We start from the raw sequence: 97,741 nt of genomic DNA on the forward strand, positions 1-97,741 counted from the left end.
TGAAACGATGCATCGCCGATGGTAGTGTGGGGTTTCCCCATGTGAGAGTAGGTCATCGTCAAGATTAAATTCCGAAACCCCTGTTTGCTAACGCGAACAGGGGTTTTGTTTTGTCCGCAGGAAAGTGCCAATACCACAATCATTTGCGCCGACGACCTACATTGGAAAGTCAGTAACCTCTGTGCCTTACTCCATAGACCATTCATGGAGCGAAAATGATGTGGCAGCTGACGCAAAGCGCTCATCAATTCGTGACCGTTCATAACCGGCATATCCAAGTCTGAAATGATGAAGTCGAAGCGGGTACTCTTGGCCGCGTCCAGCGCCGTCACCGGACGATCGAACGCAGTCACCTGTGCATCTTCCATCTCCAGGAGCATCTTCAAGGTTTCCAGCACATCCGCAGAGTCATCGACCAACAGAATCGTTAATCCGCTCAGTCTTCCAGAGACCTCTTCAACCTGCTCCGGCGCCTCAGCGTCATACCCAGTTCGCGTCAGTGGCAAACAAACAGTAAAGGTACAACCAGTGCCCAACCCTGCTGAACTGACCTCAACCGTGCCTCGTTGCGCTCCAACGCCTCAAACGCTTCGCGATCACGGAAGAGGTTGGTCACGCCAATAAGCATATCCTCCAGCAGCGACTTGGTTTCCTCTGGATTGTCTTGAAGGTAGCGGTAGTAGCCACTCAGGTCCGGCTGGCCGGTGACCTGCATCCGTCGTTCGATCCGGCGTAACACCGCGGCACGCTTGTAATGTTTGAAGTCATGACCGGTGCCGGTGCGCAGTTGGATCAGGATGTCGTGAAGCAGCTGCTCGGCCAGCGCCGCATCACGCTTGAACACAGTGGCAATAGCTTGAAGTTCCGGGTCGTTCGCCGTCGGCAGGCGAATTTCGCGAGAGTTGCGTCACAGATCCAGTAGCTTTTGCGGCAGTTGTACCACCGGCAGCACCATATCGACCATCCGGGTTTCAACGGCGGCGCGAGTCATTCCATCGAATTCAGGGTCTTCCGGTGCTTGAGCGAACGTAACCCCCGTGTTCCTTGATACGCGACAAACCGACGGCGCCATCAGTGCCCGTGCCCGACAAAACGATGCAGAACGCGCGCTCTCGGTGTACTTCGGCCAAATCGCGGAAGAACAGGTCGATGGACGCGTGGCAGAAACGCAGGATTAACCTGTTTGATCGTTGCACCTTCATATATTTAACCCGTAATTCAATGGCTACCGTCTCAAGGGAATGCCACCTCAGGCCGATAACACTGACGGTCCCAGAAATATCCTTCAACTGCCTGGAAATCTTCGATGCTGTCGTATCACCAAAAGCGTTTCCTGATCGTTGATGATTTCTCGGATTTCCGCAGCTCCGTCAGGTCAATGCTGCGCGAGCTTGGCGTCAAGGATGTCGATACTGCGGACACTGGTGAGCAAGCGCTGCGCATGTGTTCGCAGAAGGCCTACGATTTTATCCTGCAGGATTTCCATCTGGGCGACGGCAAGAAGAATGGTCAACAGGTTCTCGAAGACCTCATGGTCGATAAGCTGATCAGCCATGAAAGCGTGTTCGTGATGGTCACTGCGGAAACCAGCCAGGCCATGGTCTTGAGCGCCCTGGAACACGAGCCTGACGCCTACCTGACCAAACCATTCAATCGTGCAGGACTGGCCCAGCGGCTGGAACGGCTGGTGCAGCGCAAGACTTTGCTCAAACCGATCCTGCAAGCGCTCGATCGTGGGAAACCGATAGAAGTGTTAAACGCTTGCATCGCCTTGTGCAAGCAGGACATCCGTTACTCGCCGTTGTGCTTGCGTTATCGCGCCGACGCCCTGCGTGACCTCAATCAAAACGAAGCGCTGGAGCGTTTGTACGACGGCATCATCGCTGATCGGCCGCTGCCCTGGGCGTTTGCCGGGTTGGGCAAATTATTGTTCAAGCGCGGGCAAGTCTTACAAGCCAAGGGCGTTTATGAAAAAGCCCTGAAAGTGTTTCCGATGATGCCGGCGCTCTACGACGGCATGGCCGATGTTCTGGTTTCTGAAGGGGACACCAAGGCGGCCCAGCGGGTGCTGGAAGAGGCCGTTCGCATTTCGCCCCTGGCGGTGCGTAGGCAGGCGCAGCTGGGCAAGCTGGCGATGACCAACGAGGATTTCGATACCGCGTCCAAGGCTTACCGCCAAGCCGTGGCACAAGGTGCCCAATCGCGCTTCAAGGACGCAGAAAGCAATCTCGGCCTGGCCCACGCCTTGATCAGCAAAGGCAGTGAGAAGGGGCTTGATACGCGGACCCGTCTGGAGATCAACACAACATTGAGCGCCGTCGCCAAGGAAAACCCCTCTGATCCCGGTCTGCAGATCCGTGCGCGATTGATGAAAGCCACCAGCATGTTGATCAACGACGCGGAAACCGCCGAGAAGCTCACCGAACAAGCCATACAGCGGCTCGACGGCATGGAAAACTTCATGAGCGCCGAAGCCGCGCTGTTAGTGGCAAAGCAACTGCAAATGCTCGGGCAGCCCGAGGCCGGCGCATCCATGTTGAAAAATTGCGCGGAAATATACGGGGACGACCCGACGGTAATGAAGGGCATCGCCAAGTTGACCGATGACCCGACCATTCTCAATGCCGGCAACGTCGCTGCTGATCTTAATCGCATAGGCGTGCGAATCTACAAAACCGGCAACCTGGTCGAAGCGCGCGCGGTATTTCGCAAGGCCCTGGCACTGCAGCCGAAGAACATCAGCATCGCGCTGAACTTGGCGCAGTCATTGCTGCATGGCACCGATACCAGCGTGCCGTCTGCCGAACTGGACGAGTGCCAGACCTGCTTGAAGATGGTTGGCTTGATGCCTGAAACGGACGTGCGTTCTGCGCGTTATCAGAAACTGAAATCAAAGGCGTTCGGCGGATGAACCAAGACGACCCGGCACTGGACTTTTCCACGGTGATTGCTTCAACCGTACACGACATGAAGAACTCACTGGCCTTGGTGATGCAGGCCCACAACCAATGGTTGGCCCGTTTTCCCGCCCCTGTTCGGCAGTCGCCGGAGCAGGGTGTGATCGAGTTCGAGTTTGCGCACCTCAACGCTATGCTGGTGCAGTTGCTGGGACTGTACAAACTCGGTGTCAACCAGATGCCGTTGCAGCCGGCTTACCATGAACTGGACGATTTCATCGAGGCGCAACTGGCGTGTCACCAGGACGTATTCGTCAGTCGCTCGATCATGGCGACCTATGAAGTCGACCCGTTGAGCCCGCTGGGTTTCTTTGACCGAGAGCTGATCGCCACAGTGCTTGGCAACTGCATCAACAATGCGATCCGTTACGCGCGGCATGCGGTGTTGATCAGCGCCAGCGATGTCGCCGGGCAGTTAGTCATCACCGTCAATGACGATGGCGAAGGTTATTCCACTGAAATGCTCGAGCGTCAGGCAAATTACGTGCAGGGCATCAACCACACCACGGGCAGTACGGGGTTGGGCTTGTACTTCGCCGGGCGAATTGCCGCGCTGCATCAGCGCAATGGAGTGGGAGGTCGCACCGAAATCAGCAATGGCGGGCCACTGGGCGGTGCGGTGTTCAGTCTTTATCTCCCGTGAGAAGTACGGCCCGGCAAGCGCCGCTGAAGCCTACATTTTTTTGAGCGCTGCTTGATATTCCGAACACGCGGAGCCTATTTTGTACGGGTCGCCGTTCGCGGCTCGCACAATAACAAGGATAGCGTCATGACAACCCAGGGCCAGGGCTCACTCGCACAGCGATTGACGGGCATTGATGAGATTGAGTGTGTCACGCCGGACTTGAATGGCGTGCCCCGTGGCAAGGTGATGACCGCAGAGGGTTTTCTCGAAGGCCGCCGTTTGCAACTGGCGCGCGGTGTGCTGTTGCAGTGCATCATGGGCGGATACCCGCCGGCACGCTTTTATGGCAGTGATGATGGCGATCTCGCGCTGGTGCCTGATTCTTCGCAGGTCTATCGCTTGCCGTGGAGCAAGCAACCACGAGCCTTCGCCATTTGCGATGCGGACGAACTCACCGGCGAAAGCTCGAATCTATCGACCCGCGGCCAGCTTAAAGCGGTCATTGCCCGCTACACCGCCCTCGGTCTGGCGCCCGTCGTGGCGACCGAACTGGAATTTTTCATATTTGCGCCCAACACCGACCCCACTCAACCCTTCCAGCCGCCAATCGGCCTGGACGGTCGACGTGAAGACGGGCAGTCGGCGTTCAGCGTCAGTTCCAACAACGGCTTGCGGCCCTTCTTCAATGAAGTCTACGAATGCATGGCAGCGCTTGGCTTGCCGCGCGATACGTTCATGCACGAAATGGGCGTCAGCCAGTTCGAGATCAACCTGCTGCATGGTGATCCGCTGCTGCTGGCCGACCAGACATTCCTGTTCAAGCATCTGCTTAAAGAAGTGGCCCTCAAACATGGCCTGACCGCAGTCTGCATGGCCAAGCCGTTGGCGCACACGCCGGGTAGTTCGATGCATATTCACCAGAGCATCGTCGAGATCGACACGGGAACTAACGTGTTCAGCGACAAGGCTGGCGAACCGACCCCGATCTTTCGTCATTTCATCGCCGGTCAGCAGGCCGGCATGGCCGATTTCACCGCGCTGTTCGCGCCAAATGTGAACTCCTACCAGCGCTTGTGCCATCCGTTCGCATCGCCGAACAACGCTTGCTGGTCCCACGACAACCGAGCCGCCGGGTTGCGCATCCCGGCCAGTTCGCCGGTCGCTCGTCGGGTTGAAAACCGCTTGCCAGGGGCTGACGCCAATCCCTATCTGGCGATTGCGGCCAGCCTGGCAGCCGGGTTATATGGCATTGAAAACACATTGGAGCCCAGTGAGCCAATACAGGGTGAATTCGAGGTGCCGGACAATCTTTCATTGCCGTGTACCTTGCATGCTGCACTTGAGCGTCTGAAACGTAGCCAATTGGCGAAGGAACTGTTTGGCACGGAGTTCATCGAAGGCTACATCGCTTCGAAGTCCATGGAGTTGACCAGCTTCTATGATGAAATTACTCCCTGGGAGCGACGTGTTCTGGCAGCCCAGGCCTGACGAATCATCGTCATCGGGCTATCTTTTCGGATAGTCCGACACTTACTGCAAGGAGCCGCTCGGAACGCCGATGCGCCAAATCTGGAAATCCTTTCGAGCGTTGTATTTCGCTTCGCTGATGATGTTGATCGGCTCGGGCTTGTTGAGTACCTACCTGGCCTTGCGCCTGGCAGCCGACAACGTCGACAGTTTGTGGGTCGGTGCCTTGATGGCGGCCAACTACTTCGGCCTGGTGCTGGGTGGGAAGATCGGTCACCGATTGATTGCCCGTGTCGGGCATATTCGGGCTTACGCAGCGTGTGCCGGTATCGTCGGCGCGGCCGTGTTGGGACACGGATTGGTCGACTGGCTGCCCGCCTGGCTGTTCCTGCGGGTCATCGTCGGTTTGGGCATGATGTGCCAGTACATGGTCATCGAAAGCTGGCTTAACGAACAGGCCGAAGCCAAGCAGCGCGGCCTGGTGTTCAGCGGCTACATGATCGCCTCGTACCTTGGCCTGGTATTGGGTCAGTTGATTCTGGTCATGCACCCGGCGCTCGGCCTCGAGCTGCTGATGCTGGTGGCCTTGTGTTTTGCGCTGTGCCTGGTGCCTGTGGCCTTGACCCGACGGATTCACCCTGCACCCTTGCACCCTGCGCCGATGGAGCCACGGTTCTTTATCAAGCGCGTACCGCAGTCGTTAAGTACGGTGCTGGGGGCGGGGCTGATTGTGGGTTCATTCTATGGTCTGGCGCCGCTGTATGCCTCCCAGCAAGGACTGTCTACCGAGCAAGTGGGCTTGTTCATGGGTAGCTGCATTTTTGCTGGCCTGCTGGTGCAGTGGCCGTTGGGATGGTTGTCCGACCGTTATGATCGGGCGCTGTTGATCCGTTGCTTCGCGTTCAGCCTGGCGGTGGCTGCATTGCCGCTGGCGATCATGAAGCAGGTGCCGCTGGAAGTGCTGTTTATCACCGGTTTCTTCTGCTCCCTGGTGCAATTTTGCCTGTATCCCTTGGCAGTGGCTTTTTCCAACGACCACGTCGAAGGCGATCGTCGGGTGTCTCTGACGGCGATGCTACTGGTGACCTACGGCGTGGGTGCCAGTATCGGGCCGTTGGTTGCCGGGGTTCTGATGAAGCTGTTCGGCAGTCAGATGCTCTACGCGTTCTTCAGCTTCTTCGCGTTGGTACTGGTCTGGCGGATTCGTCCGAAAGCCGTCACCAACCTGCATCAGGTGGACGATGCGCCGCTGCATCACGTGGCCATGCCGGACAGCATGTCGAGTTCGCCATTGGTAGCGGCCCTTGACCCTCGAGTTGATGAGCAGGTGGTGCAGGATCAGATGCAGAACCCGATCACACTTGAGCCGGAACCGGAACCGGAACCAGAATCAGAGCCGCAAGAAAAACCTGAGACCGACCCGTCGCCGCCAGACCCTGACGAAGGCCGCGAGCAGAGCTTCACCGAAGCCAGGCCCTGAGATTCACGCACAAAAAAAACGGGCAGTTCCCAAAAGGACTGCCCGTTTTTATTGAAGCGTTAACTCAGAGGTCGTCTTTGTCGAAACGCCGTGCTTCGCGCTGAAGCTGATAGACAAATCTCTCGACCTGACGCTGCACCAGCCCGCTCATGTTATGAAAGCGAACACCGGCGAAGGTGGTGGAAATCTTTTCTTCGAAATGCAGGTAACGCAGTTCGACGGGGGCCGTCATTTTGCCGAAGGGCAGGGCGGCAGCAAATCGGTCGTAGACCTGCCCCAGTTGAAGGCTCGAGCTGATATCGCCGTCGAAGCGCAATTTGCAGCCAGTAGCAGAGATGTCCAGCAGCTTTCCGCTGATCGGTGCCTTGAGCTTTTCACCGTCCAGATCGACGCTAACCAGCTGTGCCAGTTTAAGAGCGGCGCGGAATGCGTTACGGCGCTGGTGATAAACCACTTCGTCGGGCATCGGACCGTGATAGCAGCGAGTGCCACCCGTTTCGTCGATGGTCAGCGCGCCATTGCTTTCCCAGGCGATGCGAACACCATCGTGGAAGCCTTCGACCTTGAACGGTTCGCCGGCGAGCAGGAAGCGTTCACCGTCCCGTGGAATCATTTCGTCAAGCGAGATCGTGCCGCTGTCACGGTCAATACCCACCAGATAGCTCTGGAAGCGCTGGCTGCGCTCATGGAACGTAATGATCAGAGGGTCGTGGCTGTCTTGCAGCTGACGTAGGGTGCCGGAGATCTCAAGGGGCGTTGCGAGCACCTTGGGTGGCTGCGGAGCATCTTCCGCGCTTGAGGCATTGAACACGGTTCATCAATCTCCAGACAAAATTTGACTGCGGCTAGCCAGCATTTTGCCAGCATGTTTCTCGTCTTGATAGTGCGGGCTCATCGGCGGGTTCAAGCCTGACTGAGAGGCCCCCGCTTCGCGAGTACAGAGGTCGATCCGCGGGCGTCATAAAGCGCTGGTGTGTCGCCGCCGTGGAGGATTTTCAGCTGGGTAGCCGTGGCAGCCTGTTGCATCATGATGGACTGGCCATTGCTGACGTTGGTGCTCTGGCACTGGGCCAGTAGATCGGTGAGAACATCACTCTGAGCCAGCAACTGATCGCCAATGCTCGATTGGGCGGCCAATTGCTCCAGACCCTGGCGATTGATCGGCAGGTTGAGGCTGGCGAGGATCGCACTGCGCTTGCGGCCATGCTGTTCAAGCAAAATGATCAATGCCTGCTTCTGCGCCAGAATGTCTTCGAGCAGTCGCATGTCGCGACCATGCAAAGCGATGGCCTCGGTTTGCAATAACTCGAGCAATTGTTGCGCTGGAGCAAAGTCGTCGATGATCAGTTGCAGTAAATTAGTGTCGTGCATGGCTGGCCTTGGGTTTTAAGCGTCCAAAAGCCTCGCGCAGACCGGAGCCTAGCGCTGGGCTTCGAAGTTGAGCAGTTTGCTGGCTACACGGTTGCTGTCGACTTTATAGCTGCCATCGGCAATCGCTGCTTTCAACTCTGCCACGCGGGCATTATCGACAGCGGGCTGATCGCGCAGCTTGTCAGTGACCTTTTGCAACTGCTGAGCCTCATTGCTGAGGTGTACCGATTCCCCGCTTTTGACGGTAGTGGCCTCTGCGGCCGGGGTATTCAGCGGCGCGGACTTGGCGGCTTCGGCCGTGTCCTTGCTGGCGCTGGTACGTGTACTGCCCGTAAGTGACGAGGAGCTGTTAAGACGGCTGAAATCGATGACCATGATCAAAAAACCTCTGGGTATTTGGACGCTTGCCATGTTTTCGGCCAAACCCTGGAAAACTTTAGACTCATTTATCAATGAGCTTGCGCGCGTCAGCACTTGCCCTGGATGAGTCACAGTTTAGGGAACAGTCGAGCGGCGCGCCATCTAAACACCAATACCCGAGGTACTACATGGCGACTTCCACCTGGCCGGGCGCGATAACTTGCGCCTTGATGACCCGCTGGGAATTCAGGTTTTTTACGCGTATCTGGTCTCGCAAACCACCGTTGGACAGCGCTTCTCCCGGCATGCGCACGCTGAGTGTGCCGCTACGGGCGGTAATCACCACCTGATCCCCCTTGGTAATGACTTCCGCCTGCTCGATGTTCACCAGCGTGATCAGCTGATCGGCGACCATTGGTCGGGTCAGTTTTTGCCCGATCGCCTGATCCAGCGAAGTCAGATAGCCCTGGCTGATCAGACTGATGTCACGCTCGCGCAGGATCACATCGTCGGGTTCGACAACACCGAGGCGTCGCAGCGGTCGGGTGGTGGTAACGACGTCGCGGAACAGCCGGACTTGAGCGGGTACGAACACGGTCCAGGGGGCGGCGCCCTCGCAGCGAACCTTGACCGTAACACGCCCCAATGGCTTGGCCGGACTCTCCAGGCTCGCTGTCAATTCCTTGTCGCACATTGGCATGCGCAGACGCGGATCGAGCTGGCTGACCTGGATCTCATAACGACCTTCAGTTTGACTGGTCGCCAAATAGTCTTCTACGGTGAATTCAAGAAAGCCCTGGGTGACGCCGATAAGCATGTCAGGCAAGGTAACCGCATCAGCAAGGGCAGGGCTGCCAGCGTTGAACAGGCAAACGGCCGACATCGCGCAAAGCGATTTGCGAAAGTTTGAGGTCAGGCGTCGGAAAAATGTCGGTTCTGTGTTCATACGAGTTAAAAAGCAAGCGCCGTGCCGTTTAGCAATGAATGTGCGTCGCAACACACTGAAGCGTTGGTAGTAGGAGTCTGGGCATGGCTGGTGTAATGGATTCAGTAAACCAGCGCACGCAACTGGTAGGGCAGAATCGCCTGGAGCTGTTGTTGTTCCGTCTTGACGGCCCGCAGCTCTATGGGATCAATGTATTCAAGGTTCGTGAGGTGCTGCAATGCCCCAAGCTGACCGTGATGCCCAAGTCCAATCCTGTCGTGTGCGGTGTGGCGAGTATTCGGGGGGCGACCATTCCGATTATGGATCTGGCAATGGCGACCGGTTCAGGTCGATTGCTGGATCAGAGCAATCCGTTCGTGATCATCACGGAGTACAACACCAAGACCCAGGGTTTCCTGGTGCGCTCGGTGGAACGCATCGTCAACATGAACTGGGAGGAGATCCATCCGCCGCCCAAGGGCACTGGACGCGATCACTACCTCACGGCAGTGACCCGCGTTGACAATCAGCTAGTCGAAATCATCGACGTCGAGAAAGTCCTGGCGGAAGTGGCGCCGACACCGGAAGCGATTTCCGTGGGCGTAGTGGATGTCGAAACCCAGCACAAGGCGCTGTCCCTGCGCGTGCTGACGGTCGACGACTCGTCGGTGGCACGCAAGCAGGTCTCGCGTTGTCTACAAACGGTCGGCGTCGAAGTGGTGGCGCTGAACGACGGTCGGCAAGCGCTGGATTACCTGCGCAAGTTGGTCGATGAAGGTAAAAAGCCGGAAGAAGAGTTCCTGATGATGATTTCCGACATCGAGATGCCGGAAATGGACGGGTACACCCTCACCGCCGAGATCCGCAGTGACCCTCGCATGCAAAAGCTTCATATCATCCTGCATACTTCGTTGTCGGGGGTGTTCAATCAGGCGATGGTCAAGAAAGTCGGTGCCGATGACTTCCTTGCCAAATTCCGCCCTGATGACCTGGCATCCCGGGTAGTCGACCGGATCAAAGCAGCAGATATCAGCTAGGGGCCTTTTGTCCCTGGCGGTCAACACGAGTTAAGAGGCGGCATCATTGTCTACGGGTAATTTGGATTTCGAACAGTTCCGGGTATTCCTGGAAAAAGCCTGTGGCATTTTGCTTGGTGAAAACAAGCAGTACCTGGTATCGAGCCGTCTCAACAAACTGATGGAGCAGCAAGGCATCAAGTCCCTGGGTGAGCTGGTCCAGCGCATCCAGACCCAGCCGCGCAGTGGTTTGCGCGAGATGGTGGTGGATGCCATGACGACCAACGAAACCCTGTGGTTTCGTGACACCTATCCGTTTGAAGTCTTGAAGAACAAGGTACTGCCGGAAGCGATCAAGGCGGCGCCCGGCCAGCGCCTGCGAATCTGGTCGGCCGCGTGCTCGTCGGGTCAGGAACCGTATTCGCTGTCGATGTCGATCGATGAGTTCGAGCGGGTCAACCTGGGGCAATTGAAGATGGGTGTGCAGATCGTTGCCACTGATCTTTCCGGCACCATGCTGACCAACTGCAAGACTGGCGAGTACGACAGCCTGGCAATCGGTCGTGGTCTTTCGCCCGAGCGTCTGCAGCGTTATTTCGATCCCAAGGGACCGGGACGCTGGGCCATCAAGGCGCCGATCAAGAGTCGGGTGGAGTTTCGCTCGTTCAATCTGCTGGACAGTTACGCGGCGCTTGGCAAGTTCGACATCGTGTTCTGCCGCAACGTGTTGATCTACTTCTCCGCCGAGGTGAAGAAAGACATCCTGTTGCGCATCCATAGCACGTTGAAACCTGGGGGCTATCTGTTCCTCGGCGCTTCCGAAGCGCTGAATGGATTGCCGGATCATTACCAGATGGTCCAGTGCAGCCCGGGGATCATTTACCAGGCGAAGTGATGCAATTGCGGCAGACATAAAAAAGGGAGTCCTCAGGGGCTCCCTTTTTTTGTCTGCCGCAATTGCAGCTCCTACACGGATAGGTGTTGTCCTTGGAAAGCGGCAGAAAAGCGGCAGGCGGCGGAAGTCGATTGCCGCTTTTCTGTCATTGCCACACTTGCCACTGCCCGCAAACCCACTGTTTGCGGGATTTCTCCAATTGGCACGCGGCTTGCTAAGTTCACCGTACGAAAAATCAGGTCACCCGAAGGTTTCCCGACATGAGCATCAGCTTCGATAAAGCGCTCGGTATTCACCAACAGGCTCTCAACTTCCGCGCACAGCGTGCCGAAGTCCTGGCCAACAACATCGCCAACGCGGACACCCCGAACTACAAGGCTCGGGATCTGGACTTCTCGAAGGTGCTTGCCGAACAGAGCGAGAAAACCAAGAGCGGCGCCGGTTTCGCGCTGAACATGACCAACAGCCGTCATATCGAGGCCCAAGGCTTGGACAGCGGTGACGAGTCATTGCTGTATCGCACGCCGATGCAACCGTCGATTGATCAGAACACCGTGGACGCCCAGCTGGAACAGTCGAACTACGCGGAAAACTCCGTCAACTTCCAGGCCAGCTTCACCTTGCTCAACAGTAAATTCAAAGGGCTGATTTCAGCCCTGCGCGGAGAATAATTCATGTCCCTGTCCAGTGTTTTCAACATTGCCGGTAGCGGCATGAGTGCCCAGACCACTCGCCTGAACACCGTCGCCAGTAACATCGCCAACGCCGAGACCGTCTCGTCGAGCATCGATCAAACCTACCGCGCGCGTCATCCGGTGTTCGCCACCATGTTCCAGGGTGGCCAGAGCGGCGGCAGCGATTCGCTGTTCCAGAATCAGGACGCGGCGGGTCAGGGTGTGCAAGTGCTGGGTGTGGTCGAAGACCAGAGCAACCTGGAGGCTCGCTACGAGCCGAACCATCCGGCTGCTGATGCCAAGGGCTATGTCTACTACCCGAACGTCAACGTCGTGGAGGAAATGGCCGACATGATTTCCGCGAGCCGGTCCTTTCAGACCAACGCCGAAATGATGAACACGGCCAAAACCATGATGCAGAAGGTCCTGACTCTCGGTCAGTGATAAGGGGCGACTCAGATGAGTGTTACCGATACGACAAGCGGTTTGAGCCTCAACGACATCCTGGCCAACTCCTCGATCAAGAACACCTCCACCACCAGTGATGGCCTGGCGTCGGCAACCAATAGCGCTGCCGGCAAAAAAGCCCTGGGCAAAGACGCGTTCCTGCAGTTGCTGGTGACCCAGCTGAAAAACCAGAATCCGCTCGAACCGCAGGACAACGGCGAGTTCGTCGCCCAATTGGCGCAGTTCAGCAGTCTGGAAGGCATCACCACACTCAACGATACGGTGAGTGGCATTGCCGGTAACTACAACTCGTCGCAGGCTTTGCAGGCCTCGTCGCTGGTGGGGCGTTCCGTGATCGCGCCTAGCGATAAAGCGGTTGTCGATACCTCCAAGAGCATGACCGGTACCGTGGCCATTCCGGGCTCTGTCCCTGCGGTCGCGCTGAAGATTTCCGACAAGGACGGCAAGGTCGTCCGCACCATCGACATGGGCAGCCAGACTGCCGGCAATGCCAGCTTTATCTGGGACGGAAAAGACAGCGCGGGTAATACGGTCGAGTCGGGTACTTACACCTTCGCGGCGACGGCCACCATCGACAGCCAGGCTGTATCGCTGGTCACCAACCTGCCAGCGACGGTCAACAGCGTGACCATCAGCCAGACGGGCGGTGAGTTGATGCTCAACCTCGCCGGGCTGGGCAGCATCGCCCTGTCCAAAGTACAAACCATTGGTATGTAAAGCCGACTAACCCGGCATAAAGGAGTGAAACATGTCTTTCAATATCGGCCTTAGCGGTCTCTTTGCAGCCAACAAACAACTGGACGTGACCGGCAACAACATCGCCAACGTCGCGACCACCGGTTTCAAATCGTCCCGTGCGGAATTCGAAGACGTCTACTCGGCCACCAAGCTGGGTACCGGAAGCAAGGTCGTCGGCAGCGGTGTGCGCCTGGCCAACGTTTCCCAGCAATTCACCCAGGGCGATATCAGCAGCACCGGTAACGTACTGGACATGGGCATCAACGGCTCCGGTTTCTTCGTGCTCAATAACAGCGGTTCGCTGTCCTACACCCGCGCCGGTACGTTCAAGGTCGACAAGGACGGTTATGTCACCAACACCGACGGCACTTCCCGCCTGCAGGGCTACGGTGTGGATGCCAGCGGCAAGATCCAGAACGGTATGTTGACCGACCTGCGTATCGACACCTCCAACCTGGCTCCGAAGTCGAGTAGCGCGGTGTCGTCGACGATTAACCTGAACTCCACGGATAAGGTCATTGACCAGACCGTTGCCACCAACAAATTCGATCCAACCAAGTCTGAGACCTATAGCAAGCAATTCAATACGCCGATCTACGACAGCCAGGGCAATCAGCACGAGATGAATCAGTACATGGTGAAAACCAGTGCTAACACGTGGGATACCTACACGCTGATCGATGGACGCAACATGGACGGCAGCCTGCCGACCAACCCGGTTCCTTCGACCATGACATTTGACTCGGCTGGCAAACTAACCCAAATCAGTACGCCAGTGACTCCGCCGACGACTCCGCCGACTTCGACCATCAGCAATGAGCTGAAGGTGACCAACTGGGTTCCAGGTACTGTGACCGACGGCGTGTGGAAGGCCAACGGCGCCAGCTCCAACCCGGATGGCGTGACCATCGCCATGGGCAACACCACCCAATACAACGCCGACACCGCACGTTCGATTCCGGTACAGAACGGCTACGCCACTGGCCAGATCACCAACCTGACCATTGATGGCAGCGGCGTACTGCTGGCGAATTTCAGTAATTACCAAACCAAGCCGATCGGCCAGATATCGTTGGCCAGCTTTACCAATGAACAAGGCCTGCAAGCGGTCGGTGGCACTGCCTGGAAAGAAACCTACTCATCGGGTATTCCGGGCTACGACTCGCCGGAAACCGGTAGCCTGGGTACGATCCGCTCCAATTCCCTGGAAGAGTCCAACGTCAACGTGACCAATGAACTGGTCGACCTGATCAAGGCGCAGAGTAACTACCAGGCGAACGCGAAGACCATCTCCACCCAGAGCACCCTCATGCAGACCATCATTCAGATGACCTGATGTTGTTTGGGTGGTAGCGCTAAATAAAAAACCCCTCGGAAGAGGGGTTTTTCATACCTGTACGTATATCAAGATCTTCTGATGTTTAAAGACCTGAAAAAGAAAACCCCCGACACGCCTGAGGCCTGTCGGGGGTTTCGTTTTACCGGCTCAGCTTATTGGCAAGCTTCGCAATCCGGCTCGTCGATGGCGCAAGCCTTCGGCACTGGAGCTGGACCGGCTGGAGCTGCCAGAACCGAATCTTCACCGTGGTTGCCGCCGCTCGAAACAGCGTTCAGCTTGCCCGTGTTGATGGTCGACTTCTCGGTGCTGGTCGCGGCCAGGGCACGGAGGTAGTAAGTGGTTTTCAGACCACGGTACCAAGCCATGCGGTAGGTGACGTCGAGCTTCTTGCCCGAAGCGCCAGCGATGTACAGGTTCAGCGACTGAGCCTGGTCGATCCACTTCTGACGACGGCTTGCCGCGTCAACGATCCACTTGGTGTCCACTTCGAACGCCGTTGCATAGAGCTCTTTGAGTTCTTGCGGGATACGCTCGATCTGCTGCACCGAACCATCGTAGTACTTCAGGTCGTTGATCATGACCGAGTCCCACAGACCGCGAGCCTTCAGGTCGCGAACCAGGTACGGGTTGATCACGGTGAATTCGCCCGACAGGTTCGATTTCACATAGAGGTTCTGGTAGGTCGGTTCGATCGACTGCGAGACGCCAGTGATGTTGGCTATGGTCGCGGTCGGTGCGATGGCCATGATGTTGGAGTTACGAATGCCTTTCTGTACACGGGCGCGAACCGGTGCCCAGTCCAGGGATTCGTTCAGGTCAACGTCGATGTACTTCTGGCCACGTTGCTCGATCAGGATCTGTTGCGAATCCAGCGGCAGGATGCCCTTGGACCACAGCGAACCCTGGAACGTCTCGTAGGCACCGCGCTCGTCAGCCAGGTCGCAGGAAGCCTGGATCGCGTAGTAGCTGACCGCTTCCATCGACTTGTCGGCGAACTCGACGGCAGCGTCGGAACCGTAAGGAATATGCTGCAGGTACAGCGCGTCCTGGAAGCCCATGATGCCCAGACCGACTGGACGGTGCCTGAAGTTGGAGTTCTTCGCTTGTGGCACCGAGTAGTAGTTGATGTCGATAACGTTATCGAGCATGCGAACGGCGGTGTTCACGGTGCGTTCCAGCTTGGCGGTGTCCAGCTTGCCGTTGACGATGTGGTTCGGCAGGTTGATCGAGCCCAGGTTGCAAACGGCGATCTCGTCCTTGTTGGTGTTCAAGGTGATCTCGGTGCACAGGTTCGAACTGTGAACCACGCCCACGTGCTGCTGCGGGCTGCGCAGGTTGCACGGGTCTTTGAAGGTCAGCCAAGGGTGGCCGGTTTCAAACAGCATGGACAGCATTTTGCGCCACAGGTCTTTGGCCTGAATGGTCTTGAACAGCTTGATCTTGCCCGGGTACTCGGACAGGGCTTCGTAGTACTCGTAACGCTCTTCGAAGGCCTTGCCGGTCAGGTCGTGCAGGTCCGGTACTTCGGATGGCGAGAACAGGGTCCATTTGCCGTCATCGAAGACGCGCTTCATGAACAGGTCAGGAATCCAGTTGGCAGTGTTCATGTCGTGGGTACGACGACGATCATCACCGGTGTTCTTGCGCAGCTCGATGAACTCTTCGATGTCCATGTGCCAGGTTTCCAGGTAGGCACAGACAGCGCCTTTGCGCTTGCCACCCTGGTTAACGGCAACGGCGGTGTCGTTCACGACTTTCAGGAACGGAACGACGCCCTGGGATTTGCCGTTGGTGCCCTTGATGTAAGAGCCCAGTGCACGAACCGGTGTCCAGTCGTTGCCCAGGCCGCCTGCAAATTTCGACAACATGGCATTGTCGTGAATCGCGTGGTAGATGCCCGACAGGTCATCCGGCACGGTGGTCAGGTAGCAGCTCGACAGCTGTGGACGCAGGGTACCGGCGTTGAACAGGGTCGGAGTCGACGACATGTAGTCGAAGGACGACAACAGGTTGTAGAACTCGATCGCACGGTCTTCTTTGTTCTTTTCTTCGATGGCCAGGCCCATGGCCACGCGCATGAAGAAAATCTGCGGCAGTTCGAAGCGGATACCGTCCTTGTGGATGAAGTAACGGTCGTACAGGGTTTGCAGGCCCAGGTACGTGAACTGCTGATCGCGCTCGTGGTTGATTGCCTTGCCGAGTTTTTCCAGGTCAAAGGTGGCCAGGACCGGGTTCAGCAATTCGAATTCGATACCCTTGGCGATGTAGGCAGGCAGGGCCTTGGCGTACAGGTCGACCATCTCGTGGTGGGTCGCGCTTTCTGCAACGTTCAGGAAGCTCAGGCCTTCGGCACGCAGGGTGTCCATCAACAGGCGAGCGGTCACGAACGAGTAGTTCGGTTCACGCTCGACCAGCGTACGGGCGGTCATCACCAGGGCGGTGTTGACGTCGGTCAGGGCCACGCCGTCGTACAGGTTTTTCAGGGTTTCGCGCTGGATCAGGTCGCCGTCGACTTCTTCCAGGCCTTCGCACGCTTCGGTGACGATGGTGTTCAGACGGCCCATGTCCAACGGGGCAAAGGTGCCATCGGCGCGGGTGATGCGAATCGACGGGTGAGCGTTGACCGCTTCTTCGGCCGGAGCATGGGCAGCGCGTTCTTTCGAACGACCGTCACGGTAGATCACGTAGTCGCGGGCAACTTTCTGCTCGCCGGCACGCATCAGGGCCAGTTCAACCTGGTCCTGGATTTCTTCGATGTGGATCGTGCCGCCGGAAGGCATGCGACGCTTGAAGGTCGCGGTGACCTGCTCGGTCAGGCGGGCAACGGTGTCGTGAATTCGCGACGAAGCGGCAGCGGTACCGCCTTCAACTGCGAGAAACGCTTTGGTGATAGCGACGGTGATCTTGTCATCGGTATAAGGAACGACAGTGCCGTTACGCTTGATCACGCGCAGTTGGCCAGGCGCGGTGGCGGACAGATCCGAATTCGAATCAGCGGCCTGCGGCAAGGTGCCCTGCGGGTTCTCGCGAGTTGTGTCGGTTTGCATGGGGGGTTGTCTCCACATTCTCTATGTTTGTTTGGGCACCGTCTCGGTGCCCACCGTTCCGTCCTGAAGCACTACAACCGGCGGGGGCCGGGCATACCAACTTCGGGACAGATCAGGAAGGGGCAATTGGGGCGCCGCTTCCATGCCGAAGTCTTTGGTCGCAGGCCTGGAGCCTGAAACCGAATTCCTTTTGGGTGACAGCAATTGACTGCAACACCCGTACCGTTTCGCCGTTTACGGCCCAAAAACAGTAGCCATCCGCACGAGCGGTTTGGTCTTTCGAAAATACGTTTGGTTCAACCAGAAAGAGGCAATAAAAGCGCTTGAAATTGGTGTCTGGTTTGTGTTTGGTTTTTTGTGCAAAACCCTACATGTAGGGTTTTTTTCGCGCCGGGGTACAAGATAGTGCGTTTTGGAGGGTGTTGCAACGTACTACCTGTGGATAAGCCTGTGCGTAAATTGTGTGTGAAACCTGGAATCAGCGTGTAGCCCGCGACCCTGCTGGAGTAGACCGTTTGTCATGGGTTTTCAGCGGTCGGAAACTGTCCGGTGGTTTTTTAAGGGCGCGAACCCTACCACAAAAAATGCCCATGTCCGAACGCATTTGCCGCCTTGTGTTCTGGGCGAGCGACGTTTATACAATCGGCCCATGTGTACGCATTTTCTTATCCTCCCCAATCATTACAAAAAGACGGGTGGATCCTTCCTTATTAGTGTTTCGGCAAGCAGAGGTCACCGTGGAGCAAGAAGCCTGGCAGGTTTTGATTGTGGAGGACGACCAGCGTCTGGCCGAACTGACCCGCGATTACCTGGAGGCCAACGGCCTGCGCGTTTCGATCGAAGGTGACGGGGCACTGGCCGCGGCCCGCATCATCAAGGAGCAGCCAGACCTGGTGATCCTTGACTTGATGCTCCCCGGCGAAGATGGCTTGAGCATCTGCCGCAAGGTTCGCGACCGTTTCGACGGCCCGATTCTGATGCTCACCGCTCGTACCGACGACACCGATCAGATTCTGGGGCTGGACATGGGGGCAGACGACTATGTGTGCAAACCGGTTCGTCCTCGGCTCTTGCTGGCGCGTATCCAGGCTTTGCTGCGGCGCAGCGAGGCGCCTGAGGTCGCCCCTGAAAAACAACGGCGTCTGCAGTTCGGTCCGCTGGTGGTGGACAACGCTTTGCGCGAGGCCTGGCTGCGTGACGCCAGTATCGAATTGACCAGCGCCGAGTTTGATCTGCTCTGGCTGCTGGTGGCCAACGCCGGGCGCATACTTTCCCGCGAAGAGATCTTCACCGCACTGCGCGGCATCGGTTACGACGGGCAGGATCGTTCCATCGATGTGCGCATCTCGCGCATTCGCCCCAAGATCGGCGATGACCCGGAGCACCCTCGGCTGATCAAGACCATCCGCAGCAAAGGCTATTTGTTCGTTCCGGAAGCCTGCACCCTGTGAACTCGATCTTCCTGCGAATTTATGGCGGCATGTGCGCGGCGCTGATTCTGGTGGCGGTGCTCGGCGTGCTGGCCCTGCACTTGCTCAATCAGGTGCGCAGCGAGCAATACCGCGAGCGCCTGGCTCATGGCACGTTCTCGTTGATGGCCGACAACCTGCAACCCATGAACGAAACCGAACGCCACCGTGCCTTGCTGGTGTGGGAGCGCCTGCTGGGTATTCCGCTGGCGCTGAAGACCTTCACCCAGACCGACCTTGATCTCACCCAGCGCACTCGTGTGCTGCGCGGCCAGGCGCTGGTCGAACAAACCGGGCCGCACGCGGCGGTGGTCTATCGGTTGGTCAGCGACAAGGAACAGTTGGTGCTGACAGGGGAAGTGCAGCAGATCAGCGAGCAACTGGCCCGGGCGACCATTTACCTGCTGGCCGACGAACTGGTGCGCGTCCCGGTGGCCGACCAACCCAAGCGCCTGGCGCAATTGAAAGAAGACAAGGGCTTCGGTTTCGACTTGCGACTGGTCACGGTCGATGACGCGGACATGGATGAGGACCAGAGCCGGCGGGTTTCCGAAGGCGACACGGTGATGGCGCTGGGTAAGGGGGGCGATTCGATCCGGGTGTTTGCCGGGATGGTGGGTACGCCGTGGGTGCTGGAGATCGGCCCGCTGTACCAGATGAACCCTTATCCGCCGGAGTGGCTGGTGCTGATCGCGGCGCTGGGTTTGAGCCTGATTGGTTTGATCGTTTATTTGTTGGTGCGTCAGCTCGAGCGTCGTTTGCGCGGGTTGGAAGCGGCAGCCACGCGCATCGCCAAAGGCAGCCTGGAAACCCGAGTACCGGCACGGGGCGCTGATTCGGTGGGGCGTCTGGCGTCAGCATTCAACGGGATGGCCGAGCACTTGCAGCAGTTGTTGGCGATTCAGCGGGAACTGGTGCGCGCCGTGTCGCACGAATTGCGCACACCGGTGGCGCGCCTGCGCTTTGGCCTGGAGATGATCGGTTCCGCGTCCACACCGCAAGCGCTGCAAAAGTACTGTGAAGGCATGGATCACGACATCGAAGATCTCGATAAGCTGGTGGACGAGATGCTCACCTATGCGCGCCTGGAGCAGGGCTCACCGGCCCTGAACTTTCAGCGTATCGATCTCGATGCGTTGGTCAATCAGGTGATCGAGGAGCTCGCGCCTCTGCGTTCGCAAGTAACTGTGCAACGTGGCTTGTGCCTGTCTGCGGCCGATTGCGACGATGCCTGGGTCGAAGCTGAACCCCGCTACCTGCATCGGGCGCTGCAAAACCTGGTGAGCAACGCGATGCGCCACGCCACGTCCAGGGTAACGGTCAGCTATCAGGTGGGGCAGCAACGTTGTCGGGTCGACGTCGAGGACGATGGACCGGGCGTGCCGGAAAACGCGTGGGAGAAAATCTTCACCCCGTTCCTGCGACTCGATGACAGCCGCACCCGTGCCTCGGGTGGGCATGGTCTGGGCCTGTCCATCGTGCGTCGGATCATCCATTGGCACGATGGACGAGCGTTGATTGGCAAGAGCAAGAGTCTGGGCGGCGCGTGCTTCAGCCTGAGCTGGCCGAGGAATCAGGAAAAGCGTTGAGCGCTCAGGTGTCAGTCAAGGCCTCTTCGACCCCCCCAACGCTTCAAGCCTTGATGCTGACCAGACTCAACAACTGCCCATCCATGATCCCAAACTGTGCGTCCAGCTCAACCCCATTACGCCACTCACTCGACAGATCCGTCAGCAAGCGGATCCGCACATCCCCGGCCTCGCTCCATTCCAGCACTTCGGCGTGTTCAAAATAGAACCGCTGCTGCACGATCGGATACAGCGCCTTGAACAGGCTTTCCTTCACCGAAAATGTCAGCGTCACCAGCATCGCCAGCTGATCTCGTCGACCCGCGGCCATTCTTCGCAACTCCGGGCCGGTGAGAATCTCACCCGCCAGGCGCTCGGCCCGTTCCGGGTTGAGCAGGTTTTCCAGATCCATACCCAGACCGCGCCAATGGGTTTTCTTTGCGACAATCGCCGCGGCGCGTCCGGTGCTATGGGTAATCGAACCGATGATGTGCCCAGGCCATACCGGCGCTCGATCTTCGCCAATGGCCGGACTGAAACCCACGCCCTCCAACTGTTGCAATGCGGCTCTGGCGCAAATCCGCCCGGCCAGAAATTCCGCCTGCCGCTTGGCAACGGAGCGCTGGATGCTGGAGGGCGGCTCGATCGCGCTGCGGCGAAAATCATCGCTGCTCAGCTGAGAACTGTCGAAGTGAGTGCTCAACAAAACCGTATCAGGTAGCGCGATTGGCAACGGCCAATGGGCGTCGAGTGGGGTGCAGCAGGCGGGTAGAGCGGGGTCGGGATTCATGTCAGGCATTTTGCCGGGTTGCCTTCGGACTGGGTAGTGTCGATAGATCGTTTGTGGCGAGGAAGCTCACCCAGCGCGAGCAAGCTCCCTCGCCACCGGGAGCTTTGCTGTGCTTTCAGGCACCCGGCGTTCCTAGGAGAAAATTTTCTTGAGGAACGCTTGCATATCCGCCCACGACTTTTCATCCGCCGCCTTGTTGTAGCCAATGTCGGGTCCACCATGGTCGCCATGACTCAGCCGATCCGCATCAGGATTACTGAACCCATGCTTGGCGCCCTCCAGGCTGACAAATTTGTAGTCCGCCCCGGCCTTGTCCATTTCCGCCTTGAACGCCGTGACGTTTTCCGGCGTGACCATGCTGTCCATCGCCCCGTGTTCCACAAGGATTTTCGCCTTGACGTTGCCCGGTGCTGCCGGTGTGCTGGTCGCCAGCGCACCGTGGAAACTCACCACACCTGCCAACGGCAATCCCTGCCTCGCCGCATTCAAAACAACACCACCGCCAAAGCAGTAACCAATCGCCGCGATTTTGTCAGGATCGGTGTGCGGTTGTTGCTTGAGCAGGTCCAGCCCTGCCTGAAAGCGTGCACTGGCTGCGGCGCTGTCCTTGAGTGCGGCTTGCATGAAGGCCATGGCGTCTTTCGGGTGTTCGGTGTTCTTGCCATCGCCATACATATCAATCGCCAGGGCGCTGTAACCCAGACCTGCCAGGTCCCGTGCGCGGCGCTTGGCATAGTCGTTGAGCCCCCACCATTCATGCACCACCACAACGCCGGGTCGCGGTCCCTTGAGGGCATCGTCGTAGGCGTAATAGCCGATCAGCTTCGTGCCGTCGGCGCTTTGATAGGGGATTTCCTGAGTCTTGACGGCTGCTTGGCCGAGCCCGCTCAAGGCCAGTAACACGAAGGCAAGGAACGTACGCATGGTCGGATCTCCTGCGAGAAAATCATCGGAAAAACCTGGGTGATCTGGTTCAGCTTAGGTTCAGAAGGCGTTCAGGGGGAGTTCAGGGCGGGCTCAGTAGTCTTGCCTCACACCCTACGAGCACACAGCACATAAGGAAACTCCCCATGACTGGATTCAAAAAACTGCTTCTGGCGTTCACTATTCTTGGCGCAAGCACTGCTGCATACGCCGCCGATGACACCTTCGCCAGCCTTACTCTTGGACAGACCAGCGACAAGGTCAAAAAGTCCCACGCCCTGAACGATAACCTCAACCACGTGAACGCCGACGGCGTGATCGGCAAGGACGGCACTTGGGGTGTGCGTCTGGGTAAGCAAAACACCCAGGGCCGCTACTACGCTACCTACGACAACGTGTCGGGTTCGCACAACGGCATTAAACTGCGCCAGGAAAACCTCCTCGGCAGCTATGACCTTTTCTACCCGGTAGGCGGCAGTACCAAGCTGTTTGGCGGGGCCACAGCCGGTATCACCAAACTCACCCAGGAATCTTCAAGCTTCAGCCGCGACAGCAACATTGGTTACGCCGTTGGCGGACAATTGGGTGTCTTGCAACAGGTTTCGAAAAACACGTCGGTTGAACTGGGTTATCGTTACCTGCGAACCAACGCCAGCACCGAGATGAGCGAGCGTGGCGGCAGCAAGCAGGGATCGCTGGATTTGACCAGCAGTGCCCAGACGTATCTGTCGGCGAACTACGCTTTCTAAAAAGCACGTCGCGAAAAGTCTGCGCCGGATCAACTCAAAAGGGTGATCCGGCGTCGCCATGTTAGCCGTCGAGGCGCGCCGTTGCGTCTCTGGAGAAGTTGATTTGCCTGGGAGAGCATTATGAAACTGCTGGTCGTTGAAGATGAAGCGCTGTTGCGCCATCACCTGCAAACCCGGCTGACGGATATCGGCCACGTGGTCGAGTCCGTCGCCAATGCCGAAGAGGCGCTGTATCAGGCCGAGCAGTTCAATCATGACCTGGCGGTGATCGATCTCGGCCTGCCGGGTATGGGCGGGCTTGATCTGATCCGCCAGCTTCGCTCGCGCGGAAAAACCTTCCCGATCCTGATTCTCACCGCACGCAGCAACTGGCAGGACAAGGTCGAAGGCCTGGCCGCCGGTGCCGACGATTTTGTGGTCAAGCCGTTTCAGTTCGAAGAGCTGGACGCGCGACTCAATGCCTTGTTACGTCGCTCCAGCGGATTCACCCAGTCAACCATTGTCGCCGGTCCGCTGCTGCTGGACCTCAATCGCAAACAGGCGTCACTCGATGAACAGCCGCTGGCGCTGACCGCCTATGAGTATCGGATTCTCGAGTACCTGATGCGCCATCATCAGCAGGTGGTCCCCAAGGATCGGCTGATGGAACAACTCTACCCGGACGACGATGAGCGCGATCCGAATGTCATTGAAGTGCTGGTCGGTCGCTTGCGCCGAAAACTTGAAGGGCCGGGCGGCTTCAAGCCCATCGACACCGTGCGTGGTCTCGGTTACCTGTTCAATGAGCGTTGCACTTGATTCGTTCGCTACGTGTTCGCCTGATGCTCGCCGCCACCACCCTGGCGGTGTTGTTCATGCTGGCGTTGCTGCCGGCGATGCAGGGTGCCTTCAGTCTGGCGTTGCAGGACTCCATCGAACAGCGCCTGGCGTCGGACGTGACCACGCTGATCTCTGCCGCTCGGGTGGAAGACAATCGCTTGCAGATGCCGGCGCAGTTGCCCGATGAGCGTTTCAACCTGACCGAGGGCCGTTTACTCGGTTACATCTATGATCGCGACGGGCACCTGGTCTGGCGCTCCAAAGGTACTCAGGAAGAGCACATCAATTACACCCCTCGTTATGACGGGCGCGGTAACGAGTTCGCGAGAATTCGCGAGACCAATGGACAAGAGTTCTTCGTCTATGACGTCGAGATCAAACTGCTCGGCGGCAAAAGTGCAGCGTTCAGCATCGTTGCGTTGCAACCGGTGCGTGAATACGAAATCACCCTCGAAGGCTTACGGGAAAACCTCTATCTGGGCTTCGGCGCGGCCTTGCTGGTACTGCTGGCATTGCTGTGGATCGGCTTGACCTGGGGGTTGCGGGCGTTACGCCGGCTGAGCCAGGAGCTGGATGAAATCGAAGGCGGGACTCGAGGAAGCCTCAGCGAAGAACACCCGCGCGAACTGCTGCGCCTGACCGGTTCCCTTAACCGCTTGCTGCACAGCGAGCGTGAGCAACGCAGCCGCTATCGTGATTCCCTCGACGATCTGGCGCACAGCTTGAAAACTCCGTTGGCCGTCCTGCAAGGGGTCAGCGAAGACATGGCGCAACGCCCGGAAGATCGCGATCAGGCGTGGGTGCTGCAAACCCAGATCGAGCGCATGAGCCAGCAGATCAGCTATCAGCTGCAACGCGCCAGCCTGCGCAAGAGCGGTCTGGTGCGCCATCAGGTGCGCCTGCGTCCTGTGCTGCAGAGCCTTTGCGATACGCTGGACAAGGTGTATCGCGACAAGCGCGTGCGAGTGGCCTTCGATCTTCCGGAACATTGTTATGTGCCGATCGAGCAGGGCGCGCTGCTGGAAATGATGGGCAACCTGCTGGAAAACGCCTATCGCCTGTGCCTCGGTGAAGTGCGCATCAGCGTGCGTGATTCCCTGGGTGGCATCGAATTATGCGTTGAGGATGATGGGCCCGGTGTACCACCCAACCAGCGCGCGCGGATTCTTCAACGTGGTGAACGTCTGGATCGTCAGCATCCGGGGCAGGGGATCGGGTTGGCGGTGGTCAAGGACATCATCGAAAGCTACGCCGCCACGCTGACATTGGAGGACTCGCCAATGGGCGGAGCGGCGTTCAGGATTCATTTTCCGGCGGTTTGACCGGGAGATTTGCAGGTGCTTTCACGGGCACCTTCATCCGAAAACGCTCAATTCTCCTGCGCCCGATAAGCCCCCGGCGTCAACCCCGTCCATTTCTTGAACGCCCGATGAAACGCCGAGGGCTCGGAGAACCCCAACTGTTCGGCGATCTGTTGCAACGACAGGTCCGCGCGGCTCAGGTGATAAATCGCAATGTCCCGGCGCAACTGATCCTTCAATTCCTGAAAACTCGAACCCTCTTCCCGCAGATGCCTGCGCAACGTCTGCGCGCTGATGTGCAGGTGCGTGGCCACCGCTTCCAGATCTGGCCAACGAGCACTATCGCGACTGAGCAAGCGCCGCAATTGACTGCTCAAACTGTCGCCGTCATCCGGGCGGGACAGCAGGTCGGCGGGCGAGCGCTCAAGAAAGTGCTTGAGGGTTCGTTCATCCTGCAGCAGCGGCATATTCAGATAGCGACTGTGAAACACCAGGCTGCTCCGGGCCGCTGAAAACACGAGGGAGCACGGGAACAGCAGGTCGTATTCGGCGCCATGTTCGGGCCTGGGGTAGCTGAACGTCGCCTGTTCCAGTCGAATGCGCTGGCCAATCAGCCAGCTGCCGAGGCGATGCCAAACCATCAACTGGCTCTCGGTGAGGAAATGGTCCGGGTCGCGAAACTGCGAGTCGTCCAGACTCAGGCGGATCATTTCGTCTTCGCGGCTCAGGGTCAGCCGCGGACCCTCAGGGAATAGGGAATAAAACAATAAGCCGCGATTGAGCGCCTTATCCAGGTTTCGGCAGTGGATCAAGGCATGGCACATCATCGCGAAACTGCCGGGTTTGCTGGTCGTAGGCCCGAAACCCAGGTACTCGTCATCCATCACCAGCCACAGGCCCTGAATCAACTGGGTGAACTGTTCCGGGGCAATACGTGCCCGAGGCTCGTCGAGCAACTCGTGGCTGATGTTCAGTTGGTGCAGCAGGCTTGAATAATCGTACCCGCAGCGACGCGCACCACCCAGGGCGGCGCGGGCGAAGTGACTGGCGATGGTGCGTTCACGCATAGAAGGCAAGTCCGTCCATTGAACGGCGGATAGTAGACACGGTATCGGGTGATGGACAAGGCGGATATCCGCCAAATCTCATGAAGTGATTGAGCAGATGGGCGGAAATCCGCCACTGAAGTCATGACCCTCGGATGTAACAAAAAACCTGTAACCCTTGATGTCAAAAGGCTCGCAGGTGATTTGGCGAAGGTGGCACGGGCCTTGCGATACAACGAGCAGATGCCTGCCGTCGCGCAGCTCGAAAAAACAAATCCCTCCAGTGCAGGAGGGTTCGCAATTCAGGTGTCATGACAACAGATGGATGTTGTTAGCCGGCACTCTTGAGGAACTTTGCAATGACGACTCGTCAGCCACTGTATAAATCCCTGTATTTCCAGGTGATCGTTGCCATCGCCATCGGCATTCTGCTCGGTCACTTCTACCCACAGACCGGTGTCGCCCTCAAGCCGCTGGGTGACGGGTTCATCAAGCTCATCAAAATGATCATTGCCCCGATCATCTTCTGCACCGTCGTCAGCGGTATCGCGGGCATGCAGAACATGAAGTCGGTTGGCAAGACCGGCGGCTACGCGCTGCTGTATTTTGAGATCGTTTCAACCATCGCCCTGCTGGTCGGTCTGGTCGTGGTGAACATTGTGCAACCGGGCGCCGGCATGCACATCGACGTCACCACGCTGGATGCCTCCAAAGTAGCTCAATACGTCGCGGCCGGTGCTGATCAAAGCGTCGTTGGCTTCTTGCTCAACGTGATTCCGAACACCATCGTCGGCGCGTTTGCAACGGGCGACATCCTGCAAGTATTGATGTTCTCCGTGATCTTCGGTTTCGCCCTGCATCGCCTGGGTGCCTATGGCAAGCCGATCCTGGACTTCATCGATCGTTTCGCCCACGTCATGTTCAACATCATCAACATGATCATGAAGCTCGCCCCTATCGGTGCCTTTGGTGCCATGGCATTCACCATCGGAGCCTACGGTGTCGGGTCGCTTGTGCAACTGGGTCAGTTGATGGCCTGCTTCTACATCACCTGCCTGCTGTTCATCCTGATCGTGCTCGGCGGTATCACTCGCGCCCACGGTTTCAGCGTGCTGAAAGTGATTCGCTACATTCGTGAAGAACTGCTGATCGTGCTGGGTACTTCTTCTTCGGAATCGGTCCTGCCGCGCATGCTGATCAAGATGGAGCGTCTGGGGGCGCAGAAATCCGTAGTAGGTCTGGTGATCCCGACAGGCTACTCGTTCAACCTCGACGGCACTGCGATCTACCTGACCATGGCTGCGGTGTTCATTGCCCAGGCGACCGACACCCAGATGGACATCACTCACCAGATCACGCTGCTGGTGGTGTTGCTGCTGTCTTCCAAAGGCGCCGCTGGCGTGACCGGCAGTGGTTTCATTGTGTTGGCTGCGACACTGTCCGCGGTTGGCCACCTGCCTGTTGCCGGCCTGGCGCTGATCCTCGGTATCGACCGCTTCATGTCCGAAGCCCGTGCCCTGACCAACCTGGTGGGTAACGCCGTTGCCACCCTGGTTGTGGCCAAGTGGGTCAAGGAACTGGACGTCGACGTGATGCACGCCGAGCTGGCTTCCGGCGGTCGCGGTATCTCCGATGAGCGCGTTGAAGATGACCTGGGCGTCGCTGAAGGCCCAACCCCAAGCAACGTCAAATAAGACGGCTTGAAATGAAAAACCCGCTTCGGCGGGTTTTTTTTGGCTGCGATTTGAGCGCAACGGTCACTGCGGCTGACGCATCAGGTGATTGCTGCAATGCCGTTGGCTGCCTAGGCTTGAGAGATCGCACCGGAGGTTACTCATGCTTGGTCCACTGGCATCACTCAAGATTCTGGATTTCTCCACCTTGCTACCAGGGCCGTTTGCCTCGTTATTACTGGCCGACATGGGCGCTGAGGTGTTGCGCATTGAATCGCCCACACGGATGGACTTGCTGCGCGTGCTTCCACCTCATGACCAGGGCGTTTCCGCCAGCCACGCCTACCTCAACCGCAACAAACGCAGTCTGGCCCTGGACCTCAAGCAGCCCGAAGCGCTGGAGGTGATCAAGCAGCTTTTGCAAGACCACGACATCGTGCTGGAACAGTTCCGCCCCGGCGTGATGGAACGGCTGGGCCTGGGGTATGAAGCGCTGAAGACGATCAATCCGCGGCTGATCTATGTGTCGATCACCGGCTACGGGCAGACTGGCCCCTATAAAGACCGCGCCGGCCACGATATCAATTACCTGGCGCTGGCGGGACTGGCCAGCCACACCGGCCGTGCGGACAGCGGGCCGCTGCCGTTGGGCATGCAAGTGGCTGATGTCGCCGGTGGTTCGTTGCATGGCGTCATCGGCTTGCTGGCGGCGGTGATTGCCCGGCAACAGACGGGGCAGGGGCAGCATATTGACGTGAGCATGACCGATTGCGTGTTCAGCTTGAACGCCATGGCCGGTGCAGGGTATCTGGCCTGTGGCGAAGAGCCGGGTCGTGAGAATCAGATGCTCAATGGCGGCAGTTTCTACGACTATTACCGAACCCGTGACGGACGCTGGCTGTCGGTGGGCAGCCTGGAGCCCCCGTTCATGAAGCAATTGTGCACAGCATTGGGTGTGGAGGATCTGGCGGCGTTGGGGCTGTCACCGAAGCCTGCGCAGCAAAAAGCGCTGAAAGACGCGCTAAAGATCGAATTCGAAAAACATGACTATGCCGAGTTATGTGCACTGTTTGCTGAACTCGATGCATGCGTCGAGCCGGTTCTGAGCCTGAGCGAAGCGGTGCGGCATCCGCAGTTGCAGGCGCGGCAGTTGGTGGCGCAAGTGCCGCGCGGTGGCGGGTCGACTCAAGCGCAGATGGCCTGTCCGTTGAAGTTTTCAGAGGGCCTGCCTGAACCACGGCATATCGGTGCGGCGTTGGGGGCGCATACGGATGAGGTGTTGGGGGAACTTGGTTTCAGCGTTCAACGGATCGAAGAATTGCGGCGTGCCAAGGTGGTTGTGTAGGGGGGCTGAAGGCTCTATCGCGAGCAGGCTCACTCGTACACTGGAATTGTGGCGCGCCGAAGATCCAATGTGGGAGCGAGCCTGCTCGCGATGAGGCCAGTACAAACACCATAAATCCAGCTACTCGACCCGCATCTCGCCACTGAACACCAACGTGCTGCGGCACCGTCGGCACAAATACCGCCGCCCCTGTCTCACCAATCCATGGCGCTGGGCGGAGAACGGGAAGTCGCTGTCCACGCACGGGCATTTGTAGATATAGCGGGTCACGCTTCGGCGTTTGACGTCATAGGTGTGGCAACGATTGGGAGGCAATTCGTACACGCCGCGCATGATCAGTTGCCACTCTTCGCCATGGGGCTGGATGCGGTCGCCAAATAACTGATGGGCGATCAGGTGCGCGACCTCGTGAGCCACGGTTTGCTTGAGGAAGTCTTCAGTGTTTTCCCGGTACAGCTGCGGATTGAAGCGCAACAGGTTCTCGTGCAAATGCGCGACACCGGCTTTTTGCCCGCGCAGCTTGAGGCTCACCACGGGGCGTTTGAATGGACGTTTGAAAAAGGATTCAGCGAGTAGGTAACAATCTTCGACGCGGGTATTGAGTTGCTCGGGCATGCTTGATGGGTCTCCAGAGAGGTCGAGTATGCCGCAACCCTGGGTGCTTGCGAATCGCCCAAGCGCCGAATGGTCGTCGCCGTTCTCCATCCAGGCACATCAAAAGGCCGCCTTGCGGCGGCCTGTATTGGCAGATCTTATAGTTTATGTGCGCGGTCAGTTGGTATAGACGGGCCCCACGCCCAGTCCCCAGACAATCACAGTGAACGCCATGATGGCCACCAGGACCACCAACCCTACGGCGAGCACCGAACTTGAAAAAAGGAATCCCTCGTCAGATGGAATGTTCATGAACGTCGGTAGCCCCACGTACAGCAGGTACACCGTGTAGCAGATAGCCGCAGTGCCGACGATCATTCCGAGCCACATGTGTGGATACAGTGCCGCCAGCCCGCCAATGAACAGCGGTGTCGCGGTATAGGTCGCAAACGCTACGCAACGCGCCAGGCTCGGGTTGGCATCATAGGTGCGAGCCATCCAGTGGACGAACGCGCCCATCACCGCAACTCCGCCGAGCATCGCCAGATACGACATGACCGTCATCCATAGTGCGCTTTCCTGAGTCAGCATCACCGGCGCTCGATTGCCAATGACCCAGCCGACTTGCGTGGTGCCGATAAACGCCGACACGGCAGGAATCGCCGCCAGAATCAGGGTGTGGGTGAGATACATGTGGCTGATGCTTTCCTCCTGGTCGCCACGGATCTCCTTCCATTCTTGGTCAGGGTGGGTGAAGAGCCCCACTACGTGATGGATCATGCCAGTCACTCCTCTTGTTTTTACCGTCGCCCCCCAGTGGAGCGCCTACGGGCCAAGGTGGCCAAGTAAGTAAAGGTCTGGATATGTGTGCGACCTTATGTCGCAGTATAGAAAGGACTTACCCGTACATGTGGTATGGGCTTAGAGCAAATCGCGCTGTAAACACTGCTGTTAATCGCCGGCGGGTCTTGGGATTAGTCCTGTGGCGAGGGAGCTTGCTCCCGCTCGGCTGCGCAGCAGTCGTAAAACTTGCCGATTCAATCTTCCTGACATAAAGATGGTTTTGGGGCCGCTGCGCGCCCCAGCGGGAGCAAGCTCCCTCGCCACAGGGTAGGCTTGGCTCAGATGAAATGCAGTCGCCAGGCCACTTCGCCGAAAACGGTTTTTTTGCGTAAAATGCCGGCCTTTCGTCACACCTCACGGATTCGCGTCATGGGCACTCTCACGGTCAACCAGAACAAACTGCAAAAGCGCCTTCGCCGTCAGGCCGGTGAGGCTGTTGCCGATTTCAACATGATTGAAGAGGGCGACAAGGTCATGGTCTGCCTGTCCGGTGGCAAGGACAGCTACACCATGCTCGATGTGCTGCTGCATTTGCAGAAGGTTGCTCCGATCAAGTTCGAGATCGTGGCCGTGAACATGGACCAGAAGCAGCCGGGCTTTCCCGAGCACGTACTGCCGGCGTACCTGAAAGCATTGGGCATCGAGTACCACATCGTCGAGAAAGACACTTACTCGGTGGTCAAGGAGCTGATCCCGGAAGGCAAGACCACCTGTTCGCTGTGCTCGCGCCTGCGTCGCGGTACGCTCTACACGTTTGCCGATGAAATTGGCGCGACCAAGATGGCCCTCGGGCACCACCGCGATGACATTGTCGAAACCTTCTTCCTCAACATGTTCTTCAACGGCTCGCTCAAGGCCATGCCGCCGAAACTGCGCGCCGACGATGGCCGCAACGTCGTGATCCGCCCGCTGGCCTACTGCAACGAGAAAGACATCCAGGCCTACTCGGATTTCAAGCAGTTCCCGATCATTCCGTGCAACCTTTGCGGCTCTCAGGAAAATCTGCAACGTCAGGTGGTCAAGGACATGCTGCAAGAGTGGGAGCGCAAGACTCCCGGCCGCACCGAGAGTATCTTCCGCAGCCTGCAGAACGTGATTCCGTCGCAATTGGCCGACCGTAACCTGTTCGACTTCACCAGCCTGAAGATCGACGAAACCGCGGCCTCGCGATTCGTCAACGTGGTCAACCTTTAAACACGATTAATGTGGGAGCCAGCCTGCTGGTGATGAAAGGGTGTCAGGAACATTTTTGACTGACACACCTCCCTCGCCAGCAGACTGGCGCCCACAGGTTTTGCCGCAAGTTGGCAGTTCATTTTTCATTCCTCAGGAGAGGGCATGCGCGATTACAAGTGGCTGCACGAATACTGTCTGAACCGCTTCGGTTCGGCAGCTGAACTGGAAGCCCATCTGCCCGTTCCCAAGACCCCCGCGCAATTGCGCAAGATCAGCGACGACCGCTACCTCTCCACCATGGCACTGCGCGTTTTCCGCGCCGGGCTCAAACACAGCCTGGTGGACGCCAAGTGGCCGGCCTTCGAAGAAGTGTTCTTCAAGTTCGACCCTGAGAAAGTCGTGCTGATGAGTGCTGAACATCTTGAGCGCCTGATGCAGGACGCGCGGATCATTCGCCATCTGGGCAAACTCAAGAGCGTGCCGCGCAATGCGCAGTTCATCCTCGACGTCGAGCATGAAAAAGGCAGTTTCGGTGCGCTGATCGCCGACTGGCCGGTGACCGATATTGTCGGTTTGTGGACCTACCTGAAAAAGCGCGGTCATCAATTGGGCGGGTTGTCGGCACCGCGCTTCCTGCGGATGGTCGGCAAGGACACGTTTGTGCCGAGCTACGACGTGGTGGCGGGGTTGAATGCGCAGAAGATCGTCGACAAAGTGCCGACCAGTCAGCGGGATCTGGCGTTGGTGCAGGATGTGTTCAATCAGTGGCATGAACAGAGCGGTGGGCGGCCGATGAGCCAGATATCGATGATGCTGGCGTATACCGTCAATCATTAAAGACCGAGTTGTTCCAATCGCCAGCAGGCTGGCTCCCACATTGGATCTGTGGAGCACACAAATCCCCTGTGGGAGCTAGCCTGCTGGCGATTGCAATCTGTCAGGCGGCAGAGATCTCGCCTTCGCCTGCGAGCTTGCGATTCAGCTGAAACCGCCACCGCACATACAGCAGCGCCGAGCAAAACACCGCCAGGCTCGCGCCCATCTCCAGCAAACCAAACAGCTGCCGGTTCGGGTCAAACGCCGCCAGTGCGCCCTTGATGAAATACAGGTTCACCACAAAGCACATCCAGGAATGCCCGCGCGCGCTGCCAACGATCATCCCCGGCGCCAGCAACAGCAGCGGTACCAGTTCGATCAGCAGGATCACCCATGGCCGCGCCCCGTGCAGATCGGCGACCGCCAGGTAATACACGCAGAGCAAACCCACCAAGCCCAGAAAACACAGCAGGCTGATGGCTCGCATCGCTTTGACCCGTGGTTCGAGCCATTCAATGGAAGGCAAAATCTTCGGCTTCTTGGCCACGTCAGTTCCCCAGCTTTTGCGCGGTCTTGGCCAGTCGCAAGCCCAAGGCCCGACACAGTGCGACCTCATGTTCATTCAAGCCGCTTTTGCCATCGGCGCCGGCGTGGTGACTGGCGCCATAGGGCGTGCCGCCGCCACGGGTTTCCAGCAATGCCGATTCGCTGTAAGGCAGGCCCGTAATCAGCATGCCGTGGTGCAGCAAGGGCAGCATCATCGACAGCAGCGTGGTTTCCTGACCACCGTGCAGGCTCGCGGTGGAGGTGAAAACGCCCGCCGGTTTGCCGACCAGCGCGCCGGTCAGCCAGAGGTTGCTGGTGCCGTCGAGGAAGTACTTGAGCGGCGCGGCCATGTTGCCAAAACGCGTCGGGCTGCCAAGGGCCAGGCCGGCGCAGTTTTTCAGGTCGTCGAGGCTGGCGTACAGCGCGCCTTCGTCCGGAATGTCCGGGGACACAGCTTCGCACTCGGTAGAGATCGCCGGCACGGTACGCAGACGCGCTTCCATTCCCGACTGTTCGACACCACGGGCAATCTGCCGGGCCATTTCGTTGGTCGAACCGCTACGGCTGTAATACAGCACCAGAATATACGGCGCGCTCACGGCAACAACTCCAGCACATTCTCCGGAGGACGCCCGATGACGGCTTTGTCGCCTGCTTCCAGAATCGGTCGCTCCATGAGTTTCGGGTGGGCAGCGATAGCGGCGATCAATTGCGCCTCGCTCAAGCTGCTGTCAGCCAGGTTGAGCGTTTTGTATTCGTCTTCACCGGTGCGCAGCAATTGCCGGGCACTGATGCCCAGTTTGCCCAGCAGGTTCTGGATTTGCGCGGCATCCAGCGGCGTTTCCAGGTACCGGACCACGGTCGGGGTCAGGCCACGGGCTTGGAGCAGTTCGAGCGCACCGCGGGATTTCGAGCAGCGCGGGTTGTGATAAAGCGTCAGATCGGTCATGTGCGGGTCGCATCTTGCGTAAGGTGGCGGCTATTCTAACTGTGCAGCGCGTATTCCAGAACCTGGAGAGGCAATGGGTCGCGGCGGTATTCTTTTTTTGACAAGGATTACGACATGACTAGACGACTGGCAGCGGCATTGGCGATCTTCGGCACGTTACTGCTGGGGGGCTGTGGCAATGATTACGGAATCGACCAGAACGGCCAGAAAGTCGCCGCCGACCGTCTGGACAAGCAATGGCTGGTGCTCAATTACTGGGCGGAATGGTGCGGGCCTTGCCGAACCGAGATACCCGAGTTGAATACCTTGGCCGAGCAGCTCAAGGGCAAGAAGATCGATGTGTTCGGGGTCAACTTCGATAATGTGCAGGGCGAAGAGCTGAAAAGCGCCAGCGAGAAGCTGGGGATCAAGTTCACCGTGCTGGCCCAGGATCCGGCCGAGCTGTTCGAAGTGCCGCGCAGCGAAGCGTTACCCGTGACCTACATCATCGATGACAAGGGCAAGGTGCGTGAGCAGTTGATGGGTGAGCAGACGGCGGCGGGTGTGATGGCGAAGCTTGAGGCGTTGCAGGCAACTAATTGATTGCGCAGATGGCAGGGGCTTTTTGTGGTACGGGGCTTTTGTGGCGAGGGGATTCATCCCCGTTGGACTGCGCAGCGGTCCCTTTTTTGGGGTCGCTTCGCAACCCAACGGGGATGAATCCCCTCGCCACAAAAGCCGCTGAGCACAAAATCCCCTTGCCACAGTAAGTCAGCCGGGTTCAGCAGAGGTGATCAACCCTCTTCAAGCCACCAGCGCAGCGGCTTGCCTTCGGCGGGCCAGAAGCGCATCTGCTCGATGGGCGAAATGTCCCAACGCTGCACATTTTCCAGTGCCTGCAAAAAGCGTTTTTCCTGTTCCATCAGCGCAGGCGCACACAGTTTGCGCGTGCTGCCAATCTTGCCGAAGCTCAGCTTGTCGCCTTCCAGCGTATAGGGCGCGAACCAATGGTTACAGCCGCCGTTGCCGTAGGCTCGACCATCTTCACCGAGGGTGATGGTCAAGTGGCTGTAATCCATCAGCGGACGTTCGCCAATCCATTCCAGAATGTAGCTGCGGTTCTGTTGCAGTTGCACCGGCTCGGCGGCGCAGCCCATCAGGCTGGCACCCACCATCGCGGTCATAGCGAGGCGTTTCATCACGCAGGCTCCTGGCATTTCGGGCACAGGTGCTTCTCGCCGACAGTGGTCCAGCCCAGCTCGGCAATCCGCGCGGTGGCGGCCGGTTTTTCAGCCTTGTTGCCCAGCTTGGCGTCGACGGCGAACTCAAAGCTCAGCTCTTTGGCGCAGCTGTCGCAATTGACTTTCCAGGTGTGGATGGCCAATTCGCCGAACACCGGACCACTCGCAACCGCGACCCATTGGCCCGGTGGATTGATCAAGTGGCGAACCGTTTCGACGGTCAGGCGCATGGACAGGTCCTTGCTGCCTTTGAGGGTCACGACCAGCACGTCGTTGTTGCGAATCGAACCACCGTTACCGGTGACCTGATAACGCCCAGGCACAAGGGCGCGGCATTCGGTGAGGGTGTGTTGCGGGTTCATCAGGGTATAGCGAAAATCGTGTTCGGCCATGGGTCCTCCAAATATGCGCGGCATGCTAGCACGGACATCGCCGCAGCATGGAGCGGGCAAGTGACCTTCGATCTGGTTCAGCCGGCAGCCACAAGATTCTGCGGCTTTCCATCCGCCCAGGCCGCGATGTTCTGCAGCGTGGTCGTGGCAATGGCGCCCAGTGCTTCGCGGGTCAGGAAGGCTTGATGCGCCGTGATGATCACGTTTGGAAAGGTCAGCAGGCGCGCCAGCACATCGTCTTGCAGTGGCAGGTCCGAGCGGTCTTCAAAAAACAGCTGGGCCTCTTCCTCATACACATCCAGCCCCAGATAGCCCAGTCGACCGTCCTTCAGTGCGTCGATCAGTGCAGGCGTGTCCACCAGACCGCCGCGTCCGGTGTTGATCAGCATCGCCCCAGGCTGCATGTGTGCCAGTGACTCGCTGTTGATCAAATACTTGCTCTGTTCGTTAAGCGGGCAGTGCAGGCTGATGATCTGCGCCTGGGCCAACAGTTCCGGCAAGCTCAGGTAGCGGGCGCCGAGGGCTTCGACGTCGGGATTGGGGTAGGGGTCGTAGGCCAGCAACTCGCAGCCAAACCCGTGCATGATTTTCGCGAAGGTTGCGCCGATCTGCCCTGTGCCCACCACGCCGACCGTCTTGCCCACCAGGTCGAAGCCCGTCAGCCCATGCAAACTGAAATCGCCTTCGCGGGTGCGGTTGTACGCGCGGTGCAAACGACGGTTGAGCGCAAGGATCAATGCCACCGCATGCTCGGCTACTGCATGCGGCGAATAGGCCGGGACCCGCACAATGGCCAGTCCCAGGCGCTTGGCGACTGCCAGATCGACATGGTTGTAACCCGCCGAGCGCAGGGCGATCAGTCGGGTACCACCGGCGGCCAGGCATTCGAGCACAGGCGCGCTCAAGTCATCATTGATGAAGGCGCAGACCACCTCGTGATGCTCCGCCAATGCCACGGTATCGACGCTCAATCGCGCCGATTGAAACTGCAACTCGATGCCGTCGGGCAGTTTTGCAGCGAGAAAACTCTCGCGGTCGTAATTCTGGCTGCTGAAAAGAATGGTGCGCATGCTGTCCTCCTGGAAATTTTCAAGCTTTGACGCTTCACGCTTCACGCTTTTGTAGCAGCTGGCGAAGCCTGCGTTCGGCGGCGAAGCCGTCGTAAAACTGGTGACCTCGGTGCTTCAGATGAACCGCATTTGACGAATTTACGACGGCTTCGCCGCCGAACGCAGGCTTCGCCAGCTGCTACAGGGAACGGCGGTTAGGCGAATACCTACGTTACATCAAGCATTGATACGCGCATGCGCGGCCAGACGGTTGATGGCCCGGTCAAGCTCTTCCAGTGCGCTATAGGCTTTCGGGTCCTGTCGCTTGAGCAGGGTTTCACTGCGCTGGCAGGCAGCGCGTAATTGCGGGACGCCGCAATAACGTGTCGCGCCATGCAGGCGATGGACGCGTTCGATCAAGGCGTTGTTGTCATCGGTATCCCGGGCAAAGCGGATGGCCTCGCGGTCGGCTTCAAGCGAGGCGAGCAACATCGCCAGCATGTCAGCCGCCAGATCCGCCTTACCGGCGGCCAGACGCAGGCCCTCTTCGTGATCGAGCACCTGCAACTCGTGTGCACCAGCATGTCCGTCACCGGAACGCTCGGGCCCGTGGTTGCGCAGCGCCAGACCACTCCATTTCAAAACCACCTGGGCCAATTGCCGTTCACTGATGGGCTTGGTCAGGTAATCGTCCATGCCACTTTGCAACAAGGCACGCTTTTCGTTGGCCATGGCGTGAGCGGTCAGCGCGACGATGGGCAAAGGCGTGCAGTGCCGCTCGCTTTCCCACTGACGAATGGCCTCGGTGCTCTGGCGCCCATCCATGCCGGGCATCTGCACGTCCATCAGCACCAGGTCGAAGGTCTCGTTCTGCACGGCTTTGACCGCCGCGTATCCACTTTCCACGGCCAGCACCTTGGCGCCCATGTCTTCGAGCAAGGTTTGCACCAGAAGAAGGTTGGCGGGATTGTCGTCGACACACAGCACTTTCGGGGCGCGGCTGGACAGCGGTTCCCCCGGCTCGTTACGCACCTGGCGCGGGTTGACCAGGTCGGACAAGGCTCGGCGCAGTTTGCGGGTGCAGGCCGGCTTGGCCTGAAGCTGACTGTGCGGGTTGGGTACGGACAGATGGAACAGCGTCTGCTCGGTGGTCGGGCACAGCACGAGCACCTTGCAGCCCAGATGTTCCAGGTCCCAGATGTGTTGGTTGAGGCGTTCTGGCGGCATGTCGTTGCTGGTGATGCCAAGTACCGCCAGGTCGATCGCCTGATCGGTCTGATGCGCACCGGTAACGCCATTGGTCAGGCTTTCCAGGGTATTGAATGGCGTGACAGCGAGGCCGCAATCTTCCAGCTGATGCTGCAAGGCCTGGCGTGCCAATTCGTGATTCTCCAGGACCGCCACCCGACGCCCCAGCAGCGGTGGGCCTGGCAGGTCTTCGGCGTCGTCGCGGGTCTTGGGCAGGCTCAGGCTGATCCAGAATTCCGAACCTTCCCCCGGTGTGCTGTCGACCCCGATCTCGCCGCCCATTTGCTCGATCAGCCGTTTGGAAATTACCAGCCCCAGACCAGTACCACCGGGTTGGCGCGACAACGAGTTATCCGCCTGACTGAACGCCTGGAACAGGGCGCGCACGTCCTGGCTCGACAGGCCAATCCCTGTGTCTTGAATGCTGATGCGCAATTGCACGCTGTCTTCGTGTTCGTCCTCGAGCATGGCACGGGCGACGATGGTGCCTTCGCGGGTGAACTTGATCGCGTTGCTGACGAGGTTGGTCAGTATTTGCTTGAGCCGCAGCGGATCGCCCACCAGCGACAGCGGCGTATCCCGATACACCAGGCTCACCAGTTCCAGCTGCTTGGCGTGGGCGGCGGGGGCGAGGATCGTCAGCGTGTCCTGCAGCAGATCCCGCAGGTTGAACGGAATGTGGTCGAGCACCAGTTTGCCGGCCTCGATCTTCGAGAAGTCGAGAATCTCGTTGATGATCCCCAACAGGCTGTCGGCAGACTTTTCGATGGTGCCCAGGTAATCCAGCTGGCGCGGCGTCAGTTCGCTTTTTTGCAGCAGATGAGTGAAGCCGAGGATCCCGTTGAGCGGTGTGCGGATTTCATGGCTCATGTTGGCCAGGAACTCGGACTTGATCCGGCTTGCCTCCAGGGCTTCCTTGCGCGCCAGGTCCAGCTCGATGTTCTGGATTTCGATGGTTTCAAGGTTCTGGCGCACGTCTTCGGTGGCCTGGTCGACGCTGTGCTGCAATTCTTCCTGGGCGTTTTGCAGGGTGCCCGCCATGCGATTGATCCCGGACGCCAGTTCATCCAGTTCCTGACTGCCGAGGGGCGGCAGTCGGGTTTCCAGGTGACCGTCCTTGAGCTGGGAGACGGCTTGCTTGATCTGGCTCAACGGTCGGTTGATGGTTCGACCCATGCGCAGCGCCAGCAGCGCGGCACCGCCCAGCCCCGCAGCGATCAACAGCAGGCTGGCGAACAGGCTGCGGTAACCGCGCAACAGCATGCCGTTGTGTGACAGCTCCAGTTCTACCCAGCCGAGCAACCGTTCAGCTTCTGCAGGAATCACATCGCCGGCGAGGTTGCGGTGTTTGCCGAACACTGGCAGCAGGTAACGCGTCGCATCGTTGCCACTGCGGCGCAGCAATTGCGAACCGTTGCCCTGGGGCGCCTTGTTGAGCATGGTCGGGCCCGCATGGGCGAGCAGGGTACGGTCCGGCGCGAGGAAGGACACTGCGCGAACATCCGGTTGCTCCAGGGATTGCGTGGCGATGCGTTCCAGCAGTTCGTTGTTCTTGTGGCCCATGGCGGGTGCCACCAGCGGCGCCAGTTGCTCGGCGATCATTTCGCCACGCTGCATAAGCTGGGTCTGCAGGTCGGACTGCTGCATCCAGGTGAAATAGCCCCCCAGGACCAACGCCATCAGGCTGGTCGGCAACAGGGTCAGCAACAGCACGCGGCCTTTAATTCCGAGTTTCTTGAGCACGCATCTCTCCTGCATCCAGCTATTAAATGACCTGCGCTTACGTCCGGTAGGCGCCACCTGCGCAGTGTAGCGATTTGCAGGCAGCCCTTCTTCGTAAAATTGAACGGGTCAGTCGTCGGTCCGTACCGCCTGTTGGCGTCTTGGGCAAACCTTGGGTTGCCCAAGGCGAGGCAATCTTGAATAATCGCCAACTGAGAATTATTTGCAGATACTCATGACTCCCATCTCTATTGATCATCCACGCATCCTCGCCATTGAGGACGACCTCGTGCTCGGTGCATACGTGCATGAGCATTTGGGCCGCAACGGCTTCCAGGTGACCTGGTGCAAAAACGGTCAGGAAGGGCTGAACATGGCGCGCGCGCAAGCGTTCGATGTGGTGTTGATGGATATTCTGCTGCCGGGACTGGACGGATTGAAAGCGCTGACACAATTGCGCGAGAGCCACTCCACCCCGGTGTTGCTGATGTCTGCGCTTGGGGCCGAGGCGGATCGCATCAGCGGCTTTCAACTGGGCGCGGATGACTACCTGCCAAAACCCTTCAGCATGGTTGAGTTGCGGGTACGCATAGAAGCGATCCTGCGGCGTGTAGCGCTTGACCGCCGGCCCGCGCCCATCGTCGTTGCGCCTGCGACCGACAGCCTGCGTTTCGACGATCAGTGTTTTGAGGTCTTCTACTGCGACAAGGCGGCCGGTCTGACCCGTAGCGAGTTTCGGTTGCTGGAAACACTGAACCGCAACGGCGATGAAGTGTTGAGCAAAGCCTTCCTTTATCAGCAAGTCCTGCAACGTGGTTACGCGGCTCATGACCGCAGCCTGGACATGCATATCAGCCAGATCCGCCGCAAGCTCAAGGCCATCGGCTATACCGAGCGCGAAGTGCGCACGGTCTGGGGCAAAGGCTATGTATTGAGTGCCAGCGATGAAGTGGTCTGACCTGCCGGGCCGGCATTCCCTGTTCTGGAAACTGGCCTTCCTGCTGGTGGCCTTTTGTCTGCTGATGATCTGGCTCAGTTGGTCCTGGGGCCGGTACATGGAGGAGCGCAACCAATTCCTCTCGGACGACGCCCGGGGCACTTTGACGCGCTACGCCGCCGAGGCCGAGCAGGCCTGGACGCAGGGCGGGCGGGCTGGCGTCGATAGCTTTCTGCAAAGCATGCCGCAGCGTGAATCGGGCTGGGTCGGTGTCATCAGTGGTGACTTGCAATCATTGAGCAGCCAGGAAATATCGGACAAGGACGTCCAGCACCTGACCTTTCTGCGCGGCCTCGACTGGCCGATCCACAAGAAAGGACTGCCATGGATGCGCGTCCCCTTTCCAGAAAATTCTTCTGCCGGCAGCCTGGTGATCGAACTGCCCCAACGCTTTGTGCCCGGTCAATACCGGGTGTTTTGGCGGGTGATTACCAACGGCGTGATCCCGGGGCTGTTCACCCTGCTGCTGTGCGTCGGGTTGTATCGGCTATTGGTGGTTCCGCTGAATAACCTGCGCGAACAGGCCAATGCCTGGCGTGCCGATCAGTTGGGTGTACGCCTGTCGAGCCGCACGACCAATCGTCAGGATGAGCTGGGAGAATTGGGCAGGGCTTTCGACCACATGTCCGAGCGGCTGCAATCCACGGTGGCCTTGCAGCAACAATTGCTGCGCGACCTGTCCCACGAATTACGCACGCCGCTCAGCCGCCTGCGAGTAGCCAGCGAAAGCGAACAAAGCCTGGCGCAATTGCGTGAGCGTATAGGCCGGGAGGTCGATGGCATGCAGCGCCTGGTGGACGACACGTTGCAATTGGCGTGGCTTGATACCGAACGCGCGCCGTTACCCGATGAGGCGATTCAAATCCAGGCGTTGTGGGAGATGCTCACGGAAAATGCCTGCTATGAAAGCTGTTGGTCGATGGCCCGGTTGCAGTGCACGGTGGACTCATCTTGCTGGGTCCGCGGCAATCTCAATACGTTGGCCCAGGCACTGGAAAATATTCTGCGCAACGCGGTACGACACTCGCCCATCGGCGGGGTAGTGACGCTGGGAGGTCGACGTGACGGCGAATTTTGGCACTTGTGGCTGGAAGACGAGGGCGGCGGGGTGGCTGAAACCGATCTGGAGCGAATTTTCTTGCCGTTTACCCGGCTCGACGGTTCGAGACCAGGGAATGGCGGGTTTGGGCTGGGGTTAAGCATTGCGAGAAATGCCGTGCAGCGGCAGGGCGGCGAAATCTGGGCGCAGAACACCGGGACCGGGTTGCGGCTGAATGTGCGGCTGGTGGCTGATGCAGGGGAGGACAATGATGCCGCCTTCGCGAACAACCCCGCGGTGAATGTCTGTCGATCACGGATTGTGTGATCCAGCCGACCTTGTGGGAGTGGGCTTGCCCGCGATGAGGCCCGCACATCCCGCACAAAACTTCGCCCTTATTCCTACAAGCCATAAGCACCGCACTTTGCGTGATATGGGGTTGCAAGGTTTGCCGGTATGATAGGCGCCCCCGCAGTCTGGATTGCGAATACGCCATGACCTTGCAGTACCCAACCATCGCCGATTGCGTCGGCAACACCCCGCTGGTTCGTTTGCAGCGCCTGCCTGGCGCCACCAGCAATACTCTTTTGCTCAAGCTTGAGGGGAATAACCCGGCGGGTTCGGTCAAGGACCGTCCTGCGCTGTCGATGATCACCCGTGCCGAGTTGCGCGGGCAGATTCACGCTGGCGATACGTTGATCGAAGCGACTTCGGGTAACACCGGGATTGCGCTGGCCATGGCCGCCGCGATCAAGGGTTACAAGATGATCCTGATCATGCCGGACAATTCCAGCGCCGAGCGCAAGGCCGCCATGACCGCCTATGGTGCCGAACTTATCCTGGTCACCCAGGAAGAAGGCATGGAAGGCGCTCGCGATCTGGCCCAGCGCATGGAGGCCGAAGGTCGTGGCAAGGTGCTGGATCAGTTCGCCAACGGTGACAACCCTGAAGCGCACTACACCACCACCGGCCCGGAAATCTGGCGGCAGACCGAGGGCACCATCACTCATTTCGTCAGCTCGATGGGCACCACCGGCACCATCATGGGCGTTTCGCGCTATCTGAAAGAACAGAGCGACAGCGTGCAGATCGTCGGCCTTCAACCGATGGAAGGCTCGGCGATTCCGGGCATCCGTCGCTGGCCACAAGAGTATTTGCCGAAGATCTACCAGGCCGATCGAGTGGACCGGATCGTCGACATGGCCCAAAGCGAAGCTGAAGACGTGACCCGTCGCCTGGCTCGCGAAGAAGGGATCTTCTGCGGCGTGTCCTCGGGCGGTGCCGTGGCCGCGATGTTGCGCTTGTCCAAAGAAGTTGAAAACGCGGTGATCGTCGCGATCATCTGCGACCGTGGCGACCGTTACTTGTCGACCGGCATTTTCGACGCGCCCAACTGATGGCCAAGCACGAGAGAGGTCTGCGTTTCCAGCCGACTGGCGGCAGCAAGGCCCCACAAATCCCGACCGGCAAAAAGCAGCGCCTGACCATCGAGCGCCTGGCTAATGACGGTCGCGGTATCGCATTTTTCGAAGGTCGCACCTGGTTCGTCATCGGCGCACTGGCCGGTGAGGAAGTTGAAGCGCGCGTGCTGGGTGCCCACGGCAAAGTGGTCGAAGCACGCACCGAACGGGTTTTTCAAACCAGCGAACTGCGTCGTCCTGCTCCCTGCCCGCATGCCGGTCGCTGCGGCGGTTGCAGCGTGCAGCATCTGCCTCACGATGAACAACTCGCCCTGAAACAGCGCATGCTCGCCGAGCAATTATTGAAGGTTGCCGGTGTCGAACCTCAAGAGTGGGCAGCGCCGTTGAGCGGTCCGGAATTCGGTTACCGTCGTCGCGCCCGCGTGGCGGTGCGATGGGACATGAAGGCGAAAAAACTTGAAGTCGGTTTCCGTGCGGCTGGCAGTCAGGACATCGTTGCGATCAACGAATGCCCGGTGCTGGTACAGCCTTTGCAACCGATCATGAACCGCTTGCCGGAAATGCTGCGGCGACTGAGCAAGCCACAGGCGCTCGGGCATGTGGAGTTGTTTAGCGGCACGAAGCTGGCGGTTCTGCTGCGGCACATGGCGCCGTTGTCCGACGCCGACATGACCATTCTCAAGGATTTCTGCGCTTTTCACGAAGCCCAGTTGTGGCTTCACGGTGAAGGCGAGCCTTACCCGGTCGAGGCTGATCAAGTCCTGGGCTATCGTCTTGAACAGTGGGATCTGGATCTGGCGTATCGGCCGGGGGACTTCATCCAGGTCAACGCGGCTGTCAACGAGGCCATGGTCGCCCAGGCGCTGAGTTGGCTTGAGCCGAAAGCAAATGAACGCGTTCTTGACCTGTTCTGTGGCTTGGGCAATTTTGCCTTGCCCTTGGCCAAGGCTGTCCGTGAAGTGGTGGCGGTAGAAGGTGTGCAGACGATGGTCGAGCGGGCAGCCGCCAACGCTGCCAGCAACAATCTGCATAACACTCGTTTTTTTCAGGCCGATTTATCCCAGCCTTTGACCGATGCCGAGTGGGCGGTCGAAGGCTTTTGTGCGGTACTCTTGGACCCACCGCGTGACGGTGCTTTTGAGGTTGTGCGCAAGCTCAAGTCCCTGGGCGCCGAGCGATTGGTATATGTATCGTGCAACCCGGCAACGCTGGCGCGCGATACGGTCGAATTGATCAAGCAGGGCTACCGGTTAAAACGTGCCGGGATTCTCGATATGTTTCCTCAGACGGCACATGTCGAGGCCATGGCGTTATTTGAAGCGAGCTAGGATGCTCGTCTGGTCCGACTGGTCCGCCCGTGTAGCCGCGCACCTGCCCCGACGCGGGCGCGCGGGCAACGAAGGTCAGCGATTGACGCATTGAATCTGCGTCGTAGGGAAGGTAAGCAAGATGGTACAGGTGAGAGCACACCAGCCGATCAACACCGACGGCAGTATCAATCTCGAGGCTTGGCTCGATCATGCGGTCAGTGTCGATCTGGCACTGGATCGCGAAGCCTTGAAAGAAGCGTGCGAGTTCGCCCGCGCGTCTGAACAACAGGCCAATGCGGCGAAGAATCTATGGTCCGAAGGGACCTCGAGTTTCCGTACGGGCCTTGAGATCGCCGAGATCCTCGCCGACCTCAAACTCGACCAGGATTCGTTGGTCGCCGCAATCTTGTACCGCGGCGTGCGCGAAGGCCAGATCCAGTTGCCGGCAGTCAGCCAGCGCTTCGGTCCGGTGGTCGCCAAACTCATCGACGGCGTTTTGCGCATGGCGGCAATCAGCGCCAGCTTGAGCCCTCGCCAGTCCCTGGTGCTGGGCACTCAAGGCCAGGTGGAAAACCTGCGCAAGATGCTCGTGGCGATGGTCGATGACGTGCGTGTCGCGCTGATCAAGCTGGCCGAACGCACCTGCGCGATCCGTGCGGTCAAAACCGCCGACGATGAAAAGCGCAACCGTGTGGCCCGTGAAGTCTTCGACATTTATGCGCCCCTGGCTCACCGTCTCGGTATCGGTCACATCAAGTGGGAGCTGGAGGACTTGTCCTTCCGTTACCTCGAACCCGACCAGTACAAGCAGATCGCCAAGCTGCTCCACGAGCGGCGCCTGGATCGCGAGCGCTTCATCGCCGATGTGATGAACCAGCTGAAAGTCGAATTGCAGGCCACCGGGGTCGATGCCGACATCAGCGGCCGGGCCAAACACATCTATTCGATCTGGCGCAAAATGCAGCGCAAGGGTCTGGAGTTCAGCCAGATCTATGACGTGCGCGCCGTTCGCGTGCTGGTGCCGGAGATGCGCGATTGCTACACCGCGCTGGGCATTGTCCACACCTTGTGGCGGCACATCCCGAAAGAATTCGATGACTACATCGCCAACCCGAAAGAGAACGGCTACCGCTCATTGCACACGGCGGTAATCGGTCCTGAAGGCAAGGTGCTGGAAGTGCAGATTCGCACCCACGCCATGCACGAAGAGGCCGAGTTGGGCGTGTGTGCGCACTGGAAGTACAAGGGCACCGACGTCAAATCCGGTTCCAACCACTACGAAGAGAAAATCTCGTGGTTGCGTCAGGTACTCGAGTGGCATGAAGAACTGGGTGATATCGGTGGGCTGGCGGAACAGCTGCGTGTCGATATCGAACCTGACCGGGTCTATATCTTCACCCCGGACGGCCACGCCATCGACTTGCCCAAAGGTGCAACGCCGCTGGACTTCGCGTACCGGGTGCATACCGAAATCGGCCACAACTGCCGAGGCGCCAAGATCAACGGGCGCATCGTGCCGCTCAACTACAGCCTGCAGACCGGTGAGCAGGTCGAGATCATCACCAGCAAGCATGGCACGCCAAGCCGTGACTGGCTGAACCCTAACCTGGGTTACGTGACCACCTCGCGGGCCCGGGCGAAGATTGTCCACTGGTTCAAATTGCAGGCCCGTGACCAGAACGTCGCGGCCGGTAAAACCTTGCTCGAGCGCGAACTCAACCGTCTCGGTCTGCCCGCGGTGGACTTCGACAAGCTGGCTGACAAGGCCAACATGAAGACCGCCGAGGACATGTACGCCGCCCTGGGTGCCGGCGATTTGCGTCTGGCGCAGCTGGTCAATCTGGCGCAGCAACTGGTCGAGCCGGAACGTGGCAATGAACAGCTTGAGCTGATTCCGCGCAAGGCGACGGGTTACAAGCCAGGCAAGCGTGGCGATATCCAGATCCAGGGTGTCGGCAACCTCATGACCCAGATGGCGGGCTGCTGCCAGCCGTTGCCGGGGGATGCGATCGTCGGTTACATCACCCAGGGTCGCGGTGTGAGCATTCACCGTCAGGACTGCGCCTCGGTGCTGCAATTGGGCGGACGCGAGCCAGAGCGCATCATCCAGGTCAGCTGGGGCCCGGTGCCGGTGCTCACCTACCCGGTGGACATCATTATCCGCGCCTATGACCGGTCAGGTTTGCTGCGTGACGTTTCGCAGGTGCTGCTCAACGAGCGCATCAACGTACTGGCGGTCAACACCCGCTCGAACAAAGAGGACAACACTGCACTGATGTCCCTGACCATCGAGATTCCGGGGCTGGATGCGTTGGGACGGTTGCTGGGGCGCATTTCGCAGTTGCCGAACATCATCGAAACGCGGCGTAACCGTACGCCGTAAAGCGGCGGTCGGTTTCCACTGTAGGAGCTGCCGCAGGCTGCGATCTTTTGATTTAAAAGATCAAGATCAAAAGATCGCAGCCTGCGGCAGCTCCTACAGAGATCGGTTCTAACGAGAGAAACTGATGTACAGCCTTGAAGACCTGCTCCACCTGATGAATCGCCTACGCGACCCGCAGTACGGTTGCCCGTGGGACATCAAGCAAACCTACGCGACCATCGTCCCGCACACCCTTGAAGAAGCCTACGAGGTGGCCGACGCCATCGAGCGCGGTGACTTCGATCACTTGCAGGGTGAATTGGGGGATTTGCTGTTCCAGGTGGTTTACTACAGCCAGTTGGCTCGGGAAGAAGGGCGCTTCGAGTTCGACGGTGTGGTCGACAGCATCACCCGCAAGCTGATTCGTCGTCACCCTCACGTGTTTCCTACCGGGGATCTGTACGCGCCGCTGGATGTTCCGCGCCTGAGCGAAGAACAGGTCAAGCAGCGCTGGGAAGAGATCAAGGCCCAGGAGCGGGCCGAGCAGTCATCAGCCCCCGAGCAGTTGTCCTTGCTCGACGACGTGCCCGCCGCATTGCCGGCCTTGTCACGTTCGGCCAAATTGCAGAAGCGCGCCGGGCAGGTCGGTTTCGACTGGCCGGATGCTTTGCCGGTGCTGGATAAAGTCCGCGAAGAGCTTGATGAAGTGCTCGAAGCCATGGCCGACAACGACTCGGTAGCCATTGCCGATGAAGTGGGCGACCTGTTGTTTTCCGTGGTCAATCTGGCCCGTCATCTCAAGGTCGACCCGGAATCCGCACTGCGCGGCGCCAACAACAAGTTTGAAAGACGCTTCCGATTTATCGAACAGGCATTGCGCGACACCCACCGTCCCATGGAAGATTGCACCCTCGAAGAGTTGGACGCCTTGTGGGGCGAAGCCAAACGTCAGGAAAAGAATTTGCCCAGCTGCGGTTGAGCAGTTGCCTAAGTGAGTATTAAGCACCATGAGCATTTCCCTTCGCGACCAGTTGCTCAAAGCAGGGCTGGTCAATCAGAAGCAGGCCAAACAGGTCGGCAAAGAGAAGCAGAAACAGCAACGCCTGGCCCACAAAGGTCAGATCGAACTCGACGACTCGCAGCAACGTGCCGCCCAGGAAGCGTTGGCTGAAAAGGTCAAGCGCGACCAGGAGTTGAACCGTCAGCAGCAGGAAAAGGCCGAGGCGAAAGCCCGTGCCGCGCAGATCAAGCAATTGATCGAAGTCTCGCGTCTGCCCAAGCTGACGACTGAGGATTACTACAACTTCGTCGACGACAAGAAGGTCAAGCGCATCTCCGTCAACACGCTGATGCGCAACAAGCTCAGCAGCGGTTCGCTGGCAATCGTGCACCATGGCGGCGGTTACGAAGTGATCCCGCGTGAAGCCGCCTTGAAGATCCAGGAGCGCGATCCACAGCGCATCGTGCAAATGAATGTGCAGACCGAAGAAGTAGCGACCGAAGACGATCCGTACGCGGCCTATCAGATCCCTGACGATCTGATGTGGTAAGGGCTTAAGGCTCCACAAAGACAAACCCCGCTCATTGGCGGGGTTTGTCGTTTTCAATGCTGTAATTGCATATGAGCAGGTCCTAGGCGGACAGTTGTTCACGTTGCTGTTCCAGTGTTTCCAGTTCGCATTTGTAGTTGTGGGCATCGGTCTCGGAATGGAACATCCCCACGAGCAAGTCTTGTTGGTGCACATCCCAGATACGGATGCCGGCGGCTACGCCTTCATGAGACATATGTGAATCGTCGCGTTCAGTTACTTTTACAGTCATCTGCTAGCTCCAATCTCAGTTACCTGCACCAAGGCATGTGCAGGACTCTGTTATAAGTTTGGATAGCTTGCTAAGTAAACGACCAGATTTCGTAACGGACAGTTGCAGATTTTGCAAAAGTCCTTCAACCCGCCAAATCCGCGACATTCGGTCGCAGGCCGTTAAGTTTCATGACAAAAGCTTCATGTTGGCAATGAGCAAAACTGCAGGTCACGCACGATTCTTGTAGCAGCTGGCGAAGCCTGCGTTCGGCGACGAAGTCGTCGTAAAACCAGTCGCCTCCATGAATCAAGCATACCGCGTGTACCGAATTGACGACGACTTCGTCGCCGAACGCAGGCTTCGCCAGCTGCTACAGGGGCCGTGGCGAATTTATCTGTTTGCAAAAAAAACGCCCCGAACCAGTCGGGGCGTTTTCATGTGCGGCGTAGCAGGGCGGGTATTACTTACCGGCCCAGCGCTTCAGTACCAAGGTGGCGTTAGTGCCACCGAAACCAAAGCTGTTGCTCATCACTGTGTTGATGGTGGCGTCTTCGCGAGTCTTGGTCAGGATTGGCATGTCAGCCACTTCCGGGTCCAGTTCGTCGATGTTGGCGGAACCCGCCATGAAGTTGCCTTCCATCATCAGCATGCAGTAGATCGCTTCGTGAACGCCGGCGGCGCCCAGGGAGTGACCCGACAGGCTCTTGGTGGAGCTGATGGCCGGAGCATTGGCACCGAATACTTCACGCACACCTTTCATCTCCGCGACATCGCCGACCGGAGTCGAAGTGCCGTGGGTGTTCAGGTAGTCGATCGGCGTATCGACGGTGGACATGGCCATCTGCATGCAGCGGATGGCACCTTCGCCGCTTGGAGCGACCATGTCATAGCCGTCGGAGGTCGCGCCGTAGCCAACGATTTCCGCGTAGATCTTCGCGCCGCGAGCCAGAGCGTGTTCCAGCTCTTCGACAACGACCATGCCGCCACCGCCGGCAATGACGAAACCGTCACGCTTGGCGTCGTAGGCACGGGAAGCTTTTTCCGGGGTTTCGTTGTACTGGCTGGACAATGCGCCCATGGCGTCGAACAGGAACGACTGGCTCCAATGCTCTTCTTCACCGCCGCCGGCGAACACGATGTCCTGCTTGCCCATCTGGATCTGTTCCATGGCGTTACCGATGCAGTGAGCACTGGTGGCGCAGGCAGAAGCGATGGAGTAGTTCAGGCCCTTGATCTTGAACGGCGTGGCCAGGCAAGCGGAAACTGTGCTGCTCATGGTCCGTGTCACACGGTATGGGCCAACGCGTTTCACGCCTTTCTCGCGCAGGATGTCCAGTGCTTCCATCTGGTTCAGCGTGGAGGCACCACCGGAACCGGCGATCAAGCCAGTGCGCGGGTTGGAGACTTGCTCATCGGTCAGACCGGAGTCGGTGATGGCGTCTTTCATGGCCAGGTAGGCGTAAGCCGCCGCGTGGCCGACGAAGCGATAGATCTTGCGATCGATCAGCTCTTCGAGGGGAAGGTCAATGGAGCCGGAAACCTGGCTACGCAGACCCATTTCGGCATATTCCGGGTTGAACCGGATGCCAGGGCGACTTGCACGCAGGTTAGCGGAGACGGTCTCTTTGTCATTGCCCAGGCACGAAACGATGCCCAGACCAGTGATAACGACGCGGCGCATGCGGATAACCCTTAGAAGTTGTCAGTGGAGGTGAAAACGCCGACCCGAAGGCCTTCGGCGGTGTAGATCTCGCGGCCGTCGACACTGACCGAACCATCGGCGATGGCCAGGTTCAGCTTGCCCTTCAGGACGCGTTTAATCTGAATGTTATACGTAACTTTTTTGGCGGTCGGCAGAACCTGACCAAAGAACTTCACTTCGCCCGAACCCAGGGCGCGACCGCGGCCCGGCAGACCTTGCCAACCGAGGAAGAAGCCGACCAGTTGCCACATGGCATCAAGGCCCAGGCAGCCTGGCATCACCGGATCGCCTTCGAAATGGCAAGCGAAGAACCACAGGTCCGGGGTGATATCCAGCTCGGCGACCAATTCACCTTTGCCGTACTTGCCGCCTTCTTCGCTGATATGGGTGATGCGATCCACCATCAGCATGTTCGGGGCGGGCAGTTGCGCGTTACCTGGGCCGAACAGCTCACCGCGACTGCAGCGCAGCAGGTCTTCCCGAGTAAAGGCGTTTTGTTTGGTCATGCGAGCTCCTCAATAATCCCATGCGGCAGGTGGGGCGAATCTTCCCGGCCGATCGAAGCGTTCATGCCTCGAATCAGCAGCCTACTCATAGACTATTGCGTTGTGGTGAAAGTCACAGCGCCAAGGACATGAATGTACACTTGTGCACTGAAATTATTTTTCAAGCCCCTTTTCGGGCCTGTTCGGGTGCCTAAGACTGCCGCACTTTCGCCTTTCACGCCAGTCGCAGATGGTCGAAAGGCCTGCACTACTGCAGCCAGCGTTGCAGAATTTGCTGTAGGTCAGTTCGTTTGAAGGGCTTGGCCAGGTAATCGTTCATGCCCGCCGATAAACAGGCTTCACGGTCGCCCTGCAGAGCGTTGGCTGTCAGGGCGATTATTGGCACGTCGCTGCAACCGGGTAATTGGCGAATCTGACGGGTCGCCTCGTAGCCGTCCATGATCGGCAACCGGCAATCCATCAGGATCGCTTCGAAGATCAGGCTCTCGGCGCTGCGCACGGCCTGCGCACCATCGGTCGCGACGCTGACGGTAAAACCCAGGCTGCGCAACATCGCTTCGATGACCGTCTGATTCACCGGGTTGTCTTCCACCAGCAGTACATTGCGGCCATTTCCGTTGTTGTTGGCCGCCGGTACTCGCGGCGCTGGCACTGGCATCTTCTGTTTGAACAGCGCCAGTGGAATTTCCAGCGTAAACACCGAACCCAAACCTTCTTCGCTCTGGGCCCGCAACGTGCCACCCATGCGTTCCGCCAGCGTGCGGGCAATCGACAGGCCTAGGCCGGTACCGCCATAGCGTCTTGAAATAGAGCTGTCGGCTTGCTGAAACGCGTTGAACATCAGCTCCAGGCTTTCGGCCGAAATCCCTATGCCGCTGTCGCGAACGGTGCAGGTAAACCACAGCAGCTCATGATCCAGCGACTGCCATTGCGGCTCGATGCTGACGCGCCCGTGCTCGGTGAACTTCAGCGCGTTACCCACCAGGTTCACCAGAATCTGCCGGATGCGCGTCGGGTCGCCCTGGACCTGTAGCGTGTGCATGTCCTCGGGGATCTGCAGTGAGAGGTCGAGCCCGCGTTGCACGGCACTGTGCTGGAACGCTTGGGCGCAGCTGCTGATCAGGTCCGCGAGATTGAATGGAATATGTTCAAGGTCCAGCTCCGCACGCTCAATGCGCGAGAAGTCGAGGATGTCGTTGATCACCTTGAGCAGGTGCTCGGTGGACTCCGAGGCGAGCGCCGCATATTCGACCTGCTCCTCGGTCATTTGTGTGGTTTCCAGCAGCTGCAGCATGCCCAGAACACCGTTCATCGGGGTGCGCAATTCGTGGCTCATCATCGCGAGGAAGTCGGATTTTGCGTTGTTGGCTTTTTCCGCCTCCTCGCGGGTCTGGATCAGTTGCGCCATTGCCTGATGCTGTTCGCGGCTGGCTTGCTCGAGACCGTTTGCCAGGTTGTTGATGTGCTGTGACAGCGCGCCCAGTTCAGTGTCGTCGACAATGGGCAGCGGGGTTTTGTAGTCGCCGTCCTGAATCGCCTTCACGGCATGACCGATATCGCGAATGGGTTGGGAAAGGCTGCCCGCCAGTCGCCGGGCGATCAGGAAGGTAAACAGCAGCGCGAACAGCGCCAGGATGGCGGCCTTGAGCAGGATTTCCTGTTGGCGCTGGCTGAAGGCGTCATTGGACAGCCCCACGATGACCCGGCCCAGATAATCCTCGTTCGGGGCCAGGTTGGCGACGCGGCTGTTCTGGAAGAAATCAGTGCTCAGAGCGATCCGTTGCAACCGTACCGGCGCCTGGAACACTTCGACCTGTTGCGAGCGAGTGTGGGTTTCCGAAGGGTGCTCGACGTACACCAGAATCCGGTTGGCACTGTCCTGAACCTCCAGAAAGCGGACGTTGGGTGTGGCCAGGGTCGCCTTGAGCAGACTTTCGAGTACCTCATTGTTGCCCGAGATCACCCCGTACTCGGTGGCCGGCGCCAACTGGTTGGCGATCAACTGTCCGGTGTGGTTGAGCTCCTGGCGCAGGTCCTGGATTCGCACGAACGTGAAGAAGCTGATCAACAGCAACGTCAGCAACAGGGCAGGGCCGAGACTGATGATCTGGGTTCGAGTGTTGATGTCCCAACGACGGTGGAATGTCACGGACGGCGTTCTCCTGCGGCCAACTGGGTTACGACAGAAGCTTCATCTATCTGTTCAACACCTAATGAACGAGCCACCTGCGGGTTACTCAATACCTTGAAGCGATTTGGATAGAGCGTGCGCGGCCACGTGGCGGGCGGGCGATCGAGCATCTGGTCGAGAATCGTCAGCCAGTCGTTCTGATCGCTGTAGGTGCTGGCCAGGCTGCCGGCCTTGACGAACGCGGCGTTGGGGCCAATCAGGGCGGTGTGCCGTGTGTAACTGCTGAGCAACAGGTTCTTCGCCGTTTTGGGGTTGTACAGGTCAGGATCGTCAAGCCCGAGTAGCACGTCGCTGTTTTTCAGCAAGGTTTGCAAGGGACGGCTGTCATTGGTGTCGTCCCAGTGCTCGGCCACAATCTCAAGGCCCAATGGCACGGCCGCCTGGCGGAGTTCTTTCAGTAGAAATGCGCTGTGCTGGTCGAAAAGGACACCAATGCGCCGGGCCTGAGGCAACAGGATTTGTGTGAGGCGCAGTTGCCGATCCAGCGGAGGATCACTCCATAACAGGCTCAGGTGCGAAGGCAGGGTGGTACCCAGTCGAAGACGCGCTTGCAGACGGCTGATCCGCAGCACCAGTGTTGGCGGCCCCTCGGTGTCTTGCAGGCGCCAGTCCAGGCTCGGCAGGTCGAGGAGGATCAAGCGCGTATTGACCGGCAGTTTGCCCGGCAGCGACAGGTTGGCCAGTGGTTCAAAACGCACAGTGTCGTGCGGGCGTGTCTCTTTCAGGGCCGTGGTGAAGGTCTGCATGCCGGGGCTGTCCTCTGCGCCGATCAGCAGAATGTCGGCAGAGTTCGCCGAAAAATGACTCAGCAGACCGGCAAACAGCAGGCACAACCCGACCAGCAGGCGGCCAAAGGTTGGCGTCTTGCGTGGCCGGCAGCGCGACATCTTAAAACTCCAGCTCCGCGCTGAAGTACATCACACGACGCTCGTCATAATTGTTATCGATGAAGGTGGTGGGTTGATGGTCGAGGCGCTGCTGCATCACGCCGGCCAGTTCCAGATGAGCCTTGCCGAACTGGATGCGCTTGGCGATACGGGCGTCGAACCTCTCGAAGCGGTAGCCGTTGAGTGCGTCATCGCCATAGTAGAAAAGTGCACTGCTCCAGCCTTTGCCCCAGTCACGCAACCAGCCGGCGGAACCACTGTTGCGCGCGGTCTGTTGCTCATCCAGCGGATTGCTCGTCTGGGCGTCGACATAGGCGTAGGTCAGGCGCAGGCGGTCGGAGCGGCTGATGTCCCAGTCGAACTGCGTTTCAGCCCCGGTAAAACGTGCCGTGTTGGCGTTGCTGGCAATGTACTGATTGTTGCGCAGGGGTTCGCTGATCATGCCGGTGATTTCGTCGTAGAAGAACTTCACATCAACGGCCAGCCCCTGTTCGGCGAAATAGCCGTTGTAGCCCAATTCTCTGGAGCGCATGTGTTCCTGGTCGAGATCACCGGGGCCGCGGGTCCTGACGAAATAGCGGGCGCTGGACTGTCCGTAGGCGCCTGGCTTCAGATTGGTCACCCGGTAGCTCCAGTTGACGTTGTTCTCGAACATGTCCGGCGATCGCACGGCTTCGGAATACACCGCTCGCAGGCCATGACGCGGATTGATCAGGTAATTGACCGCGACGCGCGGCGTCAGCGAACTGCCGCTCAACCGTGTGTCCTCGAACATCGCTCCACCCTGAAGCAGCCAGTGCTCGGTGGCGCGCCACTCGAGTTGGCCAAATGTCCGCCAGGTGGTGTCGTCGAGCGTGCCATTGAAGTAGGTATCGGAATCGGCCCGGTCGTAACGATAGTTCATGCCACTGACCAGACGCAGACTCTCGGACAGGCTAAGCGTGTCTTGCAGTTCGAGTTCGTAGCGCGATTCCCGGGAGCTTTGGTCGATGTCGCCACACAAGGTCTTGCGGGCCCCGTGCTTCCATTGATCCAGCACTTGATTGGCCAGGTCCCGTTCCTGGGCGGTACCGGGCGCGGCGCCTTGACCGGTGAAACGCTCGATATTGCGCGCCAGGCGTTCGGTGTAATTGGGGTTGAGCTGCCAGAGCCGGGTCAATTCCGGGCTGAAGGACAGTTCGGCATCGCAGGCGCGCCATGTCTGCTGTCGATCCCAGTGCTGGGCTGTGCCCTGGACATACAGGCTGTGATCGGGATTGATGTCCAGGTTCCAGCGCAACGAGCCTGCGTATGACTTGGCGATGGCATCGGCATTGTCACCGGCATCGGTAATCCCCGAGAACACCGGGCGGTAGGTGTAAGGCCGCTGGTTCGTCCCGTCCTTGGCATTCAATTGCCAATCGATGCTTTGTCGTTCGTCGATTGCCTGACTGACGGCGAGATTGAATCGGTTCAGGCGACGACTGTCGCGATAATCGGCACCGTTGCGATCCGAGTCGAAGCCGTCGTCCTGCAGGCCTGACAGGGAAAGGCGCAAGTCTCCACCGTCCCAGCCGGTGCCCTGGCTGGCGTAAAAGTCGTTGATGCCGCGCTGACCCCGGGTGACTTTCATCCGTGTGCCATGGCTGTCGGCCGGGTTGCGCGTGATGATGTTGACCACGGCCATCAACGCATTGGCGCCATAGCTGACGGTGTTCGGGCCGCGGAATACTTCGATGCGTTCGATGTCCTCCATGGCGACCGCTATGTCGCTCCAGTCCACCGTAGCCAGGCCTGCGCGGTATACCGAACGGCCATCGATCAACACCTGCATGCGTCGCGCTGCGGTAGCGTTGGTGCCGTGGTAATTCACCGCTGGCTGATTGCCGTTGATGTTACCGACCATCATCCCCGGCACCAGGCGCAGCAACTCACTGATGTCCCGCGCGCCGCTGGCATTGATCAGTTGGCTGTCGATCACCGTCATGCTGCCAGGTACCGCAGCTGGCGACTGTTTGAGCCGCGTCGCCGTCAGAATCTGCGGGAGCGGCTCGCTGTCGAGGAACAAGTCGTCAGCCATCAAGGGCGAGCTGAAGACCAGCGCCAGGACCAGCGGCGAGCGAGGTGACGTAGCGCCAATTGACACAACACATCCTTGATAGTGATTAACTGGCGCGCATGGTAACCGAGCCGATTGAATTATCCAGTCACAATGCCGGCATTTTCCCTGGTTTCATGGGTCTTCTTCCAACTGATGCGGGTAATTGTCGCGAGGGCTGGCCGCGACCCGGACGCTCCGTATAATGCCGGCATCGCCACTGTATGGATAAACGGATTACATATGACTGAACAGCGCCCAATCGCGGTACTGGGAGGCGGAAGTTTTGGTACCGCCGTGGCCAATCTTCTGGCCGAGAACGGGCACCAGGTCCGACAGTGGATGCGAGATCCCGACCAGGCCGAGGCCATTCGGGTCAATCGCGAGAACCCGCGTTACCTCAAAGGCATCAAGATCCTGCCGGCCGTGGAGCCTGTCACTGACTTGCAAGCCACGCTGGAAGCCTGCGACCTGTGCTTCGTCGCACTGCCGTCCAGCGCGTTGCGGTCGGTACTGGTCCCGCACGCCGAGCGCTTGAGCGGCAAGTTGTTGGTGAGCCTGACCAAAGGGATCGAAGCCCACACGTTCAAACTGATGAGCGAGATCCTCGAAGAGATCGCCCCGCAAGCCCGCATTGGCGTGCTTTCCGGGCCGAACCTGGCCCGCGAAATCGCCGAACATGCCCTGACCGCCACCGTCGTCGCCAGCGAAGATGAAGAGTTGTGCCAGCGCGTTCAGGCGGCCTTGCACGGCCGGACTTTCCGCGTGTACGCCAGCGCCGACCGCTTCGGCGTGGAACTGGGCGGAGCGTTGAAGAACGTCTACGCGATTATTGCCGGCATGGCCGTTGCGTTGGGCATGGGCGAAAACACCAAGAGCATGCTGATCACGCGGGCGCTGGCGGAAATGACCCGCTTTGCGGTGAATCAGGGCGCCAATCCGATGACCTTTCTTGGCCTGGCGGGCGTGGGCGATTTGATCGTTACTTGCTCATCGCCGAAAAGCCGCAACTATCAGGTCGGTTTCGCCTTGGGTCAGGGTTTGAGCCTGGAGGACGCGGTGACGCGTCTTGGGGAAGTCGCCGAAGGTGTGAACACGCTCAAAGTCCTCAAGGCCAAAGCCCAGGAAGTGGGGGTATATATGCCGCTGGTCGCGGGGCTGCATGCGATCCTGTTTGAGGGGCGCACGCTGGAGCAGGTCATTGGGCTATTGATGCGCGGCGAACCGAAAACCGACGTCGACTTTATTTCCACCAGTGGTTTTAACTGAATTTTTCCGCAGCGACCCCATCTACAGAGTCAGGGAGCGAGACATGAACGATCCGAAAGTAGAAGCAAAATACGAGTCCATCCTGCTGCGCGTCTTGTGGATGCTCATTTACGTGCTGGTCTGGCAAGTGGCCCAGTTCATTTTGGGCGCCGTGGTGCTGGTCCAGCTGATCTATCGTTTGATCTATGGTGCCCCGAGCGCCAGCCTGATGAACTTCGGCGACAGCCTGAGCCAGTTTCTGGCGCAGATTGGTCGTTTCGGCAGCTTCCACAGCGACCAGAAACCCTGGCCGTTCGCCGACTGGCCAACGCCGCGTACTCCGGAAGGTGAAGCGCCGCACGCCGTGCCGCCAGCACCGCACCCGGTCCGAGATGAGGAACCCAAACTATGAAACTCTGGGTATTGCGTCATGGTGAAGCCGAGCCACATGGCACGCGGCCAGATTCCGAGCGAGCACTGACCGCTCATGGTCGTGAAGAAGTGCTGCGCAGCGCTGCCAAGTTGATTGGCCAGCCAATCTCAGCGATCTATGCCAGCCCTTACCTGCGAGCGCAGGAGACGGCAATGCTGGTTCGCGAAGCGTTGGGGTTCGAGCCTGAGATCCGTACTGTCGAATGGCTGACCCCCGACAACCGCCCTCAAGCGGTGGCCGAACAGTTGGTCTCCGTGGACTACGCATTGCTGGTCAGCCATAACCCGCTGGTGGGCAATCTGCTGGGTTATTTGCAGCACGGTCATGTTCAGGAACCCGAAGCGGTGAAAACCGCGGGCCTTGCAGAGCTTGAGGGTGACCTGCCAGTGGCGGGCGCAATGAAGCTCAATGGCATCAAGCACCCTTGAACGTTGAAAGATCCACCCTGCGGCAGCGCCTGGTATTTTCCCTGTAGGCGTTACCTCAGGCTGCAATCCGTTGATCCAGTTTTTGTCCTCAAATAGTTAACCAAGCAACCGCTTGGTTGACTACGCTTGCTCCAGAACAAAAACAGGAGCGAGTCGCATGTCTGCCGCTATTCGATTGCCACTGGACGTCTTCTACGAGCGTGAAGCCCGTCATCCCCGCCAGCGTTTTCTGGTTCAGCCTGTGGGTGGAGGCCAGGTCGAAACACTGACCTGGGCCGACGTCGGCCATCAGGCCCGCTGTGCCGCCCATTGGCTGCGGGCGCGGGAATTGCCCCAAGGCAGCCATATCGCGCTGATCTCGAAGAACTGCGCGCACTGGATCATTGCCGACCTGGCGATCTGGATGGCCGGGCATGTATCCGTTCCGCTGTACCCCAACCTGACCGCTGAATCCGTGGCACAGGTACTGGAACACTCCGAAGCCGTGCTGGCGTTCATTGGCAAGCTCGATGACTGGCCAGGCATGTCCCGAGGTATCCAATCGGATCTGCCGACGATCAGTCTGCCGCTGCATCCTCCTGGAACCTTCGATTTCAGCTGGGCTGACTTGCAGGCAAGCTCACCGATCCAGGACGACCCCAAGCCTGCCGCCGATCAACTGGCAACCATCATCTACACCTCCGGCACCACGGGCATGCCTAAAGGCGTCATGCACAGCTTCGGCAATCTGGGGTTCGCCGCCACTCGTGGCACGCAGCTGTTTGGACTCAACGAGGCAGATCGACTGCTGTCCTATCTGCCGCTGTGCCACGTTGCCGAGCGGATGTTCGTCGAAATGGCGTCTATCTACACCGGACAAACAGTGTTTTTTGCTGAAAGCCTCGACACCTTCCTGACGGATCTGCAGCGCGCGCGACCGACTGCATTGTTCGGCGTGCCGCGAATCTGGACCAAATTCCAGATGGGCGTGTACAGCAAGATTCCGGCAAAGCGCCTCGATTTTTTGCTCGGCTTGCCAATCATCGGCAAGCGGGTAGGGCATAAAGTCCTCGCGGGGCTGGGGCTGGATGCATTGCGTATCGCGTTGTCCGGCGCCGCGCCCGTGCCCCAGAGTTTGCTGCTGTGGTACCGCAAACTCGGGCTGGATGTGCTGGAGGTCTACGGTATGACTGAAAGCTGTGGCTACTCGCACATCTGCCTTCCCGGTCAGAACAAACCCGGCTGGATCGGCAAGCCGTGCCCGGAGGTCGAGGTGCGGATAGAACCCTCGGGTGAGGTACTGGTTCGCAGCGGCGCCACCATGCTGGGCTATTTCAAGGAACCGGAAAAAACCGCTGACACCCTCACCGAGGATGGCTTCCTGCGCACCGGTGATAAAGGTGAGGAGGATGCTGAAGGCAATCTGCGCCTGACCGGGCGACTCAAGGAAATCTTCAAGACCAGCAAAGGTAAATACGTGGCCCCGGCCCCGATCGAAAATCGCCTGGCGGTGCATTCGCGGATCGAACAGGTGTGCGTGGTGGGCGACGGGCTGACCGCGCCGCTGGGGTTATGCGTGCTGTCCGCGGTTGGCCAGCAGGACGCGGGCAGTACCGCGCGTGCCGGCCTGCATTCGAGTCTGGAAAGGCTGCTGGAGGAGGTCAACGGCGCCCTCGATAAGCATGAACGCCTGCGCAGGCTGGTGGTGGTCAAGGACAGCTGGGCGGTGGAAAACGGCTTTCTGACGCCGACCCTCAAGATCAAGCGCAACGTGATCGAAGCGGCGTACGGTGCGCGGTTTGAAGAATGGAGCGAGCGCAGCGAGACCGTGCTGTGGCAGGATTGATTCACGAACAAAACCAACAAAGGATGTCAGCAATGAGCTTGTGGCGTACCACTCCCAATATCGAACAGTTGAACGCGATCCAGAAAAACACCATTGGCGAAGTCCTGGATATTCGCTTTGAAGCGTTCGACGATGAGTCCCTGACCGCCAGCATGGTCATCGACCACCGTACTCACCAACCCTACGGATTGCTGCATGGCGGCGCTTCTGTGGTACTGGCTGAAAGCGTGGGATCGATGGCCAGTTACCTGTGCATCGACGCCAGCAAGTTTTACTGCGTGGGCCTGGAGATCAACGCGAACCATTTGCGCGGATTGCGCAGCGGCCGAGTGACCGCCGTGGCCAAGGCGATTCACATCGGCCGTACCACGCATGTGTGGGATATCCGCCTGAGCAGTGATGAGGGCAAGGCGAGTTGCGTGTCGCGGCTGACCATGGCGGTGGTGCCGCTGGGCGAAAATCCGCCGGCGCGCTAAGTTATTAACCGTCCCCCTGCAGCAGCGGGCGAACCTGTGGCTACACAGGGGCTGGCCGGACTGTCACTGATGCTGGCAGATACGGTCATTGCTGTAGAACGCAGTCTTACGGACAATCAACGCCTGATCTCGCTCATGGATTTGCCGGTATGTCGCAACAGATATTTTTCGCCCACGCCAACGGGTTTCCTTCCGGGACCTACGGCAAATTGTTCGCGGCCCTGGCGCCCGAGTATCAGGTGACGCATCTGGAGCAGCACGCCCACGATCCGCGTTTTCCCGCTGACGATAACTGGTACAACCTGGTGGATGAGTTGATCCACCATCTGGAGTTGCAGGCGGAACCCGTGTGGGGCGTCGGTCATTCCTTCGGTGGTGTCCTTCATCTGCACGCTGCATTGCGTCGTCCCGAGCTGTATCGCGGGGTCGTCATGCTTGATTCGCCGGTGCTGACCCGCGCCGATCAATGGGTAATTCGCGCTGCCAAGCGTTTCGGCTTTATCGATCGCCTGACACCCGCCGGCCGCACTTTGGGACGCCGGGAAGAGTTCACCGATCTGGACAGCGCGCGTCGCTATTTTGCCGGCAAGACTCTTTTTCGCAGCTTCGATCCGGAATGCCTGGACGCGTACCTTCAGCATGGTTTGCACAGGGTCGGTGACACGCTGCGCCTGCGTTTCGACCCTGCGACGGAAATCAGCATCTACCGGGGTGTTCCGCACACCAGTCCCGGGCTGGCCCGGCAACTTAAAGTGCCGCTGGCGGTGGTTCGCGGGCACCGCAGTCGTGTGGTCATGCGCCATCACGCCAGCGCTGTCGGACGCATGCCATTGGGCGAGTCCCTGACGATGCCCGGAGGCCACATGTTTCCCCTCGAACGCCCTCAGGACACTGCCACACTGCTGAAAAACCTGTTCAGCCGCTGGGAAGGTCGACGTCAGCAGGATTGCGCATGAGTCATGTCGTCGAAGAAGTACGCCTGAGCCTGCCGCACATCGAGTTGGCGGCCCATCTGTTCGGTCCTGAAGACGGATTGCCGGTCATTGCCTTGCACGGCTGGCTGGACAACGCCAACAGCTTTGCGCGGTTGGCGCCCAAGCTCAAAGGCTTGCGCATCATCGCGCTGGACATGGCCGGCCACGGCCACTCCGGTCATCGGCCACCCGGTGCGGGTTATGCCATGTGGGATTATGCCCACGATGTGCTGCAAGTCGCCGAGCAGTTGGGATTGAAGCGTTTCGCGTTGATGGGTCATTCCATGGGCGCCATCGCTTCGGTGATCATTGCAGGGTCGTTGCCTGAGCGCGTCACCCACCTGGCGTTGATCGACGGCCTCATTCCTCCTACAGACAAAAGCGAAAACGCCGCCGAGCGCATGGGTATGGCCCTGCAGGCGCAGCTGGACCTGCGGGAAAAACGCAAGCCGGTCTACAACACCCTGGACCGCGCCATAGAAGCCCGCATGAAAGGGCTGGTGGCGGTGAGTCGGGAAGCCGCAGAGTTGCTCGCTCAACGAGGGCTGATGCCGGTACCGGGGGGTTACACCTGGCGCACCGATAGCCGACTGACGCTGCCTTCGCCGTTGCGCCTGAGCCCGGAACAGGCGATGGCCTTCGTTCAGCGGGTCAGGTGTCCGGCAACGCTGGTGGTGGCTGCTGACGGCATGCTCGCCAAACACACCGAGCTCCTGGAGCGTCTACCCTTTAGCCGGGAACAGCTGCCGGGTGGTCATCATTTGCACCTGAACGATGAGGCCGGTGCCGATCTTGTCGCAGACTGTTTCAATCGGTTCTTCGCCGTTCCTTGACTTGCGCCGGGCAACTGTCGAGGCTGGGCGGGTTGAAATGGGAGACAACCATGATAGATCTCTACACCGCTGCGACCCCGAAAGGCCACAAGGTCTCTATCGTGCTCGAGAAACCCGGCATGCCCTGCTTGGCGCACGCCTTGAATATCGACAAAAAGGAAAAGAAGTCTGCGCGTTACCCTGCCAGCTTCTTCAAAGGCGCCCAGGCCATGCTGATCCGATGAGCCTTTCTATGCGTTCTTTCAGTTTTCTAGCGCTGTGCTGTTTCAGTCCTCTGTTATTTGCTGTTGATGTTCCAGGCAGTCAAGACCTGCCTATCCTGCCCCGGATGGGCGATGCGCAGATTGTCGACTATCGCCCGACAGTGGAGCTTGAACGGATCTACCCGTTGGGTTCGATCCGCAAAATCAGCGGGCAATTGCGCTTCGATGGCCAGGTCACTGCCCGGGGGCAAACCACCTCGGTGACCTACGAGTTGCCACCGGAACATTCCTCTACTGATGCTTTTACCGCTGCACGGGAAACCTTGCAGAAACAGGGCGCCGAGCTGTTGTTCTGGTGCCAGGCACGAGATTGCGGTGAGAGCAGCCTGTGGGCCAATGAAGTCTTTGGCAATGCCAAGCTGTATGGCGCCGACGATCAGCAGGCGTACCTGCTGTTGCGCCTGGCGGCACCGCAGGACAATACGCTGGTAGCGCTCTACAGCATCACTCGCGGTAATCGTAAAGCCTATCTGCACGTCGAACAGTTCGACGCGGCGGCACCCTTGGGTGATGTATTGCCGACTTCGGCGACCTTGCTTCGTCAGCTTAAAAGCACCGGCGCGCTGGACTTCCCCAAACTGACGGAAGCGCCTGACGACACCTGGCTGCGTTTGCTGTCTCGCGGCTTGAACCTGGACACGAACCTGCGAGTCAGCATTTCCGGGAAAAATGCCGAAGCCTGGCGTCAGGCATTGGTGGGGCAGGGTGTGCGAGCGGCACGGATGGAAACCGGTAGCGTCGAAGGCTCTGGCCTGCACATCGAGCTATTGCGATAAGCTGCACCAGGCGAACGTGCAATGCGCGTTCGCCGACTCTTTCCTGACTGACTTTTCGAGACGTACATGATCAACAATGATCGGCTGTTGGTGCAGATCCTGCTCCTGGTGCTGTTTGGCGCGAGCTTATGGGTGATGGCGCCGTTTTGGTCGGCAATGTTCTGGGGCGCGGTGCTGGCTTTTGCCAGTTGGCCGTTGATGCGTTTGCTGACCCGCTGGCTCAATGGTCGCGAATCCCTGGCGGCGGCATTGCTGACCCTTGGCTGGATGTTGCTGGTGGCAGTACCGCTGGTGTGGCTGGGCTTCAACCTGGCTGATCATGTGCGTGATGCAACGGCGTTCATCAAGGATGTACAGGTCGATGGCCTGCCGGAAGCGCCGACCTGGCTGGGTTCGATTCCGTTGGTTGGCGAGCGTCTGGTCGGGATCTGGAACAGCATCGATGAGCAGGGCGCCGCCATGATGGTGGCGGTCAAGCCGTACCTGGGTCAGGTCGGCAACTGGTTGCTGGCGCGCAGTGCGCAGATCGGCGGCGGTATTCTCGAGCTGACCTTGAGTATTGTCTTCGTGTTCTTCTTTTATCGTGACGGTCCGCGATTGGCGGCGTTCGTTCATGGTCTGCTTGAGCGATTGATCGGCGATCGTGCCGGTTATTACATCGAACTGGTCGCGGGGACGGTTCAGCGCGTGGTGAACGGTGTGATTGGTACGGCGGCGGCTCAAGCCGTACTGGCGCTGACCGGGTTCCTGATCGCCGGGGTTCCCGGGGCCCTGGTGCTCGGGATTGTGACCTTCCTGTTGAGTCTGATTCCCATGGGGCCACCGCTTGTGTGGATACCCGCGACCGCGTGGCTGGCCTGGAAGGGTGAGTACGGCATGGCGGTCTTCCTCGGGATCTGGGGCACATTCGTCATCAGCGGTGTGGACAACGTGCTCAAGCCTTACCTGATCAGTCGAGGCGGGAACCTGCCGTTGGTGATTGTGCTGCTGGGTGTGTTCGGCGGGCTGATTGCGTTTGGCTTCATCGGCTTGTTCATCGGTCCGACATTGCTCGCTGTGGCTTACAGCCTGTTGACTGACTGGAGCAAGAGCCACGCCCGCGTAGACGATCGTCGCTGAGTCTTGTCTTCGGACCTGACGCTCAGGTCCGGGGCAAACGAATCACTGCGGTCAGACCGCCACCGACAGTTTCTTCCAGGTTCAATTGACCAGCCTGTCGCTCGGCCGCTTCCCGGGCGATGGTCATGCCCAGGCCGACGCCCCCCGAATTGCGGTTGCGCGAACCTTCCAGACGGAAAAACGGCTCGAACACCGCTTCTCGCTTGTCCGCCGCGATACCGGGGCCGTGGTCGACGACCCGGATCACCACGTGGTCTCGATGGTCTTCAAGGCTAATCAACGCTGCCCCTGCATAGCGCAGGGCGTTATCCAGCAGATTGTTGATGCATGAGCGCAATGCCATCGGCTGCACTTGCAGCGGAGCACAGTGGCCGCTGACTTCAACGTCGGCGCCCTGATCCTGAGCATTTTCGCTCAGGGACTCGACCAACGCCTGCACATCCATCCATTGAGGCGCCTCGCTGGTGCGTTGTTCGTGCAAGTAAGTCAGGGTGGCGTCGAGCATGCTGATCATGTCGTCCAGGTCCTGACGCATTTGCCCCTGCAGCTTCTCATCGACAATCTGTTCCAAACGCAGCTTGAGCCGGGACAGCGGCGTGCGCAGGTCATGGGACACCGCCCCAAGCATTCTCGAACGTTGATGAACCTGTTCGATGATCCGTTTTTGCATGAGATTGAAGGTATAAGCAGCCTGCCGTGCTTCCCGGGGGCCGGACTCGTCCAGTGGCTGGCTGTCGAGGTTTTCGCTCAAGCGCTCGGCGGCCTCGCTCAGACGCCGGATAGGTTGGCTCAGCAGCTTGGCGCCGTACCAGGCGGCAATGATCAGCGAGATGAACTGAAAGGTCAGGGGCACCAAAGGCCCACCAAACCACGGTCGTGGTGGTGGCTTGTTCATCCCCTCGGAAAACGCTGGTGGCGGAGGAGGTGGGGGGCCGTAATGGTGAAACCAGGCAAACGCTAACAGGTGAGCAAGGACAATGGCCAGCAACAACACGCCAAACAGACGGCCGAAGAGTGTGTCGAAGCGGGCTCGCATCAGCCGATGTCTCGTGCGTCGAAGAGGTAACCCTCACCACGAACGGTTTTGATCAATTGCGGGGCCTTGGGGTCATCCCCCAGTTTTTGGCGCAGACGGGATACCAGCAGATCAATGCTGCGATCGAACGCCTCGATCGAACGGCCGCGCGCAGCGTCCAGCAGTTGTTCGCGACTGAGTACACGGCGCGGACGTTCGATGAACACCCAGAGCAAGCGGAATTCAGCATTCGATAGCGGAACCACCAGGCCATCGGCGGCTACCAACTGGCGCAGGACACTGTTCAGGCGCCAGTTGTCGAAGCGAATGTTCGCACGCTGTTCGGTGCGATCATCGCGGACCCGGCGAAGAATGGTTTGAATCCGCGCTACCAGTTCTCGCGGTTCGAACGGCTTGGCCATGTAGTCATCGGCGCCGAGCTCGAGGCCGATGATGCGGTCGGTGGGCTCGCAGCGGGCGGTCAGCATCAGGATGGGAATGTCCGATTCGGCACGCAGCCAGCGGCACAGCGACAAACCGTCCTCACCGGGCAGCATCAGATCGAGCACCACCACATCGAAGTACTCAGCCTGCAGGGCCAGACGCATCGCGTCGCCATCGGTGACACCGCTGGCGTGAATGTTGAACCGGGCCAGGTAGTCGATCATCAGTTCGCGGATCGGGACGTCATCGTCGACGATCAGCGCGCGAATGTTCCAGCGTTTGCCATCGCCAGTCACTTTTTGCTCATCGTTCAGTGGTATTGGAGAAATGTGCATGCGTGCGTTCATCTGCCAGGGAGGCTGCCAATGGCGGCGAGATTGTGGCTTCAGCATAGGCGCCCGGCCCGGAGGCGGGAAGTGCTGGAAGGGTCGGTTGCGGTGGCTGAGGGTAACGATCAAGGATGTTGGGGGCATGTCGGCTGTGTATCGAACTCGACACAATGGGTGGACCGACTAGTCTTGCCAGAGTCTTCGGGACAATTTACCGATCATCGGGTCCCGCAGCGCCGTTGGTTCCGCTACAATGCGCGCCGATTTCGTCCTGCCTGAGAGCCCGCACATGTCCGTCTGCCAGACTCCTATCATCGTCGCCCTGGATTTCCCCACCCGTGACGCCGCACTGAAGCTGGCCGACCAGTTGGACCCGAAACTGTGCCGGGTCAAAGTTGGCAAGGAACTGTTCACCAGCTGCGCGGCAGAAATTGTCGGCACCCTGCGTGACAAGGGGTTCGAAGTGTTCCTGGACCTCAAGTTTCACGACATTCCGAACACCACGGCCATGGCGGTCAAGGCTGCTGCGGAAATGGGCGTCTGGATGGTCAACGTGCATTGCTCCGGCGGCCTGCGCATGATGGCTGCCTGCCGTGAAGTGCTCGATCAGCGCACCGGCTCCAAGCCGCTGTTGATCGGCGTGACCGTGCTCACCAGCATGGAGCGTGAGGATCTGGCGGGCATCGGCCTGGACATCGAGCCACAGGAACAGGTACTGCGCCTGGCCGCACTGGCAGAGAAAGCCGGGATGGACGGTCTGGTGTGCTCGGCACTGGAAGCCCAGGCACTGAAATCGGCGCACCCGTCACTGCAATTGGTCACCCCGGGGATTCGTCCGGCGGGCAGCGCCCAGGATGATCAACGCCGCATCCTGACACCGCGTCAGGCACTGGATGCCGGTTCCGATTACCTGGTGATCGGCCGCCCGATCAGCCAGGCCGCAGATCCGGCCAAGGCATTGGCAGCAGTGGTTGCCGAACTGGCTTAAAAAAATCGCAGGCTGCGACAACGCCTACAGGGTGTACCCGATCCCGTGTAGGAGCTGCTGCAGGCTGCGATCTTTTGATCTTGTTTAATTAGACCTTCAACACCAACTTCCCGAAATTCTCCCCGCTGAACAACTTCATCAGCGTCTCCGGGAACGTCTCCAGTCCTTCGACAATGTCTTCCTTGCTCTTGAGTTGCCCCTTGGCCATCCAGCCGGCCATTTCCTGCCCGGCAGCGGCGAACTGTGCGGCGTAGTCCATCACCACAAAGCCTTCCATCCGCGCGCGGTTGACCAGTAACGACAGATAGTTGGCTGGGCCTTTCACGGCCTCCTTGTTGTTGTACTGGCTGATGGCGCCGCAAATAACCACCCGTGCCTTCATGTTCAGGCGGCTCAAAACCGCGTCAAGGATGTCGCCACCGACGTTGTCGAAATACACGTCGACGCCTTTGGGGCACTCGCGCTTGAGGCCGGCTTGAACGTCTTCGCTTTTGTAGTCGATGGCTCCGTCAAAACCCAGTTCCTCGATCAGGAACTTGCACTTGTCGGCACCGCCCGCGATCCCGACCACCCGGCAACCCTTGATCTTGGCGATCTGCCCGGCAATGCTCCCCACTGCGCCGGCAGCACCGGACAGCACCACGGTGTCGCCTTCCTTCGGGGCGCCTACATCGAGCAAGGCAAAGTAGGCCGTCATGCCGGTCATTCCCAGTGCTGACAAATAGCGCGGCAGGGGGGCCAGTTTTGGATCAACCTTGTAGAAACCGCGAGGTTCGCCCAGGTAGTAGTCCTGCACACCCAGGGCGCCATTGACGTAGTCACCGACAGCAAAGCCTGGATTGTTCGACGCTATGACCTTTCCCACGCCCAATGCGCGCATCACTTCGCCGATACCGACTGGCGGGATGTAGGACTTGCCCTCGTTCATCCAGCCACGCATCGCCGGGTCCAGGGACAGGTATTCGTTCTTGACCAGGATCTGACCCGCAGCCGGTTCGCCGACCGGTACTTCCTGAAAGGTGAAGGTCTCGCGGGTCGCCGGGCCCACCGGACGTTTGGCGAGCAGGAACTGGCGATTGGTCTGGGTAGTCATGACAGGCACTCAAGATGAATGAAGCCTTGTTGATAGACCTTCGCGGCGACTCCCGCAAGTTTGGCTGATGCGGCGAATGCACTTCGATCCAGAGCAGTGATAATTGAGTGCATGGTTCCATCACTGCAACTCATGGTTGCCCAACCGGCCTTTTGATAGTGCTGCCGTGCTGTCAGCTCCTGTGGCTAGACTGGGCCCACGCGATCTCCCGCATCCATCTCTTCGAGGACATAACAATGAGCATGACGTTTTCTGGCAAGGTCGCCGTTGTGACCGGTGCTGCCAATGGTATCGGCCGCGCGACTGCCCAGGCGTTTGCCGCAGAAGGCTTGAAGGTGGTGGTGGCTGACCTGGACACGGCGGGCGGAGAAGGCACGGTGGCGCTCATTCGTACGGCAGGCGGTGATGCGACCTTTGTGCGCTGTAACGTCACCGTGGAAAGCGATGTAAAGAATCTGATGGACGAGGTGATCACCACCTACGGCCGTCTCGACTACGCCTTCAACAACGCCGGGATCGAGATCGAGAAAGGCAAATTGGCTGAAGGCACCGTAGACGAGTTCGACGCGATCATGGGCGTCAACGTCAAGGGCGTCTGGCTGTGCATGAAGTACCAATTGCCGTTGCTGCTGGCTCAGGGCGGTGGGGCTATCGTCAACACAGCTTCGGTAGCAGGTCTTGGAGCGGCGCCGAAGATGAGTATCTACGCGGCATCGAAACACGCGGTGATCGGCCTGACGAAGTCGGCAGCCATCGAATACGCCAAGAAAAAAATCCGTGTGAACGCGGTGTGTCCTGCTGTCATTGACACTGACATGTTCCGTCGCGCCTATGAAGCGGATCCGAAGAAGGCCGAGTTTGCTAACGCCATGCACCCGGTCGGCCGCATCGGTAAAGTCGAGGAAATCGCCAGTGCAGTGCTGTACTTGTGCAGCGATGGTGCAGCGTTTACCACGGGGCATTCGTTGGCCGTGGACGGTGGGGTTACGGCATTTTAAAAAAGACCTTTCACGTATGAAAAAACCGCGCCCGTGCGTAAAGCTGTTCACTTGGACGATCTTCAGGCGGGCAGGATTCTGTGGCGAGGGGATTTATCGGAATGCCGCACCACCCCGTCCGGCTGCGCAGCAGTCGTAAAACCCGCGACGCGGTGTATCTGATGCACCACGGTTGTAGATTTTGGGGCTGCTTCGCAGCCCAGCGGCGATAAATCCCCTCGCCACAATATTGTGCTCGCCTGAAATTTTTCTTAAGGCTACCAACCCGAATCGACCTCAAACGTTCTGAAAACGACGAGCCTGTAGCTTTTTGCCATTATTCCGACGCCAGAGACTTGTGCGGATCCTGGCCCGTTGCGAATCTGCGTCAATCGACTATGTCAGGGGACTCAGTGCAATGATTTCGGCCGCGCAAGGACGTTTTGCCAACCTCGGTATGGCGAAAAAACTGGGTATCGGGTTTGCCTTGGTGCTGGTATTGACCGCGTTGGTTGCGGCGATCGGTGTGTGGTCCCTGCAGACCATCAGCCAGCGCTTCGAAGGCCTCAAGCAGATGTCGACACTCAACAGCGGCTTGCTCAAGGTACGGCTGCTCGAGCAGGATTTTGCCTTGCACGCCAATCCGAAAACCGCCGATGCGCTGCGCGAAGGTGTGGACGCCTTGGTTGCGTTGGCGACGCAGCTCAAGTCCGAGTCTGCAAACAATATTCCGGTGATGAACGACGTGGAGCAGTCCCTGGGGGCTTATCGCAAAGCCTTTGACGAGTTCGTCTCGCTCAGCCAGGCCAAGGACCTGTCATTGGAAATGGCCAGTTGGTCGGTGTCTAGCGTGGCGAACAATCTCGATGTGCTGCAAGCGGGCCTGGCTGATGACGGTGCTTACACATTGAAAGAAACCGAGGGCAAGGACGGCGCGCAGTTTATCGAGCAAGCCAATCAGGTCAGTCAGGTATCCCGTTTGATGTTGCAGGCCATGAACGAGGCGCGAGTGCGCCTGGACCTTAGCCGCAAGGGCGATGACAGCGCCGGTCAGGGCAAGATCGAACAGGCCGACCAGGCGTTGGTCCAGGCCGAACAGCTTAAGGCCACGGTCAAGGATGAGGGCTATCAGACCGTACTCAATGAAGTGACCGGTCACATCGGCGGTTTCAGTGAAAAGCTCGCCGAGTACACGGGGCTGCTGGCTCAGGAAAAGACGGTGTATGGGCAGTTGCACCAACGTGCGGCTGAGGTCGTGGAGCGGGTGGATCAGGCTTATGTCGCTGAAGATCAGTCGATGCAGACGGAACTGAAAAAGAATTCGCTGCTGATCATCGGGTCGTCCGCTTTGGCATTACTGGTCGGGTTGATTGCGGCGTGGGTGATCACCCGTCTGATCGTGTCGCCGTTGCGCAGTGTGATCCTTGTCGCTCGGCAAATCGCGGCGGGTGATCTGAGTGCGACGGTCGAGGTGACGCGGCGTGACGAGATCGGTCAGTTGATGCAGGCCATGCAGCAAATGGGTGCGGGCCTGAGCAGCATCGTCAGTGGCTTGCAGGCTGGCATTGAACAGTTGGCCAGTTCGGCGCAGTCGCTGTCGGCGGGGACTGAACAGACCAACCTTGAAGTCAGCAGCCAAAAGGAAGAAACCGATCAGGTCGCAACGGCAATGAATCAGATGACCGCTACCGTGCACGATGTCGCGCGTAATGCGGAGGAGGCTGCCCAAGCGGCGCAGACAGCTGATGGCAAGGTTGAAAGCGGTCAACAGGTGGTGCGTCAGAGCATGGTGCGGATCGAGCAGTTGGCGGACTCCGCCACCGCAGCCAGCTCAAGTATTGAAAGCTTGAGCGCAGAGATCCAGAACATCGGTACGGTGCTCAGCGTGATCAAAAGCGTGGCTGAGCAAACCAATTTGCTGGCCCTGAATGCGGCCATCGAGGCGGCCCGGGCGGGAGAGCAGGGCAGGGGCTTTGCGGTCGTTGCCGATGAAGTCAGGGCGCTGGCCAAGCGCACCCAGCAATCCACCGAGGAAATCGAGCGTCTGGTCAGTGCCTTGCGTTCAGCGGCTCAGGCGTCGGTGCAACAGATTCAAAGCAGTGGCGAGCTGGTGAAGCTGGCGGTCAGTGATGCGCTGCAGACCGAGAGCGCGCTGGGCAGCATTGCGGCAGCGGTGTCGTTGATCCAGCAGATGAACCAGCAGATCGCGGCAGCGGCCGAGGAGCAGAGTTCAGTGGCCGAAGAGATCAATCGCAGTGTGACGAGCATCCGCGCCAGTGCTGATCAGTCTTCCCTGGCGATGCAGGGGAATGCGGCGTCGAGTATTGAGCTGGCGCAGTTGGGCGTTGAATTGAAGGGAATGGTGGGGCACTTCAGGCTGTGATATCCGCTGGGTGACAGGTTCGCGTCGAAACAAAAAAGCCACCTGATCCGGTGGCTTTTTGTTTTGCGTGGCATCAGTCGTAGATCACTTTCTTCTTCCAGTCCGCATCCGCCTCGACATCCTTGAGGCCTTCAGTCAACTGATTCACTTCGTCCTCAGCCGGTGCGGTTTTGTCCATCACCTGTGCGTTAGCGCGCGCCAGGAGCTTTTCCAGGTACTGAAGCTGCTCGGCATACACCTGCGGATCCTGCTGTTTACGCAAGTACTGCACGCCGCGTTCGAACGCCAGGCGGGCCTGCCCCGGCTGATTCTGTTGCAGGGAGTGCTGGCCAAGGTTGTTGAAGAACTCGATGTGCAACAGGACCAGGATGTGGCGAACTTCACGGATCCAGCGTTTGGCTTCATTGGTCGGCAAAAAACCGTCCTGGGAGGCGCGGGTGATCTGACCGTGAAGGGCTTCGAGCAGGAACCGTACATCTTTGGCTTTCGCTTCGGTCTGGATCGGTGCTGGCGGATTGTTGACCGGGATTGATTCGCCCTGGGCGACAAGGGTCGTCAGCTCGGCAATCCGCGTCTTGAGGCCGGCATTGGATTTTTCCAGGTTGAGCAGGCGCTGACAGACATTCAGTTCCAGTCGGGTCAACAGCAGCTTGAGCGCCGGTGTCATCAGCTGGCCGGGGAATGTCTCGGTGATTTCGCCGCAGCGACGCAGGCGATCGTTGAGCTCAACCTTGGTGCGGGCCTTTTCCAGCTTGTTGTTTTCCACCACATTGTTCATGTAGCCAATGGCGATCAACAGTGCGATCCCGCCAACGACGAGCAGGGTGATCATGAGTGGCGTCAACGGTAAGACCTCTTTATGGGATTCGCGATCGAGTGTAGTGGCTTGGCATTGGACCGCATAGCGCTGTACGACCGGATGAATCGGACAGTGTTCTGCTTATATCGGCCGTCTGCGTACATATATAAGCGTTGCGCGGATGGAGTCACCTTGCCATCACCTGGAACGTGACTCGACTATAACGCCTTGATGCGAGTCAGAATATAGGCGCCAGAGACCGGACGGCGGAAACCCTGGATTGGCGCCTCAAAGCTGGGCGAAGTCATTGATTTAAATAAATTTATATCAGGGGGTTGACGACCCCTCAATCCATCCATAGAATGCGCGCCACTTACAGCGTAAAGCACACAGCGAAACGCGGTAGGGAGTGAATGTTGTACGTGTGTCCCCTTCGTCTAGTGGCCTAGGACACCGCCCTTTCACGGCGGTAACAGGGGTTCGAGTCCCCTAGGGGACGCCATATGCGGGAATAGCTCAGTTGGTAGAGCACGACCTTGCCAAGGTCGGGGTCGCGAGTTCGAGTCTCGTTTCCCGCTCCAATTTTAAACAGCGTTGCTTTCGGGCAGGGCTGAGTGAAACCAGAACCAAGTCTCAGGATGCGGATCTGGGCACCGAAACACACACCATGTGTTCCGGGCAGCGTGTCCCCTTCGTCTAGTGGCCTAGGACACCGCCCTTTCACGGCGGTAACAGGGGTTCGAGTCCCCTAGGGGACGCCATTTGCGGGAATAGCTCAGTTGGTAGAGCACGACCTTGCCAAGGTCGGGGTCGCGAGTTCGAGTCTCGTTTCCCGCTCCATATTTAACAAAAACGCCGTTCAGAAATGAGCGGCGTTTTTGTTTGCGCGTTTTTTGTCTTCTTCCTTCCTGTTCGACAATTCCTACAGCGAAAAAGTGAAAATCGGAAGCGTCTGACATCACGATTCTGGAAGTTCTGGCATAACGATCAGCCCACCAGCCGTTGTGGCGAGTTTGCTAGGAGGTCGTTCCTGTGATGCCAATGAAGTTTCTGTCTTCAGTTTCGTTCCCGGAGGTCCGGGCAACGGCAATCTTGGCCCTGCCTCTCGTCGTGGGCCATGTTTGCGCCGGCCTGATAGCGCTTGTGGACAACCTGATTGCTGGCCATCACGGTACGGACACGCTGGCGGCAGTCACGCTGGGAACGGCGTTGTTATGGCTGCCGATGCTTGTGCCGATCGGCACCTTGATAGCGCTGACGGCCACCGTGGCACGTCTACGTGGTGCAAATCGTCAGGAGGAAATAGGGCTGATATTTCGGCAAGCGTTGTGGTTGGCACTTTTCATGGGCCTCCTGATGTTCGGCTTCCTCAGTCTGGCCCCCACGTTGCTCTCGCCTGCCGGCATCGCAGAGGAAATGATTCCGGGAGCGCAGGCGTTTTTGTATGCGGTGCGCTGGGGGAGTCCGGCGTTGACCCTGTTTTTTTGCATGCGCTATCTGTGCGAGGGGATGCACTGGATGCGGCCGACCATGCTGTTCGGTTTTGGTGGGCTGCTGGTGCTGGCGCCCTTGGGCTACATCCTGGCCAACGGCAAGTTGGGTTTCCCCAATCTCGGCGCCCAAGGCCTGGGAATCGCTTCGGCCACCATGATGTGGTTGCAAGCGCTCGTTTTCGCACTCTACCTGTGGCGCAGCAAACGTCTTGCGCACTTGCAGCTGTTTGCCCGCTTCGATCTTCCCTGCCGCGTACAAATCCTCAATCTGCTCAGAACGGGGATGCCCATAGGCATCGCCATATTGATGCAGGGCAGCCTCTTTATCGTAACTTCATTACTGATCGGGCGGCTGGGTTCAATCTATCTGTCGGCGCATCAGATTGCGGTCAACCTGGCCCAATTGTGTTTCATGATTCCGGTGGCTGTGGCGGAAGCGACGACGGTCAGGGTCGGCCATGCGCTGGGACGTGGAGATGCCAAGGGCGTCAGGCAGGCGGCCTGGGCGGGTTGCGTCATCGTCTTGCTGGCACAATCCGTCTCGGTCCTGGTCCTGTTGTTCGGGCATGAAGCCATCGCAAATCTCTACAGTCGGGACGTCGCTGTGACTGCGCTGGCATCGACGCTTTTGCTGTACACCGCTGCATTGCAGTTTCCAGATGGGTTACAGATGCTTTCAGCAGGGGCGTTGCGCGGATTACAGGACACGAAAGTGCCGATGTGGTTGGCGATTTTCTGTTACTGGGGCGTCGGCGTGCCGCTGGGGGCGGGGCTGGCGTTTGGATTGGGGTGGGGGCCTGAAGGTGTCTGGTCAGGATTGATTGTAGCCCTCACGTTGGCAACGGTATTGATGGGCTGGCGCTTTATTCATAGCAGTCGGCGGTCGCCAGTGGTGGTGAACTGAAACGAATAGGCCCGAGATCAACATTGTCGGGCCTTGTCCGAGGCATCGAGCCCCCAATTTCGGATGTTCAAAAACCTCGCATTTCTTCACGCGCTGCTGAAAAATTTTTACATCGACAGAATCAATCGCCCCGCAAACAAAATCAAAATCACCCCCATCGTGCGCTCGAACCAATGCCCCATTCGCATGAACAGCAAGCGCACCCGGTTGCTCGAAAAGAACAGCGCGACGATGACAAACCAGAGAGCGTTGACGAAGCACATCCAGACGCCGTAAAGCGCCTGAACGCTCAACGGTGTGGTGGCACTGATGAGCGTGGTAAATATCGCCAGGAAAAACAGCGTGGCCTTGGGGTTGGTGGCGTTGGTCAGGAAGCCTGTGGTGAAGGCTTTCAGCAGCGATTGTTCGATCGCGGGTTCGTCTGCAGTCTTTTCACCCTCCAGCAGGGTTTTGGGTTTGCTGCGAACGAGGCTGATACCGAGGTACAAGATGTAAGCCCCGCCCACGACCTTGGCGACTGTCAGCAACCAGGGGATTGTGTGCATCAATGCACCGACGCCGAGCAAGGTATAGAGCACATGGACCGAAATGCCCGCACCTATACCGAGCGCCGTGCAGATCCCGACGAGTCGGCCAAAGCGCACGCTCTGGCGGATGGTGACCGCAAAATCCGGTCCGGGAGCGACCACCGCCAGAAAGTGAATAGTTGCCAGCGCAAGAAACTCGCCCAGGTAATTCGACAGCATTTTCAACTCCAGAAGATAAGGGGCGAGGCGATACCGCGGTAGGCGTTGGCCAGTTTTTTATGCACGTCTCATCCAGACACTCGACGTCTGGCATCATGTCTTGGGTCCATCTGTCGGGGAGTCCAGGGAGCCCGGGATGAACGGGCTCCAGGCGATCATGCTGAGCTTCAGTCCACGCTGTAGTGCACTGAAAGCGTCCCTTTTTTCTGCGTGACGGAGGCGATCGTGACGCGGCCCAGATCCTTCAGGCTGCGTACGTGGGTGCCGCCGCACCCGTAGGCGGGGAGTTCGCCGAAACCGATCTCGCGGGCGCCTTCGCGCAACGATGTCAGGCGCGGCAAGTCATGGGCAATCCATTGTTCGATGCCATGCTGGACGGTTTGAACGTCGATTTCCTGTGCCGATTCGGCAGGTCGGAATTGCACGCGTCCTTCACCTGGCCAGTGATGCGCCTTGATCGGCATCCAGCCCATGGACTGGACAAGGTGACCGATCAAATGGCCGGCGGAATGCATGCGGGTATTGAATTGCCTGCGCTGCTCATCCACCCGAATCTGTGTCATGCCGGGGTTCACGGGGCGATCAACGAAATGGATGATCCGGTCCGGGTCCTGTACGACGCGCAAAACCTGGCTCTCGCCGATCCAGCCAGTATCAAAGGGTTGTCCGCCTCCTTGTGGGTGAAACAGCGTGGCCCTGAGCACCACGGCGAATTCGTTTTCTTGGGGGGTGCAGTCCAGGACCTCTACATTGGCTTTGAGGTCATCACTATGGAAAAAGAGGCGAAGCGTCATATTCCATGTCCGTCAGTATTCTGTTTTTCATTATATGAAGCGGGTAATTGCGTGATAATCCGTTCAAACATCAAAGGACTGTTGCGCTGTGAGCATAAATCTACCCCTGCCGCTTCTCGGTGAAATGGCGATTTTCGTCAAGGTCGTCGAGACCGGAAGCTTCTCGGAAGCGGCTCGCCAATTGGGATCGTCGCCCTCGGCCGTCAGTCGCAGCATTTCGCGGTTGGAGAAGGCGCTGGCTACCCGCCTGTTGCAACGCACGACGCGCAAGTTGCGTTTGAGTGACGGAGGCGAGGAGGTGTTCAAGCGTTGCCAGGAGATGGTCAGTGCCGCCAAGTCGGTCATGGAAATCAGCGGCCAGTTCACCGATGAAGCTGAAGGATTAGTGCGTGTCAGCGTGCCCAAGGCGGTGGGCCGCTTCGTGATTCATCCGCACATGCCGGAGTTTTTGCGCCGTTATCCCAAGGTGGACGTGGAGCTGTTTCTCGAGGACCGCCAGGTGGATCTGATCGACGACAACGTCGACCTGGCCATCCGGATTACCGATCGCCCCCCCGCAGGGCTGGTCGGCCGTCAATTACTGACCATTGATCACATGCTGTGCGCGACGCCGCAGTACCTGGCCGAACACGGTACGCCGACTCATCCTCATGACTTGCTTAACCACAGCTGCATCTATCTGGGAGAAACCCCGAGCGATGCGCGCTGGAAATTCAAGAAGGGCACCAAGTCGGTGACGGTGGGTGTGCGTGGGCGTTACGCCGCCAACCATACTGGCGTGCGTTTGGGCGCGGTGTTGCAGCATATCGGGATTGGCAGCCTGCCTTACTTTACTGCGCGTTATGCGCTGGAACAGGGGCTGATCGTGCAGGTCCTGCCCGACTGGACCTTCCTGGCGTCTTACCACGGTGGCGCGTGGCTGCTGCATTCGCCCACGCGCTACATGCCGCCGAAGTTGCGGGTGTTTATCGACTATCTGGTGGAGTGCCTGGAGAAAGAGCCGACCCTGGGCAAGCCGGGAAAGGCCACTGGACTTGCGGCGTATGAGTTGCCCGAGAGTGACGGGTTGCTTTGAGGGGCCCCATCGCGAGCAGGCTCACTCCCACAGGGATCCGCATCCGACGCAAATCTTGTGTTTATCGCCGATTAAATGTGGGAGTGAGCCTGCTGCGATGGCGTCCGACCAGGCACTGCGCCATTTAGCCCAAAAAAAGGCCCGCAGGTTCAACCATGCGGGCCTTTTGTATTCTGAGCGTAGATCAGTGTTTGCTGTCGTCGTTCGACATCGCCAACAACTGCTTTTCCTGATTCCAGTCGAACGGTTCGTCATTCTGTTCGGCTTCGAAGCGACGTTCTTCCAGCGCCTGGTACAAGGCGATTTCATCATCGGGCATGTAGTGCAGGCAGTCGCCGGCGAAGTACCACAGCAGGTCGCGCGGGACCAGGTGGGCGATCTGCGGATAACGGGTGATGACCTGGCAGAGGATGTCCTGGCCCAGGTACTGGCTTTCGATCGGATCGACGGGCAGCAATGCTCGCAGTTCGTCGAAACGCTCAAGGAACAAGGCATGGCTTTCTTCGGGTACCTGCTCGGCCTCACCCACGGCGACCAGGATGCTGCGCAAGTGGTCTAGCAAAACGAGATGATCGGCAACGATGTTGGACACGAGATAAGTCCTCAAGAGCAAAACGGGCGCGGGAGTATAAAGCTCCTGCGCCCGTTTTTATAGGTGGAACGGAATCAGCGGACCTTACCTTCGGCCAGCGCCAACTCCTCTTTGTCGAAATCATCGACGTCGATCACCTTGCGTCGCGCCGTTTCGGCATCACGCAGGGTTTGTGCTTCTACCGGCTGCAACGCACCCGCCTCCAGCGCTGCATCGATCGCGTGCTCCCCGGCGGCCGGTTTGACCTGGCCACTTTTGAGCGCCACATGCAGTTTTTTCTGCAGCGGCTGCGCTGCATTCAGCAGGTTGCACGCGTGTTGCAGAGCGCCGACGGCGTCATCGGCCGACTGCGGACGGTAGCACCCACCCAGCAGTTCCTCGAGGGTCGGATCGCCCTTGGCGCGACCAATCACAGCCGCCACTTGCGCACCGAGTTTGTCCGATGGTCCCTTGTGACGACGACCGAACGGAAAGACGATCACGCGCAGCAGACAGCCCAGCACCTTATTGGGGAAGTTGGTCAGCAGTTCATCCAGCGCCCGTTCCGACTGGCCGAGACTCTCTTCCATGGCCCAGGTAAACAGCGGGGCCATATGGTCGGGAGAATCGAGATCGTGATAACGCTTGAGCGCGGCGGAAGCGAGGTACATGTTGCTGAGCACATCCCCGAGGCGCGCCGACAAGCGTTCGCGACGCTTAAGTTCGCCACCCAGCAACATCATGCTGAGGTCGGCGAGCATGGCGAATGCGGCGGCCTGACGGTTCAGTGCGCGGAAGTAACCCTGGCTGAGCCCGTTACCCGGCGCCCGTTCGAAATGGCCGAAACCAAGGTTCAACACCAGCGTGCTGGCGGCGTTGCTCACGGCAAAACCGATGTGCTGGAGCAGCAGACCATCAAATTCAATGAGGGCCTGATCCTTGTCCTCACGACCGGCAAGCGCCATTTCCTTGAGGACGAAAGGATGGCAGCGAATCGCGCCCTGACCGAAGATCATCAGGTTACGCGAAAGAATATTCGCGCCTTCCACCGTGATGAAGATCGGCGCGCCATTCCAGCTGCGACCCAGGTAATTGTTCGGGCCCATGATGATCGCTTTGCCGCCGTGAACGTCCATGGCGTGGCTGATGCATTCGCGTCCGCGTTCGGTGAGGTGGTACTTGAGAATCGCCGACAGCACCGACGGTTTCTCGCCCAGATCCACGGCGTTGGCGGTCAGCATTCGCGCGGCGTCCATCATCCAGGCGTTACCGCCGATGCGCGCCATGGCTTCCTGAATGCCTTCGAAGGCTGAGAGTGGCACGTTGAACTGCTCGCGAACCTGCGCGTATTGCCCGGTCACCAGGCTGGTGAACTTCGCCGCGCCGGTACCCACTGCCGGGAGGGAAATCGAGCGCCCGACCGACAGGCAATTCATCAACATCATCCAGCCCTTGCCGAGCATTTCCTGGCCGCCGATGAGGAATTCCAGTGGCACGAACACGTCTTTGCCGGAGTTGGGGCCGTTCATGAACGCGGCGCCCAGTGGCAGGTGACGGCGACCGATTTCAACGCCGGCAGTGTCGGTTGGAATCAGCGCCAGGCTGATGCCCAGGTCTTCCTTGTCACCCAGCAGATGGTCCGGGTCGTAGGCCTTGAATGCCAGGCCGAGAAGGGTAGCGACGGGTCCGAGGGTGATGTAGCGCTTTTCCCAGTTCAGGCGCAGGCCCAGTGTTTCCTTGCCTTCCCATTCACCTTTGCAGATAACGCCGGTATCGGGCATGGCCCCTGCATCCGAGCCCGCGAGCGGTCCGGTAAGGGCGAAGCACGGAATGTCGTCACCGCGCGCGAGGCGTGGCAGGTAGTGGTTGCGTTGTTCGTCGGTGCCGTAGTGCAACAGCAGTTCAGCAGGGCCGAGGGAGTTGGGCACCATCACGGTGGAGGCGAGGTCGCCGCTGCGAGTCGCCAGTTTCATTGCGACCTGTGAGTGGGCGTAGGCGGAGAAGCCCTTGCCACCGAATTCTTTTGGAATGATCAGGGCGAAAAAGCCGTTCTCCTTGATGTGGCTCCAGGCTTCTGGCGGCAAGTCCATGTCCTGGCCGATTTGCCAGTCGGTCACCATGGCGCAGAGTTCTTCGGTCGGACCGTCGATGAATGCCTGTTCTTCTTCGCTCAATTGCACTTTTGGATAGGACAGCAGTTTGTCCCAGTCCGGCCGGCCGCTGAACAGTTCACCATCCCACCAGACGGTGCCGGCATCGATGGCGTCGCGTTCTGTTTGCGACATTGGCGGCAGTGTTTTCTGAAACCAGCTGAACAGTGGCGCACTGAAAAATTTGCGACGCAGATCGGGCAGCAACAAAGGCGCCGCAACGGCTGCGATCAACACCCAGAGCACCAGCAATAACCATCCCGGCGCGTGACTGAATGCGCCCATCGCCACGACGTAGACAGCGACGATGCACAGTGCGGGGAGCGGGGCGGTGCGGCGGTGGGCCAGGTAGGCGATGCCGACAATCAGAACCAGTATCCACAACAACAGCATATTTAATCCTCCGTGAACCAGGGGCAAAACCAACCTTCAGAGCTTAGACGGCATCCGTAAAACAGGGTGATCAGAGCGAGGTGATTGAATTCGTGGGAAACCTTCAACGCGTTTTGCAGGATCAGTGGGCATCAGGGCGCGGCATTCGTTCGCTACCGGCGCGGCTATGCGTCCATGTTTGGCCGAAACGTCGTTATCTCTGTGCTGAAGCTGTCGCTAGACTCGTGGCTTCCCCAGGAGATTGTTCTCATGCACGAGTATCTGAGTCCCGGCCGCTTCATCGATAGTGACCATCCGTCCGTGGTGGAGTTCGCTGAAAAACATCGGGGCGCCAGTCGCGACCCGCTCGAGCAGGCGATCAATCTTTATTACGCGGTGCGCGAAGCCGTGCGCTACAACCCTTACACCTTCAGCCGCGACCCGCAAACCCTGCGCGGCAGTTATGCGCTGGCGGCCGGGGAGAGTTACTGCGTGCCCAAAGCCACGTTGCTGGCGGGTGCCGCACGACATTGCGGTATCCCTGCACGTATTGGCCTGGCGGATGTGCGCAATCACCTGTCGACGCCGCGGTTACTCGAGCTGCTCAAGAGTGATGTGTTCGCCATGCACGGCTATACCGAGTTGTTTTTGAACGGCCGCTGGGTCAAAGCCACGCCTGCGTTCAATCAAGGATTGTGTGAACTGTTCAATGTCGCGCCGCTGGAATTCGACGGGATCAACGACAGCGTTTTTCATCCCTTCAATCGCGATGGTGAGCAGTTGATGGAGTACCTGATCGATCACGGTCAGTTTACCGACGTGCCCGAAGCGTTCTTTTTCGAGCACCTGGAAAAATGCTATCCACACCTCTTCAGCGATCAATTGCCGCCGTTGCTGGGTGACATGCAGGGCGATTTGAGTCGCGCCTGATCCGGCGTATGCTGCCTGCGCATTCATCCATAAAGAGGCGGTCATGCTGAAGATCTGGGGTCGGAAAAATTCGTCGAATGTCAGAAAGCCGTTATGGGCCGCCGAAGAGCTGGGCCTGGCCTATGAGGCGATTGATGCGGGCGGCGCGTTCGGGGTGGTCGATACGCCCGAGTATCGAGCGATGAATCCCAATGGCCGTGTGCCGGTTATTCAGGACGATGGTTTCGTACTTTGGGAATCCAATGCCATCGTTCGTTACCTGATGGCCCGTCATGCCAACGACACCCATTGGTACGCGGCGGATCCGCAAGCCCGCGCGGCTGCCGACAAGTGGATGGACTGGACCACCTCAAGTTTTGCCGGCCCTTTCCGCACCGTGTTCTGGGGCGTGTTGCGCACCCCGGCAGATCAGCAGGACTGGTCCGCCATCAACGCCGCTATCAAAGAGTGCAACGGCTTACTGGCGATGGCCGATGCGGCACTGGCAACCCAGCCTTACCTGTCGGGTAACGAGATCGGCATGGGCGACATTCCCCTGGGCAGTTTTATTTATGCCTGGTTCGAGATGCCGATCGAGCGTGCGCCGCAACCCCATCTGCAAGCCTGGTACGCACGGCTCAAGCAGCGTCCGGCGTATCAGAAAGCCGTCATGACCGCGTTGACTTAATACTCACTATCGACACGCTTGACTGTACTTGTGTGGCGACGACAAGCACCATTGCCTTCATGCGCCGTGGTTGTGTTAGTCGCCGCCCGCCCTTATCTATCTCTTCCTTTCCTTCTTGGTGCGTAATCCGATATGAGTTCCGCTCTGTCCATCCGGCAGCTAACCAAAACCTACGGCAACGGTTTCCAGGCCCTGAGTGGTATCGATCTGGACGTCGCTGAAGGTGACTTTTTTGCCTTGCTCGGCCCTAACGGCGCGGGCAAATCCACGACCATCGGCATTCTCTCTACCCTGGTGAACAAGACCAGCGGCACGGTGAATATCTTCGGTCACGACCTGGACAAGAATCCTGCGCAACTCAAACGCTCCATCGGCGTGGTGCCCCAGGAATTCAACTTCAACCAGTTCGAGAAGACGTTCGACATCGTCGTCACCCAGGCCGGTTACTACGGCATCCCGCCGAAGATCGCCAAGGAACGTGCTGAGCAATACCTGACCCAGCTCGGGTTGTGGGACAAGCGTGACGTGCCATCGCGCTCGTTGTCCGGCGGCATGAAGCGTCGACTGATGATCGCCCGTGCGCTGGTTCATGAGCCGCGCCTGTTGATCCTCGACGAACCGACGGCAGGGGTGGATATCGAATTGCGTCGTTCGATGTGGACCTTCCTGACCGAGCTGAACCAGAAAGGCATCACCATCATCCTCACCACGCATTATCTGGAAGAGGCTGAGCAGTTGTGCCGCAATATCGGGATCATCGATCACGGCACCATCGTCGAGAACACCAGCATGAAACAGCTGCTCGGTCAGCTGCATGTGGAGACGTTCCTGCTCGATCTGAAGAACACGCTGAACGTGGCGCCGCAGTTGCTCGGTTATCCGACCAAGCTGCTGGACAGCCACACGCTGGAGGTCCAGGTCGACAAGGCGATGGGCATCACTGCGCTGTTCACTCAACTTGCTCAGCAAAATATCGAAGTGCTGAGCCTGCGTAACAAAACCAATCGCCTCGAGGAGTTGTTCGTGTCCCTGGTGGAGAAAAATCTGTCGAAGGTGGCGGTATGAGTTCCGAGCTGCAACCCAACCTCGTTGCCCTCAATACCATCGTTTATCGCGAGGTCAGACGCTTTACCCGGATCTGGCCGCAAACACTGCTACCGCCAGCGATCACCATGGTTCTGTACTTCGTGATCTTTGGCAATCTGATCGGTCGGCAGATCGGTGATATGGGTGGCTTCACCTACATGGAATACATCGTGCCGGGCCTGATCATGATGTCGGTGATCACCAACTCCTATGGCAACGTGGTGTCGAGTTTCTTCGGCAGCAAGTTCCAGCGCTCCATCGAAGAGTTGATGGTGTCGCCGGTGTCGCCGCACACGATTCTGATCGGCTACACCTTGGGCGGCGTGTTGCGCGGCTTGATGGTCGGGGTGATCGTGACGATGCTGTCGCTGTTTTTCACCAAGCTGCAGGTGCATCACCTGGGTGTGACCGTTCTGGTGGTGGTGCTGACGGCGACGATTTTTTCGCTGCTGGGCTTCATCAACGCAGTGTTTGCACGTAACTTCGATGACATCTCGATCATCCCGACGTTTGTGCTGACGCCGCTGACGTACCTGGGTGGGGTGTTCTACTCGATCTCGTTGCTGCCTCCGTTCTGGCAGACCGTGTCCCTGGCGAATCCGGTGTTGCACATGGTCAACGCGTTCCGCTACGGCATCCTTGGCGTTTCGGATATCAAGATCAGTGTCGCGATCACGTTCATGCTGGTGGCGACGGTTGTGTTGTATATCGGTTGTGCGCGATTGCTGGTGAGTGGGCGCGGGATGCGTACTTAACCTCAGTCCGGCACCGCAAAAACAAACGGCCTCCCAAGTGGAGGCCGTTGTGCATTCTTACATCCGTTTTTTCTTGCGCCGCTTCCACTGTCGACTGACCCACCAGCGCCAATACGTCATGGTCAGGCAGTAGGCCAGCGCGCCGAGCGCCAGTCCCGTCACTACCGAACCCAGCAAGAAGGGCTGCCACATCGTCGAAAGCTCGCCGCTGATCCATTCCCAGGTCAACTCGTCGGGCAAATGACGGGCAGGGATGTCCATGAGCCAGGCGCCTGTCTGGTAGGTGCAGAAAAATACCACCGGCATGGTGATCGGGTTGGTCAACCAGACCAGGCTGACGGCGATTGGAATGTTGCCGCGCACCATAATGGCGAGGGCCGCGGCAACCAGCATCTGCAACGGAATCGGCAGGAATGCCGCAAACAGCCCGACCGCCATCGCCCGGGCGACCGAGTGGCGGTTGAGGTGCCAAAGGTTCGGGTCATGCAGCAGGGTGCCAAGAAAGCGTAAGGACTTGTGTTCCCTGATGCTCGTCGGGTCTGGCATGTAACGTTTGAATAAGCGCCGGGGCATAGGGCTTCTCGGTCGGTTAAGGCGGCAAGTATGTCTGGATTCTATAAACCGCCCATTCAGACTTTGTGACAATTAATAACGATGACTGTGCGGTCGGCCAGCTAAGCCTAGGGGGGAACTCTCAAGGACGGGCTTATGCGCACAGGGATGTTAGCGCTGGCGTTGGGTCTGCTGACCCTGCGTTTTTTACCGGCTTTACCGCCGGTCTGGTTGTGGATGTTGTTGCCTGTGGCCGGTTTGATGGTGTTGCCCTTTCGGGCCTATCCATTGGCATTCTTTCTGTTCGGCTTGAGTTGGGCGGGTGCGAATGCGCAATGGGCGCTGAATGATCGCTTGGCACCCCGACTCGACGGCGAGACGCGTTGGGTGGAGGGGCGAGTGACAGGGTTGCCCCAAAACGCCGAGGGCGTGGTGCGCTTTGAGCTGACGGACAGCCATTCACGACGTTCGAAACTGCCAAAGCTGATGCGTTTGGCCTGGTACGACGGGCCGCCAGTCAACAGCGGTGAACGTTGGCGATTGGCAGTCAAATTGAAGCGTCCTGCCGGATTGCTCAACCCGCACGCCTTCGATTATGACGCCTGGCTGCTGGCTAAGGGCATCGGTGCAACGGGCACGGTCAAGGAGGGTGAAAGGCTCGCAGAGGCTCGCGGAGCCTGGCGCGACGGCATTCGCCAACGCCTGCAGAATGTCGACGCCCAAGGACGATCCGGGGCGTTGGCCGCACTGGTCCTGGGGGACGGTGCCGGGCTGAGCCGCGAAGATTGGCAAGTGCTGCAAGACACCGGAACCGTGCATTTGCTGGTCATATCCGGGCAGCACATTGGTCTGTTGGCGGGCGTCGTGTACCTGCTGATCGCCGGGTTGGCTCGCTTTGGCGCATGGCCGGGTCGTTTGCCCTGGCTGCCATGGGCGTGCGGCCTCGCGTTCGGTGCTGCGGTGGGTTATGGCCTGCTCGCCGGGTTCGATGTGCCGGTGCGGCGAGCGTGTGTGATGATCGGCCTGGTGCTGTTGTGGCGCCTGCGCTTTCGCCACCTCGGCGCCTGGTGGCCGCTGTTGCTGGCACTCAACGGTGTGTTGCTGATGGATCCGCTGGCGAGCCTGCAGCCGGGTTTCTGGCTGTCCTTCGCCGCGGTTGGCGTCCTGATTTTTACCTTCGGTGGTCGGTTGGGCCCGTGGAGCTGGTGGCAAACCTGGACGCGCGCCCAATGGCTGATCGCGATCGGCTTGTGCCCGTTTCTACTGATTCTAGGCCTGCCGATCAGTATCAGCGGTCCGCTGACGAATCTGCTGGCGGTGCCCTGGATCAGTCTGTTGGTACTCCCGCCCGCGTTGCTCGGTACGCTCTTATTGCCCATTCCCTATGTGGGCGAGGGTTTGTTGTGGCTGGCTGGAGGTCTGATCGACTGGCTATTCAAAGGCCTGGCGCTGATCGCCGGGCAGTTGCCGGCCTGGGTCCCGGTTGCGATCCCGTTGTGGACGTGGGCATTGGGCACTCTGGGGGCCTTGCTGCTGCTGATGCCACGTGGCGTGCCGCTGCGTCTGGCGGGTTGGCCGCTGTTTTTATTGCTCATCTTTCCTCCCCGTCCGGAAATCCCGGAAGGCGTAGCAGACGTCTGGCAACTGGATGTCGGCCAGGGACTGGCGATCCTTGTGCGCACGCGCCATCACACCTTGTTGTATGACGCCGGACCACGATCCGGTGATTCCGATCTGGGCGAGCGGGTAGTGCTGCCGACGTTGCGCAAACTGGGCGTCAACGCGATCGACCTGATGTTGATCAGCCACGCTCACGCCGATCACGCTGGCGGTGTGCGGGCGGTTGCCCGTGGCTTGCCCGTCAGTCAGATCGTCGGTGGCGAGCCTTTGCCTTTTGTGGATGGGCTGAGCGCTGAAGACTGCGAAAGTGGGCGGCAATGGAATTGGGATGGCGTGAACTTCCAACTCTGGCAGTGGGCATCGGCCCATGACAGCAACTCAAGGTCCTGTGTGCTGCAAATCGAGGCCGGGGGCGAGCGTTTGCTGCTAACCGGTGACATAGAAGGCGCCGCCGAAAGAGCACTGCTCGACAGCCCGCTGGCGGTCAGCACCGATTGGTTGCAGTCACCTCATCACGGCAGTCGCACGTCGTCTTCGATGGCCCTGCTGAACCGGTTGCAACCCAAGTCGGTGCTGATTTCCCGGGGTAATGGCAATTCCTTCGGTCATCCCCATCCAACGGTCATGGCACGCTATCGAAAAAGTGGCCTGAACATTTACGACAGCGCTGATCAAGGTGCCGTTCATCTGCAACTGGGCCGTTTCAAGCCACCCGTGACGATGCGTCAGGAACGGCGATTCTGGCGTGATCCGCCGCCGCTTCCGATGTAACGGTGTGTGATTGATGCCCGACCGGATGCGACATCACGGTCTTCGGTGCGCGCACCCCCTATGTTAGAGTGGCGCACTTTTTCGAGGGGACTGACACTGTGTGGGAATTGGTCAAATCCGGTGGCTGGATGATGCTGCCGATCATCCTGAGTTCCATCGCGGCGATGGCGATTGTCGCCGAGCGTCTCTGGACCCTGCGAGCCAGCCGTGTGACCCCGGAGCATTTGCTCGGGCAGGTCTGGGTCTGGATCAAGGACAAGCAACTCAATAAAGACAAACTCAAGGAACTGCGCGCCAACTCTCCGTTGGGCGAGATCCTGGCCGCCGGTCTGGCGAACTCCAAACATGGTCGCGAGATCATGAAAGAGTGCATCGAAGAGGCGGCCGCCCGAGTCATTCATGAGCTTGAGCGTTACATCAATGCCTTGGGCACCATCGCGGCCATGGCCCCATTGCTGGGGTTGCTGGGTACGGTCCTGGGCATGATCGATATTTTCAGTGCGTTCATGGGCACGGGCATGACCACCAACGCCTCCGTACTGGCCGGTGGTATCTCCAAGGCGCTGATTACCACGGCGGCGGGCCTGATGGTCGGTATTCCTTCGGTCTTCTTCCACCGCTTCCTCCAGCGCCGGATCGATGAACTGGTGGTGGGCATGGAGCAGGAAGCAATCAAGCTGGTTGAAGTGGTGCAGGGTGATCGTGACGTGGACCTGGCTGAGGGCAAAGCGTGAAATTCCGCCGCAAGCAACGGGAAAATGTGGACATCAACCTCGCATCGTTGATCGACGTGGTGTTTATCCTGCTGCTGTTTTTCGTGGTCACGACCACGTTTACCCGTGAAACCCAATTGCGCGTCGAGTTGCCCGAGGCGGTCAGTGGTTCGCCTGCCGAAGATCAGCAGGCCAAGCAGCTGGACGTTGCCATCAGCGCCGAAGGCGTGTTTTCGGTCAACAATCAGATATTGCCCAAGAACGATCTGGCAACCCTGATGGACGCGCTGAAAAAAGAGTCCAACGGTGATACCAATCTGCCGCTGTCTATCAGCGCTGACGGCAAGACACAGCATCAGTCCGTCATCACCGCCATGGACGCCGCAGGCAAGCTGGGCTTCAGTCACCTGCGCATGACCACTGTCGAAGCGTCGGCGCCCGCGCCCTGATGGCCCTGTCCGATCGCTTGATTGCGGCCTGGTATGAAGGTCACCCGGCCCTGAAGTTGCTTCAGCCGCTGGAGTGGCTGTATCGGCGGGTCGTCACGAACAAGCGCAAGCGCTTTCTGGCAGGCGAGGGCGAGATCTATCAACCGCCCGTGCCGCTGATCGTGGTCGGTAACATCACTGTCGGCGGCACCGGCAAGACGCCGCTGATTCTTTGGATGATCGAGCACTGCAAGCGTAGCGGGCTGCGAGTGGGCGTGGTCAGTCGCGGCTATGGTGCAAAACCTGCGCAATTGCCCTGGCGCGTCGAGGCGGATCAAAGCGCGGAAATGGCGGGTGACGAGCCGTTGTTGATCGTCCAGCGCACGGGTGTGCCCTTGATGATCGACCCGGACCGCAGTCGTGCCGTCAAAGCGTTGCTGGCGAGTGAGCCGCTGGACCTGATTCTGTCTGACGACGGCATGCAACATTATCGACTGGCCCGAGACCTCGAGCTGGTGCTTATCGACGCTGCTCGTGGCCTGGGTAACCAGCGTTGCCTGCCCGCCGGGCCATTGCGCGAACCGGTCGAGCGTCTGGAAAGTGTCGACGCGTTGCTCTACAACGGCGCGGTAGACGATCGTGAGGACGGTTTCGCCTTTCAGTTGCAACCCACGGCCCTGGTCAATCTGCACAGTGGCGAAAGGCATCCCCTCGACCACTTTCCTGCCGGTCAGGCCCTGCATGCCGTGGCCGGGATCGGCAACCCGCAGCGTTTCTTCACGACGCTCGAAACGCTACACTGGCGAGCAGTCCCCCATGCTTTTGCCGACCACGCCGAATACAGCGCGCAGGCCTTGAATTTCACACCGTCATTGCCATTGGTGATGACTGAAAAGGACGCGGTGAAGTGCCGTGCCTTCGCCGCCGCCGATTGGTGGTACCTGGCGGTCGATGCTGTGCCATCGCCGGCCTTCGTGGCCTGGTTCGATACACAGCTGATGCGCCTGTTGCCGGCTCGTCTTTTGCCTTAACTCCGTTCTTATCCAGGGAATGCTCATGGACACCAAATTGCTCGACATCCTCGCTTGCCCGGTCTGCAAAGGCCCGCTCAAGCTCAGCGCCGACAAAACCGAGCTGATCAGCAAGGGCGCGGGTCTCGCGTACCCGATTCGTGACGGCATTCCGGTCATGCTCGAAACCGAAGCCCGCACCCTGACCACTGATGAGCGTCTGGATAAATGACCACAGCCTTTACCGTTGTCATTCCATCGCGTTTCGCTTCGACCCGTTTACCCGGCAAGCCCCTGCTGTTGATCGCCGGCAAACCGATGATCCAGCATGTCTGGGAACAGGCCAGCAAAAGCGGCGCCGAGCGTGTGGTGGTTGCCACTGACGACCCGCGCATCGTCGAGGCCTGCAAGGGTTTTGGCGCGCAAGTGGTGCTGACCCGTGAAGACCACAACTCGGGCACTGACCGCCTGGCGGAAGTTGCCACGAAACTGGGTCTGGCCCCGGACGCTATTGTAGTCAACGTGCAAGGTGACGAGCCGTTGATCCCTCCGAGTGTGATCGATCAGGTTGCCGCCAACCTCGCCGCGCATACCGAGGCGCGCATGGCCACCCTGGCCGAGCCGATCGAAGACGTTGAAACACTGTTCAATCCCAATGTCGTCAAGGTCGTCAGTGATATCAATGGCCTGGCGTTGACCTTCAGCCGTGCGACGTTGCCGTGGGCACGGGATGCTTTCGCCAAGAGTCGTGAGCAGTTGCCGGAAGGCGTACCGTATCGCCGGCACATTGGTATTTATGCTTACCGCGCCGGTTTCCTGCATGACTTCGTCAGCTGGGGCCCGTGCTGGCTGGAAAACACCGAATCCCTTGAGCAGCTGCGTGCCCTGTGGCACGGCGTGCGGATTCATGTGGCCGACGCGTTGATCGCCCCGCCGACCGGCGTGGATACCGCAGAAGACCTTGAGCGCGTTCGTCGCCTGCTGGAGGTTTGATGCGGGTTTTGTTCGTCTGTCTGGGAAATATCTGCCGCTCGCCCACCGCGGAAGGCGTGCTACGGCATAAATTGCGTGAGGCCGGGTTGGCCGGTCAGGTCGACGTTGCGTCCGCCGGTACCGGCGACTGGCACGTCGGCAAGGCGCCGGACAAGCGCAGCCAAGCGGCGGCCAAGCTGCGTGGTTACGACCTGTCGGCCCAGCGTGCCCAGCAGGTGAGCCGCGCTGATTTCGCCATGTACGACCTGATTCTGGCGATGGACAACAGCAACCTGCGCAACCTCAAGGCGCTGCAACCCGCCAAGGGCAAGGCCGAACTGGACCTGTTCCTGCGTCGCTACCAGAGCGAAATCGATGAAGTGCCAGACCCGTACTACGACGGTGACCAAGGGTTCGAGCAGGTGCTGGACCTGATCGAGCGCGCCAGTGATTTGCTGGTGATCGAATTGAAGGGGCGGTTATGAGTTTGCAAATACGGCCCCAGGTGTCGCTCAAGCCGTTCAACAGTTTTGGTGTGGATGTTCAGGCCCGCTTGTTTGCCGAAGCCCACAGCGATGCCGACGTGCGCGAAGCCCTGGCGTATGCCGCCGAGCATGACGTGCCTTTATTGGTGATCGGTGGAGGCAGCAACTTGCTGCTGACGGCGGATATCCAGTCACTGGTTCTGCGCATGGCCACTCGCGGGATTCGTGTGCTGAGCGATGACGGGCGTCAGGTCGTGATTGAAGCCGAGGCTGGCGAGCCTTGGCATCCCTTTGTGCAGTCCACCCTGGCTCAAGGTCTGTCGGGACTGGAAAACCTCAGCCTGATTCCGGGCACGGTGGGCGCGGCACCGATGCAGAACATCGGCGCCTACGGTGTGGAGATCAAGGATGTGTTCGCCGGGCTCACGGCGCTTGATCGACAGACCGGCGAGTTGCGCGACTTCAGCTTGGCTGAATGCAATTTCGCTTACCGCGACAGCGTGTTCAAACAGGAACCGGGTCGTTGGCTGATCCTGCGAGTGCGTTTCACACTGAACCGTACCGCACACCTGCACCTGGAATACGGGCCGGTGCGTCAACGCTTGACTGAACAAGGCATCGACCACCCGACCGCCACCGATGTCAGTCAGGCAATCTGCAGCATCCGCAGCGAAAAACTTCCGGACCCTGCGGTGCTCGGCAATGCGGGCAGTTTCTTCAAAAACCCGCTGGTGCCGGCTGCGCTGGTTACCCGACTCAAAAGCGAGTACCCCGACCTGGTGGCCTACGCGCAACCTGACGGGCAAATGAAACTCGCTGCCGGCTGGCTGATCGAGCGAGCAGGGTGGAAAGGGTTTCGCGAGGCCGATGCCGGCGTGCATAAGTTGCAGGCGCTGGTGCTGGTCAACTACGGCGATGCCACCGGCCTGCAGTTGCTGGCCCTGGCGCAACGCATCCAGAAAGACATATTGGAACGATTCCATGTCGAGCTGGAAATGGAGCCGAATCGGTATTGAGGCTACGCTTTCAAGACCCATCCCAAAGCCCTGCACACTGATCAATGTGCAGGGCTTTTTTGTTAATACTGGGTTAACTTAGCCAGCTAACGATGCAAGTATTTGCTCCACCAAAGGCCCGGTGCAGACGCTGTCATCTGCATAAGAGAGCCACATTAGCCTGAGCCGATCTGCGTGAACCCACCGCCATCCCCCGGCGGCAGATTGCTCGACCCCATAACCGAAGCAACAATGCGGGCGTGCCCATGATTACCCTGAAGCTTAATGGCCAAGACCTACCACTCGACGTCACCGAAGATATGCCGCTGCTCTGGGCCATTCGTGACGTGGCCGGTTACAACGGCACCAAATTCGGCTGCGGCATGGGCTTGTGTGGTGCCTGCACCATTCATATCGATGGCGCCCCGGCGCGTAGCTGCATTACGCCAATCGGGTCTGTGATCGGCCAGAACGTCAGCACTATCGATAACCTGCACGCTGATCCGGTCGGGCAAATCGTTCAACAAGCCTGGCTGGATACCGCCGTGGCTCAGTGCGGTTTCTGCCAAGGTGGACAGATCATGTCGGCGACAGCGCTGCTCAAGGTCCATCCAGACCCCAGCGAGGAACAGATCGAAGAGGCGATGGTCGGCAATATTTGCCGTTGCGGCACTTACAACCGCATCAAGACGGCTATCCGCCAGGCTTCCACGCACTTGAAGGAGGCCAAGGCATGAGCCAGCTTCCAAATGATTTCGCGCTGAGTAATCTCAGCAACCTCAGCCGTCGCGGCTTCCTCAAAGGTGTCGGTGCCACCAGCGCGCTGGTGCTGGCGGCTAGCTGGGGCTGGCAGGACGCCTTAGCAGACGAAAAAGTGAAGCTGTTTGGCGCCGACGGCATGCCCAACGGCTGGATCGACGACCCCAAGGTGTACGTCAGCATCGCGGCTGATGGCACCGTGACCGTGGTGTGCAACCGTTCAGAAATGGGCCAGGGCGTGCGCACCAGTTTGAGCATGGTGGTGGCTGACGAGCTGGATGCCGACTGGGCGATGGTCAAGGTCCAGCAGGCGCCGGGAGACGAAGTCCGTTTCGGTAACCAGGACACTGACGGTTCACGCAGCATGCGTCACTGGTACGAGCCCATGCGCCGTTGTGGTGCCGCCGCTCGAACCATGCTGGAACAGGCCGCTGCCGAGCAGTGGAAGGTACCGGTTGGCGAATGCCGTGCGCAGTTGCACAAAGTCATTCACAAACCGACCGGCCGGGAGCTGGGTTACGGCGCCCTGGCGGTCGCTGCCAGTGCATTGGCGGTGCCCGCTCGGGACAGCCTGAGGCTCAAGCAACCTTCGGAGTTTCGTTACATCGGCAAGGAAGGCGTAAAGGCGATCGACGGTGCCGACATCGTCAATGGTCGCGCCATCTACGGTGCCGATGTGCACTTCGACGGCATGCTCTACGCGACGATTGCACGGCCATCGGTGTATGGCGGCAAGGTCAAATCCGTCAACTCCATCGCGGCGATGAAAGTCCCCGGGGTGATCAAGGTCATCCAGATCGAAGGCCGTCCGCTGCCCTCGGAGTTTCAGCCGTTGGGGGGTGTGGCAGTCGTGGCCAGCAATACCTGGGCGGCGATCAAGGGGCGCGAGGCGCTGGAGATCGAGTGGGACGATGGCCCGAATGCCAGTTACGACTCGATCGCTTACCGCAAGGAACTGGAAGCCGCGTCGCTCAAGCCCGGTAAAGTCGTGCGCAACACGGGCAGCATCGATGAAGCCATGGGCAAGGCCGACAGCATCTTGGAGGCGTCCTACTATCTGCCGCACCTGGCGCAATCGCCCATGGAGCCAATGGTTGCCATCGCCCGATTCAAGGACGGTGTTTGCCAAGCCTGGGCGCCAAGCCAGGCGCCCCAGGTCACTCGGGAGCGCATTGGCGAACGCCTCGGCATACCGTTCGATAATGTGACGGTCAACGTCACACTGCTGGGCGGTGGTTTTGGTCGTAAGTCCAAACCGGATTTCGTCATCGAAGCTGCCATCCTCGCCAAGGAATTCCCCGGCAAGGCGGTGCGCGTGCAATGGACCCGTGAAGACGACATCCATTGCTCCTATTTCCACACCGTGTCGGCTGAGTACCTGAAGGCCAGCCTGAATGCTGACGGTCTGCCGTCCGGCTGGTTGCACCGCACCGTCGCCCCCAGCATCACCGCGCTGTTCGCGCCAGGCATGAACCACGAAGCGGCGTTCGAGTTGGGCATGGGCTTTACCAACATGGCGTACGCGATTCCTAACGTTCGTCTGGAAAACCCGGAAGCGATGGTCCATACGCGGGTGGGTTGGTATCGCTCGGTCTCGAACATTCCTCACGGCTTTGCCATTCAGAGTTTTGTCGATGAACTGGCGCATAAGGCCGGTCAAGACCCGCTGAAGTACCAGATAAAACTGCTTGGCCCGGATCGGCAGATCGATCCACGCACCTTGAGTGAAGAGTGGAACTACGGCGAGTCGCCAGAGCGTTATCCAATCGATACTGCAAGGATGCGCACCGTTCTGGAGACCGCCGCCAAGGCTGCCGGCTGGGGCCGTGAAATGCCGAAGGGCCGAGGGCTGGGTTTGGCGGTGCACTACAGTTTCGTGACCTATGTGGCGGCGGTGATCGAAGTCGAAGTCAAAGACGATGGGACGCTGATCGTGCACAAGGCCGACATTGCGGTGGATTGCGGTCCGCAGATCAACCCGGAACGTATCCGGTCGCAGTTCGAAGGCGCCTGCGTCATGGGGTTGGGTAACGCGGTTCTGGGTGAAATCAGCTTCAAGGACGGCAAGGTCCAGCAAGACAACTTCCACATGTATGAAGTGGCGCGCATGTCCCTGGCACCGAAAGAAGTCGCCGTGCATCTGGTCACGCCTCCGGGTGACGTGCCGCTTGGTGGTGTTGGCGAACCTGGCGTGCCGCCGATTGCGCCGGCACTGTGCAATGCGATCTTTGCGGCTACCGGCAAGCGTATTCGCAACCTTCCCGTGCGTTATCAGCTGCAAGGCTGGCAGAAGGCTGAAGCCTGATGGACAGCGTCGACCTGAACGTGTTGCGCAGCGTGCTCGAATGGCGTCGCGCCGGTCAGCGGGTGGTGTTGTTCAGCGTGGTCCAGACCTGGGGCACAGCACCCAGGTCGCCGGGCGCCATGCTGGCCTTGCGTGAAGACGGCGTGGTGATGGGGTCGGTGTCCGGAGGTTGTGTTGAAGATGACCTGATTGCCCGCTTGCACGACGGCCGCATCCCGGCAGAGGGGCCGCCAGTGCAGTTGATCACCTACGGCGTCACCCGCGAGGAGGCGGCGCGCTTTGGTTTGCCCTGTGGCGGCACCTTGCGTCTGACGCAGGAGCATGTTGGTGATCCGACATGGGTGGCGCAGCTGCTGGCACGCTGTGAAGCCCATGAGATTGTGGCGCGCACGCTCAGTGTCGACACCGGGGAAGTCGTTCTGGAGGCAGCTGACAAAACGGACGTTCTGGCTTTCGACGGGACGACGCTGCGGGCCATTTACGGTCCGCGCTGGCGTTTGTTGCTGATCGGGGCCGGCCAACTGTCCCGGTATGTCGCTGAAATGGCGCGGTTGCTGGATTTCGAAGTGCTGATCTGCGATCCGCGCAGCGAATTTGTCTACGGTTGGGAGGAGCAGCACGGGCGGTTTGTCTCGGGGATGCCGGACGAGGCCGTGTTGAACATCCAGACGGATGAACGCACGGCCATTGTTGCGCTGACCCACGATCCTCGTCTGGACGACATGGCGCTGCTCACGGCCCTCGACTCGAAAGCGTTTTATGTGGGGGCGCTGGGTTCCCGGGTCAACAGCCTGAAGCGCCGTGACAATCTGGCTCAGCTAGGCTTGTCATCAGAGGCCATCGCGCGGCTGCATGGTCCGATCGGTCTGCACATCGGCAGTCACTCGCCCGCGGAAATCGCTTTGTCGCTGATGGCCGAGATTGTCGCGATCAAGAACGGTGTCGAGCTCAAGCAGAAGAAGTTGCTGGCGGAGGATGTATGAGTGAACCCATCGGCGTAGTCGTGCTGGCGGCAGGGCAGGGCAGTCGGTTTCAACAGTTGGCAGGTGCCGGCTCCGACAAGTTGCTGGCGGACTGTACCGGGCGCGACGGCGCCGTTCGTTCGGTGATCGAGCATGTGCTGCTGAATGTGCCGGCATCACTGCAGAAGCGCGTGCTGGTGACCACCGCAGATCGCCCACAGGTCATTCGTATGGCCCAGGCGTATGGGTTTGAAATTGTGCTGATCGAATCGACCGGGATGGGGGACAGCATCGCGGCGGGGGTTGCGGCGTGTCCGCAGCAAGGCGGGTGGTTGATTATGTTGGGGGATATGCCGTTTATCCTCCCATCGAGCATTGAGCGGGTACTGGCGGGTATGGCTGATGACGCTATCAGCGTGCCGGTGCAGGACGGTGAACATGGCCACCCGGTAGGTTTTGCGGGCTCCTTCGGTCCAGGCTTGTTGGCATTGGCAGGTGATCGTGGTGCCAAGCCGCTGTTTTCCCAGGCGCGAGTAGTTGAAGTGTCGGTGGAGGATCCCGGGGTGCTGTGGGATGTGGATGTGCCTGAGGCGTTGTTCTTCAAGTAGGTGTAGCGCGTATCCAATGGATCGCGCGATGTATCAAATGCCATAAAAAAGCCCCGCACTGGATAACCAGGCGGGGCTTTTTAGTGGCTGATGGAATCAGACGAGTGGTTTAGGCTCGTGCTCTTTTTCCAGGGCCTCGTGTTGCTCTACCGCTTGTTGAACGGAGCGCGGAGCTTCGTTGAATGCGGTGTCAGCTGGTTCAGCGGCAACTTCAGCAACCGGGGCAGCAGCCTCGGTGACTTCAGCAACAACCGGAGTTTCCTCTACCGCAGCCGGGGCAGCAGCGGCAGCCAACTCGGCTTCCTTCTGCAGACGCTCGGCTTCACGCTTGCGACGACGCACTTCACGCGGGTCGTTTGGTGCGCGACCATTTTCGGTCAAGGCGCTGACAGGAGCCGCCTCGACCACCGGTGCTGCCACTTCGGCAACCACTGGCGCTTCAACGACCGGTGCAGGCTCTGCTGCAGCGACTACTGGCTCGGAAACCACGGTTTCTGCCACAGGTGCAGGCGCTTCAGCAGCGACTGGTTCGGCAACCCAGTTGAACGCAGTTTGTTCTTCGCGAGCTTCACGCACCGATTCGGTCACTGTCTCAGTGACGGTTTCGACGACTGGCTCTGCAACCACTGCCGGTGTCTGGGCGACGACGACAGGTTCAGCGAACGCTTCGACCTGAGGCTGTGCTTCACCCACTGGAGCCATTTCGATTTCCGGAGCGGAAGTTGCTTCTACCGGAGTAGTCGCTTCAACCACTGGTGCTTCCACTGGAGCAGTTTCCAGCGTCGCGGCGGTAGCGCGTTCGGCCTGCTCGTTGGCTTGTGCTTCAGCTGGAGCGCTGATCACGGTGCTGGCAACGGCTGCAGTAACAGCCAGGCCTGCGGCCAGTTCGTCAGTGCTTGGCGCTTCGCGGCCTTCGGCACCCTCGTTACCTTCGGCGGACTCGGATTCTTCCGAACCTTCGATCACATTGCCGTTGGCATCGCGTTGACGCTCACGACGATTGCTGCGACGACGCTGACCACGGGAGCGGCGGCGAGGACGATCACCTTCGGCGCCTTCCTGACCGTCTTCCTGCAATTGCTCTTCGTTGGACAGCAGCTCTTCTTCAGCGACCGCTGCAACAGCTTGCTCGGCACGCGGCTGGCGTTCTTCACGCGGTGGGCGTGGAGCGCGCTCTTCGCGTGGCTGACGTGCCGGACGCTCTTCAGCGATGGCAGTGGCAGTGGCGGCGGCTGCAGCAACAGGTGCAGCATCCAGCGGCTCGCGCAGTTCACGAACCGGACGTTCTTCGCGATCACCACGTGGCTTGCGGTCTTCACGAGGAGCGCGCGGTGCACGTTCTTCACGAGGCGCGCGTGGAGCACGTTCTTCACGGGCTACGGCTGGAGTTTCTTCACGGGCTTCGCGTGGTTGACGCTCTTCTCGCGGTTCACGTGGTGCGCGTTCTTCACGCGGTGCACGTTCTTCGCGAGGCTTGCGCTCTTCATCGCGGCGACCGTTACGGTTGCGGCTTTGCTGGCGACCATTGCGACGTTCTTCGTTGCGGGCTGGACGCTCGGTGGTGGCTGGCTTTTCAACCACGACCGGTGCAGCAGGCTCTTCCTTGGTGGCGAACAGGCTGACCAGCGACTTCACCAGGCCTTTGAACAGACTTGGCTCAGGCACGGCGGCCGGTGCAGCAACCGGTGCGGCGACGACTTCGGTCGGGACCGGAGCGTT

Annotated in this window: 90 protein-coding genes, 4 tRNA genes and 3 pseudogenes; 62 read left to right on the top strand and 35 right to left on the bottom strand. The window is 59.1% G+C overall.

Annotated elements, in window-relative coordinates; genetic code table 11:
* Window positions 1-419, bottom strand: a 419-nt coding sequence (locus GBC55_RS13890; RefSeq protein ID WP_162437923.1) for a response regulator, incomplete at its 3' end; no start/stop codon positions are given.
* Window positions 420-565: 146 nt separating this feature from the next.
* Window positions 566-1,160 (bottom strand): annotated as a pseudogene (locus GBC55_RS13895) (chemotaxis protein CheB); the annotation flags it as partial.
* 146 nt (window positions 1,161-1,306) lie between these two features.
* Here GBC55_RS13895 and GBC55_RS13900 point away from each other — a divergent pair.
* The 4 genes from GBC55_RS13900 to GBC55_RS13915 all read left to right on the top strand — a co-directional run bounded on the left by GBC55_RS13900 (window position 1,307) and on the right by GBC55_RS13915 (window position 6,529).
* The gene (locus GBC55_RS13900) at window positions 1,307-2,911 is read left to right on the top strand and encodes a tetratricopeptide repeat-containing response regulator (protein WP_162437924.1); all 1,605 of its coding nucleotides are present in this window, start codon (window positions 1,307-1,309) and stop codon (window positions 2,909-2,911) included.
* Window positions 2,908-3,600, top strand: a complete 693-nt coding sequence (locus GBC55_RS13905; protein ID WP_162437925.1) for a HAMP domain-containing sensor histidine kinase — start codon at window positions 2,908-2,910, stop codon at window positions 3,598-3,600. The genes GBC55_RS13900 and GBC55_RS13905 overlap by 4 nt, the downstream gene beginning before the upstream one ends.
* Window positions 3,601-3,828: 228 nt before the next feature.
* Window positions 3,829-5,070 carry a glutamine synthetase family protein gene (locus GBC55_RS13910; protein WP_178114303.1) on the top strand — a complete coding sequence of 414 codons (1,242 nt, stop codon included), beginning with the start codon at window positions 3,829-3,831 and terminating at the stop codon, window positions 5,068-5,070.
* Window positions 5,071-5,140: 70 nt separating this feature from the next.
* A complete protein-coding gene (locus GBC55_RS13915; protein ID WP_162437927.1) occupies window positions 5,141-6,529 on the top strand; it encodes an MFS transporter in 1,389 nt (462 codons plus the stop codon).
* 64 nt (window positions 6,530-6,593) lie between these two features.
* Here the strand turns inward: GBC55_RS13915 and GBC55_RS13920 are convergent, their stop codons facing one another.
* The 4 genes from GBC55_RS13920 to flgA all read right to left on the bottom strand — a co-directional run bounded on the left by GBC55_RS13920 (window position 6,594) and on the right by flgA (window position 9,206).
* Window positions 6,594-7,340 carry a flagellar brake protein gene (locus GBC55_RS13920; protein WP_162437928.1) on the bottom strand — a complete coding sequence of 249 codons (747 nt, stop codon included), beginning with the start codon at window positions 7,338-7,340 and terminating at the stop codon, window positions 6,594-6,596.
* A gap of 92 nt (window positions 7,341-7,432) precedes the next feature.
* Entirely contained in the window at window positions 7,433-7,900 is a 468-nt protein-coding gene (locus GBC55_RS13925) for a flagellar protein FlgN (protein ID WP_162437929.1), read from the bottom strand.
* Between the two features lie 48 nt (window positions 7,901-7,948).
* On the bottom strand, window positions 7,949-8,275 hold the full coding sequence (gene flgM, locus GBC55_RS13930) for a flagellar biosynthesis anti-sigma factor FlgM (RefSeq protein ID WP_162437930.1): 327 nt from the start codon (window positions 8,273-8,275) through the stop codon (window positions 7,949-7,951).
* A 169-nt stretch (window positions 8,276-8,444) separates the two neighbouring features.
* A complete protein-coding gene (flgA, locus tag GBC55_RS13935; protein WP_162437931.1) occupies window positions 8,445-9,206 on the bottom strand; it encodes a flagellar basal body P-ring formation chaperone FlgA in 762 nt (253 codons plus the stop codon).
* Between the two features lie 83 nt (window positions 9,207-9,289).
* On the opposite strand from flgA, the gene GBC55_RS13940 reads away from it, so the two are divergent.
* From GBC55_RS13940 to flgE, 6 genes are all read left to right on the top strand, one after another.
* The gene (locus GBC55_RS13940; protein WP_162437932.1) at window positions 9,290-10,222 is read left to right on the top strand and encodes a chemotaxis protein CheV; all 933 of its coding nucleotides are present in this window, start codon (window positions 9,290-9,292) and stop codon (window positions 10,220-10,222) included.
* Between the two features lie 46 nt (window positions 10,223-10,268).
* Entirely contained in the window at window positions 10,269-11,096 is an 828-nt protein-coding gene (cheR, locus tag GBC55_RS13945) for a protein-glutamate O-methyltransferase CheR (protein ID WP_045061805.1), read from the top strand.
* A gap of 260 nt (window positions 11,097-11,356) precedes the next feature.
* Window positions 11,357-11,767 carry a flagellar basal body rod protein FlgB gene (flgB, locus tag GBC55_RS13950; RefSeq protein ID WP_162437933.1) on the top strand — a complete coding sequence of 137 codons (411 nt, stop codon included), beginning with the start codon at window positions 11,357-11,359 and terminating at the stop codon, window positions 11,765-11,767.
* 3 nt (window positions 11,768-11,770) lie between these two features.
* Window positions 11,771-12,214: a flagellar basal body rod protein FlgC gene (gene flgC, locus GBC55_RS13955; RefSeq protein ID WP_007937507.1), complete on the top strand. Its 444-nt coding sequence runs from the start codon at window positions 11,771-11,773 to the stop codon at window positions 12,212-12,214.
* Window positions 12,215-12,229: 15 nt separating this feature from the next.
* A complete protein-coding gene (flgD, locus tag GBC55_RS13960; protein ID WP_162437934.1) occupies window positions 12,230-12,955 on the top strand; it encodes a flagellar hook assembly protein FlgD in 726 nt (241 codons plus the stop codon).
* 31 nt (window positions 12,956-12,986) lie between these two features.
* Complete coding sequence (gene flgE, locus GBC55_RS13965; protein WP_162437935.1) at window positions 12,987-14,312, top strand: flagellar hook protein FlgE; 1,326 nt, start codon at window positions 12,987-12,989, stop codon at window positions 14,310-14,312.
* Window positions 14,313-14,467: 155 nt separating this feature from the next.
* Here flgE and GBC55_RS13970 read toward each other — a convergent pair whose 3' ends face one another.
* Entirely contained in the window at window positions 14,468-17,362 is a 2,895-nt protein-coding gene (locus tag GBC55_RS13970) for a ribonucleoside-diphosphate reductase subunit alpha (protein ID WP_162437936.1), read from the bottom strand.
* Between the two features lie 737 nt (window positions 17,363-18,099).
* Here GBC55_RS13970 and GBC55_RS13975 point away from each other — a divergent pair.
* Together GBC55_RS13975 and GBC55_RS13980 are read left to right on the top strand one after the other, a co-directional pair.
* Window positions 18,100-18,813, top strand: a complete 714-nt coding sequence (locus GBC55_RS13975) for a response regulator (RefSeq protein WP_162438007.1) — start codon at window positions 18,100-18,102, stop codon at window positions 18,811-18,813.
* Window positions 18,810-20,420: an ATP-binding protein gene (locus GBC55_RS13980; RefSeq protein WP_162437937.1), complete on the top strand. Its 1,611-nt coding sequence runs from the start codon at window positions 18,810-18,812 to the stop codon at window positions 20,418-20,420. Before GBC55_RS13975 ends, GBC55_RS13980 begins: the two co-directional genes overlap by 4 nt.
* 43 nt (window positions 20,421-20,463) lie before the next feature.
* Here the strand turns inward: GBC55_RS13980 and GBC55_RS13985 are convergent, their stop codons facing one another.
* The gene (locus GBC55_RS13985) at window positions 20,464-21,189 is read right to left on the bottom strand and encodes a 4'-phosphopantetheinyl transferase superfamily protein (protein WP_218576858.1); all 726 of its coding nucleotides are present in this window, start codon (window positions 21,187-21,189) and stop codon (window positions 20,464-20,466) included.
* 132 nt (window positions 21,190-21,321) lie between these two features.
* A complete protein-coding gene (locus GBC55_RS13990; protein WP_162437939.1) occupies window positions 21,322-22,113 on the bottom strand; it encodes a dienelactone hydrolase family protein in 792 nt (263 codons plus the stop codon).
* A gap of 146 nt (window positions 22,114-22,259) precedes the next feature.
* On the opposite strand from GBC55_RS13990, the gene GBC55_RS13995 reads away from it, so the two are divergent.
* The 3 genes from GBC55_RS13995 (at window position 22,260) to GBC55_RS14005 (ending at window position 25,003) form a co-directional block, all read left to right on the top strand.
* Window positions 22,260-22,862: a porin family protein gene (locus GBC55_RS13995; protein WP_162437940.1), complete on the top strand. Its 603-nt coding sequence runs from the start codon at window positions 22,260-22,262 to the stop codon at window positions 22,860-22,862.
* A 120-nt stretch (window positions 22,863-22,982) separates the two neighbouring features.
* Window positions 22,983-23,660: a response regulator gene (locus GBC55_RS14000; RefSeq protein ID WP_162437941.1), complete on the top strand. Its 678-nt coding sequence runs from the start codon at window positions 22,983-22,985 to the stop codon at window positions 23,658-23,660.
* Window positions 23,657-25,003, top strand: coding sequence for an ATP-binding protein (locus tag GBC55_RS14005; protein WP_162437942.1), 1,347 nt, complete (start codon window positions 23,657-23,659; stop codon window positions 25,001-25,003). The genes GBC55_RS14000 and GBC55_RS14005 overlap by 4 nt, the downstream gene beginning before the upstream one ends.
* A gap of 47 nt (window positions 25,004-25,050) precedes the next feature.
* On the opposite strand, the gene GBC55_RS14010 is transcribed toward GBC55_RS14005, so the two are convergent.
* Window positions 25,051-26,049, bottom strand: a complete 999-nt coding sequence (locus tag GBC55_RS14010; RefSeq protein WP_162437943.1) for an AraC family transcriptional regulator — start codon at window positions 26,047-26,049, stop codon at window positions 25,051-25,053.
* Between the two features lie 338 nt (window positions 26,050-26,387).
* Between GBC55_RS14010 and GBC55_RS14015 the strand changes: the two genes are divergently transcribed.
* Window positions 26,388-27,722: a dicarboxylate/amino acid:cation symporter gene (locus GBC55_RS14015; RefSeq protein ID WP_162437944.1), complete on the top strand. Its 1,335-nt coding sequence runs from the start codon at window positions 26,388-26,390 to the stop codon at window positions 27,720-27,722.
* A 142-nt stretch (window positions 27,723-27,864) separates the two neighbouring features.
* Window positions 27,865-29,046, top strand: a complete 1,182-nt coding sequence (locus GBC55_RS14020; RefSeq protein WP_162437945.1) for a CaiB/BaiF CoA-transferase family protein — start codon at window positions 27,865-27,867, stop codon at window positions 29,044-29,046.
* A gap of 120 nt (window positions 29,047-29,166) precedes the next feature.
* Here the strand turns inward: GBC55_RS14020 and GBC55_RS14025 are convergent, their stop codons facing one another.
* Window positions 29,167-29,661: a SprT family zinc-dependent metalloprotease gene (locus tag GBC55_RS14025; RefSeq protein ID WP_162437946.1), complete on the bottom strand. Its 495-nt coding sequence runs from the start codon at window positions 29,659-29,661 to the stop codon at window positions 29,167-29,169.
* Between the two features lie 156 nt (window positions 29,662-29,817).
* Window positions 29,818-30,420 (bottom strand): Yip1 family protein, encoded by a 603-nt coding sequence (locus GBC55_RS14030; RefSeq protein WP_162437947.1) that lies wholly within the window; start codon window positions 30,418-30,420, stop codon window positions 29,818-29,820.
* A 432-nt stretch (window positions 30,421-30,852) separates the two neighbouring features.
* Between GBC55_RS14030 and ttcA the strand changes: the two genes are divergently transcribed.
* Both ttcA and GBC55_RS14040 read left to right on the top strand, forming a co-directional pair.
* Window positions 30,853-31,677: a tRNA 2-thiocytidine(32) synthetase TtcA gene (ttcA, locus tag GBC55_RS14035; RefSeq protein WP_162437948.1), complete on the top strand. Its 825-nt coding sequence runs from the start codon at window positions 30,853-30,855 to the stop codon at window positions 31,675-31,677.
* Window positions 31,678-31,821: 144 nt separating this feature from the next.
* On the top strand, window positions 31,822-32,496 hold the full coding sequence (locus GBC55_RS14040) for a DNA-3-methyladenine glycosylase I (protein WP_162437949.1): 675 nt from the start codon (window positions 31,822-31,824) through the stop codon (window positions 32,494-32,496).
* A 100-nt stretch (window positions 32,497-32,596) separates the two neighbouring features.
* Here the strand turns inward: GBC55_RS14040 and GBC55_RS14045 are convergent, their stop codons facing one another.
* From GBC55_RS14045 to arsC, 3 genes are read right to left on the bottom strand one after another with little or no spacing between them, the layout of a single operon-like run.
* Window positions 32,597-33,022 (bottom strand): DUF2069 domain-containing protein, encoded by a 426-nt coding sequence (locus GBC55_RS14045; RefSeq protein ID WP_162437950.1) that lies wholly within the window; start codon window positions 33,020-33,022, stop codon window positions 32,597-32,599.
* Between the two features lies 1 nt (window position 33,023).
* On the bottom strand, window positions 33,024-33,620 hold the full coding sequence (gene wrbA / locus GBC55_RS14050) for an NAD(P)H:quinone oxidoreductase (RefSeq protein ID WP_027923973.1): 597 nt from the start codon (window positions 33,618-33,620) through the stop codon (window positions 33,024-33,026).
* Window positions 33,617-33,970, bottom strand: a complete 354-nt coding sequence (arsC, locus tag GBC55_RS14055) for an arsenate reductase (glutaredoxin) (protein WP_162437951.1) — start codon at window positions 33,968-33,970, stop codon at window positions 33,617-33,619. The genes wrbA and arsC overlap by 4 nt, the downstream gene beginning before the upstream one ends.
* Before the next feature lie 114 nt (window positions 33,971-34,084).
* On the opposite strand from arsC, the gene GBC55_RS14060 reads away from it, so the two are divergent.
* Window positions 34,085-34,552 (top strand): TlpA disulfide reductase family protein, encoded by a 468-nt coding sequence (locus tag GBC55_RS14060; RefSeq protein ID WP_162437952.1) that lies wholly within the window; start codon window positions 34,085-34,087, stop codon window positions 34,550-34,552.
* A 191-nt stretch (window positions 34,553-34,743) separates the two neighbouring features.
* On the opposite strand, the gene GBC55_RS14065 is transcribed toward GBC55_RS14060, so the two are convergent.
* The 4 genes from GBC55_RS14065 to GBC55_RS14080 all read right to left on the bottom strand — a co-directional run bounded on the left by GBC55_RS14065 (window position 34,744) and on the right by GBC55_RS14080 (window position 39,622).
* Window positions 34,744-35,148 carry an META domain-containing protein gene (locus GBC55_RS14065; RefSeq protein ID WP_162437953.1) on the bottom strand — a complete coding sequence of 135 codons (405 nt, stop codon included), beginning with the start codon at window positions 35,146-35,148 and terminating at the stop codon, window positions 34,744-34,746.
* Window positions 35,148-35,582 carry a hypothetical protein gene (locus GBC55_RS14070; RefSeq protein ID WP_162437954.1) on the bottom strand — a complete coding sequence of 145 codons (435 nt, stop codon included), beginning with the start codon at window positions 35,580-35,582 and terminating at the stop codon, window positions 35,148-35,150. Before GBC55_RS14070 ends, GBC55_RS14065 begins: the two co-directional genes overlap by 1 nt.
* Window positions 35,583-35,659: 77 nt before the next feature.
* A complete protein-coding gene (locus GBC55_RS14075; RefSeq protein ID WP_162437955.1) occupies window positions 35,660-36,652 on the bottom strand; it encodes a 2-hydroxyacid dehydrogenase in 993 nt (330 codons plus the stop codon).
* 216 nt (window positions 36,653-36,868) lie between these two features.
* A complete protein-coding gene (locus tag GBC55_RS14080) occupies window positions 36,869-39,622 on the bottom strand; it encodes a response regulator (protein WP_162437956.1) in 2,754 nt (917 codons plus the stop codon).
* 214 nt (window positions 39,623-39,836) lie between these two features.
* Here GBC55_RS14080 and GBC55_RS14085 point away from each other — a divergent pair, with 214 nt between their 5' ends.
* The 7 genes from GBC55_RS14085 (at window position 39,837) to GBC55_RS14115 (ending at window position 48,280) form a co-directional block, all read left to right on the top strand.
* The gene (locus GBC55_RS14085; protein WP_162437957.1) at window positions 39,837-40,559 is read left to right on the top strand and encodes a response regulator transcription factor; all 723 of its coding nucleotides are present in this window, start codon (window positions 39,837-39,839) and stop codon (window positions 40,557-40,559) included.
* Window positions 40,546-41,964 carry a sensor histidine kinase gene (locus GBC55_RS14090; RefSeq protein WP_162437958.1) on the top strand — a complete coding sequence of 473 codons (1,419 nt, stop codon included), beginning with the start codon at window positions 40,546-40,548 and terminating at the stop codon, window positions 41,962-41,964. Before GBC55_RS14085 ends, GBC55_RS14090 begins: the two co-directional genes overlap by 14 nt.
* Before the next feature lie 167 nt (window positions 41,965-42,131).
* Window positions 42,132-43,034 carry a cysteine synthase CysM gene (cysM, locus tag GBC55_RS14095; protein WP_162437959.1) on the top strand — a complete coding sequence of 301 codons (903 nt, stop codon included), beginning with the start codon at window positions 42,132-42,134 and terminating at the stop codon, window positions 43,032-43,034.
* A complete protein-coding gene (gene rlmD / locus GBC55_RS14100) occupies window positions 43,034-44,386 on the top strand; it encodes a 23S rRNA (uracil(1939)-C(5))-methyltransferase RlmD (RefSeq protein WP_162437960.1) in 1,353 nt (450 codons plus the stop codon). The genes cysM and rlmD overlap by 1 nt, the downstream gene beginning before the upstream one ends.
* Before the next feature lie 121 nt (window positions 44,387-44,507).
* Window positions 44,508-46,751, top strand: coding sequence for a GTP diphosphokinase (relA, locus tag GBC55_RS14105; RefSeq protein ID WP_162437961.1), 2,244 nt, complete (start codon window positions 44,508-44,510; stop codon window positions 46,749-46,751).
* 124 nt (window positions 46,752-46,875) lie between these two features.
* A complete protein-coding gene (mazG, locus tag GBC55_RS14110; protein WP_162437962.1) occupies window positions 46,876-47,709 on the top strand; it encodes a nucleoside triphosphate pyrophosphohydrolase in 834 nt (277 codons plus the stop codon).
* A gap of 28 nt (window positions 47,710-47,737) precedes the next feature.
* On the top strand, window positions 47,738-48,280 hold the full coding sequence (locus GBC55_RS14115; protein WP_162437963.1) for a DUF2058 domain-containing protein: 543 nt from the start codon (window positions 47,738-47,740) through the stop codon (window positions 48,278-48,280).
* Between the two features lie 82 nt (window positions 48,281-48,362).
* Here the strand turns inward: GBC55_RS14115 and GBC55_RS14120 are convergent, their stop codons facing one another.
* The 6 genes from GBC55_RS14120 to GBC55_RS14145 form a co-directional block, all read right to left on the bottom strand.
* Window positions 48,363-48,551 carry a hypothetical protein gene (locus tag GBC55_RS14120; protein WP_162437964.1) on the bottom strand — a complete coding sequence of 63 codons (189 nt, stop codon included), beginning with the start codon at window positions 48,549-48,551 and terminating at the stop codon, window positions 48,363-48,365.
* A gap of 442 nt (window positions 48,552-48,993) precedes the next feature.
* Window positions 48,994-50,214: a beta-ketoacyl-ACP synthase I gene (gene fabB / locus GBC55_RS14125; protein ID WP_162437965.1), complete on the bottom strand. Its 1,221-nt coding sequence runs from the start codon at window positions 50,212-50,214 to the stop codon at window positions 48,994-48,996.
* An 11-nt stretch (window positions 50,215-50,225) separates the two neighbouring features.
* Complete coding sequence (gene fabA, locus GBC55_RS14130) at window positions 50,226-50,741, bottom strand: 3-hydroxyacyl-[acyl-carrier-protein] dehydratase FabA (RefSeq protein WP_010211704.1); 516 nt, start codon at window positions 50,739-50,741, stop codon at window positions 50,226-50,228.
* Window positions 50,742-50,988: 247 nt separating this feature from the next.
* Entirely contained in the window at window positions 50,989-52,890 is a 1,902-nt protein-coding gene (locus GBC55_RS14135; protein ID WP_162437966.1) for an ATP-binding protein, read from the bottom strand.
* Complete coding sequence (locus tag GBC55_RS14140) at window positions 52,887-53,819, bottom strand: ABC transporter substrate-binding protein (RefSeq protein ID WP_162437967.1); 933 nt, start codon at window positions 53,817-53,819, stop codon at window positions 52,887-52,889. The genes GBC55_RS14135 and GBC55_RS14140 overlap by 4 nt, the downstream gene beginning before the upstream one ends.
* 1 nt (window position 53,820) lies before the next feature.
* On the bottom strand, window positions 53,821-55,944 hold the full coding sequence (locus tag GBC55_RS14145; RefSeq protein WP_162437968.1) for a TonB-dependent receptor: 2,124 nt from the start codon (window positions 55,942-55,944) through the stop codon (window positions 53,821-53,823).
* Window positions 55,945-56,139: 195 nt separating this feature from the next.
* Between GBC55_RS14145 and GBC55_RS14150 the strand changes: the two genes are divergently transcribed.
* From GBC55_RS14150 to GBC55_RS14195, 10 genes and pseudogenes are all read left to right on the top strand, one after another.
* Complete coding sequence (locus GBC55_RS14150; RefSeq protein WP_162437969.1) at window positions 56,140-57,165, top strand: NAD(P)H-dependent glycerol-3-phosphate dehydrogenase; 1,026 nt, start codon at window positions 56,140-56,142, stop codon at window positions 57,163-57,165.
* A 43-nt stretch (window positions 57,166-57,208) separates the two neighbouring features.
* A complete protein-coding gene (locus tag GBC55_RS14155) occupies window positions 57,209-57,556 on the top strand; it encodes a DUF4389 domain-containing protein (protein WP_162437970.1) in 348 nt (115 codons plus the stop codon).
* A complete protein-coding gene (sixA, locus tag GBC55_RS14160) occupies window positions 57,553-58,005 on the top strand; it encodes a phosphohistidine phosphatase SixA (protein WP_162437971.1) in 453 nt (150 codons plus the stop codon). The genes GBC55_RS14155 and sixA overlap by 4 nt, the downstream gene beginning before the upstream one ends.
* 157 nt (window positions 58,006-58,162) lie before the next feature.
* Window positions 58,163-59,830, top strand: coding sequence for an AMP-binding protein (locus tag GBC55_RS14165; protein WP_162437972.1), 1,668 nt, complete (start codon window positions 58,163-58,165; stop codon window positions 59,828-59,830).
* A 32-nt stretch (window positions 59,831-59,862) separates the two neighbouring features.
* Window positions 59,863-60,306 (top strand): hotdog fold thioesterase, encoded by a 444-nt coding sequence (locus GBC55_RS14170; protein ID WP_162437973.1) that lies wholly within the window; start codon window positions 59,863-59,865, stop codon window positions 60,304-60,306.
* 149 nt (window positions 60,307-60,455) lie between these two features.
* Window positions 60,456-61,262, top strand: coding sequence for an alpha/beta hydrolase (locus GBC55_RS14175; protein WP_162437974.1), 807 nt, complete (start codon window positions 60,456-60,458; stop codon window positions 61,260-61,262).
* The gene (locus tag GBC55_RS14180; RefSeq protein WP_162437975.1) at window positions 61,259-62,113 is read left to right on the top strand and encodes an alpha/beta hydrolase; all 855 of its coding nucleotides are present in this window, start codon (window positions 61,259-61,261) and stop codon (window positions 62,111-62,113) included. Before GBC55_RS14175 ends, GBC55_RS14180 begins: the two co-directional genes overlap by 4 nt.
* A gap of 50 nt (window positions 62,114-62,163) precedes the next feature.
* Window positions 62,164-62,283 (top strand): annotated as a pseudogene (locus tag GBC55_RS14185) (glutathione S-transferase); the annotation flags it as partial.
* A gap of 62 nt (window positions 62,284-62,345) precedes the next feature.
* Window positions 62,346-63,152, top strand: a complete 807-nt coding sequence (locus GBC55_RS14190) for a DUF4892 domain-containing protein (protein WP_162437976.1) — start codon at window positions 62,346-62,348, stop codon at window positions 63,150-63,152.
* Between the two features lie 66 nt (window positions 63,153-63,218).
* Entirely contained in the window at window positions 63,219-64,271 is a 1,053-nt protein-coding gene (locus GBC55_RS14195; protein WP_162437977.1) for an AI-2E family transporter, read from the top strand.
* A gap of 22 nt (window positions 64,272-64,293) precedes the next feature.
* Here GBC55_RS14195 and GBC55_RS14200 read toward each other — a convergent pair whose 3' ends face one another.
* Entirely contained in the window at window positions 64,294-65,307 is a 1,014-nt protein-coding gene (locus tag GBC55_RS14200) for a HAMP domain-containing sensor histidine kinase (protein ID WP_162437978.1), read from the bottom strand.
* Window positions 65,307-66,065, bottom strand: a complete 759-nt coding sequence (locus GBC55_RS14205; protein WP_162437979.1) for a response regulator transcription factor — start codon at window positions 66,063-66,065, stop codon at window positions 65,307-65,309. The genes GBC55_RS14200 and GBC55_RS14205 overlap by 1 nt, the downstream gene beginning before the upstream one ends.
* 283 nt (window positions 66,066-66,348) lie before the next feature.
* Between GBC55_RS14205 and pyrF the strand changes: the two genes are divergently transcribed.
* The gene (gene pyrF, locus GBC55_RS14210; RefSeq protein WP_162437980.1) at window positions 66,349-67,047 is read left to right on the top strand and encodes an orotidine-5'-phosphate decarboxylase; all 699 of its coding nucleotides are present in this window, start codon (window positions 66,349-66,351) and stop codon (window positions 67,045-67,047) included.
* A gap of 88 nt (window positions 67,048-67,135) precedes the next feature.
* Here the strand turns inward: pyrF and GBC55_RS14215 are convergent, their stop codons facing one another.
* On the bottom strand, window positions 67,136-68,140 hold the full coding sequence (locus tag GBC55_RS14215) for an NADP-dependent oxidoreductase (protein ID WP_162437981.1): 1,005 nt from the start codon (window positions 68,138-68,140) through the stop codon (window positions 67,136-67,138).
* Window positions 68,141-68,376: 236 nt separating this feature from the next.
* On the opposite strand from GBC55_RS14215, the gene GBC55_RS14220 reads away from it, so the two are divergent.
* Both GBC55_RS14220 and GBC55_RS14225 read left to right on the top strand, forming a co-directional pair.
* Window positions 68,377-69,138, top strand: coding sequence for an SDR family oxidoreductase (locus tag GBC55_RS14220; protein WP_162437982.1), 762 nt, complete (start codon window positions 68,377-68,379; stop codon window positions 69,136-69,138).
* 397 nt (window positions 69,139-69,535) lie between these two features.
* Window positions 69,536-71,500: a methyl-accepting chemotaxis protein gene (locus tag GBC55_RS14225; protein ID WP_162437983.1), complete on the top strand. Its 1,965-nt coding sequence runs from the start codon at window positions 69,536-69,538 to the stop codon at window positions 71,498-71,500.
* Between the two features lie 73 nt (window positions 71,501-71,573).
* Here GBC55_RS14225 and GBC55_RS14230 read toward each other — a convergent pair whose 3' ends face one another.
* Entirely contained in the window at window positions 71,574-72,344 is a 771-nt protein-coding gene (locus GBC55_RS14230) for a hypothetical protein (protein WP_162437984.1), read from the bottom strand.
* A gap of 381 nt (window positions 72,345-72,725) precedes the next feature.
* Here GBC55_RS14230 and GBC55_RS14235 point away from each other — a divergent pair.
* The 5 genes from GBC55_RS14235 (at window position 72,726) to GBC55_RS14255 (ending at window position 74,696) form a co-directional block, all read left to right on the top strand.
* Window positions 72,726-72,801: transfer RNA gene (locus tag GBC55_RS14235), tRNA-Glu, on the top strand.
* 3 nt (window positions 72,802-72,804) lie between these two features.
* Window positions 72,805-72,880, top strand: a tRNA-Gly gene (locus tag GBC55_RS14240).
* A 104-nt stretch (window positions 72,881-72,984) separates the two neighbouring features.
* Window positions 72,985-73,060 (top strand) — tRNA-Glu (locus GBC55_RS14245).
* A 3-nt stretch (window positions 73,061-73,063) separates the two neighbouring features.
* A tRNA-Gly gene (locus GBC55_RS14250) sits at window positions 73,064-73,139 on the top strand.
* Window positions 73,140-73,340: 201 nt separating this feature from the next.
* Window positions 73,341-74,696, top strand: a complete 1,356-nt coding sequence (locus GBC55_RS14255) for an MATE family efflux transporter (RefSeq protein ID WP_218576857.1) — start codon at window positions 73,341-73,343, stop codon at window positions 74,694-74,696.
* A gap of 107 nt (window positions 74,697-74,803) precedes the next feature.
* Here GBC55_RS14255 and GBC55_RS14260 read toward each other — a convergent pair whose 3' ends face one another.
* Entirely contained in the window at window positions 74,804-75,442 is a 639-nt protein-coding gene (locus GBC55_RS14260) for a LysE family transporter (protein WP_162437986.1), read from the bottom strand.
* Window positions 75,443-75,609: 167 nt separating this feature from the next.
* The gene (locus tag GBC55_RS14265) at window positions 75,610-76,236 is read right to left on the bottom strand and encodes an alanyl-tRNA editing protein (protein WP_162437987.1); all 627 of its coding nucleotides are present in this window, start codon (window positions 76,234-76,236) and stop codon (window positions 75,610-75,612) included.
* 88 nt (window positions 76,237-76,324) lie between these two features.
* On the opposite strand from GBC55_RS14265, the gene GBC55_RS14270 reads away from it, so the two are divergent.
* Entirely contained in the window at window positions 76,325-77,311 is a 987-nt protein-coding gene (locus tag GBC55_RS14270) for a LysR family transcriptional regulator (protein WP_162437988.1), read from the top strand.
* Window positions 77,312-77,495: 184 nt separating this feature from the next.
* On the opposite strand, the gene GBC55_RS14275 is transcribed toward GBC55_RS14270, so the two are convergent.
* Window positions 77,496-77,903, bottom strand: a complete 408-nt coding sequence (locus GBC55_RS14275) for a PA2817 family protein (protein WP_162437989.1) — start codon at window positions 77,901-77,903, stop codon at window positions 77,496-77,498.
* A gap of 74 nt (window positions 77,904-77,977) precedes the next feature.
* Window positions 77,978-80,425, bottom strand: a complete 2,448-nt coding sequence (locus tag GBC55_RS14280; RefSeq protein WP_162437990.1) for an acyl-CoA dehydrogenase — start codon at window positions 80,423-80,425, stop codon at window positions 77,978-77,980.
* A 249-nt stretch (window positions 80,426-80,674) separates the two neighbouring features.
* Here GBC55_RS14280 and GBC55_RS14285 point away from each other — a divergent pair, with 249 nt between their 5' ends.
* The 4 genes from GBC55_RS14285 to GBC55_RS14300 all read left to right on the top strand — a co-directional run bounded on the left by GBC55_RS14285 (window position 80,675) and on the right by GBC55_RS14300 (window position 83,842).
* Window positions 80,675-81,334, top strand: a complete 660-nt coding sequence (locus GBC55_RS14285; RefSeq protein WP_162437991.1) for a transglutaminase family protein — start codon at window positions 80,675-80,677, stop codon at window positions 81,332-81,334.
* 43 nt (window positions 81,335-81,377) lie between these two features.
* Window positions 81,378-82,001: a glutathione S-transferase gene (locus GBC55_RS14290; protein ID WP_162437992.1), complete on the top strand. Its 624-nt coding sequence runs from the start codon at window positions 81,378-81,380 to the stop codon at window positions 81,999-82,001.
* A gap of 132 nt (window positions 82,002-82,133) precedes the next feature.
* Window positions 82,134-83,066 carry an ABC transporter ATP-binding protein gene (locus GBC55_RS14295; protein WP_162437993.1) on the top strand — a complete coding sequence of 311 codons (933 nt, stop codon included), beginning with the start codon at window positions 82,134-82,136 and terminating at the stop codon, window positions 83,064-83,066.
* Window positions 83,063-83,842 carry an ABC transporter permease gene (locus GBC55_RS14300; protein WP_162437994.1) on the top strand — a complete coding sequence of 260 codons (780 nt, stop codon included), beginning with the start codon at window positions 83,063-83,065 and terminating at the stop codon, window positions 83,840-83,842. The genes GBC55_RS14295 and GBC55_RS14300 overlap by 4 nt, the downstream gene beginning before the upstream one ends.
* Window positions 83,843-83,899: 57 nt before the next feature.
* Here GBC55_RS14300 and GBC55_RS14305 read toward each other — a convergent pair whose 3' ends face one another.
* Window positions 83,900-84,415, bottom strand: coding sequence for a DUF2062 domain-containing protein (locus GBC55_RS14305; RefSeq protein WP_162437995.1), 516 nt, complete (start codon window positions 84,413-84,415; stop codon window positions 83,900-83,902).
* A 135-nt stretch (window positions 84,416-84,550) separates the two neighbouring features.
* Here GBC55_RS14305 and GBC55_RS14310 point away from each other — a divergent pair, with 135 nt between their 5' ends.
* The 12 genes from GBC55_RS14310 (at window position 84,551) to GBC55_RS14365 (ending at window position 96,022) form a co-directional block, all read left to right on the top strand.
* Complete coding sequence (locus GBC55_RS14310) at window positions 84,551-86,785, top strand: DNA internalization-related competence protein ComEC/Rec2 (protein ID WP_162437996.1); 2,235 nt, start codon at window positions 84,551-84,553, stop codon at window positions 86,783-86,785.
* A 98-nt stretch (window positions 86,786-86,883) separates the two neighbouring features.
* Window positions 86,884-87,519 carry a MotA/TolQ/ExbB proton channel family protein gene (locus tag GBC55_RS14315; RefSeq protein WP_162437997.1) on the top strand — a complete coding sequence of 212 codons (636 nt, stop codon included), beginning with the start codon at window positions 86,884-86,886 and terminating at the stop codon, window positions 87,517-87,519.
* On the top strand, window positions 87,516-87,947 hold the full coding sequence (locus GBC55_RS14320; protein WP_162437998.1) for a biopolymer transporter ExbD: 432 nt from the start codon (window positions 87,516-87,518) through the stop codon (window positions 87,945-87,947). The genes GBC55_RS14315 and GBC55_RS14320 overlap by 4 nt, the downstream gene beginning before the upstream one ends.
* Window positions 87,947-88,957, top strand: a complete 1,011-nt coding sequence (gene lpxK / locus GBC55_RS14325; protein ID WP_162437999.1) for a tetraacyldisaccharide 4'-kinase — start codon at window positions 87,947-87,949, stop codon at window positions 88,955-88,957. The genes GBC55_RS14320 and lpxK overlap by 1 nt, the downstream gene beginning before the upstream one ends.
* Before the next feature lie 25 nt (window positions 88,958-88,982).
* Window positions 88,983-89,168 (top strand): Trm112 family protein, encoded by a 186-nt coding sequence (locus GBC55_RS14330; RefSeq protein WP_007945752.1) that lies wholly within the window; start codon window positions 88,983-88,985, stop codon window positions 89,166-89,168.
* Window positions 89,165-89,929: a 3-deoxy-manno-octulosonate cytidylyltransferase gene (gene kdsB, locus GBC55_RS14335; protein WP_162438000.1), complete on the top strand. Its 765-nt coding sequence runs from the start codon at window positions 89,165-89,167 to the stop codon at window positions 89,927-89,929. The genes GBC55_RS14330 and kdsB overlap by 4 nt, the downstream gene beginning before the upstream one ends.
* Entirely contained in the window at window positions 89,929-90,393 is a 465-nt protein-coding gene (locus tag GBC55_RS14340) for a low molecular weight protein-tyrosine-phosphatase (protein WP_162438001.1), read from the top strand. The genes kdsB and GBC55_RS14340 overlap by 1 nt, the downstream gene beginning before the upstream one ends.
* Entirely contained in the window at window positions 90,390-91,409 is a 1,020-nt protein-coding gene (gene murB / locus GBC55_RS14345) for a UDP-N-acetylmuramate dehydrogenase (protein ID WP_162438002.1), read from the top strand. The genes GBC55_RS14340 and murB overlap by 4 nt, the downstream gene beginning before the upstream one ends.
* A 245-nt stretch (window positions 91,410-91,654) precedes the next feature.
* Window positions 91,655-92,125, top strand: coding sequence for a (2Fe-2S)-binding protein (locus tag GBC55_RS14350; protein ID WP_162438003.1), 471 nt, complete (start codon window positions 91,655-91,657; stop codon window positions 92,123-92,125).
* On the top strand, window positions 92,122-94,452 hold the full coding sequence (locus tag GBC55_RS14355) for a xanthine dehydrogenase family protein molybdopterin-binding subunit (RefSeq protein ID WP_162438004.1): 2,331 nt from the start codon (window positions 92,122-92,124) through the stop codon (window positions 94,450-94,452). Before GBC55_RS14350 ends, GBC55_RS14355 begins: the two co-directional genes overlap by 4 nt.
* Window positions 94,452-95,435 carry an XdhC family protein gene (locus tag GBC55_RS14360; protein WP_162438005.1) on the top strand — a complete coding sequence of 328 codons (984 nt, stop codon included), beginning with the start codon at window positions 94,452-94,454 and terminating at the stop codon, window positions 95,433-95,435. The genes GBC55_RS14355 and GBC55_RS14360 overlap by 1 nt, the downstream gene beginning before the upstream one ends.
* A complete protein-coding gene (locus GBC55_RS14365) occupies window positions 95,432-96,022 on the top strand; it encodes a nucleotidyltransferase family protein (RefSeq protein ID WP_162438006.1) in 591 nt (196 codons plus the stop codon). The genes GBC55_RS14360 and GBC55_RS14365 overlap by 4 nt, the downstream gene beginning before the upstream one ends.
* A 96-nt stretch (window positions 96,023-96,118) precedes the next feature.
* On the opposite strand, the pseudogene GBC55_RS14370 reads toward GBC55_RS14365, so the two are convergent.
* A pseudogene (locus GBC55_RS14370) lies at window positions 96,119-97,741 on the bottom strand (ribonuclease E); the annotation flags it as partial.

Source organism: Pseudomonas sp. TNT3, assembly GCF_010095445.2.
Lineage (GTDB): Bacteria > Pseudomonadota > Gammaproteobacteria > Pseudomonadales > Pseudomonadaceae > Aquipseudomonas.

What these genes read in the sequence shown, in the direction of transcription:
- GBC55_RS14085 (WP_162437957.1), top strand. Translation starts at nt 39,837, where the DNA reads ATGACTCCCATCTCTATTGATCATCCACGCATCCTCGCCATTGAGGAC.
- fabA (WP_010211704.1), bottom strand. Translation starts at nt 50,741, where the DNA reads ATGACCAAACAAAACGCCTTTACTCGGGAAGACCTGCTGCGCTGCAGT.
- GBC55_RS14170 (WP_162437973.1), top strand. Translation starts at nt 59,863, where the DNA reads ATGAGCTTGTGGCGTACCACTCCCAATATCGAACAGTTGAACGCGATC.
- GBC55_RS14355 (WP_162438004.1), top strand. Translation starts at nt 92,122, where the DNA reads ATGAGCCAGCTTCCAAATGATTTCGCGCTGAGTAATCTCAGCAACCTC.
- GBC55_RS13905 (WP_162437925.1), top strand. Translation starts at nt 2,908, where the DNA reads ATGAACCAAGACGACCCGGCACTGGACTTTTCCACGGTGATTGCTTCA.
- GBC55_RS14075 (WP_162437955.1), bottom strand. Translation starts at nt 36,652, where the DNA reads ATGCGCACCATTCTTTTCAGCAGCCAGAATTACGACCGCGAGAGTTTT.
- GBC55_RS14190 (WP_162437976.1), top strand. Translation starts at nt 62,346, where the DNA reads ATGCGTTCTTTCAGTTTTCTAGCGCTGTGCTGTTTCAGTCCTCTGTTA.
- GBC55_RS13940 (WP_162437932.1), top strand. Translation starts at nt 9,290, where the DNA reads ATGGCTGGTGTAATGGATTCAGTAAACCAGCGCACGCAACTGGTAGGG.
- GBC55_RS14195 (WP_162437977.1), top strand. Translation starts at nt 63,219, where the DNA reads ATGATCAACAATGATCGGCTGTTGGTGCAGATCCTGCTCCTGGTGCTG.
- GBC55_RS14140 (WP_162437967.1), bottom strand. Translation starts at nt 53,819, where the DNA reads ATGTCGCGCTGCCGGCCACGCAAGACGCCAACCTTTGGCCGCCTGCTG.
- GBC55_RS14010 (WP_162437943.1), bottom strand. Translation starts at nt 26,049, where the DNA reads ATGCGTGAACGCACCATCGCCAGTCACTTCGCCCGCGCCGCCCTGGGT.
- murB (WP_162438002.1), top strand. Translation starts at nt 90,390, where the DNA reads ATGAGTTTGCAAATACGGCCCCAGGTGTCGCTCAAGCCGTTCAACAGT.
- GBC55_RS14040 (WP_162437949.1), top strand. Translation starts at nt 31,822, where the DNA reads ATGCGCGATTACAAGTGGCTGCACGAATACTGTCTGAACCGCTTCGGT.
- GBC55_RS14285 (WP_162437991.1), top strand. Translation starts at nt 80,675, where the DNA reads ATGCACGAGTATCTGAGTCCCGGCCGCTTCATCGATAGTGACCATCCG.
- GBC55_RS14015 (WP_162437944.1), top strand. Translation starts at nt 26,388, where the DNA reads ATGACGACTCGTCAGCCACTGTATAAATCCCTGTATTTCCAGGTGATC.
- GBC55_RS14360 (WP_162438005.1), top strand. Translation starts at nt 94,452, where the DNA reads ATGGACAGCGTCGACCTGAACGTGTTGCGCAGCGTGCTCGAATGGCGT.
- flgB (WP_162437933.1), top strand. Translation starts at nt 11,357, where the DNA reads ATGAGCATCAGCTTCGATAAAGCGCTCGGTATTCACCAACAGGCTCTC.
- relA (WP_162437961.1), top strand. Translation starts at nt 44,508, where the DNA reads ATGGTACAGGTGAGAGCACACCAGCCGATCAACACCGACGGCAGTATC.
- kdsB (WP_162438000.1), top strand. Translation starts at nt 89,165, where the DNA reads ATGACCACAGCCTTTACCGTTGTCATTCCATCGCGTTTCGCTTCGACC.
- rlmD (WP_162437960.1), top strand. Translation starts at nt 43,034, where the DNA reads ATGGCCAAGCACGAGAGAGGTCTGCGTTTCCAGCCGACTGGCGGCAGC.
- flgD (WP_162437934.1), top strand. Translation starts at nt 12,230, where the DNA reads ATGAGTGTTACCGATACGACAAGCGGTTTGAGCCTCAACGACATCCTG.
- GBC55_RS14215 (WP_162437981.1), bottom strand. Translation starts at nt 68,140, where the DNA reads ATGACTACCCAGACCAATCGCCAGTTCCTGCTCGCCAAACGTCCGGTG.
- GBC55_RS14090 (WP_162437958.1), top strand. Translation starts at nt 40,546, where the DNA reads ATGAAGTGGTCTGACCTGCCGGGCCGGCATTCCCTGTTCTGGAAACTG.
- GBC55_RS14350 (WP_162438003.1), top strand. Translation starts at nt 91,655, where the DNA reads ATGATTACCCTGAAGCTTAATGGCCAAGACCTACCACTCGACGTCACC.
- arsC (WP_162437951.1), bottom strand. Translation starts at nt 33,970, where the DNA reads ATGACCGATCTGACGCTTTATCACAACCCGCGCTGCTCGAAATCCCGC.
- GBC55_RS14150 (WP_162437969.1), top strand. Translation starts at nt 56,140, where the DNA reads ATGACTGAACAGCGCCCAATCGCGGTACTGGGAGGCGGAAGTTTTGGT.
- GBC55_RS14205 (WP_162437979.1), bottom strand. Translation starts at nt 66,065, where the DNA reads ATGCACATTTCTCCAATACCACTGAACGATGAGCAAAAAGTGACTGGC.
- GBC55_RS13900 (WP_162437924.1), top strand. Translation starts at nt 1,307, where the DNA reads ATGCTGTCGTATCACCAAAAGCGTTTCCTGATCGTTGATGATTTCTCG.
- GBC55_RS13910 (WP_178114303.1), top strand. Translation starts at nt 3,829, where the DNA reads ATGACCGCAGAGGGTTTTCTCGAAGGCCGCCGTTTGCAACTGGCGCGC.
- lpxK (WP_162437999.1), top strand. Translation starts at nt 87,947, where the DNA reads ATGGCCCTGTCCGATCGCTTGATTGCGGCCTGGTATGAAGGTCACCCG.
- GBC55_RS14030 (WP_162437947.1), bottom strand. Translation starts at nt 30,420, where the DNA reads ATGATCCATCACGTAGTGGGGCTCTTCACCCACCCTGACCAAGAATGG.
- flgM (WP_162437930.1), bottom strand. Translation starts at nt 8,275, where the DNA reads ATGGTCATCGATTTCAGCCGTCTTAACAGCTCCTCGTCACTTACGGGC.
- GBC55_RS14330 (WP_007945752.1), top strand. Translation starts at nt 88,983, where the DNA reads ATGGACACCAAATTGCTCGACATCCTCGCTTGCCCGGTCTGCAAAGGC.
- GBC55_RS14025 (WP_162437946.1), bottom strand. Translation starts at nt 29,661, where the DNA reads ATGCCCGAGCAACTCAATACCCGCGTCGAAGATTGTTACCTACTCGCT.
- GBC55_RS14120 (WP_162437964.1), bottom strand. Translation starts at nt 48,551, where the DNA reads ATGACTGTAAAAGTAACTGAACGCGACGATTCACATATGTCTCATGAA.
- flgC (WP_007937507.1), top strand. Translation starts at nt 11,771, where the DNA reads ATGTCCCTGTCCAGTGTTTTCAACATTGCCGGTAGCGGCATGAGTGCC.
- GBC55_RS14290 (WP_162437992.1), top strand. Translation starts at nt 81,378, where the DNA reads ATGCTGAAGATCTGGGGTCGGAAAAATTCGTCGAATGTCAGAAAGCCG.
- GBC55_RS14220 (WP_162437982.1), top strand. Translation starts at nt 68,377, where the DNA reads ATGAGCATGACGTTTTCTGGCAAGGTCGCCGTTGTGACCGGTGCTGCC.
- GBC55_RS14310 (WP_162437996.1), top strand. Translation starts at nt 84,551, where the DNA reads ATGCGCACAGGGATGTTAGCGCTGGCGTTGGGTCTGCTGACCCTGCGT.
- GBC55_RS14265 (WP_162437987.1), bottom strand. Translation starts at nt 76,236, where the DNA reads ATGACGCTTCGCCTCTTTTTCCATAGTGATGACCTCAAAGCCAATGTA.
- GBC55_RS14060 (WP_162437952.1), top strand. Translation starts at nt 34,085, where the DNA reads ATGACTAGACGACTGGCAGCGGCATTGGCGATCTTCGGCACGTTACTG.
- GBC55_RS14225 (WP_162437983.1), top strand. Translation starts at nt 69,536, where the DNA reads ATGATTTCGGCCGCGCAAGGACGTTTTGCCAACCTCGGTATGGCGAAA.
- GBC55_RS13925 (WP_162437929.1), bottom strand. Translation starts at nt 7,900, where the DNA reads ATGCACGACACTAATTTACTGCAACTGATCATCGACGACTTTGCTCCA.
- GBC55_RS13985 (WP_218576858.1), bottom strand. Translation starts at nt 21,189, where the DNA reads ATGAATCCCGACCCCGCTCTACCCGCCTGCTGCACCCCACTCGACGCC.
- GBC55_RS14305 (WP_162437995.1), bottom strand. Translation starts at nt 84,415, where the DNA reads ATGCCCCGGCGCTTATTCAAACGTTACATGCCAGACCCGACGAGCATC.
- GBC55_RS14200 (WP_162437978.1), bottom strand. Translation starts at nt 65,307, where the DNA reads ATGCGAGCCCGCTTCGACACACTCTTCGGCCGTCTGTTTGGCGTGTTG.
- fabB (WP_162437965.1), bottom strand. Translation starts at nt 50,214, where the DNA reads ATGCGCCGCGTCGTTATCACTGGTCTGGGCATCGTTTCGTGCCTGGGC.
- sixA (WP_162437971.1), top strand. Translation starts at nt 57,553, where the DNA reads ATGAAACTCTGGGTATTGCGTCATGGTGAAGCCGAGCCACATGGCACG.
- mazG (WP_162437962.1), top strand. Translation starts at nt 46,876, where the DNA reads ATGTACAGCCTTGAAGACCTGCTCCACCTGATGAATCGCCTACGCGAC.
- GBC55_RS13970 (WP_162437936.1), bottom strand. Translation starts at nt 17,362, where the DNA reads ATGCAAACCGACACAACTCGCGAGAACCCGCAGGGCACCTTGCCGCAG.
- GBC55_RS14300 (WP_162437994.1), top strand. Translation starts at nt 83,063, where the DNA reads ATGAGTTCCGAGCTGCAACCCAACCTCGTTGCCCTCAATACCATCGTT.
- ttcA (WP_162437948.1), top strand. Translation starts at nt 30,853, where the DNA reads ATGGGCACTCTCACGGTCAACCAGAACAAACTGCAAAAGCGCCTTCGC.
- GBC55_RS13995 (WP_162437940.1), top strand. Translation starts at nt 22,260, where the DNA reads ATGACTGGATTCAAAAAACTGCTTCTGGCGTTCACTATTCTTGGCGCA.
- GBC55_RS14260 (WP_162437986.1), bottom strand. Translation starts at nt 75,442, where the DNA reads ATGCTGTCGAATTACCTGGGCGAGTTTCTTGCGCTGGCAACTATTCAC.
- GBC55_RS14255 (WP_218576857.1), top strand. Translation starts at nt 73,341, where the DNA reads ATGAAGTTTCTGTCTTCAGTTTCGTTCCCGGAGGTCCGGGCAACGGCA.
- GBC55_RS14365 (WP_162438006.1), top strand. Translation starts at nt 95,432, where the DNA reads ATGAGTGAACCCATCGGCGTAGTCGTGCTGGCGGCAGGGCAGGGCAGT.
- GBC55_RS14155 (WP_162437970.1), top strand. Translation starts at nt 57,209, where the DNA reads ATGAACGATCCGAAAGTAGAAGCAAAATACGAGTCCATCCTGCTGCGC.
- GBC55_RS14180 (WP_162437975.1), top strand. Translation starts at nt 61,259, where the DNA reads ATGAGTCATGTCGTCGAAGAAGTACGCCTGAGCCTGCCGCACATCGAG.
- GBC55_RS14165 (WP_162437972.1), top strand. Translation starts at nt 58,163, where the DNA reads ATGTCTGCCGCTATTCGATTGCCACTGGACGTCTTCTACGAGCGTGAA.
- GBC55_RS13915 (WP_162437927.1), top strand. Translation starts at nt 5,141, where the DNA reads ATGCGCCAAATCTGGAAATCCTTTCGAGCGTTGTATTTCGCTTCGCTG.
- GBC55_RS14115 (WP_162437963.1), top strand. Translation starts at nt 47,738, where the DNA reads ATGAGCATTTCCCTTCGCGACCAGTTGCTCAAAGCAGGGCTGGTCAAT.
- GBC55_RS14020 (WP_162437945.1), top strand. Translation starts at nt 27,865, where the DNA reads ATGCTTGGTCCACTGGCATCACTCAAGATTCTGGATTTCTCCACCTTG.
- pyrF (WP_162437980.1), top strand. Translation starts at nt 66,349, where the DNA reads ATGTCCGTCTGCCAGACTCCTATCATCGTCGCCCTGGATTTCCCCACC.
- flgE (WP_162437935.1), top strand. Translation starts at nt 12,987, where the DNA reads ATGTCTTTCAATATCGGCCTTAGCGGTCTCTTTGCAGCCAACAAACAA.
- GBC55_RS14295 (WP_162437993.1), top strand. Translation starts at nt 82,134, where the DNA reads ATGAGTTCCGCTCTGTCCATCCGGCAGCTAACCAAAACCTACGGCAAC.
- GBC55_RS14000 (WP_162437941.1), top strand. Translation starts at nt 22,983, where the DNA reads ATGAAACTGCTGGTCGTTGAAGATGAAGCGCTGTTGCGCCATCACCTG.
- GBC55_RS14070 (WP_162437954.1), bottom strand. Translation starts at nt 35,582, where the DNA reads ATGGCCGAACACGATTTTCGCTATACCCTGATGAACCCGCAACACACC.
- flgA (WP_162437931.1), bottom strand. Translation starts at nt 9,206, where the DNA reads ATGAACACAGAACCGACATTTTTCCGACGCCTGACCTCAAACTTTCGC.
- GBC55_RS14340 (WP_162438001.1), top strand. Translation starts at nt 89,929, where the DNA reads ATGCGGGTTTTGTTCGTCTGTCTGGGAAATATCTGCCGCTCGCCCACC.
- GBC55_RS14280 (WP_162437990.1), bottom strand. Translation starts at nt 80,425, where the DNA reads ATGCTGTTGTTGTGGATACTGGTTCTGATTGTCGGCATCGCCTACCTG.
- cysM (WP_162437959.1), top strand. Translation starts at nt 42,132, where the DNA reads ATGACCTTGCAGTACCCAACCATCGCCGATTGCGTCGGCAACACCCCG.
- GBC55_RS13990 (WP_162437939.1), bottom strand. Translation starts at nt 22,113, where the DNA reads ATGCGTACGTTCCTTGCCTTCGTGTTACTGGCCTTGAGCGGGCTCGGC.
- GBC55_RS14065 (WP_162437953.1), bottom strand. Translation starts at nt 35,148, where the DNA reads ATGAAACGCCTCGCTATGACCGCGATGGTGGGTGCCAGCCTGATGGGC.
- GBC55_RS14175 (WP_162437974.1), top strand. Translation starts at nt 60,456, where the DNA reads ATGTCGCAACAGATATTTTTCGCCCACGCCAACGGGTTTCCTTCCGGG.